We start from the raw sequence: 111,407 nt of genomic DNA on the forward strand, positions 1-111,407 counted from the left end.
GTGATAGGGGAGACCTGTATTATCGGTAATGATGTTACCTTGTATCAGGGGGTAACACTTGGTGGTACTGGTAAAGAAAAAGGGAAACGCCACCCTACCATTGAGGATCATGCTTTAATTGCGACAGGTGCAAAAGTATTGGGATCCATCACAATTGGGAAACATTCTAAGGTAGGAGCAGGATCTGTTGTTTTGCGGGATGTACCTCCGAATTCGACAGTTGTTGGGATTCCTGGGCGGATTGTTATCCAGGATGGAATGAAAATTGGCAAGGAACTGGATCATTGTAACCTGCCTGATCCGGTGGCCTCTCAGTTCAGAGAGGTTCAGGAAGAGCTGGAACGATTGCAGGAAGAGATTGAACGTTTACGAAAGGGAAGTGAAGTACGATGAGTTTAGTTATTTATAATACGTTGACGCGTCAAAAAGAGGTATTCAAACCTCTCGAAGAAGGGAAAGTAAAGATATATGTATGCGGACCAACCGTCTACAACTATATTCATATTGGCAACGCGCGTCCGGCCATCGTCTTTGATACCGTAAGGCGCTATCTCGAATATCGCGGCTATGATGTAAACTTTATTTCTAACTTTACGGATGTGGATGACAAACTCATTAAGGCGGCAAAAGAGCTTGGTACTGATGTGCCGTCAGTCGCAGAGCGTTTTATCCAATCCTATCATGAAGATGTTTGCGCGTTGGGTGTACAAAAAGCGGACCACCACCCGCGGGTGACCGAAACGATGCCTGAAATCATTGATTTTATCAGCAAGCTGATTGAAAAAGGCTATGCCTATGAAGCAAAAGGCGATGTTTATTTTAAAACCCGCTCGTTTGAAGGATACGGCAAGCTTTCTCATCAGTCGATCGATGACCTTCGTTCGGGAGCACGTATCGAAGTGGGTGAAATTAAGAAGGATCCGTTGGATTTCGCATTGTGGAAAGCGGCGAAAGAAGGGGAGATCTTCTGGGAAAGCCCTTGGGGCAATGGACGTCCGGGATGGCATATCGAGTGCTCGGCCATGGCTAAAAAATACCTTGGTGATTCCATTGATATTCATGGCGGCGGCCAGGATCTTACCTTTCCGCATCACGAAAATGAGATTGCTCAGTCCGAAGCCCTGAACGAAGCGCCGATGGCTAAGTATTGGATGCATAACGGCTATATTAATATCAATAACGAAAAAATGTCCAAATCGCTTGGGAATTTTGTTCTCGTCCATGACATGATCAAAGAATATGATCCTCAAGTCATCCGCTTTTTCATGTTGGCGGTGCACTACCGAAATCCGATCAATTTCAGTGATGAACTGCTTCAAAGTGCACATGCCAGTTTGAATCGAATCCGTACAGCATACGAGAACTTGAAACACAGACAGGAAGTCAGTGCGAACCTGGCGGAAGATACATCAGTTTGGGAAGCGAAAGTTTCGCAGTTTAAAAATGACTTCATTTCTGAGATGGATGATGATTTTAATACAGCCAACGGAATTGCTGTCTTGTTTGACGCGGCCAGGGAAGCTAACGTTTACCTGCAGTCTGAAAATACATCCAAAGGTGTGCTGTCTGATTTTATCACCCTCTTTGAAGAGCTAACCGGCGTACTTGGTTTGACCCTGTCAGCAGAAAAAGAACTGCTCGATGAAGAAATTGAAGCACTGATCGAAGAACGCAACAAAGCAAGAAAAGACCGTAATTTTGCGAGGGCCGATGAAATTCGTGACCAGCTGAAGGATATGAACATCATCCTGGAGGATACTCCGCAGGGTGTCCGCTGGAAGAGGCAATAAATGGGCAGACAGATTTCGAGTTCGGATATAAAGCAGCTGAACGGGATGACGCTGGCTTATATGGGAGATGCTGTGCTTGAAACATTTGTACGGCATCACCTCATCCATACCGGCCAGGTGAAACCGAACCGGCTTCATACCCTGGCAACCAAATATGTTTCAGCCAAGGCCCAGGCTTCCGTGGTTCTTCGCTTGCTTGAAGAGAAATTTTTTGACGAAGAGGAAGTTAGTGTCATTATGCGGGGCAGAAACGCAAAGCAAGGTTCCGTGCCCAAAAACACAGATGTACAAACGTACAGATATGGGACAGGCTTTGAAGCGATTATTGGCTATCATCATCTGCTTGGGAATGAAGAGCGGTTACAGACCATTTTTGAAAAAGTAGTTTCTTTCGTCGAACAGGCGGGAGAGGGAGGAAAAAAATGAGCGAAGAATTTATTATTGGCAGAAACCCTGTACTTGAGGTATTGCGTGCGGGAAGAGACATAAACAAAATATTTGTAGGTGAAGGCTCACAGAAAGGGCCGGTCAGCCAGGTCATTCATATGGCGAAGGAGAACAATGTCCTCGTGCAATTTGTTCCGAAGCGCAAGCTCGATCTGCTGAGTGACGGAGGCAATCACCAAGGAGTGATCGCTGCAGTTGCCGCATACGAATATGCAGAGATCGATGATTTATTTAAAAAAGCAGAGGAAAAAGGTGAAGAGCCTTTCTTCATCATCCTTGATGAGATTGAAGATCCCCACAACCTCGGATCCATTATGCGTACGGCAGACGCAGCAGGCGCCCACGGAATTATCATCCCTAAGCGGAGGGCGGTCGGATTGACGGCAGCTGTAGCAAAGGCCTCAACTGGAGCGATCGAATATATTCCGGTCGTCCGTGTGACCAACATCGTACAAACAATGAAAGAGCTTAAGGAGCGCGGCATTTGGTTTGTAGGAGCCGATATGAAAGGAAAGGAAGATTACAGGGAAGCCGGACTTGATATGCCAATCGGACTTGTCATCGGAAGTGAAGGCAAGGGCATGGGCAGGCTGGTTAAAGATACGTGTGACTTTCTTGTACGGCTGCCGATGGAAGGGAAAGTTACTTCTCTCAATGCTTCAGTCGCAGCCGGCCTTTTATTGTATGAGGTTTACCGCAAACGCCATCCGCTGTCATCATAATGGATACTATTTTACTCGTTGATGGCTATAATGTCATAGGCGCCTGGCCTGAACTCCGGTCATTAAAGGATACGGATTTTGCAAAAGCACGCGATATCCTGATTGAAAAAATGGCAGAGTATCAGGCCTTTACAGGCTGCCGGGTCATCATTGTATTCGATGCCCATATGGTAGCTGGAATGGAGAAGAAAGCAAAGAATTACAAGGTTGAAGTGATTTTCACAAGGGAAAATGAAACGGCGGATGAAAGAATCGAGAGGCTGGCTTCAGAGTACAAAAATGTGAATACACGCATCTTTGTAGCAACCTCCGATTATACGGAGCAATGGGTTGTTTTTGCCAAAGGCGCTTTAAGAAAGTCATCCCGAGAACTAAAGGTCGAAATGGACGATATAGAGAAAAGAATTGGACGGAAAGTCAAGAAAGCGAGAGAACGAAACTTTTCCAGCATCTCCCTGTCCGAGGAAGTAGCTGAAATATTCGAAAAATGGCGAAGAGGTCAAAAATAAACAATCTTGACGCTTTTTCATGACATGCTGTATAATATTGTTATATTTTGCCTTGCATTCAGGCTCTGACGGGGGGATTGTCGTGAGCATTTACCTCAAAGAAATGACGGTTCTGGATTATGAACAGATTGAAGATGAAAGTCTGGTTGAACATGTCCATGAAGGAGACAGTGCTGCACTGGAATTTTTAATTAACAAGTATAAAAACTTCGTGCGCGCAAAAGCTAGATCCTACTTTTTAATCGGAGCTGACCGGGAGGATATCATCCAGGAAGGCATGATTGGCCTTTATAAGGCAATCAGGGATTATAAAGAGGACAAGCTTTCATCCTTTAAGGCTTTTGCCGAACTGTGCATCACGCGGCAAATGATAACGGCTATTAAGACAGCCACAAGGCAGAAACATATTCCGCTCAATTCCTATGTATCATTGGACAAGCCGATCTATGATGAAGAATCGGACAGGACGCTGATGGATGTAATTTGCGGGACGAAGGTTACCGATCCGGAAGAGTTGATCATTAACCAGGAAGAGTTTGATGATATTGAACTGAAAATGGGAGAGATATTGAGTGACCTCGAGCGAAAAGTGCTGATGCTCTACCTGGACGGAAGATCGTATCAGGAAATTTCGATCGATCTGGACAGGCATGTGAAATCGATCGACAATGCATTGCAGCGGGTGAAAAGGAAGCTCGAACGATATCTTGAGTTAAGAGAAATAACGTTATAAGCAGGGATCCCCCTGCTTTTCTTTTTTTTATTTCAATAAAGTTTTCCGGAACCCGAAAGGGCACGATCTTCTCTCATGAGCCGTTCCGACCTTTATTGACAAGCCTTTTGGGCTGTGATAATGTGGTAAAAGTAGTATAGATATCGTGGATGAGTGGGTCTTAACAGCACGGAAGGTGTTATTATGCGAAAAAAAGTTATTTTAGCCTGCGGTCAATGCAACAGCCGAAATTATACCACCATGAAAAACCAGGCAGAAAATCCTGAACGTATCGAGGTTAAAAAGTTTTGCAGTCATTGCAATGCGCACACTACCCACAAAGAAACGAAATAAAAGGCCGGCTAGCCGGCTGTTTTCAAAGTAAGAAAGGTAAGACTGTGAGGAATTCGGCAGGGCTATGTCTAGCTGCAGCGCCCACCCAGATCGCATGCGCTTTTCTTACTCATATATCAATCAGGTAATGGGGGTAACATGATGGCTGACATTGCTGAAAAAACAAGGAAATCACCTGCAAAGTTTTTATCCGACGTTAAGAAGGAAATGAAAAAGGTAAGCTGGCCGAAACGTGATGAGCTGATCCGCTATACAACTATAACGCTCGTAACAGTGGTTTTGATGGCAATCTTTTTCTGGGCAGTTGATCTTGGCATTTCAAAGCTTATTGAACTCATTTTAGACTAGTTTGATTATATAGAAACATAACTGGATACAATGCTAGAGTATATCCGCTTAGGAGGGAAAGGACACGGGTTGTCCCGATGAATATGGAAAAAAACTGGTATGTCGTTCATACTTATTCAGGGTATGAAAACAAAGTGAAAACGAACCTGGAAAAGCGCGTGGAATCAATGGGAATGTCGGACAAGATCTTCCGTGTGCTGGTTCCTGTTGAAGAAGAAACAGAAATCAAGAACGGCAAAACAAAAACCGCTATGAAAAAGGTGTTTCCTGGATATGTTTTGACTGAAATGGTCATGACGGATGATTCATGGTATGTGGTTCGAAATACGCCGGGTGTTACAGGATTCGTCGGATCTGCAGGAGCGGGTTCAAAACCGACTCCGCTCTTGCCTGAAGAGGTTGAACACATTCTTAAAGGCATGGGCATGGAAGAGCCTCGCATCGAAGTGGATTATGAGCTGAAGGAAGCAGTCAAAGTTAAAGAAGGACCGTTTGCTGACTTTGTCGGTACCATCGAAGAAATCGATCCGACGAAACGAAAACTCAAAGTTCACGTGAATATGTTTGGCCGCGAAACCCCGGTTGAATTAGATTTCAACCAGGTCGTCAAGCTTTAATTTTTGAAGTAATTTCAAAAACACTTGAAATCCAACTTAAAAAGTGATAGACTTTTTAATGTTTGATATTTCTAAACAACTGCTTTCTCCTAAGCAAGGGGGAAGCGTATTTTTGAGTGGGAGGGTATATCATACCCATATACCACATCACGGACTTAAGGAGGTGTGTCGCGTGGCTAAAAAGGTTATTAAAATGGTAAAGCTTCAGATCCCTGCTGGTAAAGCAAATCCGGCACCACCGGTTGGACCTGCACTAGGACAAGCTGGTGTTAACATCATGGGATTCTGTAAAGAGTTTAACGCTCGTACTGCTGATCAAGCTGGTTTAATCATTCCGGTTGAAATCACGGTTTTTGAAGACCGTTCATTTACATTCATCACTAAAACTCCTCCGGCTGCTGTTCTACTAAAAGTAGCTGCTGGAATCGAGTCTGGTTCAGGTGAGCCGAACAAGAAAAAAGTTGCAACTGTAAAACGTGATAAAGTTCGCGAAATTGCAGAATCAAAAATGCCTGACCTAAACGCTGCAAATGTTGAATCTGCAATGCGTATGGTTGAAGGTACAGCACGCAGCATGGGAATTGTTATCGAAGACTAATTCTAATGCTTCCAAAGGGTTGCGAGTAAAGGAGACATCCTACCGGTAACGGTTCGCAACCTTTATTAATGGAACCAAAGCCGGACGGAACGCATGATAATCATCGGCGTTCCCAAAAGGCATGGCGGCCTCAAAATCTCGAGAGACCGCTTAAGTGGGAGGAATATCCGCTAAACCACATAAGGGAGGAAATTTTTACAATGGCTAAAAAAGGAAAGAAATACCAAGAAGCGGCTAAATTAGTAGACCGCCAAAAATCTTATGAAGCTTCTGAAGCAATCGAGCTTGTTAAAAAGACTGCGACAGCTAAGTTTGATGAGTCTGTAGAAGTAGCAGTACGTCTTGGAGTAGATCCTAAGAAAGCGGACCAACAAGTTCGTGGCGCTGTAGTACTTCCGCACGGAACTGGTAAAACTCAACGTGTGCTAGTATTTGCTAAAGGCGAAAAAGCGAAAGAAGCAGAAGCTGCTGGAGCAGATTTCGTAGGCGATACTGACTACATCAACAAAATCCAACAAGGTTGGTTTGATTTTGATGTAATCGTAGCAACACCAGACATGATGGCTGAAGTTGGTCGTCTTGGACGCGTATTAGGGCCAAAAGGTTTAATGCCTAACCCTAAAACTGGTACAGTTACATTTGAAGTTGAAAAAGCGGTTAACGATATTAAAGCTGGTAAAGTAGAATATCGTGTAGATAAAGCTGGAAATATTCACGTGCCGATCGGTAAAGTTTCTTTCGACAACGACAAGTTGGCTGAGAACCTTGGTACAATCATCGACACATTGCTTAAAGTGAAACCAGCTGCTGCGAAAGGGACTTACGTTCGTAACGTAGCAATCTCTTCTACAATGGGACCTGGAATCAAAGTTAACCCATCTAACTTTTCTCTTAAAAAATAGTTGACACACATTAATTAGACTGTTATAGTTGTTAATGTTGTAAATAAATATCTATGTCATGCCGTAGACAGCGGGGGCTTAATGCTTAATTATCCTGCCGAGGTGTGTAGCACAGAATAAATCAATTATTGATTGCTTAATTTCTGACACTACGCCTTCATGTCTAACATGAAGGCTTTTCTTATGGCTACGGTATGAAGATGACTAGACTATTCTACAGGAGGTGTAAGGATGAGCAGTATTCTTGAAACTAAGAAGCAATTGGTTTCTGATATCGCTGGACAATTGCGTGAGAGCAAATCAACAATTCTTGTTGACTATCGCGGTTTGACTGTAGCGGCAGTAACTGAGCTTCGTAAACAACTTCGTGATGCTGGGATCGAGTTTAAAGTTTACAAAAACTCAATGGCTCGACGTGCAGCTGACGAAACTGGCTTATCTGAGCTTAACGAGCATTTGGTTGGTCCTACAGCAATTGCATTCAGCAATGACGATGTAGTAGCTCCAGCTAAAATTCTTAACAACTTTGCTAAGGAAAATGATGCTCTTGAGATCAAAGCTGGTGTAATTGAAGGCCGTATCGCATCGGTTGAGGAAGTTAAAGCTCTTGCAGATCTTCCATCACGCGAAGGACTTCTTTCTATGGTACTCAGCGTGCTTCAAGCTCCAATTCGCAACTTTGCGTTGGTTACTAAAGCGGTTGCTGAACAAAAAGAAGAACAAGGCGCATAAGCTTTGCGTTTTAACTGATTTATAGATTTAACTAACTAAGGAGGAAATTATAATGTCTAAAGAAATCATTGAAAGCTTAAAAACTATGACAGTTTTAGAACTTAACGACCTAGTTAAGGCAATTGAAGAAGAATTTGGTGTAACTGCTGCAGCTCCTGTAGCTGTAGCTGGTGGAGCTGCTGGTGCAGACGCTGCTGCTGAGCAAACTGAATTTGATGTAGTTCTTACAAGCGCTGGCGCTTCTAAGATCAAAGTTATCAAAGTAGTTCGTGAGCTTACAGGACTTGGTCTTAAAGAAGCTAAAGAACTAGTTGACGGCGCTCCAAGCAATGTTAAAGAAGGCATTGCTAAAGAAGAAGCTGAAGAAATGAAAGCTAAACTTGAAGAGGTTGGAGCTTCTGTAGAAGTTAAGTAATTTTAAATCAAAAAGGGTTCGCCAACAGGCGGACCTTTTTATTTGGAGGATAAGAAAGCATAAAAACTATGGAGCATTCGGCGAAGTATTGTCCAGCTCCAGCGCCCAGGGCTGAAAACGTATTTCTTGTTTTCAGCATAAGTCCTCGGAGGACGAATTGAAAAACCACAATTCGTCTTAGGTCGCTTCACTCTTGCCCCTCAACACAAAAAGCGTGTTGAGGGGCAAGAGTTCCAGCGCTTGTCGGACTTAAACAGGGCACTTGCGCTTATCTTGAGTAATCTTGGTCATACTGAAAACAGGAATTCCTTTTAAGGAAAGGAAGATGAACATGGGTGGTCATTATTATTCTGAGCGGCCGGACGTAAAGAGCGATCCGAAAAACTGGACGTTTACGCTTAGAAACCATGAGTTCAAATTCACATCTGATTCCGGTGTCTTTTCAAAAAAGGAAGTAGACTTCGGAAGCCGATTGCTGATTGAAGAATTTGTATCTCCGGGAATTGAAGGAGATTATTTGGATGTTGGATGCGGCTATGGGCCGATTGGACTCGCGATTGCTAAAGAAAATCCAAGCCGGCGTGTGCTGATGGTGGACATTAACGAGCGCGCCCTGGAATTGTCTGCGGAAAACGCGAAGAAAAACGGGATCTCCAACATCGAAGTGCGAAAAAGCAGCCTGTTTGAAAATGTTGCAGAAATGGGATTTGCGGCCATTCTTACAAACCCGCCAATCCGTGCAGGAAAAAAGGTTGTCCATCAGCTGTTTGAAGATTCGTATGATAAATTGCAGACTGATGGGGAATTATGGATCGTCATTCAAAAGAAACAAGGTGCTCCATCTGCGATTGAAAAACTTCAATCCGTATTTGCGGAAGTGGAGACTGTTTCAAAAAGCAAAGGGTATTATATTATTCGAGCGATAAAACGTTGACTCTGTATGGAGTCTATGCTAATATTATAAAATGCCAATGAATTCACATTTTCTGCCCTTGTGTTCAAATGCAGAAAAAACCTCGATATTACAACCTTTTAAGGTATATCAAGAGAAGAATTTGGACAAAATTATATAATCTGTTGCTCGATTGAAATTGTGGTTTTAATAAAAACCCTTTTTCTTTTTGTCTTTCTGACATTCAATAATAGAATGTTAGAGTATATAGGAACAAGAAAAAACGCTGGATTTGAGGGGTGAATCAGTTGACAGGTCAACTAGTTCAGTTTGGACGCCACCGCCAACGAAGAAGTTACGCAAGAATTAGCGAAGTGCTTGAATTACCGAACTTAATCGAAATTCAAACTGCTTCCTATCAATGGTTTCTTGATGAGGGACTGCGTGAAATGTTCCAGGACATTTCGCCGATTGAAGATTTCACTGGAAATCTCGTGCTAGAGTTTATTGACTATAGCCTCGGAGAGCCAAAGTATCCTGTGGAAGAATCAAAAGAGCGTGATGTAACTTATGCTGCGCCGCTTCGTGTAAAGGTGCGTCTCATTAATAAAGAGACTGGCGAAGTGAAAGAGCAAGAAGTATTTATGGGAGATTTCCCGTTAATGACAGATACAGGCACGTTTGTGATCAACGGTGCTGAACGTGTAATTGTTTCCCAGCTTGTTCGTTCACCAAGTGTCTATTACAGTGAAAAGATTGATAAAAACGGTAAAAAGGGTTTCACTGCCACTGTTATACCAAACCGAGGTGCCTGGCTTGAGTTCGAAACAGACGCCAAAGATATAGTATATGTGCGCATTGACCGCACTAGGAAAATTCCTATTACCGTATTGCTTCGTGCATTAGGGTTTGGGTCTGATCAAGAAATCATCGACTTGCTTGGGGAAGATGAGTATTTAAGAAATACCCTTGATAAAGACAATACAGAAGGTACGGAAAAAGCACTCCTAGAAATCTATGAGCGCCTTCGCCCCGGCGAACCTCCTACTGTTGATAACGCCAAGAGTTTGTTAGACTCACGCTTCTTTGATCCGAAGCGTTATGATCTTGCAAGTGTAGGACGTTATAAAATCAATAAAAAGCTTCATATTAAAAACCGCTTATTTAACCAAAAGCTGGCTGAAACACTGGCTGATCCAGAAACGGGCGAAGTGCTTGCTGAAGCAGGAACATTACTCGACCGCCGTACACTGGACAAGATACTTCCTTATCTTGAGAACGGCATTGGTTTCCGTCATGTGACTCCGGCAGGCGGGGTAGCTGAAGATCAGGATATTCCGCTTCAGTCTATTAACATTTATGCTCCGGATGATGCTGATGGAGAGCGCGTTATTAAAGTAATTGGCAATGCTTATGTTGAGAAATCAGTAAAGAACATTACGGTTTCTGACATCATTGCATCTATTAACTACTTCTTCAACTTGCTTCATAGTGTTGGTAATACAGATGATATTGACCACCTTGGAAACCGCCGCTTGCGTTCTGTAGGCGAGCTTCTCCAAAATCAGTTCCGCATCGGGTTGTCCCGTATGGAACGTGTTGTTCGCGAACGTATGTCGATTCAAGATACAAATGCGATCACACCACAGGCACTGATCAATATTCGCCCTGTTATTGCTGCAATCAAAGAGTTCTTCGGAAGCTCTCAGCTTTCTCAGTTTATGGACCAGACCAACCCGCTTGCAGAACTTACGCATAAACGCCGTCTTTCAGCCCTAGGGCCCGGCGGACTTACGCGTGAGCGCGCAGGGTTCGAAGTCCGTGACGTTCACTACTCCCACTATGGCCGTATGTGTCCGATTGAAACACCTGAGGGACCGAATATCGGTTTGATCAACTCCTTATCAAGCTATGCAAAAGTAAACGAGTACGGCTTTATTGAAACACCATATCGCCGTGTAGATCCTGAGACTGGTAAAGTAACAGGACGAATCGATTACCTGACAGCTGATGAAGAAGACAACTATGTGGTAGCACAGGCGAACTCCCTTCTTGGTGAAGACGGGGAATTCCTGAACGAAGACGTCATCGCACGTTTCCGCGGTGAAAACACCATTGTCAGACGCGATCGCATCGACTATATGGACGTATCACCGAAACAGGTCGTATCCGCTGCTACAGCTTGTATTCCTTTCCTTGAAAATGATGACTCCAACCGTGCGCTGATGGGTGCGAACATGCAGCGTCAAGCGGTTCCTCTAATGGTACCGGAAGCGCCAGTCGTCGGAACAGGAATGGAGCATGTGTCTGCAAAAGATTCTGGTGCGGCTGTTATCTGTAAATACGAAGGAATTGTTGAGAAGGTTACTGCGAAACAAGTCCAAGTACGCCGCATTGAAACTATTGACGGGAAAGAAGTAGAAGGTCAGCTTGACCGCTACAACTGCCTTAAATTCATACGTTCCAACCAAGGAACTTGCTATAACCAGCGTCCGATTGTCAGCAAAGGCGACCGTGTAGTTAAAGGAGAAATCCTTGCAGACGGACCATCCATGGAAAAAGGAGAACTCGCTCTTGGGCGAAACGTTCTTGTCGGCTTCATGACATGGGAAGGCTATAACTATGAAGATGCGGTCATCATGAGCGAACGACTGGTAAAAGATGATGTATACACATCCATCCATATTGAAGAATATGAATCAGAAGCCCGTGATACGAAATTAGGTCCGGAAGAGATTACAAGAGATATCCCGAACGTAGGGGAAGAAGCTCTTCGCAATCTGGATGACCGTGGAATTATTCGTGTAGGTGCGGAAGTGAAAGATGGAGACATCCTCGTAGGTAAAGTTACACCTAAAGGGGTTACTGAACTTACAGCTGAAGAACGCCTTCTTCACGCGATCTTTGGTGAAAAAGCGCGTGAAGTCCGTGATACATCCCTTCGTGTGCCTCACGGCGGAGATGGAATCATTCTGGATGTTAAAGTATTTAACCGTGAAGACGGCGACGAGCTTCCTCCGGGAGTGAATCAGCTGGTACGTGCTTACATCGTACAGAAGCGTAAGATTCACGAAGGAGATAAGATGGCGGGCCGCCACGGAAATAAAGGTGTAATCTCCCGCATCATGCCGGAAGAAGATATGCCGTTCCTTCCAGATGGAACACCTATTGATATCATGTTGAACCCTCTGGGTGTACCTTCCCGGATGAACATCGGCCAGGTGCTTGAGCTTCACCTTGGTATGGCTGCAAGACAGCTTGGCGTTCACATGGCAACACCGGTATTTGACGGTGCACGTGAAGAAGATGTTTGGGCAACCATTGAAGAAGCGGGAATGGCCCGAGATGGTAAAACCGTTCTTTATGACGGAAGAACTGGAGTTCCGTTTGACAACCGTGTTTCAGTTGGTGTCATGTACATGATCAAACTGGCTCACATGGTCGATGACAAACTTCATGCACGTTCTACTGGACCATACTCCCTTGTTACCCAGCAGCCGCTCGGTGGTAAGGCGCAGTTCGGTGGACAGCGTTTCGGTGAGATGGAGGTTTGGGCACTCGAAGCATATGGTGCTGCTTATACTCTTCAAGAAATTCTAACCGTCAAATCCGATGATGTTGTGGGCCGTGTGAAAACATACGAAGCCATCGTCAAAGGTGAGAACGTACCAGAACCTGGAGTTCCTGAATCATTCAAAGTATTGATCAAAGAGCTTCAATCACTCGGAATGGACGTTAAGATCATGTCCGGTGACGATAAGGAAATTGAAATGCGCGAGCTTGATGATGAAGAAGATCAAGCGAGTGAAAAGCTTAATTTAAATCTTGAATCTTACACTGTAAGTGAATAAAAACAGGATATCATAAGGGAGGTTTGCTCCTTGATAGACGTAAACAATTTTGAGTATATGAAAATAGGCCTCGCTTCTCCTGATAAGATCCGTTCTTGGTCAAGAGGAGAAGTGAAAAAACCAGAAACGATCAACTATCGTACACTTAAGCCTGAAAAAGACGGTTTGTTCTGTGAACGTATTTTCGGACCTCAAAAGGACTGGGAATGCCATTGCGGAAAATACAAACGTGTCCGCTATAAAGGTGTCGTATGTGATCGCTGTGGCGTAGAAGTAACTCGTGCTAAAGTTCGACGTGACCGTATGGGTCACATCGAACTTGCTGCACCTGTTTCGCACATTTGGTATTTCAAAGGAATACCAAGCCGTATGGGTCTTGTACTCGATATGTCTCCAAGAGCACTGGAAGAAGTTATTTACTTTGCATCTTACGTGGTGACAGATACGGGTGAAACGCCGCTGGAGAAAAAGCAGCTGCTTTCTGAAAAAGAATACCGTTCATACCGTGAAAAATACGGTCAAGGGTTTACTGCACAAATGGGCGCAGAAGCCATCAGACGCCTTCTTGAAGACATCGACCTTGTAAAAGAAGTCGATCAGCTGAAAGAAGAGCTGAAAACTGCACAGGGACAGCGTCGTACACGTGCGATCAAGCGCCTTGAAGTGCTTGAAGCGTTCCGTCATTCCGGCAACGAACCATTCTGGATGATCCTGGATGTTCTTCCTGTTATTCCGCCTGAGCTTCGCCCGATGGTGCAGCTTGACGGAGGACGTTTTGCAACATCTGACTTGAATGATTTGTACCGCCGTGTTATTAACCGTAATAACCGTTTGAAGCGTCTTTTGGATTTAGGTGCGCCGAATATCATCGTACAGAATGAAAAACGTATGCTTCAAGAAGCGGTAGATGCTCTAATCGACAACGGACGACGCGGCCGTCCTGTAACAGGTCCTGGTAACCGTCCGCTAAAATCACTATCCCATATGTTAAAAGGGAAACAAGGCCGTTTCCGTCAAAACCTTCTTGGTAAGCGTGTTGACTACTCTGGCCGTTCCGTTATCGTAGTAGGTCCTCACCTTAAGATGTACCAATGCGGTCTTCCTAAGGAAATGGCACTTGAGCTCTTCAAGCCTTTCGTTATGAAAGAGCTTGTTGCCAAAGGTCTTGCTCATAACATTAAGAGCGCGAAACGCAAGGTTGAACGTGTTCAGCCGGAAGTATGGGATGTCCTTGAAGATGTAATCAGAGAGCATCCGGTATTGCTGAACCGTGCCCCGACTCTTCACAGACTGGGGATCCAAGCGTTTGAACCTACACTGGTTGAAGGACGCGCTATCCGTCTTCACCCACTCGTATGTACAGCTTACAACGCTGACTTTGATGGGGACCAAATGGCGGTTCACGTACCTTTATCAGCTGAAGCACAAGCTGAGGCACGCATTCTTATGCTGGCTGCGCAAAACATCTTGAACCCGAAAGATGGTAAACCGGTTGTTACACCATCTCAGGATATGGTATTGGGTAACTACTACCTTACGATGGAGCGTGCAGGTGCGATTGGTGAAGGGTCTGTGTTTAAAGATGCGAATGAAGCAATCGTTGCGTACGAAAATGGCTATGTCCATCTTCATACCCGTATTGCTGTTCCGGTATCCACTTTAAACAAACCTTCATTTAAAGAACACCAGCAAAATATGATGTTAATGACGACTGTCGGAAAGCTTCTCTTTAACGAGATTCTTCCTGAGTCATTCCCATACATCAACGAGCCAACAACAGCTAACCTGCAAATTGAAACGCCTGAGAAGTATTTTCTTCCTCAAGCTGCGAACATCAAAGAAGAAATCGCTAAGCATGATGAAGTAGATCCGTTTAAAAAAGGAATTCTCGGTAAAATCATTGCAGAGGTGTTCAAACGATTCAAAATTACTGAAACATCCAAGATGCTTGACCGTATGAAAGAGCTTGGATTCAAATATTCAACAAAAGCAGGGATTACCGTTGGTGTTTCTGACATCGTCGTATTGCCTGAGAAACAAGTCATCCTAACCGCAGCTGAAGAAAAAGTTACTACGGTAACGAAACAGTTCCGACGCGGTCTGATTACAGAAGACGAGCGTTATGAGCGCGTCATCAACATCTGGAGCCAGGCGAAGGATGAGATTCAGCAAAAATTAATGCTTACCCTTGATAAGAGAAACCCAATCTTCATGATGAGTGACTCTGGTGCCCGTGGTAACGCATCTAACTTTACACAGCTTGCCGGTATGCGTGGTCTCATGGCCAACCCGGCTGGTAAAATCATCGAATTGCCGATCAAGTCCAGTTTCCGTGAAGGTCTGACGGTACTCGAATACTTTATCTCTACACATGGTGCGCGTAAAGGTCTTGCCGATACAGCACTTAAAACAGCTGACTCAGGTTACTTGACTCGCCGTCTTGTAGACGTAGCTCAGGACGTTATCGTCCGTGAAGATGACTGTGGAACGGACCGTGGTCTAACAGTTGCGGCTATTAAAGAAGGCAATGAAGTGATCGAGAACCTATACGAGCGTTTAGTCGGGCGTACAGTGTTCAGAACAGTGTACCACCCGGAAACAAACGAGGTTCTTGTCAGCAAAAACGAGCAAATTACGGAAGATTCTGCAGCAGCAGTAGTTGATGCAGGAATTGAAGAAGTAACGCTTCGTTCAGTATTTACTTGTGATACCCGTCACGGTGTTTGTAAAAAATGTTACGGACGCAACCTGGCAACAGGATCTGATGTTGAAGTCGGTGAAGCTGTCGGTATCATCGCTGCCCAGTCAATCGGGGAGCCAGGAACACAGCTTACAATGCGTACCTTCCATACAGGCGGGGTAGCAGGAGACGATATCACTCAAGGTTTACCGCGTATCCAGGAGTTGTTTGAAGCACGTAACCCGAAAGGTCAGGCGTTAATCTCTGAGCTTGAAGGTACAGTGATCAATATTAATGAGTCTAAAGAGAAGCGTGAAATCCTTGTTCAAGGTGAGATTGAAACTAGATCTTACACTGTGCCATACGGCGCCCGCATTAAAGTTGCAGAAGGCGATGCTGTGGTTGCAGGGCAAGTTCTTACTGAAGGTTCAATCGACCCGAAAGAATTGATCAAAGTTAAAGGTGCAGAAGGCGTTCAAGAATACTTGCTGCGTGAAGTTCAAAAAGTATACCGTATGCAAGGGGTAGAAATTGGCGACAAACACGTAGAGGTAATGGTTCGCCAGATGCTTCGTAAAGTCCGTATCATTGATGCCGGCCACACTGATGTTCTGCCAGGCGCATTGATGGATATTCACGCCTTTACCGATGTGAACAGAAAGGTTCTTCTTCAAGGCGGCATTCCTGCCACAGGACGCCCTGTATTGCTTGGTATTACCAAAGCATCTCTTGAAACTGAATCGTTCTTGTCTGCAGCATCCTTCCAGGAAACAACACGTGTCCTGACAGATGCAGCAATCAAAGGTAAACGTGATGAATTGCTCGGATTGAAAGAGAACGTAATCATCGGTAAACTGATCCCGGCTGGTACTGGAATGTCCCTTTACAGAAATGTAGGAATGGATTCTCCTGTATCAACAGAAGAAAGTGAAACTGCTGATCACGAAGCAACAGAGCTAGTCTCACAAGATTAATAAGAGAAGTGTTGACATTGGGAGCACAACAGTGATATTATATCTGAGTGCTCCTAAGAATTGTTACTTTGGAGGATATAACGATGTCTTATGAAAAAGTGACACAGGCTTCTGATTTTATCGTAGGAACTAAGCAAACCATTAAGGCTTTGCAAAACGGGGAAGTTAAAGAGCTCGTCGTTGCCGATGATGCTGACCCTCGTGTAACCGGTAAAGTATTACAGATTGCACAGGAAAGACTTGTCCCGATTACGAGAGTCGATTCCATGAAAAAGCTTGGCAAAGCTTGCGGAATTGATGTTGGAGCCGCAACTGTTGCGATAAAAGGATAAAATAAATGTTTTTGCGACGTCACCCGCGTGGCCTCTCGCAAAAACTTTCTTTTGTCCAAAGATGAACCACCTGGTTCAGTGGTCTTAGAAAAACGTAAGGAAAGGAGGAAAAAACAAATGCCTACAATTAATCAATTGGTTCGTAATGGCCGTGAGTCAAAAGGTAAAAAATCTGACTCTCCAGCTCTTAACAAAGGCTACAACAGCTTCAAAAAAGCTCAAACCAACGTTTCCTCTCCGCAAAAACGTGGAGTATGTACTCGTGTTGGTACGATGACACCGAAGAAACCGAACTCGGCTCTTCGTAAATACGCTCGTGTACGTTTAACTAACGGAATTGAAGTGACTGCTTACATCCCTGGGATCGGGCACAACCTTCAAGAGCATAGCGTAGTGTTGATCCGTGGCGGACGTGTAAAAGACTTACCAGGGGTACGTTACCACATCGTTCGTGGTGCGCTTGATACTGCTGGTGTTAACAACCGTATGCAAGGCCGTTCTAAATACGGAACTAAGCGTCCTAAAGCTGCTAAAAAGTAAGCTTTTAAATAATGCATAAATAAATAGGAGAAAGGAGGGGACACAATGCCTCGTAAAGGACCTGTATCTCGTCGTGATGTGTTACCTGATCCAATTTACAAGTCTAAACTTGTAACTCGTCTAATCAACAAAATTATGATTGACGGTAAAAGAGGAGTAGCACAAACCATTCTTTATAATGCATTTGACATTATCAAAGAACGTACAAACACAGAACCTATGGAAGTATTCGAACAAGCTCTTAAGAACATCATGCCTGTACTTGAAGTTCGTGCCCGCCGTGTTGGTGGAGCTAACTACCAAGTTCCAGTTGAAGTTCGCCCTGAGCGCCGTACGACTCTAGGACTTCGCTGGTTAACAAACTACGCTCGTCTTCGTGGGGAAAAGACAATGGAAGAACGTCTTGCTAACGAAATCATGGATGCTGCTAACAATGCTGGAGCATCAGTGAAGAAGCGTGAAGATATGCACAAAATGGCAGAAGCGAACAAAGCGTTTGCTCACTACCGCTGGTAAAAACACAAGAGACAGTTTCTTAACTGTCTCTATCACACTATAAAAAATCATTTCCTATGTATAGGAAGGAGAGAAATTCATGGCAAGAGAATTCTCCTTAAAAAATACGCGTAATATCGGTATCATGGCTCACATCGATGCTGGTAAAACAACGACAACTGAACGTGTACTATACTATACAGGTCGTATCCATAAAATTGGTGAAACTCATGAAGGAGCTTCACAAATGGACTGGATGGAGCAGGAACAAGAGCGCGGAATCACAATTACTTCCGCTGCAACAACTGCTCAGTGGAAAGGTCACCGTATCAACATCATTGATACTCCTGGACACGTAGACTTTACAGTAGAAGTAGAACGTTCATTGCGTGTATTAGACGGAGCTGTAGCTGTACTCGATGCTCAGTCTGGGGTTGAACCGCAAACTGAAACGGTATGGCGTCAAGCAACAACTTACGGGGTTCCCCGTGTAGTATTCGTTAACAAAATGGACAAGATTGGTGCTGACTTCCTTTACTCTGTAAAAACACTTCATGAACGTCTTGGTGCTAACGCACATCCAATTCAGCTTCCTATCGGTGCTGAAGATCAGTTCGAAGCTATCATCGACCTTATCGAGATGAAAGCTGTATTCTATGGTAACGACCTTGGTACTGACATTGAAGTAGGTGAAATTCCTGCTGATCATTTGGAACTTGCTGAAGAGTACCGTGGAAAGCTTATCGAAGCGGTAGCTGAGCTTGATGAAGAATTGATGATGAAATACTTAGAAGGTGAAGAGATTACAAACGAAGAAATCAAAGCAGGTATCCGTAAAGGTACTTGTAACGTTGAGTTCTATCCAGTAATCTGTGGATCGGCGTTTAAGAACAAAGGTGTTCAGCTTATGCTTGACTCAGTTCTTGACTACCTTCCATCACCAGTAGATGTACCTGCGATCAAAGGTACACTTCCAGATTCAGAAGAAGAAGTAACTCGTGAATCAAGTGACGAAGCACCATTCTCTGCACTTGCATTTAAAGTTATGACTGACCCTTATGTTGGTAAGTTAACGTTCTTCCGTGTTTATTCTGGAACACTTAACTCTGGATCATACGTACAGAACTCTACAAAAGGAAAGCGCGAGCGCGTAGGACGTATCCTTCAAATGCACGCAAACTCCCGTGAAGAGATCTCTATCGTATACGCTGGAGATATCGCAGCTGCTGTAGGTCTTAAAGACACTACAACTGGTGACACACTTTGTGATGAAAAGAGCCTTGTTATCTTAGAATCCATGGTATTCCCAGAGCCAGTTATCTCTCTATCTATCGAGCCGAAGTCTAAAGCAGACCAAGACAAGATGGGTATGGCGCTTGCGAAACTTGCTGAAGAGGATCCAACATTCCGTACTGAAACTAACGAAGAAACAGGACAAACGATCATCGCAGGTATGGGTGAGCTTCACCTTGATATCCTGGTTGACCGTATGAAACGTGAATTCAAAGTTGAAGCTAACGTAGGTGCTCCACAGGTTGCTTACCGTGAAACCATCCGCCAAGCGGCTAAAGTTGAAGGTAAGTTCGTACGTCAATCCGGTGGTCGTGGACAATACGGACACGTTTGGATCGAGTTCGAACCAGGTGAAGAAGGATCTGGATTCGTATTCGAAAACAAAATCGTCGGTGGTGTTGTTCCTCGTGAATACATCCCAGCGGTACAATCGGGTATCGAAGAGTCAATGAAAAATGGTATGCTTGCAGGATTCCCGTTGCTTGATCTTAAAGCAAGAATCGTTGACGGTTCTTACCATGATGTTGACTCCAACGAAATGGCGTTTAAAATTGCCGGATCTATGGCTCTTAAAAACGCTAAAGCAAAATGCGACCCGGCTATTCTTGAACCGATCATGAAAGTTGAAGTAACGGTTCCTGAAGAGTACATGGGAGACATCATGGGTGACGTAACTTCTCGCCGCGGACGCGTTGAAGGTATGGAAGCTCGTGGTAATGCTCAAATCGTTAAAGCGATGGTTCCACTTGCTGAAATGTTTGGTTATGCAACTTCACTTCGTTCTCGTACTCAAGGACGTGGAACTTATTCCATGCACTTTGACCACTACGAAGAAGTACCAAAATCAATTTCAGAAGAAATCATCAAAAAATCAACTGGACAATAATTCTTGCCAGTTGTAACATGCTTGCTTTTCATGTAATCTAAAATAGGCAGACAACCTGCCTGTTTTAAATAAAAAATAAATTTTTTACACATATTAAGGAGGAATCATTCTCATGGCTAAAGAGAAATTTGATCGTTCCAAAACGCATGCCAATATTGGTACAATCGGTCACGTTGACCACGGTAAAACAACTTTAACAGCTGCAATTACTTCTGTACTTGCTAAGAAATCTGGTAAAGGTCAAGCTATGGCTTACGACCAAATCGACGGTGCTCCAGAAGAGCGCGAACGTGGTATCACAATCTCAACTGCACACGTTGAGTATGAAACTGATACTCGTCACTATGCACACGTAGACTGCCCAGGACATGCTGACTATGTTAAAAACATGATCACTGGTGCTGCACAAATGGACGGAGGGATCCTAGTAGTATCTGCTGCTGACGGCCCAATGCCACAAACTCGTGAGCACATCCTTCTTTCTCGTCAAGTAGGTGTACCTTACCTAGTAGTATTCTTGAACAAATGTGACATGGTTGACGATGAAGAGCTTCTCGAACTAGTTGAAATGGAAGTTCGTGACCTTCTTTCTGAGTACGATTTCCCAGGAGACGATGTTCCTGTAATCAAAGGTTCTGCTCTTAAAGCTCTTGAAGGAGACGCTGAGTGGGAAGCTAAAATCATCGAACTTATGGACGCAGTTGACGAGTACATCCCAACTCCTCCACGTGACACTGAAAAACCATTCATGATGCCTGTTGAGGACGTATTCTCAATCACTGGCCGTGGTACAGTTGCTACTGGACGTGTTGAGCGTGGACAAGTTAAAGTCGGCGACGTTATCGAGATCCTTGGTCTTACTGAAGAGCCAAAATCAACTACTGTAACAGGTGTTGAAATGTTCCGTAAGCTTCTTGACTATGCTGAAGCTGGTGACAACATCGGTGCACTTCTTCGTGGGGTTTCCCGTGACGATGTTGAGCGTGGACAAGTTCTTGCTAAGCCAGGAACTGTTAAAGCTCACACTAAATTCAAATCAGAAGTATACGTACTTTCTAAAGAAGAGGGTGGACGTCATACTCCATTCTTCTCTAACTACCGTCCTCAGTTCTACTTCCGTACAACTGACGTAACTGGTATCATCCAACTTCCAGAAGGAACTGAAATGGTTATGCCTGGAGACAACATCGAAATGACTGTTGAACTAATCGCTCCAATCGCGATCGAAGAAGGAACTAAGTTCTCTATTCGTGAAGGTGGACGTACAGTAGGCGCTGGAGTAGTAGCATCTATCCAAGCGTAAGCTCATTTCTCAAAAAAGCATCCCTTTATGGGATGCTTTTTTTTATGTTCCTTAAAACAGAAGGCTTAGCTGTGTTTTATTTATATAGAAGAACCCGTTTTTTATTATTGGTAATTCCCGATCAGACCTTGCTTTTACAGGATTGAGGGCCTATAATAGAAAAAGTGTGCGGCTGATGAAAATATTTATAAGAATAGCTTGCAATGGGCAGCTGTTTTTACTATAATAAGTAATGTTGGTCATTCATTTGCGATGATCCGGAAGGTTGCTGACACACCCGGCCCCATTGCCATGGCGGATGTCTGTCAGGTTAAATTTCCGTGGGAGTAATGTCTGTTTATCAAAATGGGCGAATAAAGGAGGGAAAATAATGGCAAAGCAAAAGATTCGTATTCGATTAAAAGCATATGATCACAGAATTCTTGATCAATCTGCTGAGAAAATTGTTGAGACAGCAAAACGTTCTGGTGCAAAAGTATCCGGACCAATTCCGCTTCCAACTGAAAAAGCTATTTACACAATCCTGCGTGCGGTGCACAAATATAAGGATTCTCGTGAGCAGTTCGAAATGCGTACTCATAAGCGTTTGATCGATATCATCGAACCAACGCCGCAAACTGTTGATTCATTAATGCGTTTGGATCTTCCATCTGGCGTTGACATTGAAATCAAACTATAAGAATTAACATATAAAAAATTTTAAACAATCAATAGGAGGTGTGACTAATGGCCAAAGGAATCTTAGGTAAAAAAGTAGGAATGACTCAAGTATTTGCAGAGAACGGTGATCTTATCCCAGTTACTGTAGTTGAAGTTACTCCAAACGTTGTTCTTCAAAAGAAAACTGCTGAAAACGACGGTTACGAAGCAATCCAATTAGGATTTGATGATAAGAAAGAAAGCCGTGTGAACAAGCCTGCAAAAGGGCATGCTGCTAAAGCTAACACAAACCCTAAGCGCTTCGTTAAAGAATTCCGCAATGTAGAAGGCGCGGATTTTGAAGTTGGTCAGGAAGTCAAGGTAGATATTTTCGCAGAAGGTGACGTTGTAGACGTAACCGGAACATCAAAAGGTAAAGGATTCCAAGGTGTTATTAAACGCCACGGACAATCCCGCGGACCTATGAGCCACGGTTCCCGTTACCACCGTCGTCCTGGTTCTATGGGTGCAGTTGACCCTAACCGTGTATTCAAAGGTAAAAACCTACCTGGACGTACAGGCGGAGATACAATTACTGTTCAAAACCTAGAAGTTGTTAAAGTTGATGCTGAGCGCAACTTACTTCTAATCAAAGGTAACGTACCTGGTGCGAAAAAGAGCTACGTTACAATCAATGCAGCTGTAAAAGCTAAAGAAGCTAAATAAGAAGGGAGGATACATCGATGCCTAAAGTAGCTATTTACAAACAAGATGGTTCTCAAGCTGGCGATTTAGAGCTTAATGCTTCCGTTTTCGGTATTGAACCAAACCAAAATGTATTATTTGATGCTGTAATCATGCAGCAAGCGTCACTTCGTCAAGGTAACCACGACGTGAAAAACCGTTCTGAAGTTGCCGGTGGTGGACGCAAACCATGGAGACAAAAAGGAACTGGACGTGCTCGTCAAGGTTCAATCCGTTCTCCGCAATGGGTAGGCGGTGGAGTCGTTTTCGGACCAACGCCAAGAAGCTATTCTTACAAATTGCCTAAGAAAGTTCGCCGTTTAGCTATTAAATCTGCACTTTCTTCAAAGGTAATCGATAATAACCTAGTAGTTCTTGATGCTCTTTCTTTGGATGCTCCAAAGACTAAAGACATGAAGCAAGTACTGACAAATCTATCCGCAGATCGCAAAGCACTTGTTGTGACAGGAGATTTCAACGAATTTGTTGCTTTATCTGCTCGTAACATCCCTGGTGTAACTGTTGTTACAGCAACTGGTGTTAATGTGCTTGATGTGCTTAACCACGACAAGCTTGTTATGACAAGAGACGCTGTGGAAAAAGTAGAGGAGGTGCTTGCATAATGGATGCACGTGATATTATTAAGCGCCCCGTAATTACAGAGCGTTCTACTGAAATTATGGCTGACGGAAAATACACTTTCGAAGTTGACACTCGCGCAACAAAGACTCAAATCAAAATTGCGTTGGAAGACATTTTCGGAATTAAAGTTGCATCAGTAAACACTGCGAACTACAAAGGGAAATTCAAACGTGTAGGTCGTCATACTGGTTATACTTCAAAGCGTAAAAAAGCAATCATTACTTTAACTCCAGGAAGCAAAGAATTGGACTTCTTTGAAGGAGTTTAAGATCAACAAGTAAAGGAGGGAATCACAAATGGGTATCAAAAAGTTTAAACCGATCACTAACGGTCGCCGTGGTATGACTCAGCTTGACTTTGCTGAAATTACTACAGACAAACCAGAAAAATCATTGCTTGCACCACTTAGCAAAAAAGCCGGACGCAACAACCAGGGTAAACTTACTGTTCGTCACCAAGGCGGCGGGCACAAGCGTAAATACAGAATCATCGACTTTAAACGCAACAAAGATGGAATACCAGGACGCGTTGCTACAATCGAGTATGATCCAAACCGTACTGCAAACATCGCGCTAATCAACTATGTTGATGGTGAAAAACGTTACATCCTAGCTCCTAAAGGACTTAAAGTAGGCCAAGAAATCATGTCTGGCGTTGGCGCTGACATTAAAGTAGGGAATGCACTTCCGCTAGCGAACATTCCTGTAGGTTCTACAATCCACAACATTGAGCTAAAACCTGGCAAAGGCGGACAGCTTGCTCGTTCTGCTGGTGCTGAAGCTCAACTTCTTGGTAAAGAAGAAAAGTATGCTCTTGTTCGTTTAGGTTCTGGAGAAGTTCGTATGGTCCTTCTAACTTGCCGTGCAACAATCGGTCAAGTAGGTAACCTTGAGCATGAACTTGTAAACGTAGGTAAAGCAGGTCGCTCTCGCTGGATGGGTATCCGTCCAACAGTTCGTGGTTCTGTAATGAACCCTAACGATCACCCACACGGTGGTGGTGAAGGACGCGCTCCAATCGGACGTAAATCACCAATGTCACCATGGGGCAAACCGACTCTTGGCTACAAGACTCGTAAGAAAAACAAAACAACCGACAAGTACATCGTACGCCGTCGTAAAAAATAACGTGTTTGTTCTACGGTTCAATCGAACCGTAGCGCAATCGCGAAGGGAGGTTCACGTATGGGTCGCAGTTTGAAAAAAGGACCTTTTGTTGATGACCACTTAATGAAAAAAGTTGAAGGCTTGAACGAAACTAATGACAAAAAAGTTGTTAAAACTTGGTCTCGCCGTTCTACAATTTTCCCGGAATTCATCGGACACACATTAGCAGTATATGATGGACGTAAGCATGTGCCGGTTTATGTTACAGAAGACATGGTCGGACATAAGTTAGGTGAATTTGCACCAACTCGTACTTACAAAGGTCATGCCGCTGATGATAAGAAAACAAGACGTTAATTGAGGGGAGGTACACAAAATGCAAGCAAAAGCTGTTGCTAAACAAGTGCGTATTGCTCCTCGTAAGGCTAGAATTGTTATCGATCTGATTCGAGGTAAGCAAGTAGGCGAAGCACTTGCGATCTTACGCCTAACACCAAAAGCTGCTTCTCCAGTGATTGAAAAGGTGTTAAAGTCTGCTATCGCAAACGCGGAACACAACTATGAAATGGAACCAAACAACCTTGTGGTATCATCTGCATTCGTAGATGAAGGCATTACGTTAAAACGTTTCCGTCCTCGTGCAATGGGACGTGCAAGCCGTATTAACAAGCGTACTAGCCACATCACTATCGTTGTTTCTGAAAAGAAGGAGGGATAAGACGTGGGTCAAAAAGTAAATCCGATAGGACTACGTATTGGCGTCATCCGTGACTGGGAGTCAAAGTGGTACGCTGACAAAGACTATGCTGATCTATTACACGAAGATCTTAAAATTCGTAATTATATCGAAAAGCGTTTAAAAGACGCGGCTGTATCCGGCGTTGAAATCGAACGTGCAGCTAACCGCGTAAACATCACGATCAAAACTGCTAAGCCTGGTATGGTTATCGGTAAGGGTGGTACTGAAGTCGAAGCACTTCGTAAAGCACTTAACGAACTAACTGGCAAGCGAGTACACGTAAACATCTTTGAAATCAAGCAAGCTGATGTTGATGCTAAGCTTGTTGCTGAAAATATTGCTCGTCAATTGGAAAACCGTGTGTCTTTCCGCCGTGCAATGAAACAATCGATCCAACGCTCTATGCGTGCTGGAGCAAAAGGAATCAAGACAGAAGTATCAGGACGTCTTGGTGGAGCAGATATCGCTCGTTCAGAATCTTACAGTGAAGGAACTGTTCCTCTTCATACCCTTCGTGCAGACATCGACTACGGAACTGCAGAAGCAGACACAACTTACGGTAAAATCGGCGTTAAAATCTGGATCTACCGTGGGGAAGTCCTTCCAACAAGAGGAACGAAAAAAGCGGAAGGAGGCAAATAATTATGTTATTGCCAAAACGTGTTAAATACCGCCGTGAACACCGCGGGAAAATGCGCGGACGTGCAAAAGGCGGAGCTGAAGTAGCATTCGGCGAATATGGTTTGCAAGCTGTTGAAGCATCTTGGATCACAAACCGTCAGATCGAAGCAGCTCGTATCGCGATGACTCGTTACATGAAGCGTGGCGGTAAAGTATGGATTAAAATTTTCCCATCTAAACCTTATACAGCTAAACCTCTAGAAGTCCGAATGGGTTCTGGTAAAGGGGCGCCTGAAGGTTGGGTTGCTGTAGTAAAACCAGGAAAAATCATGTTTGAAATCGCTGGTGTATCCGAAGAAGTAGCTCGCGAAGCACTTCGTCTTGCTGCACACAAGCTTCCTGTGAAATGTAAATTTGTAAAACGCGAAGAAGTGGGTGGTGACACTAATGAAGGCTAATGATATCCGTAACTTGACCACTGCTGAAATTGAACAAAACGCTAAGTCTTTGAAAGAAGAGCTTTTCAATCTTCGCTTTCAACTAGCTACAGGTCAATTAGAAAACCCTGCCCGCATTCGTGAAGTTCGTAAAGCAATTGCCCGTGCAAAAACTGTTTTACGTGAAAGAGAGCTAGGGATTACTAACGCTTAACATTGAGAGGAGGTTCGCACAATGAGTGAACGTAACCAGCGTAAAGTTTATGTTGGCCGTGTTGTATCTGACAAGATGGACAAAACAATCACTGTGCTTGTAGAGACTTACAAAAAACACCCTTTATATAACAAGCGTGTTAAGTACTCTAAGAAATTTAAAGCTCATGATGAAAACAACACTGCAAAAGTAAATGATATGGTAAGAATCATGGAAACTCGTCCGCTTTCTAAAGACAAACGTTTCCGTTTAGTAGAAGTGGTTGAAGTAGCAGTAGTTATTTAATATATGTTCGGATCGAAAATGTATCCGAAAGGAGGTCAATTCGCATGATTCAACAAGAGACTCGTTTAAAAGTAGCTGACAACTCAGGTGCTCGTGAGTTACTTTGTATTAAAGTTCTTGGTGGTTCTGGACGTAAATACGCAAACGTTGGTGACATCATCGTCTGTTCTGTAAAATCTGCAACACCAGGCGGCGTTGTTAAGAAAGGTGATGTCGTTAAAGCGGTTGTTGTTCGTACAAAACGCGGAATGCGCCGTAACGATGGATCTTCCATCCGTTTTGACGAAAACGCAGCAGTAATCGTTCGTGATGACAAGGGTCCTCGTGGTACTCGTATTTTTGGACCAGTTGCACGTGAACTTCGTGACAAACAATTCATGAAGATCGTATCACTTGCTCCAGAAGTACTTTAATTATCAATAGAATGCAAGGCTCAAAAAGTAGGCTTGTAAGGAGGTGCAACACGCTCATGCCAATGCATGTAAAAAAAGGCGATAAAGTACAAGTGATTTCTGGTAAGGATAAAGGCAAACAAGGAGTAATTCTTGAAGCTTATCCGAAACAAAATCGTGTCCTTGTAGAAGGCGTTAATATCGTTAAGAAACACGCGAAACCGTCTCAGGCTAATCCACAAGGTGGAATCGTAAGCCAAGAAGCTCCGGTTCACGTTTCTAACGTAATGCCTCTTGATCCAAAGACTGGTGCTCCTACCCGCGTAGGTCACAAAGAAGTCGATGGTAAAAAAGTTCGTGTAGCTAAATCAGGTGAAGTTTTAGATAAATAATAGCAGTGAAAGGAGGGCATCTTGATGAACCGTCTACAAGAGCGTTATAAAAGTGAGATTGTTCCTTCTCTAGTAGAGAAGTTTAACTACACTTCTGTAATGGAAGTCCCAAAGATCGAAAAAATCGTAATCAACATGGGTGTTGGTGACGCAGTTTCCAACTCTAAAGTATTGGACACAGCAGTTGAAGAGCTTACAGCTATCGCTGGTCAAAAGCCAGTAATCACTCGTGCTAAGAAATCTATCGCAGGCTTCAAGCTTCGTGAAGGGATGCCGATCGGTACAAAAGTAACTCTTCGCGGAGAACGCATGTTTGATTTCTTAGACAAACTAATCTCTGTTACACTTCCACGTGTTCGTGACTTCCGTGGTATTTCAAAGAAAGCTTTTGATGGCCGTGGTAACTACACTCTTGGTGTAAAAGAACAATTGATCTTCCCGGAGATCGATTATGATAAAGTTAACAAAGTTCGCGGTATGGACATCGTTATCGTAACGACTGCCAACACGGACGAAGAGGCACGTGAGCTATTGACTCAAGTAGGAATGCCTTTCCAAAAATAATCTTTTAGCCAAAGGAGGTAAACCCGTGGCAAAGAAATCTATGATTGCTAAGCAACAACGCCAGCAAAAGTTCAAAGTGCAGGAATACACTCGCTGTGAACGATGCGGGCGTCCTCATTCAGTAATCCGCAAGTTCAAACTATGCCGTATTTGCTTTAGAGAACTTGCTTATAAAGGTCAAATTCCTGGTGTTAAAAAAGCCAGCTGGTAATACCCTGAACAAAGGGAAGGAGGTAAATATCAATGGTCATGACAGATCCAATTGCAGATATGCTTACTCGTATTCGCAACGCTAACACTGTTCGTCACGATAAATTAGAGGTTCCTGGCTCAACGATTAAGAAAGAAATCGCAGAAATCCTCAAGCGTGAAGGCTTTGTACGTGATGTGGAATACATTGAAGATAATAAACAAGGGATGATTCGCATCTTCCTTAAATACGGTTCTAACAATGAGCGTGTAATTACTGGTCTTAAACGTATCAGTAAGCCTGGACTACGTGTTTACGCAAAATCAACTGAACTTCCACGAGTACTTGGAGGATTAGGGATTGCACTAGTATCCACTTCTAAAGGCGTTCTAACTGACAAAGAAGCTCGTCAGCAACAAGTCGGCGGCGAAGTATTAGCATACGTTTGGTAAAAATTAAGCAGCGAATGGAGGTGTCATTATGTCTCGCGTAGGTAATAAACCTGTTGAAATCCCAAGCGGCGTAACAGTTGATTTGAAGGAGAACAACCTTGTCACTGTTAAAGGTCCTAAGGGTGAACTAACTCGTAAATTCCACAACGATATTAAAATCAATGTGGCTGAAAGCACAATCACTTTTGAGCGCCCGAGCGATCACAAAGAACATCGTGCTTTACACGGAACAACTAGAAGCGTACTTAACAACATGGTTGTTGGTGTTACAACTGGATATGAAAGAGCACTAGATATCATTGGGGTAGGTTACCGTGCTTCTAAGTCTGGTAACAAACTTATCCTTAACGTTGGATACTCTCACCCAGTAGAAATCGTTCCTGAAAAAGGAATTGACATTGATGTTCCTTCTAACACGAAAGTAATTGTTAAAGGTATCGATAAAGAACGCGTTGGCGAAATCGCAGCAAACATCCGTTCAGTACGTGCTCCTGAGCCTTACAAAGGTAAAGGTATCCGTTATGAAGGTGAGTTTGTACGACGCAAAGAAGGTAAGACTGGTAAATAAGGCCGTTAAGAAGTTAGCGGAAAGGAGTGCATAGGATGATCACTAAAGCGGATAAAAATGTCGCTCGTAAAAAAAGACATGCTCGTGTTCGCCGCTCTGTAATCGGAACAGCACAACGTCCTCGTTTGAACGTATTCCGTTCTACCAAGCATATTTATGCTCAACTGATCGATGATCAAAACGGAGTTACAATCGCATCTGCCTCTTCATTAGATAAAGGCGTTGATGTTAAAAACGGCGGTAACGTTGAAGCTGCTAAAGCAATTGGCGAAGCCATTGCTAAACGCGGTGCAGAAAAAGGCGTTAAAGTAGTAGTATTCGACCGTGGCGGATATCTATATCATGGACGTGTAAAAGCATTAGCTGATGCAGCCCGTGAGGCTGGGTTAGAATTTTAATAGAAGGAGGGAAACTGATGCGTATCGACCCTAATAAACTTGAACTTGAAGAACGTGTCGTAACGGTCAACCGTGTAGCGAAGGTTGTAAAAGGTGGACGTCGTTTCCGCTTTGCTGCAGTCGTTGTCGTTGGTGACAAAAATGGTCATGTCGGATTTGGTACTGGTAAAGCACAAGAAGTACCGGATGCTATCCGTAAAGCAATTGAAGACGCAAAGAAAAATCTTATTACAGTACCAGTTGTTCGTACAACGATCCCTCACCAAATTACAGGACAATTTGGCGCAGGAAAAGTATTTCTTAAGCCTGCTTCCGAGGGTACTGGAGTTATCGCGGGCGGACCTGTCCGTGCGGTACTAGAACTTGCTGGTGTTGGCGATATTCTTTCTAAATCTCTTGGATCTAACAACCCAATCAACATGGTGCGTGCTACGATCGAAGGATTAAGAAATCTTAAACGCGCTGAGGACGTTGCGAAACTTCGCGGCAAATCAGTAGAAGAGCTTTTAGGTTAAGGAGGGAATAGTAGATGGCTAAGAAATTAGAAATCACCCTCACACGCAGTGTTATCGGTCGTCCTGAGAATCAGCGTGTAACTGTTAAGACTCTAGGTCTTAGAAAAATGCATCAAACGGTTGTTCACGAAGATAACGCAGCAATCCGTGGAATGGTTAACAAGGTATCTCACCTTTTAACTGTTACTGAAATCGACGCGTAAAACGATAAATAAATCATGAGGAGGTGCTCAGATGAAACTTCATGAGTTGAAACCAGCTGAAGGATCCCGTTCAACACGCAACCGTGTAGGACGCGGTATCGGATCAGGAAATGGTAAAACCAGTGGACGTGGTCACAAAGGACAAAAGGCTCGTTCTGGTGGAGGAGTTCGTCCGGGATTTGAGGGTGGACAAAATCCATTAGCACGTCGTTTGCCTAAACGTGGATTTACAAACCCAACTCGTAAAGAGTACTCAATTGTTAATCTTGAAAAGCTTGCTCGTTTTGAAGAAGGAACAGAGGTAACTCCAGAACTTCTTATCGAAACTGGCGTAGTAAGCAAAGAAAATAGCGGTATTAAAGTTCTAGGAAATGGCAAGTTAGGAGTTAAGCTTACAGTTAAGGCCCACAAATTCTCTGCTTCTGCTAAAGAAGCTATTGAAGCGGCCGGCGGAAAAACTGAGGTGATCTAATGTTCCGGACAATCTCCAACATTATGCGTGTGGGTGATCTGAGAAACAAGATTCTATTTACACTCTTGATGCTGATCGTTTTCAGAATCGGAACATTTATTCCTGTTCCAGGTGTGAATCGCGAAGTTCTCCAGTTTGGCACTGAAAATAACGCAAGTATTTTTGGATTCTTGAACACGTTCGGTGGTGGAGCATTAAAAAACTTCTCCATCTTTGCAATGGGTATCATGCCATACATTACAGCATCAATCATTGTTCAGCTGCTTCAGATGGATGTGGTTCCTAAATTTACGGAGTGGAGTAAACAAGGGGAAGTGGGCCGACGCAAGCTGGCTCAGTTCACCAGGTACGGAACGATTGTCCTCGGCTTTATCCAAGCTGTAGGGATGTCAATAGGTTTTAACAACCTGTTCCCTGGGCTGATCTCAGATCCAGGAGTCATGACGTATTTGTTTATTGCGTTAGTATTGACTGCAGGAACTGCCTTCTTGATGTGGTTAGGTGAGCAGATTACCCTTAAGGGAATTGGAAATGGGATTTCCGTTCTCATTTTCGCGGGGATTGTCGCAGCTATTCCTACAGCAGTTAACCAGATATATGCAGCGCAATTCAAAGGCGCAAACGATCAGCTGTTTATGCATATTGTAACTGTACTTCTGTTACTGATCGCTATTATCTTAGTTGTTGTCGGCGTTATCTTTATTCAACAAGGTTTGCGTAAAATCCCGATTCAGTATGCAAAACGAGTCGTCGGAAATAAGCCTGTTGGCGGTCAATCCACACACTTGCCGATCAAAGTCAATGCAGCAGGAGTTATCCCGGTTATCTTTGCGATTTCCTTGATTATCACTCCGCGTACGGTTGCCGGCTTTTTCGAGCAAAACAGTGTGACCAAATGGATTGTCAATACGTTTGACTACACCCAGCCAGTCGGAATGATTATATATGCGCTTTTAATTATTGGATTTTCGTACTTCTATACTTTCATTCAAGTCAACCCAGAGCAAATGGCAGACAACTTGAAGAAACAGGGCGGTTATATTCCTGGCATCCGTCCAGGAGCTAACACTCAGGCGTATATTACGAAAATTTTATATCGATTAACTTTTGTAGGATCTCTATTCCTTGCGTTGATCGCTATTCTCCCGGTAATCTTTACAGCAATTCCAGGGCTTAACCTTCCGCCTTCTATCCGAATCGGCGGAACGAGCATACTGATTGTTGTAGGTGTGGCATTAGACACGATGAAGCAGATTGAAAGCCAGTTGATCAAACGGCATTACAAAGGCTTCATTAAGTAGAGGAAAGGGAAGAGCCTTTTCTTCCCAAACCCTCAGTCTATTGACTAGATTAGTGACGTATGGAGGGATTAGATGTATCTTGTATTAATGGGATTGCCTGGTGCCGGTAAAGGGACACAGGCAGAACAAATTGTTGAACAGTACGGAATTCCTCATATTTCTACTGGAGATATGTTTCGCGCAGCGATAAAAGAAGGTACTCCTCTCGGTCTGAAGGCAAAGTCATATATGGATTCCGGCAACTTGGTTCCGGATGATGTAACGATCGGAATTGTCCGTGAACGTCTTGCCAAAGATGACTGTGAAAAAGGATTCCTGCTTGATGGTTTCCCTCGTACTGTTGCTCAAGCTGAAGCGCTTGAGGAAATTCTTCGCGATTTGGAACGCCAGATTGATTATGTACTCAATATTTCTGTTGATACAGATAAATTGATGCAAAGGTTGACTGGTCGCCGGGTTTGTCCGGAATGCGGAGCCACTTATCATGTGATTTTCAATCCGCCTAAAGTGGATGGAAAATGTGACAAGGACGGCGCTGAATTAATTCAACGCAAAGATGATAACGAAGAGACTGTTCGTACCCGCTTGGAAGTAAACATGGAGCAATCCAAACCTTTGCTTGATTTCTATAAAGAAAAAGGTTACCTCAAGAACATTGATGGCGATCAGGAAATCAATAAAGTGTATAACGATATCAACAAACTTATTGGAGGGTTGGCAAAATGATTATCTGCAAAACGCCGCGGGAGATAGAAATCATGCGGGAAGCAGGGAGAATCGTTGCCCTAACTCACCAAGAGTTAAAGAAACACATTATACCTGGTGTGACAACGAAAGAACTGGATAACATTGCTGAAAAGTTTATTCGCAGCCAGGGTGCAATCCCTTCATTCAAGGATTATAATGGATTTACGGGAAGCATCTGTACTTCCGTGAATGAAGAGCTTGTACATGGGATCCCAGGAAAGCGTGTATTGAACCATGGCGACATTATCTCTTTAGATATTGGGGCGAAATACAAAGGCTACCATGGAGACTCAGCCTGGACGTACGGGGTTGGAGAGATTTCTGAGGAATCTCAAAAGCTTCTCGATGTAACCGAGCAATCTCTATTCAAAGGATTAGAGAAAGCGAAGGCAGGTGCCAGACTAACGGACATTTCTCATGACATTCAAGTATATGCAGAAGCTGAAGGGTTCTCTGTTGTACGAGAGTACGTGGGTCATGGAGTCGGCCAGGAATTGCATGAAGATCCGCAAATTCCTCATTACGGACCGCCCGGCAAAGGGCCGATCCTAAAAAAGGGAATGGTATTGGCTGTTGAGCCGATGATCAATGCTGGATCTCGTTACGTTCGAACATTATCCGATAACTGGACGGTTGTCACAACGGATGGCAAATGGTGTGCTCACTTCGAACATACTATCGCTATTACGGAGGAAGGTTACGAAATCTTAACAAAGATCTAGGTGAAGGTGATATAATGGTTAGCGATTCTGAATCGGTGCCGCAAATAGGTCAGATGGTTCGAATCATAAAGGGAAGAGACGCTGAGAAATTAGGTGTCATTGTAAATATCCTGGATGATCGTTTTGTACTTATAGCCGATGGCGATAAACGCAAATATGATCGCGCCAAACGTAAAAACCTGATTCACTTAGAACTTCTTGATTTTATTTCTCCGGAAGTTGCAAGAAGCATTCTTGAAACAGGCCGTGTAACTAATGGCAAACTACGGTACGCAGTAGCGAAGTTTTCCGACGAGAAAGTCATTGCTCTGAAGAAGGGAGACCATATCGATGGCTAAAGATGATGTAATTGAGGTAGAAGGTACGGTAATCGAACCACTGCCAAACGCCATGTTCCGAGTGGAGCTTGAGAATGGACATAAAATTCTAGCGCACGTTTCTGGTAAGATCCGTATGCACTACATTCGTATATTACCAGGGGATAAAGTAACCGTAGAATTGTCTCCATATGACTTATCACGTGGTCGTATAACGTATCGCTTTAAATAAAAATCGTACTCCGTGACATAAGGAGGTTTAAAAGATGAAGGTTAGACCATCAGTCAAACCCATTTGTGAAAAATGTAAAGTTATTCGTCGTAGAGGTACTGTTATGGTGATCTGCGAAAACCCGAAACACAAGCAAAAACAAGGTTAATCCAAGGAGGTGCTAAATTATGGCACGTATTGCAGGAGTGGACGTTCCACGCGATAAGCGTATTGTCATTTCACTAACATATATCTTTGGAATCGGGAAAGCTAAAGCACAACAAGTTCTTGCTGAAGCTGGCGTATCTGAAGAAACTCGTGTTCGTGATCTTACAGAAGATGAATTAAACAAAATTCGTGAAGCGATCGACAAAATTAAAGTTGAAGGTGACCTTCGCCGTGAAGTGTCTCTTAACATTAAACGTCTTATTGAAATCGGCAGCTACCGTGGGATCCGCCACCGTCGCGGTCTTCCAGTTCGCGGTCAGAATACGAAGAACAACTCTCGTACTCGTAAAGGACCTCGTCGTACAGTAGCGAATAAGAAAAAGTAAGAGTAAAGGAGGTAAACTCTAATGGCTAAGCAACGTAAAACTAACACACGTAAACGTCGTGTCAAAAAGAATATTGAGACTGGTATCGCGCATATCCGTTCGACTTTCAACAACACGATCATTACGATTACTGATACACACGGGAATGCAATCTCTTGGGCTACATCTGGCCACTTAGGATTCAAAGGTTCTCGTAAATCAACTCCGTTCGCAGCACAAATGGCAGCTGAAACTGCTGGTAAAACTGCAATGGAAAATGGCATGAAAACACTAGAGGTTTCTGTTAAAGGCCCTGGTGCTGGCCGTGAAGCTGCAATCCGTGCCCTTCAAGCGGTAGGTTTAGAAGTAACAGCTATTCGCGATGTTACACCTGTTCCTCATAACGGATGCCGTCCTCCAAAACGCCGCCGCGTGTAACAATAGTTACACTCTTCGGTATAAAGTATGCATAGCCTGTCTATAATGGGTATGTATACTATTAGTTTTGGTGAAGAACACTAATTAGTTGTTTAAGTCGGGAATGCCATTGGGGAATTTCGGCTGGGTTCTGCCCGGTCGAGGTTCGACGTTTGAAGGAGGGTTTAGTTGAATGATCGAAATCGAAAAGCCAAGAATTGAAACGGTTGAAATCAGCGACGATGCCACATATGGAAAGTTTGTTGTTGAACCACTTGAACGTGGATATGGTACTACACTGGGCAACTCCTTACGTCGTATCCTATTATCCTCACTGCCTGGTGCAGCTGTTACATCGATTCAGATTAATGGAGTATTGCATGAGTTCTCAACAGTTGAAGGTGTTGTAGAAGACGTTACTACGATCATCCTTAACTTGAAAAAGCTTGCGATGAAGATTTATTCTGATGAAGATAAAACATTGGAAATAGATGTACAGGGTGAGGGAGTCGTTACAGCTGGTGACATTACACATGACAGTGATGTGGAAATTTTGAATCCGGACCTTCATATTGCTACTCTTGCAGAAGGCGCTCATTTCCAAATGAAGCTGAATGCAAAGAGAGGCCGCGGTTACGTTCAGGCGGAAGGCAATAAGAGTGAAGATCTTCCAATCGGAGTTATTCCGGTGGATTCAATTTACACACCAATTTCTCGTGTGAACTACCAGGTAGAAAATACCCGCGTTGGACAAGTGACAAACTATGACAAGCTTACATTTGACATTTGGACAGATGGAAGCATCCGTCCTGAAGAGGCAGTTTCTCTTGGAGCGAAGATCATTACCGAACATTTAAATATATTTGTCGGACTAACCGATCAAGCGCAAAAAGCTGAAATTATGGTTGAAAAAGAAGAAGACCAAAAGGAAAAAGTTCTTGAAATGACGATTGAAGAACTTGATCTTTCTGTGCGTTCTTACAACTGCCTTAAACGCGCTGGTATTAATACAGTTCAAGAACTTGCTAATAAATCAGAAGAAGACATGATGAAAGTTCGCAACCTCGGTAAGAAGTCTCTTGAGGAAGTTCAAGAAAAACTTGACGAGCTCGGGCTTTCATTACGTGCTGACGATTAATCTGACAGACTAGAATTTGCTTTTTCACAGGTGACTGTTTTTATAAACAGCCCCTGTCTGCAAAAAGCACAGAAGGAGGGAATAGACATGGCATACCAAAAGTTGGGTCGTGTTTCAGCTGTTCGCCGCGCAATGCTGCGTGACTTAGCAACTGACTTAATTATCAACGATCGTATCGAAACAACAGAAGCACGTGCTAAAGAAGTACGTAAATTTGTTGAAAAGATGATCACGCTTGGTAAGCGTGGAGACCTTCACGCACGCCGTCAAGCTGCAAGTTTCGTTCGAAACGAAGTAGCTAACGAAGAATCAGGACAAAAGGCAATTCAAAAACTATTTAGTGACCTTGGACCTCGTTATGCTGAGCGTAATGGTGGTTACACTCGTATCGCTAAAATCGGTCCTCGCCGTGGTGACGGTGCACCTATGGTCATCATCGAATTAGTTTAATAGTGAATAAAGGGCGGGACAGGGTCGTAAAGATCGTTTCTTGCCCTTTTTTTATTTGGTGATTTTTTTTCACCAAATAAAAAAAGAAAGCATCGAAGAAACAGTGCCTGGCACCGCAGTTCACTTTCAGGTGCCTGGCACGGAAAAACATCCTGCAAGGAAGTTTAGTAGCTGGACTTGAATGGGGCGGTAAATTTTGAAAGTAAGTATGCTGCCTTCTAAGATGGGTTTAGTGATGCAAATCACAAATGTAGTAACGCTTCGATTAGTTACTTAAATATCTGGAGTCAGGCACCTGAATGTAAAAAACGGTGCCAGACACCATTTCAGGAAGTAAAGTGTTTTTTCAAAGAAGTAATAGCTGAGCTGAGGGGGAGAAAAGCGTGAAGGAACTGATATCGGTCAATAACGTTTCCTTCCAGTACCCGAGCGAGGAGAAAACCACACTGGCGGATTTAAGCCTCTCGGTGTACCAAGGAGAATGGCTGGCGATTGTCGGCCATAACGGGTCCGGAAAATCTACACTGGCTAAATTGCTCAACGGGCTGCTTCTGCCTTCCTCAGGAGAGATAAAGGTAGAAGACTATACAACGACCAACGAACAAGAACTATGGGAGATCAGAAGGCGGGTCGGCATCGTTTTTCAAAATCCGGACAACCAGTTCGTCGGGACAAGTGTCAGAGACGATGTGGCGTTTGGGTTGGAAAACTTCGGTGTGCCCCGTGAAGAGATGATTTCCCGTATTGAACAAAGCATTCAGCGTGTAAAGATGCAGGAGTTTATTGAAAGTGAACCTCACCATCTTTCAGGCGGCCAGAAACAGCGTGTCGCCATTGCCGGCATCATTGCCCAAAAGCCGTCTATCATCATCCTGGATGAAGCGACTTCCATGCTGGATCCGATGGGCCGGAAAGAAGTCATCGACACGGTGAAACAACTGAACGAGGAAGAAGGGATTACCGTTATCTCCATTACGCATGATCTGGAGGAAGCGGTCCGTGCTGACCGGGTCATGGTCATGAAACAAGGTTCCATCCTCACGACAGGCAGTCCGAGACACGTGTTCCAGAACGAGTCGTTATTGCTGGATGCCGGCTTGGATCTGCCGTTCTCCCTTAAACTCGGATTAGCGCTTAAGGAAAATGGGATAGGCTTAAAAGAACAACATTTAACACAGGAAGAATTGGTGGGTGCATTATGGACATTAAAATCAACAACCTAACCCATCGCTACAAGCCTGGAACGCCTTTTGAGCGGCTTGCACTTAAGGATGTGAACCTTTCTATTCCATCGGGCTCATTCCTTGCTGTCATCGGTCACACGGGTTCTGGGAAGTCAACGCTCATTCAGCATTTGAACGGCCTGTTAAAGCCTTCTGAAGGCACCATACAGGTTGGGGACCTGACCATTGCTGCCAATGAGAAAAAGAAACAGCTAAAAGCCCTGCGCAAAAGAGTAGGGATTGTCTTTCAATATCCAGAACATCAGTTATTTGATGAAACGGTGGAGAAGGATGTCATGTTCGGTCCGATGAACTTCGGGCAGAGTGAAGAAGCAGCCAGAAAAACAGCTCGAGAGATGGTTAAGCTTGTCGGGCTTCCGGATGAGGTACTGCAAAAGTCACCTTTTGACTTGAGCGGCGGACAGATGCGGCGGGTAGCTATCGCAGGTGTTCTTGCGATGCAGCCTGAAGTGCTGATTCTGGATGAGCCAACAGCGGGTCTAGATCCAAAGGGGCGCAAAGAGATCATGGACCTATTCCGTGCCCTTCATGATCAGCGCAAAACGACGACCATCCTTGTTACGCATTCCATGGAGGATGCTGCGTATTATGCGGACCATATTGTTGTCATGGATAAAGGATCCACCTATCTAGAAGGTACTCCTGCGGAAATCTTTGATAAACGGGACGAGCTTCAGGCCGTTGGGCTGGATGTGCCGGAAACGGTGCAGTTTTTGCTCAAGTGGCAGGAATTGACGAGTAATCCAATGAAACTATCCTCTTTTACCATTGAAGAAACAGCTAAAGCCATTGCAGCTGACTTCGGCAAAGGAGGCTCAACATGCTAGATAACGTGATCATTGGGCAGTATATTCCGGGTCGTTCCGTCATCCACAAGATGGACCCGCGTGCGAAGCTGCTTAGCATCTTTTTGTTTATTTTCGTGGTCTTTCTGGCCAATAACTGGCTGACCTATGTCCTGCTCGGTATTTTTGCAGCGGGTGCTATGCTGTCATCTCAGGTATCGCTCCGTTATATCTATAAAGGGCTTAAACCCATTTTTCTTATTGTCATTTTTACATTCATCCTGCACATTGTAATGACGAAGCAAGGTGATGTCATCTACCACCTGGGATGGCTGAAGATTTATGAAGGCGGCTTAAAGCAAGGGGTATTCATCTCACTTCGTCTCGTCTATCTCGTGGTCATCACATCATTGCTGACGCTGACGACCACACCGATCGATATAACAGATGGACTTGAATACTTACTTTCTCCTTTTAAAAAGATAAAGCTGCCCGTTCATGAGTTTGCCCTCATGATGTCCATTTCTCTCCGCTTCATTCCTACGCTGCTGCAGGAAACGGAGAAAATCATGAAGGCACAGATGGCCCGGGGTGCAGAGTTTACAACCGGTCCTATAAAAGAGCGCGTCAAAGCGTTTGTTCCGCTGCTGGTGCCTTTGTTTATCTCATCCTTTAAACGGGCGGAAGACCTGGCTCTCGCAATGGAAGCCCGCGGTTACCGAGGGGGAGAGGGCAGGACGAGGCTGCGCATTCTGGAATGGAGATTCAGGGATACAGCCTCTCTGCTCATTCTGCTCGCATTGGCCGTTGTTCTTTTCGTATTCCGAACGCATTAATTTTAAGGGAGTTTGATGTATGCAGCGCTGGAAAGCTACCGTAAGCTATGATGGCACCTTGTTTGCCGGCTATCAGGTGCAGCCGGAGGGCCGTACTGTACAGAGTGAGATTGAACGGAGCCTGGCCAAAATGCATAAAGGCGAGGATCTGCGCATCTCGGCTTCTGGAAGGACAGATGCAGGAGTCCATGCCATTGGGCAGGTATGTCACTTTGACAGCCCGTTGGCCATTGCCGGAGACCGTTGGCAGAAAGCCCTGAATGCGCTGCTGCCCAGTGATATACGCATCACGAAAGTGGAAGCTGTTGCTCCGGATTTTCATGCGCGTTTCAGTGCACAGAAGAAAGAGTATCATTATCGGCTATTGACCTGCAGTCAACCGGATGTTTTCCGCCGGCATTATGCCTATCATTTTCCTTATTCTCTGGATCGCGGCGCCTTGGAAGAGGGCATGAGGATGTTCTTGGGTACACACGACTTTACATCGTTTTCCTCGGCCCGTTCCACTGTCGAGGACAAAATACGTACCATCTACCGTTTTGAAATGGACACGTCTACAGATGAGATCCTTTTTAAAGTGAGCGGGAGCGGGTTTTTGTATAACATGGTCCGAATCATGATGGGCACTCTTCTTGATGCAGGCCAGGGCAGAATCGAGCCGAAGGACATCGAAGCGATGCTGCAGGAAAAGAACCGGATTGCTGCAGGAAAGACGGCTCCTCCGCACGGTTTATATTTATATCACGTCACCTATTAAAGTTCTAAAAAATCACCTAGTGATTTTATAAAAAATCACCTGATAAATTTCTCGACACACTTGACATCGTTGTTTATATGTTATAAGATATTCTTTGGTATTTCTAAGATTATCTCCCTGCCCCGGAAGATAATTCGGCGAAATGTTTAGTAATTCAAAAATGTTCAGCGAACCGTATTTTACTGTGAGTTAGAACAGCATTCATAAAAAAATTGAGCGATTTAGCGAATGAAGATACAGGAGGGAAAATTCATGCGTACGACATTCATGGCGAAAGCTTCTGAAGTAGAACGTAAGTGGTTATTGATCGACGCTGAAGGAAAGACTTTAGGTCGTCTTGCAAGTGAAGTTGCAGCAATCCTTCGCGGAAAACACAAACCAACTTTTACACCACATGTTGATACTGGAGATCATGTAATCCTAATCAACGCAGAAAAAATTCATCTAACAGGTAAGAAGTTAAGTGACAAGATTTACTACCGTCACACTGGACACCCAGGTGGACTTCGCACAAGAACAGCATTAGAAATGCGTACAACTCGTTCTGAGCAAATGCTTGAATTAGCGATCAAAGGTATGCTTCCTAAGAACAGCCTTGGCCGTCAAATGATCAAAAAGCTTCACGTATATGCTGGAGCTGAGCACCAACACCAAGCACAAAAGCCAGAAAAATACGAATTACGCGGATAATAAAAGGGAGGTATTCACGTGGCACAAGTACAATATTACGGTACTGGGCGTCGTAAGCACTCCGTTGCTCGCGTACGTTTAGTTCCTGGTGATGGCCGTATCGTAATCAACGGTCGCAGCATTGACGAATATTTCGGTTTAGAAACATTAAAACTTATCGTAAGACAGCCCCTTAATGAAACAGCTACAGAAGGTAACTACGACGTTCTTGTAACTGTTCAAGGTGGAGGATATACAGGACAAGCAGGAGCGATCCGTCATGGTATCTCTCGCGCTCTTCTACAAGCAGATCCAGAATTCCGCGGCAACCTTAAGTCTGCTGGATTCTTGACTCGTGACGCTCGTATGAAAGAACGTAAGAAATACGGTCTTAAAGGCGCTCGTCGTGCACCACAGTTCTCAAAACGTTAATCTTTACGTTTCAAGGCTCTCAACCATTTGGTTGGGGGTCTTTTTTGTTGTTCAGCCACTAAATCTTCACTTTGAGCTCATGTTCCTTTCGCTACTCGTAAACAATAGCTGTAACAGACCGAGTTTTCTGAAGGAGGGACATGATGTCGGAGTTAATGGAGGTATTTTGGAGGACCTTGCTGGCCTTTGCTTTGTTTTTAGGAATCGCCCGGCTGCTTGGAAAGCAAACCTTGTCGTATTTGACACTGAATCATTTTATAGCTGCTGCCACTCTTGGGTCGATCACCGCTAACCTGGCATTTAATCTTAATATCGAGACATGGCATGCAGTACTCGCGATGATTACCTTCTTTGTTGCCTCCATCCTCATTCTGCTTTGGACGGTAAAAAGCAGAAAGGCTCGCAGGTGGATATCGGGAGAACCGACAGTGCTGATTGAAGACGGGACCATCTTGGAGAAAAACATGGGGAAAGCAAAATTTACGATTGATAACCTGAACCAGCTTCTTAGAGAGAAGGGGGTATTTGATATCAATGAGGTCCAATATGCCATCCTGGAAACAAACGGAGGCATCTCTGTTCAAAAAAAGCCGCCATTCAGAATGCTCACGCAACAAGACATGGGTATTGCTTCCCAAAAGAATGACGCACAGTTTCCTGTGGAGCTTATTATGGAAAAACAAGTTCTGACGCAAAACCTTATGCAGAATAATTTATCTGAAGCCTGGCTGCAGGAGGAGTTAAAAAGAAAAACCTGACCCTGCCGGACGTATATTATGCTGTAAAAGGAACGAACGGTAACCTGTACATTGACTGTTATAAAGACAAGCTGGAGGCCCCGATTGATAAGGAATAACGGTTAAACAAGCGTTTAAGCTTTTGATCCGTCCAGCCTCAGCGCCTAGTTGGACGTAAAAGGTTCATTTTCGTCCCCGATCGTTTCGCTCTCTCACTACAACACAAAAAGCGTTTTTAGACAAAGCCCTCCAGTGCTTATCATCTCTAAACAGGCGTTTCAGCATTTCTTTTTTCCCATCATTTACGCAGGATGATGCTTTACTCTTTTGCAAAAAATGTAGTTAAGGGTGACCCCATTAATTATATAGATATGTGATTGGCGCATCTGCGCGGGAAGAGGAAAAATGATGGCGATTGTAATTACAACATTTAGGGAGAAGCAGCGTACGAAAAAAGCGGAGTACGAAAGAAAAGTGCTGAGGGATCTTTCGCTGGGAAAGATCAAAAAGGAATTCCAAACCCTGTATCAGCCATTCTTTCAATATTCTTTGCTCTATCAGCAGGACATTGAAGACGCCTGCATTGATCTGGCGATTGATGCCTACTTGCTTGGGGCCGCGTACAGCCGGTTTGCGTATCACGGGGAATCGCTGGATGGCATTAAGAAACGCAGCCAACAAGCTGAAAAGGAATTGACGGACAGCCTCTTTGAATATTGGCAGTTCTGGTGCTGGGGAACAGAACAGATGATGGAATCTCTATACATGTGCTGTGAAGTGTATATCCAGCATTGGTGGCTCGAAGGATACTGGAACGGAGAGAAAAGATACAGAATGAAGCTTCATTAAGTTATATTCATCGTCTTGTCCCATATATATAGACATATATGACTGTTTATTAGGGGGCAAAAATGAAGAAGCGGGTAAAGCAAGTTGCCTTTGCCTTAGGATTTACACTTCTGCTATTTATCTTAACGTACCAGTTTACGGAAAACCGGTCTTGGAAATCGTGGAACCTGCCGCTATCGGGTAAGGTAATCGTGCTGGATCCAGGACACGGCGGAATGGATGGCGGGGCAGTCGGCAGTGACGGTGTGCTGGAAAAGGACATCTCATTGGATATATCGCTTAAGTTGAGGGATTATTTGCAGGAATCCGGGGCTCTCGTGATAATGACGAGGGAAAGAGATAAGGATTTAAGCGGTAGAGACTCTGGGCGAATTCGGGCCCGGAAATGGGAAGATTTACGAAAACGAAAAGAAATCATCAATGGATCCAACGGGGACTTATATGTGAGCATTCATCTAAATGCTTTGCCCTCCAGCCGATGGAGAGGCGCACAAGTATTTTTTAATCCCGCTGACAAAAAAGGGGAAGCGGCCTCTAAATTTATTCAAAATGAACTTAAACGCAACCTTCAGAATACCAACCGGATTGCCAAATCCATTGATGGCATCTATTTGATGCGGACGAGCAAACTGCCGGCAACATTGGTCGAGGTTGGCTTCTTGTCCAATCCGAACGAGCGGGAGCTGCTTAAAACCAAGTCCTATCAGCATAAGGTTTCTGCATCAGTTTACCAAGGCATCCTTCGTTATTATACAAAAGAAAAGATACCTGATTAAGGTGCGGGCCCTTCGGCTTGCACCTTTTAGCTTATGAGTCAACGATTAAAGTCATATGTGCTATACTGAATATGAAAATGAAATCGAATACATGCAAAGGAAGTGTCTTTACCATGACAGAAGAGAAAGTAATTGAACTTTTATCTCATATTCAAGACCCTTTTTTACATAAAAGCCTGACAGAATCAGGGGCGATTCAAGAAATAAAAGTAAAGGAAAGCTACGTAAGCTTAAAAGTAGCTTTGCCTCAAACAGGAACACCTGAACAGATGATGCTTCAGCAGGAAATCGTTAATATTCTAAAAGGTGCTGGATTCGAATCAGTCGGCCTGAGGTTTGAAGAACGCAAACCCGCTCAGGAAGCCCAAAAAGCGGCACCTGGTGTACCGTCTTTGCTAGCGCCGGAAAGTAAGACAGAATTTATCGCGATTGCCAGCGGTAAAGGCGGAGTTGGAAAATCCACCGTATCCGTAAACCTGGCCGTTGCTCTTGCCCGTCTCGGCAAAAAAGTAGGATTGATTGATGCGGACATTTATGGGTTCAGTGTTCCGGATATGATGGGTATCACAGAACGGCCGAAAGTAGTGGGCGAAACCATACAGCCGGTCGAACGTTTCGGTGTAAAAGTCATTTCCATGGCCTTTTTCGTTGAGGACAATGCACCTGTTATCTGGCGCGGACCTATGCTCGGCAAGATGCTGATGAATTTCTTCAGTGAAGTAGAATGGGGAGAACTTGACTACGTCTTGCTGGATCTGCCGCCGGGAACCGGAGATGTGGCGCTGGATGTTCATAAGATGCTGCCTAAATGCAAAGAAATCATTGTTACCACTCCGCATGCAACGGCAGCTTTCGTTGCGGCAAGAGCGGGAACAATGGCATTAAAAACCGATCATGAGATCATCGGTGTTATTGAAAATATGTCCTTTTTTGAGAGCCAGCTGACTGGAGAAAAAGAATATGTATTCGGTAAAGGCGGTGGAGAGCGCCTTTCAGAAGAACTTGGAATCCCAATGCTTGGCCAGCTTCCACTCGGCCAGCCTGATATTAATGAAGATGATTTTGCACCAAGTATCTATGCTGCGGATCATCGTCTTGGAAGAGCTTATGAAGACATCGCACAAAAGGTCATCGATCAGGTAAAATAAAACAAAACCTCGTACTGATTCAGTACGAGGTTTTGTTACGGTTATTGGCCTCCGCCTCCGCCTCCGCCGCCTTGCTGTTGACCCTGCTGCTGACCGCCGCCCTGCTGTCCTTTTTTAGAGGCAGCCTGGTCAATTTCATCATGTGCTGCTTTTTGCAGCATCTGAGCGATTTGAGCACGCACAATCGGGCTGTCGAAGGTTTCCATCATGACTTTCTTTACTTCTTTTCGGTATTGAGGGGAATTGGCAAGGTCCAATAGTTCTTGTCCCATCTTGGGATCTTTCATAATGTTCATGATCTGCTGCTGATAAGCAGGGTCTTTCATTAGACCTTTCATTAACTTTTCGTGTTCTGGCTTCATGCTTTTCGCATACGCCGCAGCAAATTTAGGATCCTTAAAGGCTTGTTTCCAAAATTGTTCGCCTTTGGGAGATAACAGTTCTTTCTCGATCGTCTGTTTAATTAATGCCTGATCAAGCAATAGCTGTTCCTTCATTTTTTCATCAGATAATACATCTTTAATGGCCTTTTTGCCGTCATCTGTTTTTAATATATCCACCAGCATCTTTTTGGTTGCATCATAATCGATGTTCTGGGAACTGCTTCCTTGTGCTTCATTTTGCGCACAGGCGCTTAGGGCAAAAAGAAGAAAACAGAAGAGACATGGGATCCACGTTTTTTTCACGTCTGCTCCTTCTCCTTTCTATTAGGTCTTACCTTTAGGTTGGGTGTTTTGAGAAGATTTATGCAGAACAAATATAGGAAAACAGTATGGCTTTTTTGGGGTAGGATTGGTACAATCGATAACGGTTACATTTGGATTGGAGGCAATCACGTGAAGTCAAGAAACTGGGTCTTTTTATTTATTACTACGTTGCTCTTAGGAATTGGCTGCGCTATCGTGGCAGGTTTGATATCACAATTTCCGCAAAGCGGAGGAGTGAAAGAGTTTTTTATCTATATACTCGGTCTTGTTGGTTTTGGCGCATTGTTCAGTGTGTTCAGCCAAATGGGCTTTTTTGCGTACTTAACGGTTCACCGATTCGGTTTGGGAATATTTAAATCACAATCCCTTTGGAATGGTGTACAGATCGTTCTTATTATTGTTGTTCTTTTTGACTTATTTTATCTGCGGTATACCGCGTTTCATAAAGCGGGACAAAGCCTTGCTTCATACAGCTTGATTCCAATCGGCGTGCTGGTTCTAGGGCTTGCGGCGGCTTATCTTAAACAAAAGCAAACCAACAAGGGAGCATTTGTCCCAACGCTGTTTTTCATCATCGTGGTTACGACGATGGAGTGGGTCCCTGTTTTAAAAACAAACGCTCCAAGTGCTATGTGGATGGCATTTGCGGCTCTTGGTGCCTGCAATACTTATCAGATCTTAATGCTGCACCGGCTCATCAATCAAAATACAGGAACAAAATCAAAAACTTCCGCTGTCTAGGCGGAAGTTTTTTTGTGAGAATTAATGGACTTCCTGGCTTTGCGCCTGAGTGTTGGCAATCATTTCACCAACGCTGACAAACGAATAACCTTCCGATTTTAATTTGCTGATAATTTCTGGCAGGGCTTTATGTGTCTGCTTGACTGAGTCAGAAGCATGCAGGAGAAGGATATCTCCAGGTTTCACGTGACCAGTCGCATTTTGCACGATCTTTTCGACTCCGGGATTTTTCCAGTCTTTCGTATCGATGCTCCAATGCACAACTGAATGGTGAGTACCTTCTGAGACTTCAAGGACCCGTTTATCAAAATTGCCATTCGGCGGACGAAGGAGCGACGTTGTTTTTCCGGAAACCTTTTTAATTTTTTCCTGTGCGATTAAGATGTCTCTTCGAATTTGGGGAACTTCCCAATCCGTATAGTTCTTATATTGATAACCGAGACTGGCAATTTCGTGCCCATCTTTTACGATTCGTTCAATAATTTCTGGGTGCCTTTCCGCCCAGGCGGCAGAAACAAAGAAGGTGCAATTTTTGATTCCTTGTTTTTTCAGTACGTTTAATATAGGAATAGCTCTCTTGTCTCCCCAGCTGATATCAAACGTCAGCGCGACTTTGTTCCCCTTTTCTTCACCTTTATAGATTGCCCGGGGCCCATCTTTGGATGAAAAAACAGATAATTGCTCTTGTCCCATAAATGCCAGTGAAGCGGCAAAGAAGGCAGCAAACACAACGACCATATACTGCTTCACTTTCTTACCGTTAACCACCATGAAAAATTTCATACCGTCCCCCCTAATCCTGTATATTGAGCTGATCCATTTTCTTTTTCGTTTGCCAGAGCTGTCTGTCTAAGGAAATATATATGACCAGTGAGGACAAGATAGACCACAGACAGGAAACGGCCTTTTATATACATAGAAAATTAAGGGGGCGGGAACGATAGCTTAAAACAAACCCTAAAGGAAGCTATGGTGGCGTAATGTTAGGCTTAATGATGGATCGCAGGGAAGCAAAGGAATTCGAATATCTTCTAAAAAAAGAAATGGAAGAGCTCTTGTTTGATCTGCAAGATGACAGGCTGGATAAGATAGTAAAATCAGCAATCGAAGAAAGGTACCAGGTTCTCTTTAATCTCTTTGCCAGACTGGCCGAACCTGCAGAATGCGCGCGTTTCTGCAGACGAAAAAAGAGCCAATAACATGGCATAAAAGGATTCAAACTCTTTTTTAAAATAAAGTGTTGACACTAAAAAGCGATACATGATATAGTATTCCTTGTCGCCGCTGAGACGGTGATGAGCAACAAAATATCAACAAAATAATCGTTGACATGATGGTTGCAAAAATGTTAAAGTATAAAAGTCGCCAAAACGAGCGACGTAAACAAAATGTTCTTTGAAAACCAAACAAAAGCCAGGTAAGTCAGGGATTTTACAATCCCATCAATTCTTATTTTAAACATTAAGAGCTATATCAAACACTTTATTGGAGAGTTTGATCCTGGCTCAGGATGAACGCTGGCGGCGTGCCTAATACATGCAAGTCGAGCGAACCAAAGAGAGCTTGCTCTCTGAGGTTAGCGGCGGACGGGTGAGTAACACGTGGGTAACCTGCCTGTAAGACGGGGATAACTTCGGGAAACCGAAGCTAATACCGGATGATAAAGAGAAACGCCTGTTTCTCTTTTGAAAGTCGGCCTTGTGCTGACGCTTACAGATGGGCCCGCGGCGCATTAGCTAGTTGGTGAGGTAACGGCTCACCAAGGCGACGATGCGTAGCCGACCTGAGAGGGTGATCGGCCACACTGGGACTGAGACACGGCCCAGACTCCTACGGGAGGCAGCAGTAGGGAATCTTCGGCAATGGACGAAAGTCTGACCGAGCAACGCCGCGTGAGCGATGAAGGCCTTCGGGTCGTAAAGCTCTGTTGTCAGAGAAGAACAAGTACCGGAGTAACTGCCGGTACCTTGACGGTACCTGACCAGAAAGCCACGGCTAACTACGTGCCAGCAGCCGCGGTAATACGTAGGTGGCAAGCGTTATCCGGAATTATTGGGCGTAAAGCGCGCGCAGGCGGTTCTTTAAGTCTGATGTGAAAGCCCACGGCTCAACCGTGGAGGGTCATTGGAAACTGGGGAACTTGAGTGCAGGAGAGAAAAGTGGAATTCCACGTGTAGCGGTGAAATGCGTAGAGATGTGGAGGAACACCAGTGGCGAAGGCGGCTTTTTGGCCTGTAACTGACGCTGAGGCGCGAAAGCGTGGGGAGCAAACAGGATTAGATACCCTGGTAGTCCACGCCGTAAACGATGAGTGCTAGGTGTTGGGGGGTTCCACCCTCAGTGCTGACGTTAACACATTAAGCACTCCGCCTGGGGAGTACGACCGCAAGGTTGAAACTCAAAGGAATTGACGGGGGCCCGCACAAGCAGTGGAGCATGTGGTTTAATTCGAAGCAACGCGAAGAACCTTACCAGGTCTTGACATCCTCTGACCATCCTAGAGATAGGACTTTCCCCTTCGGGGGACAGAGTGACAGGTGGTGCATGGTTGTCGTCAGCTCGTGTCGTGAGATGTTGGGTTAAGTCCCGCAACGAGCGCAACCCTTGACCTTAGTTGCCAGCATTCAGTTGGGCACTCTAAGGTGACTGCCGGTGACAAACCGGAGGAAGGTGGGGATGACGTCAAATCATCATGCCCCTTATGACCTGGGCTACACACGTGCTACAATGGGTGGTACAAAGGGTTGCAAAGCCGCGAGGCCGAGCCAATCCCAAAAAGCCACTCTCAGTTCGGATTGTAGGCTGCAACTCGCCTACATGAAGCCGGAATTGCTAGTAATCGCGGATCAGCATGCCGCGGTGAATACGTTCCCGGGCCTTGTACACACCGCCCGTCACACCACGAGAGTTTGTAACACCCGAAGTCGGTGGGGTAACCTTTTAGGAGCCAGCCGCCGAAGGTGGGACAGATGATTGGGGTGAAGTCGTAACAAGGTAGCCGTATCGGAAGGTGCGGCTGGATCACCTCCTTTCTATGGAGACATGAGCGCACTTAGATGCCTCATGAACTTACCTGAGCTTTTGTTTGGTTTTGAAAGAACATCGTTTCTTTCAAACAATAGAGGTTATGTGACGCATTTTTTTGCGCGCACGGACCATGTTCCTTGAAAACTAGATAACGAAACATCCAAACAAAGCCAACTAATTCATTAGTTGTGCGCTGATTTAGTAACAATTAAGACGATTCAGCAGCGACAAGATCGAGGAAGCGAAGTTCTGGAGGAGCGGAGTGTAGTTCGCCTACATGAGCACCGGAAGAACAAAGCTGACGAAGAGATTGGAAGCTGATCAATCGTCGATAAAGGTTAAGCTAGAAAGGGCGCACGGTGGATGCCTTGGCACTAGGAGCCGAAGAAGGACGGGACGAACACCGATATGCCTCGGGGAGCTGTAAGTAAGCATTGATCCGGGGATTTCCGAATGGGGGAACCCACCATCCGTAATGGGATGGTATCCATATCTGAATACATAGGATATGAGAAGGCAGACCCGGGGAACTGAAACATCTAAGTACCCGGAGGAAGAGAAAGCAAATGCGATTTCCTGAGTAGCGGCGAGCGAAACGGAATCAGCCCAAACCAGAGGGCTTGCCCTCTGGGGTTGTAGGACACTCAACATGGAGTTACAAAGGAACGGGGTAGATGAAGCGGTCTGGAAAGGCCAGCCAAAGAAGGTAACAGCCCTGTAGTTGAAACTTCGTTCCCTCCTGAGTGGATCCTGAGTACGGCGGGACACGTGAAACCCCGTCGGAATCCGGGAGGACCATCTCCCAAGGCTAAATACTCCCTAGTGACCGATAGTGAACCAGTACCGTGAGGGAAAGGTGAAAAGCACCCCGGAAGGGGAGTGAAAGAGATCCTGAAACCGTGTGCCTACAAGTAGTTGGAGCCCATTAACGGGTGACAGCGTGCCTTTTGTAGAATGAACCGGCGAGTTACGATAACGTGCAAGGTTAAGCTGATAAGGCGGAGCCGCAGCGAAAGCGAGTCTGAATAGGGCGCCATAGTACGTTGTCGTAGACCCGAAACCGTGTGATCTACCCATGTCCAGGGTGAAGTTCAGGTAACACTGAATGGAGGCCCGAACCCACGCACGTTGAAAAGTGCGGGGATGAGGTGTGGGTAGGGGTGAAATGCCAATCGAACACGGAGATAGCTGGTTCTCCCCGAAATAGCTTTAGGGCTAGCCTCGCGGCTAGAGTCCTGGAGGTAGAGCACTGATTGGACTAGGGGCCCCCACAGGGTTACCGAATTCAGTCAAACTCCGAATGCCAGAGACTTATCCGCGGGAGTCAGACTGCGAGTGATAAGATCCGTAGTCAAGAGGGAAACAGCCCAGACCATCAGCTAAGGTCCCAAAGTATACGTTAAGTGGGAAAGGATGTGGAGTTGCCCAGACAACCAGGATGTTGGCTTAGAAGCAGCCACCATTTAAAGAGTGCGTAATAGCTCACTGGTCGAGTGACTCTGCGCCGAAAATGTACCGGGGCTAAACGTATCACCGAAGCTATGGATTGTACCGTAAGGTACAGTGGTAGGGGAGCGTTCGAAGTGCAGTGAAGTCAGACCGGAAGGACTGGTGGAGCGCTTTGAAGTGAGAATGCCGGTATGAGTAGCGAAAGACAAGTGAGAATCTTGTCCATCGAAAGCCTAAGGTTTCCTGAGGAAGGCTCGTCCGCTCAGGGTTAGTCGGGACCTAAGCCGAGGCCGAAAGGCGTAGGCGATGGCCAACAGGTTGAAATTCCTGTACCACCTCCTTTCCGTTTGAACGACGGGGGGACGCAGGAAGGTAGGGAGAGCGCGCGATTGGAAATGCGCGTCTAAGCAGTTAGGCTGATTGTGAGGCAAATCCCGCAATCGTGAAGGCTGAGCTGTGACGGCGAGGGAAATTACAGTACCGAAGTCCCTGATCCTACACTGCCAAGAAAAGCCTCTAGTGAGGAAAGAGGTGCCCGTACCGCAAACCGACACAGGTAGGCGAGGAGAGAATCCTAAGATGATCGGGAGAACTCTCGTTAAGGAACTCGGCAAAATGACCCCGTAACTTCGGGAGAAGGGGTGCTCTGATAGGGTTAACGCCCGAGAGAGCCGCAGTGAATAGATCCAAGCGACTGTTTAGCAAAAACACAGGTCTCTGCGAAGCCGCAAGGCGAAGTATAGGGGCTGACACCTGCCCGGTGCTGGAAGGTTAAGAGGAGGGGTTATCCCTTACGGGAGAAGCTCTGAATTGAAGCCCCAGTAAACGGCGGCCGTAACTATAACGGTCCTAAGGTAGCGAAATTCCTTGTCGGGTAAGTTCCGACCCGCACGAAAGGTGTAACGACTTGGATACTGTCTCAACGAGAGACCCGGTGAAATTATAGTACCTGTGAAGATGCAGGTTACCCGCGACAGGACGGAAAGACCCCATGGAGCTTTACTGCAGCTTGATATTGGATTTTGGTACAGTTTGTACAGGATAGGTAGGAGCCTGAGAAGTCGGAGCGCCAGCTTCGATGGAGGCGTCGGTGGGATACTACCCTGACTGTATTGAAATTCTAACCTGGAACCGTGATCCGGTTCGGAGACAGTGTCAGGTGGGCAGTTTGACTGGGGCGGTCGCCTCCTAAATTGTAACGGAGGCGCCCAAAGGTTCCCTCAGAATGGTTGGAAATCATTCGCAGAGTGTAAAGGCACAAGGGAGCTTGACTGCGAGACCTACAAGTCGAGCAGGGACGAAAGTCGGGCTTAGTGATCCGGTGGTTCCGCATGGAAGGGCCATCGCTCAACGGATAAAAGCTACCCTGGGGATAACAGGCTTATCTCCCCCAAGAGTCCACATCGACGGGGAGGTTTGGCACCTCGATGTCGGCTCATCGCATCCTGGGGCTGAAGTAGGTCCCAAGGGTTGGGCTGTTCGCCCATTAAAGCGGTACGCGAGCTGGGTTCAGAACGTCGTGAGACAGTTCGGTCCCTATCCGTCGCGGGCGCAGGAAATTTGAGAGGAGCTGTCCTTAGTACGAGAGGACCGGGATGGACACACCGCTGGTGTACCAGTTGTTCCGCCAGGGGCATAGCTGGGTAGCTACGTGTGGACGGGATAAGTGCTGAAAGCATCTAAGCATGAAGCCCCCCTCAAGATGAGATTTCCCATCACATTAAGTGAGTAAGACCCCTTAGAGATGATGAGGTTGATAGGTCTGGTGTGGAAGCGTGGTGACACGTGGAGCTGACAGATACTAATCGGTCGAGGGCTTATCCTTATTAACAAAAGCGGTATGAACCGTTTATATCCGACAAGCGTTGGAGATATCCTGACGAGAACACGTTTTTGGTGTTCGTAGGAGGGATTGAAACGACCTCGAGGATATGGTTCATGGAGCTGGACGTTAGCATCAGTGAAAGTTTGGATGAAGAAGTTATCTAGTTTTGAGGGAATATGCCTCATTTTTTCTAAAAAAGCTCTTGTCAAAAGAGCAAATACATTGTAAAATGTAACTTGTCCTTGAGAAAATAGGACATGCTTTGAAAGACAGTCTGGTGGCGATAGCGAAGAGGTCACACCCGTTCCCATACCGAACACGGAAGTTAAGCTCTTCAGCGCCGATGGTAGTTGGGGGCTTCCCCCTGTAAGAGTAGGACGCTGCCAGGCTATCATTTCAAACATACTCGTATGTGGTTTTATTCTTATTCCACAGTAGCTCAGTGGTAGAGCTATCGGCTGTTAACCGATCGGTCGTAGGTTCGAGTCCTACCTGTGGAGCCATGCTTCCATAGCTCAGTAGGTAGAGTGCTTCCATGGTAAGGAAGAGGTCACCGGTTCGAGCCCGGTTGGAAGCTCCAGTCGGCCCGTTGGTCAAGCGGTTAAGACACCGCCCTTTCACGGCGGTAACACGGGTTCGAATCCCGTACGGGTCACCAAGTTTTTTCGTTAAGAAAATAACATTCCTTAATACGGAGGATTAGCTCAGCTGGGAGAGCACCTGCCTTACAAGCAGGGGGTCGGCGGTTCGAACCCGTCATCCTCCACCATTATTTATCCCAACGGCAGGCCGGTTTAGCTCAATTGGTAGAGCAACTGACTTGTAATCAGTAGGTTGGGGGTTCAAGTCCTCTAGCCGGCACCATTTTTTTTATAAGCAATGTCTGAAGCCTTTTTTTATGTGGAGGGGTAGCGAAGTGGCTAAACGCGGCGGACTGTAAATCCGCTCCTTTGGGTTCGGCGGTTCGAATCCGTCCCCCTCCACCATCTTTATTTCCGACAGATTATGTTATAACACGAGCCATTAGCTCAGTCGGTAGAGCATCTGACTTTTAATCAGAGGGTCGAAGGTTCGAGTCCTTCATGGCTCACCATTTGAACTTCTGAATAAAAGATGATATCAATGGTAACAAAGTATAATATTGCGGGTGTAGTTTAGTGGTAAAACAAGAGCCTTCCAAGCTCTGGTCGTGAGTTCGATTCTCATCACCCGCTCCATTATGGGGCCTTAGCTCAGCTGGGAGAGCGCCTGCCTTGCACGCAGGAGGTCAGCGGTTCGATCCCGCTAGGCTCCACCATACATAATAAGCACTGTCCTTAGACATTCGTCTAAGGGCTTTTTTATGTCTTTCAAATCTTCAAGGATTCCTGATCCAATAAAGAGGTCGGTGCTTTTGTCCTAATAATTATCCATCAACCTCCTCGAAAGCGCTTACGTATCGGTATATCTATGCATATTTCTGTCCAGTTGAACCAACATGAATAGACAGGCTACAATGAATTTATAGAATTTTTGAAACACAGCATAAGGGGAGGCCGTACAGAATGAAGAAGGATATTACGATCATCGGAGTACCGATGGATTTAGGGCAGACAAGGCGCGGCGTTGATATGGGGCCAAGCGCCATTCGATATGCAGGTATTGTGGAACGTTTAGAAGATATAAATTATAATGTCCAGGATTTCGGGGACATAGAGATTGCCCGGCCTGGGACAATAGAAGAAACAATAGAAACCAATCTTAAGAACCTTCAAGAAGTTTCAACTGCGAGTGAAAAGCTGGCAGACACGGTTTCTAATGTGATTCAGGAAAACCGGTTTCCTCTTGTCCTTGGAGGAGACCACAGTATCGCGATCGGCTCTCTTGCTGGAATTGCCAAGCACTACGAAAATCTTGGCGTTATCTGGTATGATGCCCATGGAGACTTGAATACCGCTGATACTTCACCAAGCGGAAACATTCATGGTATGCCGCTTGCAGCAAGCTTGGGAATAGGGCATGAATCCTTAACTGGCATTGGAGGATATGAGCAAAAAGTTAAGCCTGAAAATATTGTTATTATCGGTGCCCGTTCATTGGATGAAGGAGAAAAAGAATTGATCAAAGAACGTGGCATTAAAGTATACACGATGCATGAAATTGATCGGATCGGCATGACCAGGGTAATGGAGGAAACGATTGAATATCTTTCTAAAAAAACGGATGGTGTTCATTTAAGTCTTGACCTTGATGGTTTGGATCCGCTTGACGCACCGGGGGTAGGTACGCCGGTTCTTGGTGGAATCAGCTACAGAGAAAGCCATTTGGCGATGGAAATGCTGGCCGAGTCTCAGATTATTACCTCAGCTGAATTTGTAGAAGTCAATCCAATTCTTGACGAAAGAAACAAAACAGCGACAGTGGCTGTGGCGCTAATGGGATCACTATTCGGCGAAAAATTATTATAATAATAAATCAAAAAAAACAGCTCTCGAATTAAGAGTAGCTGTTTTTTACGTTTGCTTTTTGGAATTCATTTAAAAGAGCATCTATGTGTTGGCTGATTTCAACAATTTCTTCAGCGATTAAAGGCATAATTTTAGACATTTCATTCATTTTTTTTCGTGAATCTTCAATTTCTCTTAGCAGGATATTGCGATCCATGTGTACACGCTCCTTAAAAAAAATCTTTTATTCCACTATTCCCTCAATTATCCAAATTAAAACTCATTTTCTAAATTTTGTACAAAACATTTCTCTATCCCTGTCTGTTTTCATGCTAAAATAAAAATTGCTTAATTTTTTATGGAATATGAAACTTTTTTGAATACTAAACGTAGAAAAATACGAACCGCAACTGGTGGTGGAAAATTGAAATGGATTCATTAATTAATAATCTGGTTACCCAAGTAAGAGCAGGGAACCAGGAGGCTTTTGAAGGTCTTGTTGAAATTTACAAAGATAAAATATACCGGCTGTGCTACAGAATGGTCGGAGACAGCCATGAGGCGGAGGACCTTGCTCAGGAAGCATTTGTCCGCGCTTACGTAAACATTGATAAATACAGTGGAAGCTATAAGTTTTCAACGTGGCTGTATCGCATCGCCACAAACTTGTGTATTGATAAACTGCGGAAAAAGAAACCGGATTACTCTATGGATGCCGAGATTCCAGGAACAGAAGGAGCAACGCTTTACAGCCAGGTGGCAGGAGCGGCTCCACTTCCGGAAGAGGAAGTGGAGGAAAAGGAGAAGCGGGATCATCTCCAGCAGGAAATCATGAAACTTCCGGAAAAGTACAGGACAGCGATCCTGCTAAAGTATGTCGAAGATCTATCGCTTGAAGAGATCAGCTCTGTTATGGATTTGCCCGTCCCGACTGTCAAAACACGGATACATCGGGGAAGAGAAGCGTTAAAAAAGGTGTATAAAAAGGTTGCAAAATCGAGGTGAACATAATGTCATGTGATACAGAAAAATATATGAGCCTGATTGATAAAGCCCTGGATAGGGATATAACGGAGCTGGAGCAGAAAGAGCTGGACATACATCTGGAAAATTGCGAAGCCTGCAGAGAGCACTATTATGCCTTGAAAGAAATCATTTCCGACATGAAAGAATCAGCGCCTGTTGTTGCTCCTGACCATTTTACAGAGGATGTAATGAAGAGGCTTCCTGCCGTGAAAAAGAAAAGGATGCCGGCTCAATGGATCAGGCGTTATCCAGTCCTGACTGCGGCTGCAGTATTCTTAATCTTAATGTTCGGTTCAGTAATGGCCAACTGGAGTACCGGGAATGAACTATCAGTAGTCTCCGGCTCGGATAACGTTCAGATCAAGCCATCCACGCATACGGTTATCGTTCCTAAGGGAAAGACGGTCAAAGGTGATCTGGTCGTAGAAAATGGCGATGTGAGGGTGGAAGGAAAGGTTGACGGCGATGTCGTCGTCATCAAGGGGAAAAAATATATGGCTTCCGCGGGCCAGATCACCGGTGACAGCCAGGAAATCCATCAAGTGGTGGAATGGGTCTGGTATAAACTTAAAATGTTCTTCACAGGAGAGGAACAAAAATAATATTTAGCATCGAACTAATATGAAGATCTAAAAAGCCGCCTGTTTATGGCCGGCTTTTTACTTTTTCGGGACTTTATAACACAGCAAACGACACCCGGCCGCTCAGTCTCCAACTTTTATGGCAGCGGATGGGATATGCTATAATAAGGGATACCGAATAATTATGATCATTGTTGCACTACATTAACATAGAAAGAGTAGTTCCCTGAAGTGGAGTGATGTCATGTTGCCTGTTGGAAATTTTAGTTTAGGTAGCTATATCAGCCAGATCGTTGATATTTTGCTGGTTACCTATGTTTTTTATAAATTAATAATGCTGATTAGAGGAACCAAGGCGGTACAGCTTTTAAAAGGAATTGTGGTCATTGTAGCTGTATGGCTTGCGAGCAGTTTCTTTGAACTGCGGACAATGGGCTGGCTGATGGATAAAGCCATTACATATGGATTATTGGCCATTATTATTATTTTCCAGCCTGAATTAAGGAGAGCGCTGGAGCAGCTCGGCAGGGGAAAACTGTTTTCCCGATCTGGTTTAGCTGACGAAGAGGAGATGGGAAACTCCATTGATGCGATCGTTAAGTCAACCAGTTATATGGCCAAGCGCCGAATTGGGGCCATCATATCGTTTGAAAGAGAAACCGGTCTTACCGATTATGTGGAAACAGGGATTCCTATTCATTCGAAATTGTCATCAGAGCTGCTGACCAATATTTTTGTGCCCAACACGCCTCTGCACGACGGAGCGGTTATTTTGCGGCAGAATGAAATCGTTGCGGCAGGCTGTTATCTTCCGTTGACCGAAAGCCCGTTTGTTTCCAAAGAACTGGGTACAAGGCACAGAGCGGCTATTGGTGTAAGTGAAGTAACAGATGCGATTACTGTCATCGTCTCAGAAGAAACCGGTAGCATCTCGATTACGAAGAACGGAGAAATCCATCGCAACCTGAATGAGGAAACACTGAGAGCTTTATTGAATGCGGAATTAATGGTATCAGGCAAAAATGCTTCCTCATCACGCTGGAATTGGAGGGGGAAGAAAAATGGACAAACTCCTTAAGAGCAATTGGTTTGTAAAAATTATCGCTTTTCTTTTGGCATTAATGCTTTATACCGTCCTATCCATGGAAAACCAGCAGCAATCTGACCGGCAATCCCTGTTCACCTCCGTATCCAAGACGAGTGAAACGGTAAGCGGGGTTACCATAACGCCTTTATTTGATGAAAATAAATACGTACTAACAGACTTGCCCAGATCGGTGGACGTCAAGCTGACGGGTTCTTCCAATCTGCTGACGAAAGCATTAAAAGTGGACCGTCGAATGGAAGTCTATATCGATCTTACAAAGATGGGTCCAGGTACAAAAAAAGTTCCTGTAAAAATCAGGAATGTTCCGGAAGGGTTAAAAGCCGTTCCATCACCTCAGGCAGTGGAAGTAACGCTTCACCGAAAACAAACGAAGCAGATCCCGATTTCTGTGGATATCAAGAACAAGAATAAATTGCCGGAGGGTTATGAAGCCGGAAAACTTAGCTACTCGCCGAAGAGTGTGTATGTAACAGGTCCAGAGGATTACATCAGTGATATTGCAAGTATCCGGGCATCTGTGGATGTTTCGAATGCCAAGGATAAGGTAGAATCAAGGGTGCCGCTGCGGGCTTACGACAGTCAAGGCAATCTGCTCGATGTACTGATTGATCCGAAGTCTGTCAATGTTACGGTCCCTATCACAAAACCAAGTAAAACGGTACCGCTGAGCCTGAATGAAAAAGGCAACCTTCCTGACGGGCTTACCCTTGCAGGTATAACGATGGATCCGAAAGAAGTGACGTTAACAGGTCCTTCATCCGCCCTTGATAAAATCAGTGAAGTAAGCGGCGTAGACATAGATTTAGACAAGATTAAAGAAGATTCAACGATAGACGTTGATGTGCCTCTTCCAAAAGGCACAGAAGCTGTAAATCCCAAACAAGTCCAAGTAAAAGTGGATGTAGAGAATGACGTTAAAACAAAGACCTTTAAGGATATCCCTATTGAAATGAGGGGAGAGACTCCTGAACAGCAGGCGTCCTTCTTATCTCCTGCGAGCGGAAAGATGGATGTGACCATTACAGGCAGCAAAAAAACTGTTGATGCATTGGTGGCTTCAGATATTACGGCATATGTTGATGTCAGCAAGCTGAAACCAGGTGAGCATACGATTTCAATAAAAGCCTCAAACTCCAAGAACCTTCAAATGAAAAAGGAGTTTACGACGGCGAGAATTAAAATCGAAACCCCAGAAACCCAGACCGGCTCTGATAACCAGTCTGACCAAACCACATCGCAGAGCGGGGATAAGAACAGCAATAACGAGAATAACGGCACTGCCGGCAGCAAGCCGGACAATAACCCAACCTTTTCTCAATCAAAGGCAGAGGGAAAATCGGATCGTACCGAATCAATTACTGAAGGAGAGAATTAAATCATGGGAAAATACTTTGGAACAGACGGGGTAAGAGGAGTTGCCAATACAGAGCTTACACCAGAATTAGCATTTAAACTTGGCCGATTTGGGGGATATGTATTAACAAAGGAAACCCAAAAACCAAAAGTACTGATCGGCAGAGATACACGAATTTCTGGTCATATGCTTGAAGGAGCACTGGTGGCGGGCCTTTTATCTACGGGAGCTGAAGTATTGCGTTTAGGTGTCATCTCAACACCTGGCGTTGCTTTCTTGACAAAGGCACTGGGCGCACAGGCAGGTGTCATGATCTCTGCTTCCCATAACCCAGTCGCTGACAACGGAATTAAGTTTTTCGGAGCGGATGGCTTTAAGCTATTGGATGAGCAGGAAGCAGAGATTGAAGCTCTCCTCGATCAGGAGAAAGACGAGCTTCCGCGCCCTTCAGGCGGGGATATCGGCTCAGTAGGCGACTATTTCGAAGGCGGACAAAAGTACCTTCAATATTTAAAACAAACCGTCCCTGGCGATTTTTCCGGTATGCATATCGCACTCGACTGCGCTCACGGTGCCACATCTTCTTTGGCTCCGCATCTGTTTGCTGATCTGGAAGCCGATATCTCAACGATGGGAACAAGCCCAAATGGTCTAAATATTAACGATGGTGTAGGTTCCACACACCCTGAAAAATTGGCTGAACTGGTCAAGGAAAAAGGAGCAGACATGGGTCTGGCCTTTGATGGGGACGGAGACCGTCTGATTGCGATTGATGAAAAGGGGAACATCGTGGATGGCGACCAAATCATGTTTATTTGCGCCGTCTATTTAAAAGAGCAGGGAAGACTGAAGAACGATACCATCGTCTCCACTGTGATGAGCAACCTTGGATTCTATAAAGGACTTGAAGACAGAGAAGTAAAATCGGTTCAGACTGCTGTCGGCGACCGATATGTGATGGAAGAAATGAGAAAGAGCGGATATAACCTGGGCGGAGAGCAATCCGGACATATCATTTTCCTGGACCATACAACGACGGGTGATGGCATGTTATCGGCTATTCAATTAGCAAGCATCGTCCAGCAGACGAAAAAGCCATTATCTGAGCTTGCGGATGAAATGAAAAAGTTCCCTCAGCTTTTAATCAACGTAAGAGTTGTCGATAAAACAAAGCTTGAAGGCAATGCAACGATCCAATCTGCGATCGAGAAGGTCGAAGCAGAAATGAACGGAAACGGGCGTGTACTTGTCCGTCCATCGGGAACTGAGCCGTTGGTGCGTGTCATGGTGGAAGCACCTACGAAGGAACAATGCCAAATCTATGCTGATCAGATAGCTGATGTGGTCAAGACGGAACTTGTTTAGTCAAATGCACCCTCATTCATCAAGATAGGCACGAAACCTATGCATAAGCGTATCACCAGCGGGTTCGCTTATGCATATTTTATTAAATATTTATTAAGCTGCTTAGCAATCAATTGACGCTTAAATCGAAACAAGATATCATTAAGTTTGAATTTACTTCGAAACGGGAAGGTGGATAGAGCGGCCAATTTAATAACCAAAGCGCCTGAACTATTTTCGGACGGAAGAAAATAGTTGACGAGGAAGAGGTTCATCGATTTTTCGGCGGATGCCTCTCGGAACCAGTCACTTTCGTAAGCTTTTAAATAAAACAGGCAAGGCGACTTCCTGTACAAAATTAAAAGCAGTGGCTAACAAAATAAATCAAACATAGGTGGGGCTGTGAGCCCCGCTCACAGTCCCCCTGTTACAGAGGCAGGTGCCAGCCGATTTTGGGCTATACCTGACCCAAGGGAGGATATATTAAATGTGCGGAATTGTAGGTTATGTAGGAAATAAGGATGCTAAAGAAATCTTGCTTCGCGGACTGGAAAAATTAGAGTACCGCGGTTATGACTCAGCAGGTATTGCTGTAATTGACAACGACGGCGTTCAAGTCTTCAAAGAAAAAGGAAGAATCGCTGTATTGCGTGATATCGTTGACTCAGGCGTTGAAACATCAATGGGGATCGGACATACCCGCTGGGCAACACACGGAGCGCCAAGCAAGGTGAACTCTCACCCACACCAAAGTACTGCAGAGCGATTTACGCTTGTGCATAACGGTGTGATTGAGAACTATGAGAATATTAAAAGAGAATACTTACCGAATGTTGAATTCGTAAGTGACACAGACACAGAAGTTGTTGTACAGCTTATTGAAAAGTTTGTCAGCGAAGGAGAGAACGTGGAAGAAGCATTCCGCCACGCGCTTTCCGTTATTAAAGGCTCTTACGCGATTGCGTTAGTCGATAACCAAGATTCAGACACCATCTATGTTGGTAAAAATAAAAGCCCGCTATTGGTCGGCGTAGGAGAAGGATTTAACGTTGTAGCTAGTGATGCTATGGCCATGATTTCTCAAACAGATCAATACGTTGAACTGATGGATGAGGAGATCGTTATCGTAACACGTGACTCCTATACCATCAAAACACTGGACGGCAAAGAAGTAGCACGTGCTCCATACACAGCTGAATTGGATGCAAGTGATATCGAAAAGGGAACGTACCCTCACTATATGCTGAAGGAAATTGATGAGCAGCCATTTGTTATGCGTAACATCATCAAGCAGTATCAAAACGAAGAAGGCAATCTTAAGCTTGATGACGATATTCGCGGCGCGATGAATGGTGCAGACCGCATTTACATCGTGGCTTGCGGAACAAGCTACAATGCAGGACTTGTAGGTAAACAGCTGATCGAAAACATTGCCAATATCCCTGTAGAGGTTCATATTGCCAGTGAATTCGTTTATAACATGCCGCTTCTTTCTCAGAAGCCATTGTTCATCTTTATCTCTCAATCAGGAGAGACAGCCGACAGCCGTGCCGTATTGGTAGAAGTGAAAAAGCTTGGCCATAAAGCGTTGACGATCACTAACGTTCCTGGCTCTACCCTTTCAAGGGAAGCTGACCATACACTTCACCTATATGCAGGACCTGAAATCGCAGTAGCATCAACAAAAGCTTATACAGCGCAAATTGCTGTCCTTGCTATTCTTGCCGTTGATTCTGCTCGTGCAAAAGGCATCGAGCTTGATTTCAACCCGCTTCAAGAGCTTGCGATTGTGGCAAACGCAATGGAAACATTGACAGACCAAAAAGAAACCATGGATCGTGTAGCACAAGAATACCTATCCGTAACACGCAATGCCTTCTTTATCGGCCGTGCGGTTGATTACTTCGTTTGTTTAGAAGGTTCTCTAAAGCTTAAAGAAATCTCTTATATCCAAGCAGAAGGCTTTGCAGGAGGAGAGCTTAAGCATGGTACGATTGCTTTGATTGAAGAAGGAACGCCAGTTATCGCTCTAGCTACACAAGAACACGTTAACTTGAGCATCCGCGGAAATGTGAAAGAAGTAGCAGCCCGTGGAGCAGAAACTTGCGTGATCAGTACAGAAGCGACGAAGGACGAAGGCGACCGCATCGTACTTCCTGAAGTACATGAGTACCTTACTCCGCTCGTATCTGTTGTACCGCTTCAATTGCTTGCTTACTATGCAGCACTTCACCGTGACTGTGATGTGGATAAGCCGCGTAACCTTGCGAAAAGTGTAACAGTAGAATAAGTATTAAGTAAAAGCCAGTGGAAAATGTCCGCAAGGAAAAAAGTCGATATCAGTATATTTGTAAAGTACGATTAATAAAAGCCTCCTAAAAGGAGGCTTTTATTTTTTTGGATGTTTTAGTAAAGATTGTGGTTTTTAATGTTCTTCAGGGAAAAGATTTATTATAGGGAGGCGAAGTGATGGGAGTTAAAAGAGACATACAACCCAAAAATGACCGCTTTTCTTGCGATAATGCGAAGCGATTAAAGTAGCTTATGGTCTAAATGGACATTTCAATAAAAATGTACTAATCATTTAATCCCTTTCCATTGAGAATTTGCTGCATACATTTTTCAACCCTTGACTGTCGAGTTTTGGATTGTTTGGGTTGAGAAAAATAAAGAATGTATGCTCTTTGCCGTCCTGGCGTCAATGCTTCAAAAGCAGTTTTCAAGGCAGGGATTTCATCGAATTTATTTTGAAGTTCTTCAGGAATTATGAATTCTGTACTCTTTTTAAAATTCACTTCCAACCCGGCTTTTTCAACTTCAATGGCTTCATAAATATAGGCTTTCAGGATGGTTTCCATTTCAACGATTTCTTGAACATTGGTGAACCGAATCTGTCGCGCCGCCTGTACATTCTCCGTTTGCTGGATTAGAATCCCATGGGCATCCTGTAACAAGGCACCTTTGTGAAACAGAAGCGCACAATATTCTTTAAATCCATGTATTAAAACTATGTTTTTTTTCTCAAACGTGTAACAAGGATGCATCCACTTCAATTCTTCGGTCAGCTCACAGTCAAGAACGATATTTCTCAACTTCTCATATTCTTCCTGCCACTTTTTAGCTTTACTTAAAAATTCATCAACCTTAGGATTCATTAGACTCTTTGTCATCAAGGAACACCTCATTTAAATTCTTCCTGCCACTTTTTGGCTTTACGTAAATATACATCAACCTCAGATTTGATTTGATTGTTCCCTCGCAGTATAGCCATAATCTTCGCAATCATAAAATCCTCACAGATTCCCATTATATAAATTATCTTTGCTTAAATTTTACTATACATTTTTTCAATATACCACTGGTCGCGTGTGAACTGCATTACGCTAAAACTGGCTGATTCAAAATACGTATTAAAGAGCTGCCAAACCAATTTTATGAATGGCAGCTTTTTTTATGTTTAAACATGACAACAAGTAGGGTGACAAAATGCCCTTTTCTTTGAATTGAAGAATGGTGTGTAAACGCTTTATTATTAGAGCATAAGACCTATAGATTGTACGAATAGTACCAAATAGGAAAGGGGTTTCGATTAATATGGCAAGTTCTGAACAGACAAAGACAGGCGCTAAAGTAAAAATACAGAGGTTTGGCAGCCATTTGAGCGGTATGATCATGCCAAACATTGGGGCGTTCATCGCCTGGGGAATCATCACGGCATTATTCATTCCTACAGGATGGCTTCCAAATGAAGATATGGCAAAACTGGTTAGCCCGATGATCACTTACCTGCTGCCGCTGCTTATCGGATTTTCAGGCGGACGCATCGTTTATGACCTGCGGGGCGGTGTCGTTGGTGCCACGGCAACGATGGGGGTTATTGTCGGAGCTGACATTCCAATGCTTCTAGGTGCCATGATCATGGGGCCGCTTGGCGGATATGCCATTAAGAAGTTTGACAAGATGATCGAAGGAAAAGTGAAATCCGGCTTCGAGATGCTCGTGAATAACTTTTCCGCCGGGATTATTGCCGGAATCTTAACAATCATTGCCTACAAAGGAATTGGACCGGTTGTATTAACGTTAAACAAAACGCTTGCTGCAGGAGTACAGGCCATTGTAGACGCACACTTGCTGCCGCTGGCCAGCATCTTTATCGAGCCGGCAAAGGTGTTATTCTTAAACAATGCCATTAACCACGGGATCTTAAGCCCGCTGGGAATTGAGCAAGCCACCAAGGCAGGAAAATCCATTCTGTTCTTGTTGGAATCCAATCCGGGACCAGGGCTGGGTGTCCTATTGGCTTACATCCTTTTTGGAAAAGGAATGTCGAAACAATCGGCACCAGGGGCTGCCATTATCCATTTCCTCGGCGGGATTCATGAGATATACTTCCCGTATATTCTGATGAGACCGTTACTTCTTTTAGCGGTAATCGGAGGCGGTGCATCCGGCGTATTCACTTTCTTGCTGTTTGACGCAGGATTGGTAGCCGCTCCGTCACCAGGAAGTATCTTTGCTCTTATTGCCATGACACCGAGAGGACACTACCTTGGGGTCATAGCTGGAGTTCTGGTTGCGGCAGCCGTATCTTTCTTGATTTCTTCTGTCATCTTAAAATCTTCCAAACAAACAGATGATGATGATTTGACAAAAGCAACAGAAAAAACATCTGTGCTTAAAGGAAAAGAAAGCCGTGCTTCATCACTTGTCCAACCAAAAGAAACGCAAGCGCAACAACCGCCTGGTGGTGACAGGCACCACATTGCTGTAGAAAAAAGCCGTGCAGACGTTCAAAAGATTATTTTCGCTTGTGATGCAGGCATGGGTTCAAGTGCAATGGGCGCATCAATCTTAAAAAACAAAGCGCGAAAAGCGGGACTGGATGTATCGGTGTCTAATACATCGATTACGAATATTCCAGCTGATGCAGATATCGTCATTACGCATAAAGATTTAACAGACCGTGCGAAAGCAAAACTGCCGAATGCCGAACACATTTCCGTGGAAAATTTCTTGAACAGTCCTAAATATGAAAAACTGCTGAATGAGTTAGTAGAAAGCAAAGGTACAACAGCACCTGCCGAGCCTCAAGGTATGCCAATCGCAGAAAACGACTATGAAGACGTTTCGAAAATTATCTTTGCCTGTGATGCGGGTATGGGTTCGAGTGCGATGGGAGCTTCCATACTCAAAAATAAAATTCAAAAAGCGGGGCTGGATGTTTTCGTTTCCAATACTTCGATTACCAATCTGCCCACTGATGCAGATGTGGTCATCACACACAAAGATTTAACCGATCGTGCAAAAGCTAAACTACCGGGCGCAAAACATATTTCTGTAGAGAACTTTTTAAACTCACCGAAATATGAAGAACTGCTTGAGAAGTTAAAAGCAGCCAAAAGCCTGCACTGATCGAAAAGTCCGGTTCCCAGGAATCGGACTTTTTCTATTCTTTTTAAATCATGGCAACAATGATCATGACGAAATCGGCTTTTCATTTCGTTGTATTAAGGAACGGCGGGGCTTTATTATTTAATTAAGGGTATACAAATTAAATATTGTCATTAACGTGGAGTGAAAAACATGTATATATCGGCAAGAGAACGACTGATATTTGAAATCTTATTGTCAAAAAAAGAAGAGATGACGGTCAAGGATCTTGCGGATGAAATTGATGTAAGTACCCGGACGATTCACCGTGATCTAAAAGAACTTGAAAATACGCTAAAAGAGTATGAACTGGAGCTGATCAAAAAATCAGGAGTGGGTATACAGATTATCGGGGACGAACAGAGAATGGAAGAACTGAAGCTGGCGCTGTTTCATTTATCGTATAACGAGTACACGCCTGAAGAGCGGCAGACCATGATTTTTTGTTCCCTTCTGGAGGCGAAGGAACCGGTTAAGCTTGTCTCACTGGCTCATGATTTAAACGTGACCATCGCTACGATCAGCAATGATCTATCAAAATTAGAAAGCCGTCTGCTTGAATTTGATCTGACCCTCGTTAGAAAAAGAGGATACGGGGTAGAAATTACAGGGGATGAAAAAGCAAAAAGAAGAGCGATGAGCCAAATCATTGCGCAAAATCTTAACGAAACTGAATTCTTATCACTCGTAAAAGAAAACATCCAGAAAAAATCTCTTCATACGGCTGATTCCATTTCTGAGCGGTTATTGGGACTCGTTGAAAAGAACCGGTTATTGACGGTAGAGAAAGCGATCGAAGAAGTGAATGAAGAGCTTCCCTATCCCATTGCAGACAGTGCGTATATCGGCCTGGTCGTCCATCTGACACTGGCCATCGAACGGATTCTGCAGGGAGAAAACATCAATATGGACGAGGCTTTTCTGGAAACGTTAAAGACTGCACCGGAATATAAGGCAGCTGAAAAAATTATTGAGAAGCTGAAGAAGGTCATTCATGCCGATATACCTGAAGCAGAGGTAGGCTATATTACGATGCATCTGCAAGGTGCCAAGCTTAGGCAGGACAAAGGATACTTGCTGGAGGGGTCGAGTTTTCAAACGGCTTTAAAAGCGAAAAGCCTGATGATGTTTGTCGGTGAAAAGACCGGTATTGACCTTTTAGGGAACGCATCGCTCTTTCAGGGTCTCGTTACACATTTAAAACCGGCGCTGTATCGGATCAAGCAAAACATGGGGATCACTAACCCGCTCATGCCCAAGATTAAAAAAGATTATGAAGATCTCTTTCACATTGTACAGGATGGGGCCGCAGCTATTTTTCCAGATTTGCAGGTTCCTGATGAGGAAGTGGCCTATCTTGTCATGCATTTTGGTTCCGCTTTGATGAACCGGCGCCATGCTGAACGATTGAAAGCTTTAGTGATCTGTTCTACGGGTATTGGGACGTCCAAAATGCTTGCGACTCGACTGAAACGGGAAATACCTGAAATTAAGGAACTGAAAAATGTATCACTCTTTGAATTGAATAAGATGGACACGGAAGAGTATGATCTTGTCATTTCTACGATCCATCTGCCGGATTATCACTCTCCGTATATTGTCCTCAGCCCCATCCCTAACGAGGAGGAACTGCAGAAGGTTAAGCAATACATCGCGGAGACACCCGGAGGACATTCAGAGGAGAAGCGTTCGGCTTTGCTCGAAACCAGCACAGAGGAAAAAGATCCTAAACAGTTTTTGGAAGGGCTGGAGAGCATCAAGAAGTATACCGATGCCATCGTGGACCTCTTACAAGGATTTAAACTGACCCCTGTCCAAGGCCAGAAAGGCGTTGAGCTCATCCTAAAGGAAGCCTGTGAAGCTCTGGCTGCAGCAGGTGCCCTGCATAGCAGCGAACAGGTTGCTGCTGCCCTGTTTGAACGTGAAAAGCTGGGCGGGCTTGGGATACCGAATACCGAGCTTGTGCTTTACCATGCACGCAGTGACGAGGTCGTTAAACCTTCCTTTACCATTTATGGGCTGGAAAATGCCGTCAAGGTGCCCGCCATGGATCAGACTGTCATTGAAGCTGACAGTATACTGCTTCTGCTTGCGCCCAGCGAGTATTCAAACCAGGGATTAGAGGTACTCAGCTTCATCAGTTCCATTATTATTGAAAACGAACAAAGCATTGCGCTGTTCGAATCAAAGGATGAACAGAAACTAGCAGCCTATCTGGCGGAAAAGTTTGATCAGTTTTATAAAGAAAAACTAACAGAATTAAGGAGAGGATAATATGTCATCAGTGCTAACGAAAGAAAACATCCTATTAAATGCGGAAGTGGAGAGCAAGGAAAATGCGATCCGACTAACCGGAAACCTGTTAGTGGAAAATGGATATGTTGAGCCGCAATACATTGAAAAAATGCTGGAGAGGGAGCAGCTGACCTCTACCTATATGGGGAACTTTGTGGCCATCCCGCATGGTACGGAGGATGCAAAGAAAGCGGTCAAGGAGTCAGGGATTGCTATTATCCAAGTGCCGGGCGGAGTGGAATTTGGACCTGGAAATGAAGTGAAACTGCTGATTGGAATTGCCGGAAAAGGCGATGAGCATTTGGAGATCCTTTCACAAATCGCCATTGTTTGTTCTGAAGAAGAAAATGTACTGGGAATCGTAAATGCCGGTTCAAAAGAAGAGATTCTAGCCTACTTTGAAGGAGTAAACTAATATGCTGGCTGTACATTTTGGAGCGGGTAACATTGGCAGGGGATTTATTGGCAACTTATTGTTTCAATCAGGCTATCAAACAGTATTTGTAGACGTAAACCAGGAAATCGTAGACTTATTGAATGAAAAGAATCAGTATACTGTAGTTCTTGCGGACAAAAGCCAGGAAGAACTTCAGATCAGGAATGTATCAGCGGTTAACAGCGGAACAGATCCTGATCAGGTAATTGAGCTCATCGCAAATGCGGACCTAGTAACAGCAGCAGTTGGACCAAACATTCTTCCGTTTATCGCAGGCTCCATTGCTGAAGGACTTCGTAAAAGAATAGCAGCAAATGACGCTCCTTTAAATATCATCGCATGTGAAAACATGATCGGCGGAAGTACACTTTTAAAAGAAAAGGTTTACGAGAAATTGGAAGAAAGCGAGAAGCAGCTGTTTGATTCCCGCTTTGGATTTCCGGATGCAGCGGTTGATCGCATCGTTCCCAATCAGTCCAATGAAGATAAACTGATGGTTAAGGTAGAACCTTTCTATGAGTGGGCAGTAGATGAGACGAAAATCATCGGGAGCAGACCTGAAGTCGAAGGAATCACCTATGTGGAGGATTTGAAACCGTATATTGAGCGAAAGCTGTTCACGGTGAACACTGGACATGCAGCAGCTGCATACATCGGGTATCAAGCCGGCATGCGAACCATTGATGAAGCGATGAAAATCAAAGAATTGCAAGAACTGATTCAGCAAACGCTGCAGGAAACAGGACGCATGCTCATCAGCAAATATGCCTTTGAACCCGAGGAACATCAGAAATATATCGAAAAAATTGTAAATCGTTTTGTGAATCCGTATATCACGGACGAGGTAACGAGAGTTGGACGTTCTCCGATCCGTAAACTCGGACCGGCAGACCGTCTTGTGAGCCCAGCCGTTCAATATCTTCAACTGACTGGAGATGTCCCAGTTTCGTTAACAAGAGTCATTGCTTCAGCTTTTCTCTATGATTATAAAGAGGATCCAGATGCAGTCGCTATTCAGGAAGCGATATACGAAAAAGGTATCGAACGAGCTATAGAGCAGTTTACCGGAATTGAAGCAGGGTCCATCCTGTCTGAAACCGTGCTCGACCACTATCATCAATTAAAATCGGGCATCACCATAAAGTAAAAAGAACAAAAAGCAGTGGATTCCTTGAGGGAGATCTCACTGCTTTTCTGATTTTAAAACACTTTCCCTGTACTTACGACGGTTTGTCCGCCAGTTTCCTTTAAAATTCGGTTTAAATCGGTAAGTATGGCACCTACATCCCGCAGGATCGTCAATGACTCGTAGCGTTTTAGAATGACAAGACAATGAGACTGAATTTCCTGTGCTTCTTTTACACTTGAGATGAGTTTTAACAAATTTTCGGCGGAGGGATCAATGACCGTCATTCCATAATGAGCAATACATTCTGACGTTTGCTCAATGGCCAAATTTAACTGCGTGATTTCTTCAGAGGCGGCATGATCATCAAGAATAGTGGACAGATCCCGAATCCCGCGGGCAATGCCGCGAATCTGCAGTGTAATGTGATTCAGATGCTTCATTCCGGTTTCAAGGTGTTCCAGCCGTATCCGCCGCTTCGTAAAGAAAGGGGTGAACCGGAGATTTTGTCTGGCGAGAACAACAGCTTCAATGCCTTTCTCGTTCTGCTCTGTCAGTTCTTTGACCTCCTGCTGGATCTCCCGGCGGTGAGAGAGCGTTCTGTCCCAAAGCAGAACAAGATCTTTTAAGGTTATGGATGCCTTATTCGATAACTTTAAGAGCAGCTCTTCTGCAGCAGGTATCGTGTTGGGAGGGACAAGCAGAGCATTTGTCAGTACTGCGATGGCTGAACCGATGATCGTTTCCACAATACGGCTGAGCGCATAACCTTGTCCAAACGCTAGGACAAGAATGGAACTTACAGACACCTGAGAGACCACCTGAGCCGGCATCCGGAAGGCTGTGGTTACTGCCATGCCGACCAATACGACTAGAAGGATAGATCCTGCGTTCAATTTCAGCCAGTGCCCGATCAGCATGCTGATAATAACTCCGCCAATGACCCCGCTCACTCTATAGATCGCCTTTTCCATCGATCCAGCAATAGTGACCTGCATCGTCAGCACAGCTGCCAGCGGAGCAAAGAACGGATAGTCATTTTGAGAGAGATGGGAGGAAACCATCCAGCCAAGGGCTGCGGCGATTGCTGTTTTCAATACTTGTAACGTCAGACCGAGACGTAAAAAGACTTCCAATCCTTTTCTCAATGGCGTTATCCTTTCTACATATAGTCTTGTAATTTGTCTTTTTCCAAAAGGGCTTGAGCTGAAACCTGTTCAGCAGCCTTACCTGTTTACAGTATAACCTTGTTTCTTAGTAATTGATGCAGCTCTATATTCTCTGCAAACGGTTCTTGACTTTTTCCAGAAAAATGAATATATTATTTCTTAATCTAATATAAAAGAAGCGTTGAAAAGGATTAGTAGAATGTAGTGGTTTTTTTCCTTCAGAAAAAAACTTCGTCTTTCCAAAGAGAGGAAACTTACAGCTGAAAGGTTTCCGGGAGACAGCATTCGAACCTGCCTTGGAGTTCGGCATCGTTCATAAGATGTCTGCGGGAAGTTCCGTTACCAAAATGAGTGTACAGAGTGAATTCGTCTGTAAATAAGGGTGGTACCACCAATACCCCGGTCCCTTTTAAAGGATCGGGTTTTTTTGCGTTCTTTTTCACGGTTCTTACAATAGAAAGGAAGAGATAATGATGCGAAAAGAAAAAAAGCAGGTTGAAGAAATTACTGCCATGGAAGCTGATTTTGCACAATGGTACACTGACGTCGTCCGTAAAGCGGATCTCGTCGATTACGCAAGTGTGAGAGGATCCATGATCATCCGTCCATACGGATATGCGATCTGGGAACATATCCAAAAAGAACTCGACCGCCAGATTAAGGAGACCGGTCATGAGAATGTCTATCTTCCATTGTTTATACCAGAGAGCCTCCTTCAAAAAGAGAAAGATCATATCGAAGGATTTGCTCCTGAAGTGGCATGGGTTACACACGGGGGAGAGGAGAAGCTTGCGGAGCGCCTCTGTGTCCGTCCGACTTCTGAAGTGCTTTTCTGCGAGCATTATGCGAACATCATTCATTCCTATCGTGACCTTCCAAAGCTGTATAACCAGTGGGGCAATGTTGTTCGCTGGGAGAAAACCACGCGTCCTTTCCTTCGCTCTCTTGAATTTCTTTGGCAGGAAGGCCACACGTGCCATGCGACCGATGAGGAAGCGGGAGAGGAAACCCGAAGGATGCTTGAAGTTTATGCGGATGTATGTGAAGACTATTTAGCGGTGCCTGTCCTTCGTGGCCGGAAAACAGACAAAGAAAAGTTTGCCGGAGCGAAGTTCACACTGACGATTGAAAGCTTGATGCATGACGGAAAAGCATTGCAGACAGGGACATCTCATCACCTGGGAAGCGGATTTGCTGAAGCATTTGGCATTCAATACACCGACAAGCAAGGGAAACTTCAGCACGTACACCAAACATCCTGGGGAATCACGACTCGCCTGATCGGTGCTTTGATCATGGTGCACGGAGACAACCGAGGGCTTGTTCTTCCACCAAAAATCGCTCCAGTCCAAGTGATGGTCATCCCGATTGCTCAGCATAAAGAAGGGGTGCTCGACAAGGCGTATGAGCTTAAAGAGCAGCTGAACAAAACGGTCCGGGCGGGGATTGATGCATCCGATAAGTCACCGGGTTGGAAATTCAGCGAGCATGAGATGAAAGGTGTACCGATTCGCATTGAGATTGGCCCGAAGGATATCGAAAAGCATCAGGCTGTTGCGGTCCGCAGGGATACAGGAGAAAAAATCTTCCTTTCTCTTGATGAACTGGAAACACGTATTCCGCTTCTGCTGGAAGAAATCCAAAAAGGTCTGCTGCAAAAAGCAAAGGCACACCGCGAAGAGAAAACGAACATCGCCCTCAGCATGGACGAATTCAAAGCGGTACTGGAATCTAATCCTGGTTTCATTAAAGCCATGTGGTGCGGAGACCGTGAGTGTGAGGATCAAATAAAAGAAGAGACAGGCGCGACTTCCCGCTGTATGCCATTTGAGCAGGAGGTTATTTCGAAAACGTGTGTTTGCTGCGGACAAGAAGCGGAAGAGCTTGTCTATTGGGCAAAAGCTTATTGATCGATTCCTATATAGTTTTGATATAAAACAAAAAGGGAATGTACCGAATTACAGTTAAGAATTTTGCTTCTAGAAACCATGGAAGCACAATAAACTACAGTTATCCATTAAAAAAAACTTCACAAAATTTTTTGACTACTCAGGCAACAGGCGTTATAATCATTGAAAAGGAAGTGAGAACAATGAATACTTTAAAAAAGATAGTTGTTCGCGTAATAGGATCTAATCTTCTAGTGCTTTTCGCCATTTTACTTCTTCCGGTGTTCCTGTTGACTGACAATGTCAATGTGTTTCAGGATCTTGTAGACTATATTTTCAAGCCAGATTAATAATTAAACACCACCAACTGTGTGGTGTTTTTTGTTGAGTAAAAGTACATAGTTGAAAAAACAAAGAGTAAGGAGAGAACGCAATGGCAAAAGTCATCGTGCTGCTGCTTGCTTTGTTTTCCGGAATGGGGCAAAGCATGCAGGCAGCTGTAAACGGAACGCTTGGAAAGAAGATTGGTTCTATCGAAGGTGCTTTCGTTTCCTTTTTTACGGGAACCGTGATGCTCCTTATTTTAATGCTGATATGGGGGAACGGCAGTCTCAGTACAGTGTGGAACGTCCCGAAATGGAACCTTATCGGGGGTGTACTGGGGGCCATTTATGTATTTATTGTTATCATGGCTGTTCCGAAGATTGGAGTAACAAGTGCCATTACGGCAGTCATCATTGGCCAGCTGATCATGAGTGTTGTCATTGATCATTTTGGATGGTTTGGCAATGAACCATTCCATTTTACGTATAAAAGGATGATCGGGCTCGTTCTGATGTTTGCCGGCCTCTATTTTGTTTTCTCGGACAAGCATTAAGCACAAATAGTTTCTAAATAAAAGCATTGTTTAAAAAAATTTGCTGTGATAAATTTTTAAATAGAGCTACTTTTCAGTTATTTAAGCATTGGTAAGATAGCCGGGGAGCAGCATTTTTTCTGTTCAATCTGAAAGCGTTAACAAAGAGAAAAGTATCGAAAGGGAAAAAGGGGGAGAAACAATGGAATATGGGGTAATAGTGTCCATCGGCATTTATATGGCCGGGATGCTGCTGATCGGCTGGTTTGCGTACCGAAGAACAGCGAACTTGACTGATTATATGCTGGGAGGCAGAGATTTGGGGCCTGCAGTCACAGCACTGAGTGCGGGGGCATCGGATATGAGCGGCTGGCTGCTCATGGGTCTGCCGGGAGCAATGTATGTTTCCGGTTTAAGTGCGGGGTGGATCGTTGTTGGTCTGACAGCGGGTGCCTATCTAAACTGGTTATTTGTGGCACCGCGTCTTCGTACGTATACGGAAATAGCAAATAATTCTATTACTATTCCGGATTACTTTGAAAATCGATTCAAGGATACATCCCGAATTCTAAGAATTACATCAGCAATTGTTATTTTGATTTTCTTTACGTTTTATACTTCATCTGGAATGGTTTCAGGCGGCGAACTTTTTAAGACGGCATTCAATCTCGATTACACATGGGGAATTTGGCTGACCGCCAGTGTCGTGGTTCTGTATACGCTGTTTGGCGGTTTTCTTGCCGTCAGCTGGACGGATTTTGTTCAAGGGACGATCATGTTTATTGCGTTAATCCTCGTTCCGGTCGTAACAATCTTTCAACTCGGCGGCACAGGTTCGACTTTTACAGAAATTCAATCCATCGATCCGAAATTGCTTGACGCCTTTAAAGGAACAAGCTTGATCGGAATTGTTTCTCTCTTGGCATGGGGACTTGGTTATTTTGGACAGCCTCATATCATCGTCCGTTTTATGGCCATTTCTTCTGTCAAACAGATGAAAAATGCCAGAAGAATCGGAATGGGCTGGATGATTTTCTCCATTGTTGGAGCAATGTTTACAGGTTTGGTTGGTATTGCATATTTCAATCTTAACGGCGGAGGGCTTGGTGAGAAAAAGGCTGAAACCGTATTTATCGTTTTATCCGACGTACTTTTTCATCCGCTGATTACGGGATTCCTGCTAGCCGCTATTTTAGCAGCGGTTATGAGTACGATTTCATCACAGCTGCTTGTCACATCGAGTGCTGTTACAGAGGATTTTTATAAAGCGTTCTTTAAGCGATCCGCTTCAGACAAAGAACTTGTATTGGTCGGACGCCTTTCTGTATTGGCGATCTCAGTGATCGCTTTAGTTCTTGCTCTTAATCCGAATAAAACCATCCTTAACCTTGTTGGCTATGCGTGGGCAGGATTTGGAGCGGCGTTTGGGCCGGTCGTTCTTCTAAGTTTATACTGGAAACGAATGACGAAATGGGGAGCCTTTTATGGGATGCTTTCGGGTACACTGACCGTTATTATCTGGGAGCAAATTAAAGCGTTTGAAGCAGTGTACGAGATTATTCCAGGATTTATCGTTTGCTCCGTCGTTATTGTGGCGGTCAGCATGATGACAGCAAAACCATCTGCTGAGATCGAATCAGAATTTGAAGAAGCACAAAAGATTGCGTAAGACGTAGGAAAGGCCGTCCTGTTTGACAGGGCGGCTTTTTTAAATTTCTGGAAAATTCAATCTTGACCGGGACCGCCATTCTGTCATATAGTTATCATCGTGAACAGTTCAATTCTTGAACTAGTTATAGTCTAAGTAGGAAAATGGGTGAATACAATGGATGTTGGGAAATGGCAAAGCATACTTGGCCGGTATGAAGCGGCTTCCTTTACAGTGAATAAAAGGTTCGGTGCCCTGATCAAGGAGCAGCTTCAGGATGTGCTGACGAATGACCAGCACATGACGTTAAGCTATATTAAAAGATTCGGATCCTGCACGACGACAGAGCTGGCAGAGGCGTTTTGTGTACAAAAGAGCGCCATTACAGCCATTGTTACGCGGCTGGCAGAGAAAGGATATATCGATCGGATCAGAGACCAAAAGGATAGAAGAATTGTGTACTTGTCTTTGACAGAAGAAGGGTTAAAGGTCTTTCAATGGGCAGATGAGAAAGTTTTTGAGGTGGTTGCTCCTTTTCTTAAGGTGTTCAGTGAAGAAGAGATTGATTCGTTCTTGAACCTGTACGAGAAACTGGCATCTGTACTGAATGAGGAGTAGGGGAGGAGAGAAAGAATGAGAGCGGTGTTAAAAGGAAAGTGGATCATTGCAGCAGTCTGGCTAGCACTTGTCATTGTGCTGGCGCTGCTCGCACCTAATATGGCAGACCTGGTGAGGGAAAAGGGGCAGATTAATGTTCCAGATGGATATTCGTCGAGCTATGCCCAAAAAATGCTGAATGATTTGGATAAAAAAGAAAAGTCGGCAGATGAATCGCAGGTTGCCCTTGTGTTTCACAGCAGTAAAAAACTGACTGAAAGCGAAAAAAACGAGGTCAAAAGCGCTGTAGCGAAACTGGAACAGGATAAGAACGACCTTGGGATCAGCGAAGTGCTATCACATTTCAAGGAAAAAGAGCTGAAAGACCAGCTTGCGTCAAAGGACGGAAAGACCATCCTTTCCTTAGTCACGGTAAAAATAGGCGACAAGGAGCCGGCTGACATTTCAAAATCACTCTACAGTGAATTAAAAGACGTAAAAGTACCGCATTATTACACAAGCAGCTGGATGATTGACGAGGATGTGGTCGCAAGTTCTCAGGAAGGGCTCAAAAAAACCGAATACATAACGGTTGTCTTCATTCTTGCCGTTCTGTTCGTTGTTTTCCGCTCGTTTATTGCACCGCTTGTCCCGCTTGTTACCGTTGGGATCAGCTATGTTGCGGCACAATCGATCGTAGCCTTTTTAGTGGATAAATGGAACTTCCCGCTGTCCACGTTTACCCAGATCTTTCTTGTCGCGGTCCTATTCGGAATCGGAACAGATTATTGCATCCTGCTTCTCAGCCGCTTTAAAGAAGAGATGGGCCGGAATGAGAGTCTACTGGATGCGATTATCACCACTTACAAGACGGCGGGAAGAACCGTATTTTTCAGCGGCCTTGCCGTGATGATCGGCTTTGCGGCCATCGGTTTCTCAACCTTTAAACTCTATCAGTCTGCTGCAGCTGTTGCAATTGGAGTCGCGGTGCTGCTGCTGGCATTATTAACGCTCGTTCCGTTTTTCATGGCGGTGCTCGGCACCAAGCTGTTCTGGCCATCAAAAGCGGCAATGGAGCATAAACAAAGCAGGATTTGGGGAGCTGCAGGGTCGTTCTCCTTTAAACGCCCGCTCGTTACGCTTCTTATCGTAGCCGCCATCGTCACTCCTTTTCTTGCAACTTATGATGGAGATTTGTCCTTTAACTCTTTGGATGAGATTGGCGATAAATATAACTCGGTAAAAGCGTTTAATGTTATCTCTGACAGCTTTGGTCCAGGAGAATCCCTTCCTGCCAAAATTGTCGTAAAAAATGATGAGCCAATGGACCGCTCGGAGTATTTGGCAACCATTGAGAAAATCAGCCGTGAAGTCGAACAGATCAAAGGTGTGGACCGGGTGCGCAGTGCCACACGGCCGGTAGGCGAGGAGCTGAAAGATCTCCAGGTCGCTCATCAGGCAGATTCTCTGGATAATGGATTAGAAAAAGGCAACAAGGGATTGAAAAAAATCAGCGGAGGATTGGCTGAAGCAAGCACGCAGCTTAGCAATTCCCAGCCCAAGATGAAGCAGACGACAGACGGAATCGGTGAGCTGGTGACTGGCACCAACAAACTTAAAACAGGAATCGGTGACCTGTCCGGCGCGCTTTCCCAGATCGAAAAAGGTATGCGTGACGGCTCCAAAGGCGCAGGGGACCTGAAAGAGGGCGTGCAGCAGGCGAAGTCGAGTGCAGACCTGCTATACCAAAGTAATCAGAAGCTTCTTTCCGGCTATAAAGAAATGGAAAGCGGTCTGGGACAGCTGCAAGGCGGCTATGCCAAAACAGCACAGCAGCTGAGTACCACCTCAAAAAGTCTTGCGCAACTAAAGGGAAACTTCACTCATTTAGAAAAAAAATACGCGAGTACAGTTAAAAGCAAAGACATTAACAGCGATTCTGATTACCAGGCCATCAAAGGCACGTTTACTCAGCTTCAAGGCGGCCTAGGCCAGCTGGCAGCTGGTTTGGATAAATTGAATGGAAACCTGAATAGAGTAAAAACCAACATGGGAAAAGCCAATGACGGCTTGAGTAAAGTAGTCGGCGGCCAAAAACAGCTGGCTGACGGACTCAGCTCGATTTCAGCGGGGCTTGGCCAGTTAGAAACAGGAATCAATAAGGCTGCAGACGGACAGCAGCAAGTTATCGGAAAGCTGCCAGAAGTACAGGGCGGTTTAGCTAAAATCGCCGGTGGACAGGAGCAGCTGAAGAGCGGTTTTTCACAGATGGACCGCCAGCTTTCAGAGCTCTCTGACGGGCTTGGGCAAAGCGCGGCAGGCATTAAAAAGGTTTCAGGCGGAATCGATTCTGCCAACGATTACCTTCACTCTCTGTCTTCATCACCTGACCCGGAGATGGCGGGCTGGTTCCTGCCTGAAGATGTACTGAACAACAAGGATTTTCAGCAGGTGTTCGATAACTATATGCCGGGTGACCGCAAACTGACAACGCTTGATGTCATCTTTAAAGAAAACCCTTATTCACAGCAAGCACTCGGACAGGTGGATGAAATCAAGCAAGCGGTTAAGCGTGCAACAGCCGGTACCAACCTTGAGAATGCACAGGTTGGGATCAGCGGAGTAACAAGCATCTACTCTGATCTGAACGATATCTCGGCTTCTGATTATTCGAGAACGGTTGTTTTAATGTTAGTAGGGATTGCGATTATTCTCATCATCATGCTGCGATCCTTTATTATGCCGCTTTATATTATCGCTTCCCTGGTCTTAACGTATTATACAGCGATGGCTTTTACAGAAACCATTTTTGTCAATGTACTGGGTTATTCCGGCATCAACTGGGCGGTACCGTTTTTTGCCTTTGTTATCTTGGTGGCGCTTGGAGTAGATTACAGTATCTTCCTTATGGACCGGTTTAACGAATACAAGTCACTGTCCGTAAAAGAGGCGATGCTTTCTTCCATGAAGAATATGGGGACCGTCATTATCTCAGCGGTTGTCATTCTCGGAGGCACATTTGCGGCGATGTATCCTTCAGGGGTTCTGTCGCTGCTGCAAATCGCCACAATTATTTTAAGTGGTCTCTTGCTCTATGCGTTTGTCATTTTACCGCTGTTTGTTCCGGTTATGGTGAGAACGTTCGGAAAAGCAAACTGGTGGCCATTTATGGATTCAAAAAAAGAATAAGATACAAGCAGCGTACACACGGTGTACGCTGTTTTTTTTACAAAAAAAGAGACAAGATCTAGATCTTGTCTCCAAGGGTTTGTTAGCAGCAGCCTTTACTGCAGCCGCTGATGAAGCCATCATGATGACCGCCAAAGCCAATTGAGCAGCCGATGATAATTAATAGGATGAACAGGACGACAACGATAGCAAATCCGCCACCGCCATACCCGCAGCCACCGAACCCAGGATAACCGTATCCATAGCCGTAACCGCCACCGCCACCGAATCCACCAACTGCGCCTGGGTAACCGTAGCCACCATAACCGCCTCCGAATCCACCAACTGCGCCTGGGTAACCGTAGCCACCAGAACCGCCGCCGTAGCCGTATCCATAACCAAATCCTTGACGCTTATTTCTAATTCCAGACAATGTGTAGATCTCCTTTCTTCCAACAATTTAAAAGTTACTTGCCCTATAGAGTATGTAAAAACGGAAGAAGGGTTTGGACAATTGTCGGGGCAATGGCGGAATTTGTTATATAATAAGGGGGCTGTAAGTTTTTTGGAAATTCAAATGAGGTGAGATCATGCTTGAAAAGGTCAATCAAATTCTGCGGCATAGCGGCCTTCCTGCGTTAAAAGATTCTTCGGATTATTACTTTCTTGGTGAGGGTGCCTGGCACGCCGCTTATCGTGCCGTTCTTTCTGAAGGGGATTATGTCATACGGATTCCTAAGCCTGTCGCCTATGATCGAAGTATTGAATTTCATGAAGAGAGCTTACTGGCTGAATATGAGGGAGCAAAGTGGTATTACAGAACAGCCAACAGGGCAGTAAAGGGAATCTGCCCGGAATTCTACCATTATCATGTATCCCCGGAACTGACTTACACGATTGAAAGTTACATGGGAGAAACTCTTAACCTTTCAGCAGCAACAAAACAGCAGATGTATGACTATGGGTTTCAGTTAGGCTCATTTTATAAAAAGATGGACAGCCTTCCTTTAGAGCGCCAGGGCTTTGGGTATTTAAAATGGAATGGAACAGAAGCGTCGGGTGAACTGGAGGAAGACCCTATTCAATATCTGATTCATGAAAAGGCGGAATATCAGCAGGAGCTTGATAATCTGTTGAGATCTGATCTTCCTTTTTGCAAGAATCTCGTAAAACAAAAAGCAGAAGAACTTCTGAACCTCAGACAAATCGAAAAATATGGAATTACGCTCTCCAATCAGGATACATCGCCGGAGAACCTCATTATAAACGATCAGCTTCCAAAGCTGATCGATCCGGTACCGATCATCTACAGTGGGGTCAGCCTTGCTGCTAATCATATACATAACTACGAAGTTACTTTTCCTCTTTATTGGAATGCACCAAGGTACAAGAGACACGAGTTTCATTTATATAAAGATCAGCTGTTGGCAAACAGCCAGGGATTTAGAGAGGGATACGCGGATCAATCCGAAGAGATGGGGTTGGCCTTGGGAATTGAGCGGATGCTAAAGCTGTTGTCAATGGCTCACGATCATTATCAAAAGATTGTTAGCCCTGCATTGAGCCAAGAACAGCAAATTCGGATGGGGAGCCTGAGTGAGGTGAAAGAACGGCTTATGCTGCTCCTTGGCTTGCTCGAAAACTATGAAGTAAGAGATAAAGGAGGCGTACGATGAGTCTTTTGAAGTCATTTGCTGAACAAATAGAATGGCTGGAGGAATTAAGGACGGTGAAAGAGGAATTGTGGCTTGAGCCTATTTCAAGCGGGAAATGGTCAATAGGTGAAGTTGTTTCTCATTTTAAAGTATGGGACTTATTCGTGATCCACCAACGTCTTCCTTATTTTTTAGAACATCAAACTTTCCCGGAGAATGAGATCGATGCGGAGAAGATCAATCAGGACGCCGCTCTTTATGCCAAGTCGGATATTTCCAAATCTCAATTGCTTCAGGAAACGATTGAAACAAGGGCCAGTCTGGTTCAGCAGCTGCATACGATTCCAGAAGAATGGTGGATTCAGCCTTTTGCCTATAAAACAAAGACATTGACGCTCGCTTCCTATATTCAAGGATTGTCAGAGCATGACAAGCACCATCAGGATCAGATCAGCCTCTATCTGCAAAAGTCAGCCAATCATGCAGGGAATGGATTGCCATGATGGGGAAAGATGGCGCAGGAAATCGAATTTCCCCGGAAATGATCGACAGAATCAGGAGGAATGAGAAAACGAAACACCCTGTTTTAGAGAAACAGGGTGCTAAAGGGACAACCTTTTCAATTCTTGCTCGAGCCTTCCTGTCAGGGTAAAGAAAAACATCTTAAAGTCTGCGCGTAATGACCAAAGGGGATGCCCGAATGTAGCCGGCTTGTTGCCTTCGATAAAGAAATGACTATACCACGCAAGCCCATAGGCTGTAACGGGAGCCGCCAGTAAAAACCAGGCATTGACCGAAGCACCAAGTGCCAAGAAGATAAATACAAGGGAGGTTCCAAGAAAATGCCAGGCCCTTGTGCTTTTCTTGGAATGCTGAGTTAAATAGAATACCCAAAATTCATCAAATGTTTTTAGTTTGTTATCCTGTGGAATACCTGGTTGCATAAAAATCAGCCTCCTAATCATCTTTTCTTTATGTACTTCGGTATAGGTTAAGTTTTTCCTTTAATAAGAGCTTCGTCACTTCATCAGGTGATGGAGCTCTTAGCTGTTGTTAAACGCAAGGTTAGTATTTTGTCAGACGGGTAAATTAAATAAGACATGCGTAACAGACAAAAAGGAAGGTGCCAAAAATGTTAAAAACACAAACAGCCGAACGCGTAAATATGCTGTTTTCACTATTAGGGCAGCAGCTTGAAGAGAAGGAATATAACAAAGATCGTCTGCAAAAAATAACCGAACTTTGCCAGCTGTTAAAGGAAGACGTTGAAGTCGGCGAACAAACTTCTGAAGTTTTTAATGACATTGTGGCCGTTGGGCAGGACGCTCTCGAAACCCAAGGGGATAAAAAAAGTTTCCTTCATTCAAAGGAAAAAGAGTTAAACGAGTATTACGAGCATCTCAAAAAACTGTTGGAGGAGCAGTAACGTTTTAGGCGCATTGAATAAGGGTACATGCTCAATAGAGCTTTATTAAAAACTTGGAGGGATTACGATGGATCAAAAAAAAGTCATTGGTGTTTTTTCGACAGAAGAAGAAGCCGTATCAGCGATTAATTCTTTACGGGAAAGAGGCTATGATGAAGGGGACATCTCAGTAATCGCCCAGGATAAAGAAGAACGGAGACACATTGAAGACGAAACAGGAACAAAAGCTGGTGAAGGAGCAGCAGCGGGTGCTGCGACCGGCGGTGTGCTAGGCGGTGTAGGAGGCTTGCTCGCAGGTATTGGCGCACTTGCTATTCCCGGGATTGGTCCGATTGTTGCTGCCGGTCCGATCGCAGCTACCCTAGGCGGAGCAGCCATCGGTGCAGGTGCAGGTGGACTTGTGGGTGCATTGGTTGGTATGGGTATTCCTGAAGAGGAAGCAGAAGAATACCGGAACTACGTAGAAAATGGGAAAATTTTAGTTTTGGTGGATGCTGATGCAGAACGCAGGGAACACGTGTATGACACATTCCGGAACAACAATACGCTGAACTCCCGCTATTATGAAAGAAACTTGCCCGGAGGAGACAGCGGTAGAATCTATTAACAAGTAGCACGCGGTAAGGCAACAGTATAAAAAGTTTAGGTTGGAGCTAAAGCTGGAATGCTTTAGCTTCTTTTTGTTTGTTCATCGGTCTATTTGTCGAAGGATTATAGTTGAAGAGGGTGGGAAGTTATGTAAAAATAAAATAAAACGACTAGTCATTTTTATTGGAGGGATAAGATTATGGTTTCCATTAAAAGGTTGAACACACTCAGTTTTCAAGAGGCTGCTGATTTATTTAATGAAGGTTTCAAACATTATTTTACAGATATCACGTTAACTGTCGATTCGCTGATTAAAAAACTGGCCAATGAAGATCTCTCACCTGAAAAATCAGTGGTCGCCTTTGATCAGGAAAAACCGGTTGGCTTTGTCATCAACGGATTCAGAACTGTCAATGGCCAAAAGATTTCCTGGAATGGCGGAACGGGTATCATACCTGAATACCGGGGCAAGGGTATAGGCAAAGAGATGATAACCGCTTGTATGGATATTTATGAAGAAGAAGGAGCAGAACTGCTGCTTCTTGAAGCAATTTCTGAAAATACAAGAGCCATCAAGTTGTATGAGAGCATGGGTTACAGCATATTTGATGAACTTACTTTCCTCGTAAATAATGAGCCTCTCTCTGAGGGCGCCTTTTACTTTGAAGGTGATTATGACTTGATTCATGGAATCCCGCAGGATGTAAGGGATATTGAATTTTATCAGCATATGACAGCATGGCAGACACAGTATCAGAGCCTTAAAGACAGTGAATCGCTCATTGTAAAATGTGGCCAGGAAACGGTTGGCTATGCTGTATTCAAACGGACGAAAAATGCGGAAGGAAAAATTGAGGGCATCGCACTTTATCAGTGTGAAGCAAAACCAGGATATGAGAAAGCGCATGATGTTATTCAATTTATGCTTCGTTCCGTTTATAGTCCTGCAGAACCAGCCTGCCGCCGTATGACCGTAAACTTTTCAAAGAGCAATAAGCTGGTTTGTGATGCCCTTTCTAAAGAAGGTTTTACAGTGATGATCGAGCAGGTCCATATGTCCAAAGCGGTACGTACACCGTCGAGCAGCGAAACAGAAACAAAAGCTGTACAATCATAAATAAAAGTAAATAAAGGGTTTCGTAATTTCATGCAGAAAAAGGTGTGCATACAACCACGAGATCAAAACATTGGGGGAAAGAGCATGCCAAAGGTTTCAGAAGAATACAAAGAAGAGAAGAAGAACAGGATTCTGGAGAGTGCCCTCCGCTGTTTTGGCGAAAAAGGGTACGAAGCGACGATTATTGATGATATTGTGAGAGAATCCAATTTGAGCAAGGGCGCCATCTACAATTACTTTAACAGTAAGGAAGAAATTTATCTTCAGCTCCTTCAGGGGCGAACGAAGGATTTCTTCTCAGAGGTAGAGAGTGAATATCATAAGCGATCAAGTGCAACAGATAAACTGCGTTTTTTATTTGAAAGGTTCCAGAATCAGCCGTTGACTGATGAACGCAGGAAATCCATGAGGTTATATACGGAATTCTGGCTGTACAGCGCCCGTCAGGAAGATCTAAAGAAACTGATGGAAGAAAGGTACCTGCGATTTACAGGGTTTCTAAAAGACATTATTAAAGAAGGACAAGAGACTGGAGAGTTCAACGAACAGGTCGATTCTGGATTTATTTCTCAAATTTTTTGGGCGCTCAGGGACGGCAACGTTCTTCATTACTCTCTGCTTGGAGAAGAAGAACAGTATAAAAAAACGTGGGAAATGATTGAGGAGTTTTTTATTGGCTGCTTAACCACACCAAAGAATCGGGAGTAGAATCCCGATTTTTTTTGTGGAGAAAAAGAGAATGATTTCCCGGGATATAAAAGATTTTGTCGAATGGAGGCAGGGTCAACCCGCGAGGATAGGCCAGAACGGAGAGCATGTCAAAATACCCCGATATTTCTATATTAATAGCGACTGGTTATGCATTGTAATTTACAAAAATTGGAGTACACTTAAGTTTGGGTTTTTTTGAAACCTTTTACTTCAAAACAACGACTAAAAAAATAGATAGATAGGGGGGCAACGCAGTGAAAGACTCGTTTGACCGGCTATATGAGGAATACCATCATTCCTTGTTTCAGTTTGTTTTCTATATGGTCAGAAACAGGGAGGCGGCAGAAGATATTGTACAGGAAGTGTATATAAAAGTTCTCAAAGCCTATGAAACATTTGAAGGTAAAAGCTCTGAAAAGACATGGCTTTATTCAATAGCAAGGCATGTCACCATTGACTGGATCCGCAAGCAGAACCGCCGGAAGAAGAAACTCCTGTTTTTTACTTTATCGGAGAACGAGAACCAGCTTGCTGATCTCCAGCCCCTGCCGGATGAATTTGTCACCCAGAAGGAATCGGTCAAAGAGTTATATCACGCGTTAAAAAAATGTACGATACAGCAGCAGCAAGTGCTAATCCTCCGCTATATCCAATCGCTCTCCATCGCGGAAACTGCTGCAGTGCTCGGTTGGACAGAAAGCAAAGTGAAAACAACACAACACCGGGCGATCAAGGGACTAAAAGGTCTTTTGGATCAGACGTCAGGCTTGGAGGAGGAACGGAAAGATGGAATCGTCTAAATGGACGGAAGAAGAAATACAAAAGCAGCTTGAAAAGATGCCCCCTGTTAAAGACAAGCGCTCCCGTGAATTAATATTTCACGAAATAGAAGGAAGACTGGAAGAATCCAAGCATAGTAAGAAGAACACAAGGACCTGGATTATGCCGGGGCTCGCCGCCGCCTGCTTGCTGGCCATCATCATGATCCTGGTGCCAGGCACCTTGTTTAAAAAAGAAGTCTCGGCGCCATCATTGCATGAGAATTCCATGGATAACAAAATGGCCGGAAAAGCAAAAGATCATGTCAAAGAACCCAGTCCGGCGGCCCAGCCGAAGCAGTCAGTGAAAACAGCCCGTTTGGAAGAACAAAAGAAGCCTGCGGCTCCTCAGGGACGGGTAAAGCCTTCAGGCCCAGCAAAGCCTGAAACAAGTGCTGATACTCCTGTCCAGCGAAGCAAGGTCAAGGTTGCTGCACCTCCAACCGTTTCCATTACGGCTGCTGTTGAAAGCGGAAAATACCATCCTCCGATGACAATGAAAGCTCTCAAGCAGCAGCTGTCTTCAGGAAAATCGGTGGTGACGGTAGCCTATAGTGACGAACAGGCGCAGTTCGTTGTGCCGGTATCTTTCCTTGTAAATGAAAAGGGAACATACGTGGATAAAGTGGAGAATGTGCTAGGAACCTTTAACCCAGAGAGAGTGGGGCTTCAGCCGACCATGCTGAACAAGGCGAAGCTTACTGAAAAAGAGGGATCGGTAGTTGTGGATCTGCCCCCAGGTTCAGTTTCTTCTGCAGAAGAAGCACTGCTTCCAAAGATTTTAAGCTATACCTTTGCGTACAACAAGGAATACTCCAACGTGAAATTTATGACAGGCGATAAGCCAGGCTATGAATTTTCCAACCTTGGACCAAAAGAGGATATGGACATTAATAGGAGCATTGGAGGAGCAAGCTATCTCTATACTTCTCCATCAGGTGATGAGTTTCTGGTGGAAAGCAATGCGACGAGCTTTGCAGATTCTGCCGGAAGCCTGCAGGGAGCATTGGAGCAGCTGAGCAAGGGTTATAAGGATCAGAAACTTATGCCGGCAGTTCCCGATGGTATTAAGCTTACAGCTTCCAGGTCGGGAACATTGGCCGCGATCCGGGTGGATGGAAGTGATTTGAAAAATGATGAGGAAACAAGAAAAATGATGGATGCCATCTTAGTGACGGCTAAGAACTATGGAAGCCAGTCTGTTTCGGTGACCAATACTAACCTTGAAGCTGTCGGACCCTATGACCTTGAACAGCCAATTGATTATGTGGCTGGTGTTAATTTTATGAACGTTAAATAATTTTCCAATATATGTAACCTTTTGATCGGCAGGGCGTCTAATACGTTGGAGCGAGGAAAAGAAAACATGGCTTCGTCTTCCAATCCATTTCAGGAGGTAAATGATGATGAAACGAGTAATAATGTCACTTGTATCGTTGGGAACGGCTATAGGAATTTTATTGGGAGGAACCCATATTGCCAATGCTTCGCCTTCCTATGATCAGGAGGTAACCGCAACAGCAAAACACTTTGTGGGATCTCCTTTTAAATGGGGAGGTACGACACCAAAAGGCTTTGATGCGTCTGGGTATACTCAATATGTTTATAAGCATTCTGCAGTTAACATGAATTTGCCAAGGACTTCTGCTGAGCAGTATAAAACAGGTACAGCAGTCAAAAAAGAAAATTTAAAACAGGGAGACATTGTTTTCTTTAAAACAGATGGCAAAAAAGTATCCTTTTCAGGCATATACCTTGGAAACAGTGAATTTGTCGGGGCAACCTCCAAAGGGGTAAGAATCCAGTCTCTTAAAACAAAGTACTGGAAAGACGCGTATGCAGGAGCTAAACGGGTATTAAAATAAAAAGGATAAATAATCAGGCTGAAAAATAGTCCTGATTATTTTTTTGTTTAGTACCTTGTAATGTACAGTAGTGGATGATACTCTATAGTGAGTAAAGCAAGTAATTGGAAAATAAGCCAATTATCTTCCATGGATAGAAAACAGAAAAAGATGGAGACAGATTGGAAGGCGGCGGGAAACAAATGAATGCCCAGTTTAAAAAAGGAATATTAGAGTTATGTGTTTTAGTGCTTACTGCCAAAAGCGACAAATATGGATATGAACTCGTACAGATGATTTCTGAGAAATTTCATATTGCCGAAGGAACGGTCTATCCCCTTCTTAGGAGACTGACGAAAGAAGGCTACTTTTCCACCTATTTAAAGGAATCTTCAGGCGGTCCTCCACGTAAATATTACACGCTGACAGAAGAAGGAAACCGTTATATGGAGTCCTTGGTAGGCGAATGGAAGATGTTTTATGAAGGGGTTAATCAAATTATTGAGGAGGGGTTAGCGGATGGTGCAAAATAAATTTTTGTCACAGCTGAAGGATCAATTGAAGGAATTGCCTGAAGCAGACCGCCAGGACATTTTATATGACTATGAGGAGCACTTCAGGCTGGGCTTGGAAGAAGGAAAAACAGAAGAGGAAATCGCAGCTTCGCTCGGCCAGCCAAAAGCGATTGCGAAAGAAGTGAAAGCAGAATTTCGTGTGAAGGAAGCAAAATCTAAGCCATCGTTTGAATCCGTAGTAAAAGCGGTTCTATCTACCGTCAGTCTTGGTTTCTTTAATCTTATCTTTATATTGGGGCCGTTCTTTGCGGTTGTGGGTGTACTTCTTTCCATTTATGCGGTATCTATTGGCCTGCTGCTGTCCCCAATCGCCGTCTTATTTGGATGGGAGCAACTAGGAGGTTCTGCGAATTGGCTGATGGGGTTGTTCTCCATCGTCGCCTTGCTTAGTGCAGGGGTTTTGTTAGGAGTAGCATCCATTGTCCTGACACGATGGTTTGTGAGAGTTCTTATTAAGTATCTGCAATTCAATGTCAATATTATTAAGGGGCGATAGGGATGAATTCAGTGTTGAAAAAAATTACGGTCATTGCAGCAATCGGTTTGGCAGCCGGGTTGATTGGAACCTACAGCATTTATGCTTCAACCAGTCATTCTGTTTTCTCTTCCTTTAACAAAAGCAAAGAAACCGTGCTTTATACTGAAAAAACCTTCAGCAGCGATTCACTTAAATCGGTAGAGCTCACCTCAGATACGGCTGATATTACCGTAAAGATATCTAACGGACCGATAACCAGAGTGGTTCTTGAAGGCCAAAAGGGCGACAAGAAAGACTACAGCATTCAGGCTGAGCAGAATGGCGGCGTTCTGGATGTGGAGGTTATTGGAAAAAATAAGTTCTTTAACATGGGCTTTCACTGGAGTCCGAAGCTGACGGTGTATGTACCTGATAAAAAGTATGGCCATTTTAATATTTCAGCTGACACAGGAGATGTAAGTATTAAAGATTTGAAGTCCGATAGGGCAAACATCGAGACGGATACAGGTGACATTGAAGCTTCAGGGAAATTTACAGTAAGCAAGCTGAATGCAGAGAGCGATACAGGAGATTTGTCGTTCAATGACTATCGTGGAACATCTATAGATCTATCAACTGACACAGGTGATATACAAGCCGGCCGCATTTCAAAGAATGCGAAGGTGATGATCAGGACCTCTACCGGAGATATTCAAGACCTTTCGATGGAAAGTGCCAGCAAGGATGTTCACATTGAATCGGATACAGGAAATGTTGAAATGCAAATGGATCAGGCTCCATCTGATTTTAAGCTGCGTGCATCCTCTGACACTGGCGATGTTGAAGTTTCCCCGGACTGGAAAGTGAACTATGAAGAAAAAAGCGATCACGAGGCTAAAGGAAAAGCGGGTCAGGGAGGATTCAGCGTTACTGTAAAAACGGATACGGGAGATATTTACCTAAAGTAACATAAAAAAGCTCCAGACCGGGTCTGGAGCCTTTTTGTGCTAGATTGCTTTATTTATGTTCACTTTCTTGGAACGAGTACTTTCTTTTTTTCGCGCAAGACCGAGGTAAATGCCTGCCACAATCAGGAGAAGGGCAAGCGCGTGGTACCAGTGAATCGTTTCATTCAAAAAGAGTGAAGCAAAAAATAGGGAGCTGATCGGCATGACGTTTAAGAACAGGGTGGTTTTACTTGGACCAATTTCTGAGATGGCCATGTTCCACCATGATGTACATAGAGCCGTTGCGATACAGCCAGAGAAGGCCATGACACCAAATGAGAACCAGTGAACGTGATAGACGGCAGGCTGAACAGGATGAACGGCCCACATGATCATCAGCAGCAGGGCACCAAACAAATGGCTGAATGCTGTTACCTGATAAACACTGGCTTGTTTGACCGCCTGTTTGATCAGCAAGCCTCCCGCCACGTAGGCGAGCATGGATAGGAATACGAATAGGTTTCCTTTTATCGCATCTGTACCTGTTGCCCCTGGATGGCCAACGACAAGAATGACGCCAATAAACCCCATACCGATCCCGATGAACCGCTTGAGTTCGAACTTATCACCGAGAAACAGCATAGCAAGAAGAGCGGTTGTAAGAGGATTAAGCCCCAAAATGAGCGATCCGGCAGAGCCAGTCGTATAGCGCAGGCCCTGGGAGATTAATAGCTGATGCAAAAAGATCGACGTAAACCCGACAAGGAAAATGAGGAACCAGGCAGATTTAGAAAGCTGTTTAATCCCAAGTTTCCACTTCCCGTATGTAAAGAGCATAAGACCCAAAGCTGCCATGGAAATCCTCCAGGCAGAAAGCTGAACCACAGGGAAAATACCCGACAGATACTTGATCATAATGACATTTAATCCCCAAATAACCGTAACTAGACTTAATAAAACAAGCAACAGATAATACCGTTTTTTCTCCATAGTCAAATCCCTCTGTGTTGGTTAGTGAGCTGCTAACCGAATATTAAACCCATTTCAAATATTTGTCTATAACCTGGGAGATGATCGAAGAAAATATTTTTTGGGAATACTGTTAGTAGAATTGAGGTGAACGGTATGACCATTATACGTCTCGGGTATGTGGCGATGAGCATGGAGCTTCAAAATTCCTCTCCGTCGCAAACGATGACTTATGCCCGTTTTTCGCAGATTGAGGACAGGGCAGCAGCGTTAAGAAAACTGGAGCGGATTGCAAATTCCAACCTGAAAAACACGCTAAGGCTACTTATGCACAATGCAGCCAACGATATCCAATTTTACCGGATGACATCAAGGCTTATTCCACTGGCCAACCATAAAGAACTGCTGGATTGGAAGTACATGCTTCCACTAAAAGAGGCGCTGCAGGCAATCGGATCTTTTGCAAAAAAACATCAGATGAGACTGGACTTCCATCCGGATCATTTTGTACTGATCAATTCGACCAAAGATGAGATACTTAAGAATTCCATACAAACGCTGAATCTTCATTATAAGATCTTACGAGGGATGGAGATTGATCCTGTCCACCGATGTATCATGCATGTTGGAGGCAATTACAAAGAAACCGATGTCGCACTTGAACGTTTCATACATAACTGGATGTATGTTCCGCATCATATTCAGCAAATGATGATGCTTGAGAATGATGATTCCTCATTTACGATGGATGATACCCTTTATCTGTGTGAGAAGCTGGGTATACCGCTCGTTTTTGACTACCATCATCACTTGGCCCATCATCAGAACATCCATTGGGAAGAGAACTGGGATCGTGTCGTTCAGTCATGGGAATATTCGCCCCTTCCGCTGAAAATGCATATTTCCAGTCCGAAAAGCGAGAAAGAATACCGGCATCATGCTGATTTTGTGGATCCTGAAATGTTCTTCCGATTCCTTCAGGGCATAAAGGGAAGCGTGGGGCAGGTCGATTGCATGATTGAAGCCAAGCGAAAGGATGGCGCGCTGTTTCAGCTGATGGAGGATATAAAGAAAAGAAACGATATAGAGATCATAAACGGAGCCTCTTTTTATTTAAAATAACCAGCCAAAAACCTCTTGCTGCAAGGGGTTTTTTCATTTGTCGAAAATTATCGGGCGAAAGACATTGACGTTTGAAATTTCATACAATTATAATAAAGATACTTACTAAACAAAAATATATAAAAAGTATAAAAACTAAGGAGGAATAAAAATGAAGAAAGTAGTGATGATTACCGGAGCCTCAAGAGGATTAGGAAAGGCCCTTACTCTTTACTTTGCAAAGGAAGGATTTAACCTAGCGATCTGTGCCAGAACAGAAGGTGAACTGCTCAGCGTAAAGGAGGAAGCAGAAGCATATGGTGCTGACGTTCTCGCGGTAACGGCGGATGCCTCCCAGGCGAGAGATGTGGAACGTTTCGTTGCGCTGACAGAAGACTACTTCGGACATATTGATGTGCTCATTAACAATGCCTCCATGCTCGGACCAAGCCCGATGCCTTATTTGCTGGATTATCCGGAAGAGGATTTTGCTGAAGTGCTCCGCGTCAATTCCATCGGACCGTTCCTGGTGACACGCAGAGTACTGCCGGCCATGCTGCAGCGGAACAAAGGAAGCATCATCAATGTAACGTCCGAGGCTGGAAACGTAGGATACGCAGGCTGGGGAGCATATGGAATTTCGAAGTTTGCACTTGAAGGGATGACTGAAACGTGGGCAGACGAAGTGGCAGAGACTGGTGTAAGGGTGAACATGGTGGACCCTGGTGAAATGGATACCGAAATGCATGCCCTTGCTGTACCGAATTGTGATTATGAACTGGCTGATCCGAATGATCTTGTTCATGTCTTCGGATACCTTGCTTCCGAAGAATCTTCTGAAGAGAACGGCAAACGGTTCAGTGCGCAGGAATTTACGGTGGAAGGGAGAGAAAGCTGATGAGTGCAGAAGCCATTTCCTTTTTCCTGCCCGAGGAGTTAAATGCCAGCATGCCTCCTGAACGGAGAGGATTGCGCAGAGATTATGTAAAAATGATGGTCATTGACAGAGTAAACGGCCATACTTCTCATACGCAGTTTTATCAGCTGGACCACTTTTTGAAAGCCGGAGATGTTCTTGTGCTGAACGCAAGCAGAACGATTCCTGCCGTATTGCAGGGACAGCTTGAGGATGGAACCGTGGTAGAAGTCAGGCTCGCTCACAGGAAAAGCGAGAGGATTTGGGAGGCATTGATCCTTTCCAATACCGTGAAAGCAGGGGACAAAATCATGTTTTCCCCACTCTTAACCGCTTCTATCTTTACAACGGAAACAGACAATCCATTTGCTGTACTTGAGTTTAATCTCTGCTGCTCGGAACTGTATGATCAAATCTATCAGATCGGACAGCCGGTACGTTATGAATATATTAAGACACCGTGGGAACTTGATTACTATCAGACTGTTTTTGCGACCTCTCCAGGCTCTGTTGAAATGCCGTCAGCCGGGCGGGCATTTAGCTGGGAACTGCTTTTCCGCCTTCAGAAAAAAGGAGTGAAAATTGCCTATATCCAGCTGCATACGGGCTTAAGTTATTTAATGGATGATAAATGGCATGTAGAGCCGCGCGAGAATATGGAGGAATACACGATACCTGAAGAAACTGCGCAGGCGGTTCAAAAGGCCAAGGAGAGCGGAAATAAAGTAATTGCTGTTGGAACGACGGTGGTCCGTGCCCTGGAGTCGGGTGCCGACCATGAAGGCCGCATCAGGGCGGCAAACGGATGGACGAATTTATATATTACCGCCGAAACCAAACTTCAAGTTGCAGACGGATTGATCACCGGACTTCATGAGCCTGAGGCCAGCCATCTTGATCTGCTGTCAGCCTTTGTTTCTCCAGAACTTTTAAAAGTTTCATACGAAGAGGCGATCACCCAAAAGTACTTTTGGCATGAGTTCGGTGACATGAACCTGATCCTATAAGGATGGAATACATGAAGGTCCATCATTACGGGATTGCAGTGAAAGACTTGGATGCGGCAGCGGAATTTTATATAAAGGCATTAAACATGAAGGAACTGTTTCGGACCCGCTGGATGGGGGAGAATCTCTTGTTCTTGGAGAGCGGAAGCATGAAGATCGAACTGATTGCACAAACGGGTACGATAGGTGAAGCAGCCCATGTTGCTTATCAAACGAACGATTTAGAATATTTGGCTGGCAGACTTCAGCAGGAAGGAATCGTTCCGTCAGAAGGACCGTATGTTTTGGAAAACGGCTGGCGTACTGTCTTTTATGAAGGGCCATCAGGTGAGATGATAGAGTTTGTGGAAGAACAATAGATGAAGGATGGCTGGAGGTCAAGGGACCTCTGGCTTTTTTAATGAGTGTTTCTTGACATTATAAACAATTACCAAGTAACACTTTTAAATAACTTTGTAAATTTTTTCAAAAGTGTTTTGTCATTCGCTGTTTTTGCTACAATAAAAGACAGTGGGCTAAAATACCCGAGGTGAAGCTCTTGATCCGATAAAGAAATCTTCGTAATTAGCGAAATACGCGCCAAACTGTATACCTGTCAGCCCGGAGCGGGACAGCAATAATTTACGTGACCGCAGAGATATACATACGGTACAATAAAAAGAGAAATGGGTGACTAGTTCACCTGACTAAGAAAGGTGTGAACATTATGGAGCAAAAAGCTAAAAAAGGGAATGAACTCTTCAGCTGGATCAAGTCCATCGTATTTGCTCTCGTCCTTGTTTATATTATCAAAACCTTTTTCTTCGCACCATACATGGTAGAAGGAGCATCCATGTCTCCAACCTTGCATAACCATGATAAATTATATGTAAATAAAATTATCTATTCGGTGTCTGAACCGAAAATAGGGGATATCGTGATTATCAAAGGCACGGACAAACGGTATGTTAAACGTGTAATTGGAGTGGAAGGTGACACTATCCAAGTTCACAGTGACAAGCTTTTGGTAAACGGCAAGCCAATAAAAGAACCCTATTTGTCTAAAAACAAAAAGCAGGCGCGAAGCCTCGGTGTTTATTTAACAGAAGACTTCGGGCCGATTAAAATTCCAAAAGGAAAAATCTTCGTAATGGGTGACAACCGATTGAACAGCATGGATTCAAGAAACGGCCTGGGCCTTATTAACATCAGCTCAGTTGAAGGCCGCTCCGAAGTGGTCATCTATCCGTTCAAAGACATCCGACAAACAAAGTAAGCCAAAAAACCTGACCACACTGGCCAGGTTTTTATTTTAGAGATGCTATTTAGAGGTGCCAGGCACCGGTTTTACACAAGTATGTAATTGGCGGTGCCAGGCACCAAGGAGGTTAAAGAAATGGAAGAGACAGTGAGATGCAAGTGGAGCCGTGACAGTGAACTTCTGACGGCATATCACGATGAAGAGTGGGGGAAACAGGTTAAAGAAGACACTAAATTATTTGAGTGTCTAGCTTTAGAGATGTTCCAAGCGGGCCTCAGCTGGAGGACGATCCTGCACAAACGTGAGAATTTCAGAGAAGCATTCTGTCAGTTTGATATCAAAAAAGTTATGAATTTCACTGAGGACGATATTGAACGGCTGTTAAGTAATGAAGGCATTGTCAGACACCGAAGAAAGATTGAAGCAACCATTGAGAATGCAAGAAGATGTGATGTGCTGATTAAAGAGCACGGGGGCCTTATTACTTTTTTTGAGCAGCTGCCAGCGGATCATCTGGAGAAGCAAAAGGCCATCAAGCAGACATTCAGACATATCGGACTGACAACTGCGGAAAGCTTTTTAATGGCAACGGGAATGATGCAGCCGCAGCATGAGGAAGGCTGCCATCTCCATTCACAGGCAATAAAGGAAAAGGCCAGATAACAGAACCACCTCCACTTACATACTGTAAGAGTGGAGGTGGCTCAATTGGCGTATGAAATTTTAATATCGGTTGGCCGCAGGAGACTTGCTTTAATGCAAAACGGAAGGACAATCAAGCGATATCCTATAGCAGTGGGTAAAATGCTGACCCCGACCCCAGTGGGTACGTATCGAATTATTAATAAACAGCCTAATCCAGGCGGTCCCTATGGAGCCATGTGGATGGGCCTCTCAGCGCCCCATTATGGGATTCATGGGACCAACAACCCGTCATCCATCGGAAAAAGGGTATCAAAAGGATGCATCAGAATGTTTAACAGAGATGTGCTCGAATTGTCCAGAATTCTTCCGGTTGGTACGAAAGTTTATATTGGGAGATGAAAAAAAGAGCCTAAGCGGCTCAAAATATATAATCAGCAACTGCTAGAACCCAAGTCAGGTAACTCATCAAAAGCTACAAGTTTAGGGCTTGTTTTAGGAAGTTCATCAAAGGCAGTAAGCTTAAAGGTTTTAGGAAGTTCATCAAAGGCAGTAAGCTTCACGATTGTTTTAGGAAGCTCATCAAATGCGCTGTTTTTAAAAATAGGGAAAGCTAAAGCCATCATAAATGTTAGGATCAAAAAACCAGTAATAACTCTTTTCATGAAAAATTCCTCCATTAAAATATCTTTTTTCTACTATTATTTGATATTCTATAGAACAAACTTGCCTTTTTATATTGGCTTTGATCAAAATATGAATCAGCAAGCAGTTCAGAATAAAGCGAAACATATTCCCACATATTTCTTTTTTCAAAATGAGGTATAGCTTCTTTACTAACAAATGTTTCAAACTCTGACCAGGTATATTCCGAACCTTCAACTCTATAATTTAATATTTGCAAATGGTAATAAAAATCACTAGTCGTATTATTACCCAAGTTATCAAAGCTTTTTTTTATCCACTGTCGGGCCTGTTCAAAATCCTGAAGTTCAAAAAATTCTTGAGCCAGCATATAACTGGTTCCAGCTATACGTTCAGGGTCCCCATCTTTCTCTTTAAAAAAAAGACTTTTTTTAAAAAATTCTACAGCTTTAAGATGTTCTTTTTTACAAGAAAAAACATAGCCGAGGTTATGATAAATAACACCTGAGGTGAAATTATCATGAAACGATCTAGAATATTTTAAAGCTTGATTAAGGTGATATTCTGCTTGATCGTAATTTTGAACTCTTCTGTAGCTAATAGCTAGCAATATTTGACAATCCGCACTTCTACTATAATTATATTCTTTATCAAAAATTCCTATCGCTTTAAAGGCATAAGAATTGACTGCGCTTATACGCATCAAGTAACCATAGGCAAGAGCGGTTAAATAGTATAATACTGCAACATCACTCTCGTTAATATTACTGTTTGTTGTATTGTAAATGTCTTCAGCTTTTTTGAAAAATTGTATTGAAAGTTTATGATTATTTTGATTAATATTAAGGCTGCCCGAAACAATATTAAAATAGAATATAAGTTCAGGCGTAAGTTGCTCTTTTAGATTATTAACTTTTAATAAAAGATTGCTGGCTGCATTTATGTTTGGGTTTGCCGTAACAATATAATACCTCGCCAAAAACAACTCATATCTCAAAATAAGCTCAGGCTCATTTACGATTTGCATTTTTTCCTGAACTTTCTCAAAAAAATCATCAGCTTCCTCAAACCGACGATTCACCATCATCATATTCCACTCATTGAGCAGTTCGAGGATCTCGTTGCTGTCGACTTCCTCGGGCGAAATACCTAAACGTTCACATAGGAGATTAATGACTTCCTCGCTGGACTTCGCATCCCCTTTCTCAATCTTACTCAAGTAGGAAACAGAACAGATTCCCTGAGCCAGTTCTTCCTGGGTTAGGCCTTTGGTTTTCCTATAATATCTTATTCTTTGACCGACCATAAAATCCCCCTTTCCGAACTTGGGAAAATTGTCATGCTAACCCCCTGCTCATCACGTACCAATACTACTACTTTTCCCAATACATACCTACAGAATAGTCTGTTAAGATAAATATAACAGAAAATAATCAGTTTTTGCTAGAATTACACAATTAAAATAATTTCAAAGACTTGTCCGGATGGTAAGAAAGTTATAACCGGCAATAAAGAAATGGAGGAGAACATAATGGCGAAAATGTATACATTATCAGCACAAGAATCGGACATCCAGGAGCTGCTATATGTCTCAAATGATCCAGGTTCAGCCGGAAAGCCTTCAGCCAGCGAACTTGATGACTCTACTCCATATACTGATGTGTTCATGGATAATAAAAAAAATTACTGGTTTGCCAAAGCCGAGGATACCAAAAACAAACGGCACACCATCTATATCTTTGACCATAAAAATGGCAGGCTCATCTCACATAAAGTCAACGGCCGACCGAATTTTTATGAGTTTGATGACAGTGTTGTCATCGCTTGTGAAGGTGATGGGTCTAAAGGCTCGCTTCTTATTTTCTCAAAGGAACAGCCGAAGCTTATAAAAGAATGGAAAGTGAACGGTTACCTGTGGGAAGTCGAGAAGAATCAAGGAGCCATTTATGTTTCCTGTTATATTGTAGAGGAAGATCAAGCGGTCCTCTACGTCATTAAAGACAATAAGAAAAAAAGGGTGAACCTGGGAAAGAATATGGCACCTACCGATATCCTTTGCATTAAGGATGAGGTTTACATTTCAGCGGCTCCCATTCTAAATGGCGATCCCAAGAAAATCATTGTCCTGAACAGTAAAGAGAAAGTGGTAAGAGAATATCCGCTAAGCATATCACCGAGAACACTCTATCATGTAGAGGATGAGATCATGGTGTATGAATTGGATCTTGCCACAGGGAAAACGGAAAAGATTGTATATGTAAATCTGAATACAGGTGAACAGTTCACACATGCGATTCCAAATTCGCAAGTGGTGGAATGTACGAGCCGCTCGCTTTCTCTCCTGCAGCAAGACAGCAAAACCTTGTTTACGTGGGACCATACGAATCGGAAAATCGTTGAAAGCCGAAAGATTTCTTAAATCAATACACATAATGTTCAATCCTGCGGTGGTGATACTGCAGGATTTTTTCTTATTCGGAAGAAGAGGTTATCTAATGAAAGAACGTCCTTTTGAAAGGAGGGAGATGCGTGAAAGAAAGAGAATGGATCCCTGGAATCAACCATATTGAATTCTGGGTGAACTCGATGGAAGAGTCTATGAAATTTTATGAAACGCTGTTTGCTTTGATCGGGTGGAAGGAGATTAGGAAAGGCATGTTCAGTTCTGGACATATCGAGATCTATTTAAAGGAGGCCGGTGTTCTGCGGACTGATTCTGCAGGGCCAAGGCACATTTGCTTTCAGGCAGTCTCACGCGATGTGGTTGATCGTGTCGGCAGCTATCTGCAGGAAACCGGTGCAGAGATGATCAGGGGCCCTGTTGAAGTACCCCGCTATTCAAAGGGATATTATACGGTAGACTTCAGAGATCCTGACGGATATGTGCTGGAAGTTGCACATACTCCACACATGAAGCTCTAATAAAGGAGAAATGATAAAGGATGGACGCAGTCTGGAATGGAGCGGCGGGAATTTGCAGAAACGATGAAAACAAAATTGTCATGGTGCTGCAGGGTCAGATGGGGGAAGAAAAGAGATGGGGCGTACCATCAGGGCAGGTTGAATCCGTGGAAACGTTTCAAGGATGCTGTGCCCGGGAATTTTGGGAGGAAACAGGTTATCGGTAAATGTGGGCAGCCCGACCAGCTGATCCATGAAATCTCCTGGATAACGGCAGAAGAAATTGGCCGGTTAATTCTCTCTTTTCCGGAAGACCATCCTGTTTTAGTTGAAATGGATGAACCGCTCTCTGTTTAGAAAAAATGTTAGGGGAGGAGAAAAATGAGCAGATATATTCGAAAGGGCACGGCGGCTGACTTTCAAAATATGAAAGAATTAGTAGGAAATCCGGATAATTTAATGGATGAATGGTCAAAAGAACAATGGGTCTCCGCGTTGGAACGTGAAGATGTCGGGGTGTTTGCTGCGGAGGAAGAGGGAGTTCTTCATGGTTATGCGGTTGTCCGGCTCAACAAGAAGGATCCCGTTTCCTTAACAGAAAAGCCCAGGGCTCTCATCACCCATTTATGTACCATGTCCGGGGAGGGCCAGTTGCGCCAAATGCTTGTGCAGCACTGTTTGGCCTGGGCGAGGAAAAAAGGAGCCAGAGATTTTGAGATGTAGCAGCGGTCAGGAAAGGGAGTGATCTTGTGAACCATCAATTTTTAGCGAAGTGGAAATGGTATGAAATAGAGTCAGCAGGACAAAAGGCACAATACCTCAAGAACATGGTTCACGAGCTGCCGGATAGTTCTCACTGGATCAACAATATAAAAGAAGAAACAAGCAATTATTTACGAATAGAGCACGACGGCAGCCCCGTCCTGAACGGCTGCCTTATCTATGAAAAAGAGGATCTGGGAGAAGATGAATATAACAATGATTTCTTCCATTTCTACGTAACAAAAAATTATTTTGTTACAGTAGGGCTGGATGTTACGAAGCTGATCCGGACAGAGAAAAAAGGCATGCTTGAACAGATGCATCAATGCGAAACAGCGGCAGAAGGCTTTTTTATCCTCCTTGGCGAAGTGCTGAACAACTATCTCGACGGAATCGATAAATTCGAGCACAGGCTGAAAACCCTTCAGCATGATATGAAGAAAAATAATAATCAAAACCTGCTGGAACGCATTTATGATCTGCGCCAGGAATTATTAATTTGGACAGACCTGACCATACCAGTTGACGAAATTAAGCTGGCAGCGGCAGAAGCATTTTTAGATGGCATTACAGAAACAAGAGAATACAGGAGGACGAGCGTCAGGATCGAACGTACACTGAATCTGATCAGCCATTACAAACAAGATATAGATACAATGATCAACCTTGAAGAAGTTCTTTCTTCACATCGAGGAAACGAAATTATGAAGACACTCACGGTTATGACCGTTATCTTCACTCCGGGTATGATGCTCGGCTCAATCTGGGGTATGAATTTCAAGAACATGCCCGAGCTCGATTGGAAAACGGGATATGCTTGGGCACTGGGTCTCATCGGTTTATCTATCATCAGTATCTACATATGGCTCAGGATGAAAGGGTGGACAGGAGACCTTTTAAAAAGCCGCAGAAAAAAACACCGGTTCAAATAAATACACACTTCCGTGAAAAAAAATATAAACATTTGCCGCAAAAATCCGATAGAAAAAAAGATTTGACTACTTTTGTCGAATCCTAAAACTATTGGGAAAAAATTTTAATTAAAAACCAACCAACTTACCATTAATAGCAGGATATTTCGTTCGAAATGTTATAGGGAGTATGTAGACGGGAGTTGTCAGCGGCGAATGAAGAAAATTTTTCAAACCATCATGTCCTTATGTTTATTATCTGGAATTCTGGCACCAACTGTACCGGTGCACGCCAGCACAAGTGAAGCACCGAAAGTAAAAAGCCAGAGTGCCATCCTGATTGATCAGAAAACCGGGAACGTTCTTTATAATAAAAAGGACAGCAAGAAGATGTATCCTGCAAGTATCACTAAAATTGTAACGGCAATCCTTGCCATCGAGTCCGGTAAAATGGATGAAATGGTAACCATCAGTAAAAACGCGACCCTGACAGACGGAACAAGGGTCTATTTATCTGAGGGAGAACAGCTTCCTTTAAAGAAGCTTGTTGAGGGAATGATCGTGAACTCGGGAAATGACGCAGCTGTAGCAATTGCGGAATATCTTGCAGGAGATGTGCCTTCATTTGCCGATAAAATGAATGAATTTGCGAAAAAGGCAGGAGCCACGCATACCCATTTTGTGACGCCGAACGGATTGTTTAATCCTGATCATTATACAACAGCAGAAGATATGGCCAAGATCACTCAAGTCGCCATGAAAAATAAAGAATTCCAAAGAATTGTGAGTATAAAAGATCTCCCTTGGCACGTAAAGGGCTGGAATACAACCCTTGTGAATCATCATCGTCTGCTCTGGGACTACCCGGGCACGACAGGGGTCAAAAACGGCTATGTCAGTCAGGCGAAACACACGCTTGTTACCTCGGTGTCCAGAAATGGAATGGATTTTATTGCGGTGGTCTTAAAAGCTCCGACGGCTAAGGCGTCTTACAGAGATACCATTTCACTTTTCGAATACGGGTTTAACCATTTTCAGAGGCAGAAACTTTCCAAAGGAACCATGATTGAGGATTCTGCCGGAAAAGAACATGCTTTGAAAAAGGACCTTGAATTTACACTCCCTATGGGGGAGAATTATACGAAGAATGTTTCTTCAAACGGGGAATTAACGGTGCAGGACAGCAAAGGAAATGAGCTGGCCGCAGTTCAGCTGTTTCATCCAAGCCCCAAAAAAGCAGCCAGCAAAATGGCTTCAAGCACGGCAGAAAAGGTAAAAGAAATAACGCCGCTGCAGTTAACCACAAGGACGGCAGTCTTCTTCTACAGCCTGTTTCTGCTGCTTGTCTCCTGCATGGTGATCGTCCGCATGAAAAAGAAAAAGAGAAAAGAACAGCGGATGAAAAGGCTGGCGAAGAACTATACGTTTATTAAATAACACCTTCTTGGAGGGTGTTTTCTTCTGAAATCATCATAAATTTGGCAAGTGAATCGAAAGAAATATAGTAGAAGTATAAATAAGGGTGCTGATAGGTGGGTTTTTATGGATATTAATACGAAAATCAGGATACTTGTAGTGACAGTGTTTATTTTAATGATGATGACCGCGATCATGTCGCTGACCAATTAAAAAAGTGTATTTAAACGTAAAGAGAGGATCTCCTCTCTTTTTTTATGCCGCAGTACTCACATAATTCCCTTTTAATATCCAAATAATGGGTATAACTGGATGAAGCTGCAGTGTTTTGTTATACTTGCACGAACGCTCAGGTCGCATAGTGGTTTAGTCCATTTGAGTAAAATAGGGAAGGAAAACGTGCCCTGCTGGTTGAACAATGTATTGTAGCTAATGATGACTATCATGAGAAATGGGGTATTACATTGTATATTGTCCATTCAACTTTTGCCGTCCCGGAACAAAAGGCGGGAGAAGTAATCAACATATATAAAAACAGATCGCGTCTAGTAGACAAAGCAAAAGGATTTAAGGATTTTCTGCTGCTTCAAAACGAAAAACGCCCAGGGGAAATTACGGTTCAGTTAACGTTTGAGACCAAAGAACATTATCTGGAATGGGTAAGAAGCACGCAGTTCAAAGAAATTCACGATATGGAGAAAAAATACCCTGATCAGGAGCTTGCAGCAATCGTTCCTACTGTCAGACAATATAAGGTGGTTGCCACATGACACAAGTCCCTGTAGATGATATTGTAAATAGTGTAGTGAAAAAGATGTATGAGGATTATCCCGAACTTCTTGACAAATACGGTGAAAAAGGGAAAAGAAAAGCCATTGAAGACAATCACCACCATATGAAGCATTTGGAGACCGCCTACGAGCTGGAAAATCCGGTTTTTTTCACGGATTATGCGAGCTGGCTTAATGGTATCCTCGAAAAGTTCGGCATGTCTGCTGACCTTTTAATTTATAATTTTGATGAAATTGATAAAATTTTAGGCGATATGAATCCCGATGACAGGATAACTGCTTACCGCACCTATCTTGATGAGGGAATAAAGGTCTTAAGAAAGAAGGCATAAGGGGGGATTCAAGTGCAACACCAGTTACCGCAGCAATTCGCTGAGTATCTTTTAGCAGGTGATCAGCAGAATGCGATCCAGCTTTTGCGTGTGACCGCTAAGGACACTGCGAGGTATCAGCTGTATTATGAACTGTTGACTCCTGCTATGCGCTATATCGGAGAATTATGGGAACGAAACGAAATTACTGTTGCTGAGGAACATCTGGCCACCGCCGTTTGTGATTTTGTGCTGGCGCAATACCATTACACTCCAGACCGGCAGAAGCTCTTAAACCAGCACGGCCATAATCATAAAGCTATGTTTTCCTGCCTTGAAGGAGAGCAGCATGCCCTTGGGCTTAAAATGGTATCCTCCCTGTTTGAGGAAGACGGATGGCACTCGAGGTATATGGGAGCGGATCTTCCATTGGAATATACAGTTCACACAGCAGAAAAATGGCTTCCGGATGTTATTGGCCTATCGGTTTCCATCGCATATAATCTGCCAAACTTAAAAAGGTATGTGGAAGCTCTGGAGAGTTTAAATTACGGCCCTACTGTCGTAATCGGCGGCCGCTTGGCAGAAAAGTATGACCTCAGGCCGTATTGTTCAGACAAGACCGTTATTATAAAGGATGTCGCTGAGCTTCAAAACTGGCTGGAAGTGTATAGTGCAGGAGAGAAGCAGAATGTCCGTTATTGATTATGTGTTACCCGTTCCATATATTAAAATCAACAATGACTTTGAAATTATAAATTACTCTAAGGAAGCGGAAAATATTTTTCAATTCAGCAGTAATTTATCTTCCATTGTAGATGAAGAAAATGTAGCCAAGCTGAAAAACTTTTTGAAGACATCTGATAACAGCAAGCCGGTGGAGATCAGTTTGAGAACGAAAACCCGCCCTCTCGAACTATTTGACCTTTACGTGTCGTGGGATCATTATCTCAACGGGCATGTAGTTTGCATAAAAAAGGATCAGAACAATAAATTTCTTGAAGACATGGTATTAAACCTTCAGAACCGACTTTCAAGCACGGACTTTGAGCTGTTTGAAAAAAAGGAAGAACTTGAAAAGGCGTTTATGGAGATTGACAAGCTCTCAGGCCCTTTTATTACATTGTCCGCTGAGGTTGCTTTAATCCCCATGTTCGGTGATATTACGCCCCGGAAAATAAATGCCATTAAAGAAAATACGCTGAAAAGCGCGTATAAGCATGACCTGGATACGATGCTGTTCGATTTTACCGGTGTAGGCTCTATTACACGTGAAGGGCTGCAGGAGATGGAAAGCTTGTTCACTGCCTTATCCTATATGGGCGGGATTGAAGCAGTCATCGTCGGAGTAAAGCCTGAACATGCGAAACAAATGAACGCGCTGAATGCAGATGAGGAATTTTCCTTTTTATCGACGCTGCAGGAGGCCATGAGAAAGTACCTATAAAAAGACACCAGAGAGCTTGGTGTCTTTTCGCTGTTTTACCGGAATTTCTGCCTTGGCACAAACGCCATTAAGACGGGTGCCAGGGCAGCGCCGGCAATGAGCCCGAATAAATGGCCGTAAATATTAATTCCTTCGGTGGTAAACGTGGTGATTAAGCTGAAGACCAGAACGACAAGCAATATCTGTTTGTTGCCTGCCCCTGCTAAATATTCTTTGCGTGCATACATCAAATAAAGATAGATGCCGAACAGCCCAAAAATAGCACCTGATGCTCCGATATGGGCAAAGTTAAGGGGAAGAATAAAATAGGTTGCGATATCTGCAATAATGCCGGCGCCAAAATATCCGATCAGAAATTTGCCTTTGCCAAGAATTCTCTCAAGGGCAGGCCCGAAAATAACGAGTGAAAATGAATTGAAGAGCACGTGCGTAAGGCTGACATGTGTAATGATCGGTGTGACGAGCCGCCAATATTCTCCCTGGGAGATGTAATAGTTAGAGCCGGCAAAATAATAGTAAAGAAAGTCCGCCTGCGGTCCAATATTAAGCAGGAGAAAAACGATCAAATGAAGAGCTGTCAGGATCGAAATGACAGGGTAAAGCCTGATAAAAGTCTTGAAATTTTCCTCCCTTACAAACAACCAGCATCACCACCTGTATGTAGTATATTTATCTTAGCACAACGGCAATACAAATAAGAAATACGAAAGCCGTAGAAAGGAAGCACTGATGATTATTGGCACAGGAATTGACATTGTGGAGATTGCAAGGATAGAAGAGGTCTGCCAGAAGCAAGTTCGTTTTCCCGATCGGATCCTCACTGAAAAAGAGCTTGAGGCGTACGGCGTTTTAAAGGGAAGACGGCAGGCTGAATTTCTTGCGGGGCGTTTTGCTGCCAAGGAAGCCTATGCAAAGGCAGTGGGAACGGGAATCGGGAAGCATCTGTCTTGGCAGGATATCGAGATTACGAAAAATGATAACGGGAAGCCTGTCATATTCGGCGGAACGGATAAGATCGCCCATCTCTCCATTTCACATTCCAAAGAATTTGCTGTGGCGCAAGTCGTGCTGGAAGCTGCTCCGGAATAAGCTTCGATTTTCAGAGCTCGTCATGCTAGTCTGCATATTGTCCCATTTGCCCACATATATTGTAATGCGGTCAGGAAGGACATCCTGTTTGCGTGGTTGAGAGCGTAAATACAGGGTGCCCTTCCTTTGTAAAATAAAGGGCAAAGGGGATAAGAACATGAAGAAGACACTGTCAATAACCTTGATGGCGTTTCTATTCATATTCGGATTGGCGGGCTGCGGAGCGAAAAGCCAGGAAGATGTAGTAACGTCGCTGGATAGGAAGATGGAGGAAATGACGGGATACAAAGCAGATGCCGTCATGACACTGAATACGGGCGAGAAACCAATTCAGTATCAGCTGGAAGTGTGGCATAAGAAACCAAACTTCTATCGTGTGAATCTAAAAAACGCCAAGAAGGATCAAAGCCAGATGATCCTAAGGAATAAAGAAGGTGTTTTTGTTTTAACGCCTGCTCTCAATAAAAGCTTCAGATTCCAAAGCGACTGGCCGGAAAATAACAGTCAGGTCTATTTGTTCGAGTCTCTGGCAGCAGACATACTGAATGATACGGACCGAGGATTTAAAGCGAAGGAGAATTCGTATGTTTTCCATACAAAAACCAACTATCAAAATAAAAACCTGTACCAGCAGGAGATAACGCTGAATAAAGATCTGGCTCCGAAATCAGTAAGAGTTATGGATAAGGATGCAAAGGAACTGGTGAAGCTGCAATTCTCCAATGTGAAGTTCGATGCTAAATTTGATAAGGGCGCTTTTGACATGGAGACCAACATGACAGGAGCACAGCTTGAACTGCCGGCGATGAGCCAGAAAAGTAACCAAAAGGCAATGGAAGTATTGTATCCGAAGTACAGCGGGCCTGGGAATATCGAATTGACCAATGAAAAGGAAGTTAGCGTGGATGACGGCAAACAAGTTGTTCTCAGTTTCTCGGATGAAAATAATAAAAAAACATTTACATTGATTGAAAGAAAAAATGAAGCCGTTCAGACAACTGCCGGAAAACCAGAAAGGCTGACCATGCCTGGCGGAGAACCCGTTGATCTGGGCTATACCGTTGGAGCGATGAATGATAAGTCGATTTCATGGACGTATAAGGGAGTGGATTTTTTCCTTGCATCCAATTCGCTTGATCAGGAGGAACTGATGGCCATTGCGCGTTCGGTTTCCGCTCAAGGCTCAAAATAATAAAGTTAAAAGGATTTGGCTGATTTCGCATTTTGTGAATCAGCCTTTTTTATTCTGCATTTGCCCTTACGGAAATGGGATGAATGTTGTAGAATAACGAATAGACGAATTTCTATAAGAAGAAGATATAGATAGATGGGACGGATAAGTTTGGATACTCGGGAGTTTTACAGAGACACTTGGGCAGAGGTTGATTTGTCCAGCATCGAAGAGAATATTCGCTCATTCCGCGGCCTGCTTCCAGACCGAACGGAAATTATGGCCGTAGTGAAAGCGGATGGATACGGACACGGAGCGCTGCCTGTCGCAAAAACGGCACTTGAAGCAGGGGCAGCCTATCTTGCAGTCGCATTATTGGATGAAGCACTGTCTCTTCGAAAACAAGGGATACAGGCACCAATTCTTGTACTGGGCCGGACCAGGCCGGAAGATGCGGCACTTGCAGCGGAAAACGATATTTCACTTACCGTTTTTCAAGCGGACTGGGTCGATGAGGCTTCAGTTCATCTTAAAGGAGAGAAGAGGGTCAGCCTCCACCTTAAAATTGACACAGGTATGGGACGGATTGGAACGAGAGAAGCAGAGGAAACCAAGAATCTTGCCTTGAAAATAGAGGAGGTTCCCCAATTTTGCCTGGAGGGCGTGTTTACCCACTTTGCAACGGCAGATGAACTGGAATCTGATCTGGTGGACAAACAATTTGAAAGGTTTGCGCGAAGTTTGGAATGGATCCGTGAAACGGGTGCAGCACCGCTCTTTATCCATTGCGGAAACAGTGCGGCCTCTCTAAGGTTCCCTGACAAAGTCTTTAATATTGCAAGAATCGGAATCTCGATGTACGGACTCGCTCCTTCAGAGGAAGTGAAGAGCGTACTTCCTATTCCGTTAAAAGAAGCCTTTTCCCTGCATACCCGGCTTGTTCATGTGAAAAAAGTTCAACGGGGAGATACGGTAAGCTATGGCGCCACCTATACCGCCAAGGAGGAAGAGTGGATCGGCACGCTTCCGATCGGCTATGCCGATGGCTGGATGAGACGCTATGCTGAAAAAGGTCACGCACTGGCCGGGGGCAGGAAAGTTCCGTTCGCAGGAAGGATCTGTATGGACCAATGCATGGTCCGCCTTCCCCATGAGATGAAGGTCGGTGATCTTGTTACGTTAATCGGCTGCCAGGGGGACGAAAAGATCTCTATTGATGATCTTGCCGCTCAAATCGGTACGATAAACTACGAAATTCCGTGTTTAATTACATCTCGTGTCCCCCGTGTTTACAAAAAGTAAGGTCGAATTTTAGAAAAAATGAATGTAATTTTAAATTTTTAGCAGAATATTAGCAGGACTATTAAAAATCTTGAAGAATATTTACTTTGAAATCGTTTTGCAAACCCTTATCTTAAGTGATAAGATTATATTTGGTTAAGAATGATCGTAGCAAATCGTAGATAAGCTTTGCTCTGGAGGTGTAGGTGTGTCCGAATTGGCTAACACAAAGAGGATCGTAATTAGTCTTCCTCAACAGATTATCAATGAGGTAGACCGGATGATTAAGAATGAGAATTTGGACCGCAGCGAATTTATACATCAGGCGACTAAGATGTATATCCGCGAGAAGAAGAAACGTCACATTCGTGAATCTATGAGACAGGGTTATATGGAAATGGCAAAAATCAATTTGAACATTGCATCAGAAGCCTTTCTTTTAGAGGAGGAAGCTGAAATTACCTTAGACCGCTTAGTTAGCGGGGTGTAGCCCTTTGATCGTAAAACGCGGAGACGTTTACTTTGCAGACCTTTCCCCTGTTGTTGGATCGGAACAAGGGGGAATCAGACCGGTTTTGATTATTCAAAATGATATCGGTAACCGATTTAGTCCTACTGTTATTGTCGCAGCCATAACCGCTCAAATCCAAAAGGCAAAACTGCCGACGCATGTTGAGATCAATGCGAAGAAGTATGGATTCGAACGGGATTCTGTTATCTTGCTGGAGCAAATACGTACGATTGATAAACAAAGGCTGACCGACAAAATCACGCATCTTGATGATGAGATGATGCGTCGCGTTGATGAAGCGTTGCAAATCAGTCTCGGTCTTATAGACTTTTAAACAAACTGCCGTTTCTCCCTGGGAATTGGCAGTTTTTTTAATTGGAAACTATTTACTAATGTAAATAAGCACAGCTTTTGGGAATTGCCGGCGAACTATATAGCAAAAGATTGCAAGAATGAGTGAGAAATGGAATAATAAATATAGTGTACCGATCGTAAGGGGGTATAGAATGAACGCGGCCATCATCGATATTATCTTAAGTAAACGCAACGAAATAGATGAGCTTTGGTCCAGGGAGCTTAATGCTTTCAAAAGTGAGACAAGCGTTATGACACCCCACATGTACAATCAGCTGAACAAGGAATTTTTATCATTGCTGATTCACCATATCAGCCAGGGTGATATTTCAGCTGATGGGACATTGGAACGTTTTTTCGATAAAGTATTGCGGACGAACATGCCGCTTGAATATTTAACACAAGGTCTTCAGACGTTTCGAAGGATTGTTTTGGAGATTATTATTGAGGAAGATATTCAAAAGGATACAGCAATAGATATCTACAGGGAAGTAGACCGCTGGATGGATCCTATTTTAAATTCAGTAGTTCAAAATTCTTCTCAGATTTGGGAACGTACCGTTTCTATTCAAAAGTCAGCGTTGCTTGAATTATCAGCACCGCTTATTCCGGTATTTCAGCATATTAGTGTTATGCCGCTGATTGGAACCATCGATACAGAACGCGCAAAGCTGATTATGGAGAACCTGCTCGAGGGAGTGATTCAATACCGTTCTCAAGTCGTTCTTATTGATATTACAGGTGTTCCCGTTGTCGATACAATGGTTGCTCACCATATAATCCAGGCTGCTGATGCAGTCAGGCTGCTTGGCTCCACTTGTATTCTGGTCGGAATCAGGCCGGAAATCGCCCAGACCATTGTTAGTCTTGGCATTGATTTAAGCCTTTTTCCTACAAAAAGCACACTGCAAAAAGGGATGGAAAGAGCTCTGGAAATTACAAACCAACAAATCGTTAAGGATAAATAGGGAGTGGGAAAAATGAGGATTCCTATTTTGAAACTGCATGAGTATCTTCTTATTACGATTCAAGTAGAGCTCGACGATCAGACAGCTCTGCAGTTTCAAGAAGATCTGCTTAATAAGATTCATGACACCGGCGCCAAAGGTGTGGTAATTGACCTGACATCCGTAGATATGATCGACTCCTTCATCGCCAAAGTATTAGGTGATGTCGTCCGTATGTCAAAACTGATGGGAGCACAAGTTGTTTTGACTGGTATTCAGCCTGCAGTTGCAATTACACTGATTGATTTAGGGATTTCAATGAGAGAGGTTCCGACGGCGCTTGATCTTGAACAAGGGCTTGATAAATTGCGACTGGAACTGGAGGGATGAGTATGGACATCCAATCCTGTGTAGAAGTTTGCAATGAATGGGATATCGTCAGTGCCCGGCAGTTAGGCAGAAACATGGCAAAAGAACTGGGGTTCGGCAATGTGGATCAGGCGCGGATTACAACCGCCATTTCTGAGTTGGCACGTAACATCTACTTGTATGCCGGCAGCGGAAAAATTTGTCTGGAGCCGGTTGAACAAATGGGCAGGAAAGGACTCCGGATCATCGCCGTTGATAACGGTCCTGGGATTCGGGATATCCGAAAGGTTATGCAAGATGGATACACGACTTCTGGAGGACTAGGGGCGGGGCTGCCTGGAGTCAAGCGTTTAATGGACGAGTTTTCCATTGATTCAACGCTGGACAGCGGGACAGAGATCCTTGCTACGAAGTGGCTTCGTTAGGAGGTGTTCAATGAACGAAAGAGAAATGATTATAGATCGATATAAAGACTTGCTGACTACCTATCTTAAAGGCAAAAGCGAGACCGCCCTATATAAAGGGCAGCAATTCAGCAGGAAGCTGATTGAGCAGCAGATCTCTCCCGAAGATGTGATCAGCCATCACGTTAACGTGCTGAATGAGCTTTTTCCCGACATGACGGATGGAATGAAGGACTCTTTTGATTTTCTTCTGGAAGTCATGATCGGGTATGGGTTTGCTTACCGTGAGCATCAGAGCTTAAGGACACGGCAGCGCCAGCTTGAAACTGAAATTGAAGTCGCTGCGAGCATGCAGCAGACACTTCTGATCAGTGATGTGCCAGAGGTGGATTCTCTGGATATTGGAGTGATCAGTGTTCCGGCCAAGAAGATGAACGGAGATTACTTTAATTTTGTAAAAGACGATAAATCAATCAGCGTAGCAGTTGCTGATATCATCGGCAAGGGCATACCGGCTGCGCTATGTATGTCCATGATTAAATATGCCATGGACAGCTTGCCTGAACAGCGTATGCAGCCTAATCTCCTGCTTGAAAATTTAAATAGAGTCGTTGAACAGAATGTGCATCCGAACATGTTTATTACTATGCTTTATGGGCTGTATGACACAGATGTCCATAAGTTTTATTTTGCCGGTGCAGGACATGAGCCCGGTTTTTTTTATAAAGCGGAAAGCGACGAGTTTGAAGACATGTTTGCCAAGGGTCTCGTTTTGGGTGTTTCCCGAACAACCAAATATATGGAATATGAAAAACAGCTCGATCCGGGTGATATGATTATTCTTCTTT

At 44.2% G+C, this 111,407-nt stretch carries 128 protein-coding genes, 9 tRNA genes, 3 rRNA genes, 1 pseudogene and 2 other annotated features (2 of these 143 running past the window's edge); of the genes and pseudogenes, 130 read left to right on the plus strand and 11 right to left on the minus strand.

Going from position 1 to position 111,407, the window contains the following annotated elements:
* From epsC to LCY76_RS00975, 62 genes are all read left to right on the plus strand, one after another.
* Positions 1 to 393: the 3' portion of a serine O-acetyltransferase EpsC gene (gene epsC, locus LCY76_RS00670; protein ID WP_248251068.1), read on the plus strand. 258 nt of this gene lie to the left of the window's left edge; 393 of the gene's 651 nt are visible here — the last part of the coding sequence; its start codon lies off the left edge, out of view; its stop codon occupies positions 391 to 393.
* Positions 390 to 1,790, plus strand: coding sequence for a cysteine--tRNA ligase (gene cysS, locus LCY76_RS00675; RefSeq protein ID WP_248251069.1), 1,401 nt, complete (start codon positions 390 to 392; stop codon positions 1,788 to 1,790). Before epsC ends, cysS begins: the two co-directional genes overlap by 4 nt.
* Positions 1,791 to 2,216 (plus strand): Mini-ribonuclease 3, encoded by a 426-nt coding sequence (locus LCY76_RS00680; protein WP_248251070.1) that lies wholly within the window; start codon positions 1,791 to 1,793, stop codon positions 2,214 to 2,216.
* Entirely contained in the window at positions 2,213 to 2,959 is a 747-nt protein-coding gene (rlmB, locus tag LCY76_RS00685; protein WP_248251071.1) for a 23S rRNA (guanosine(2251)-2'-O)-methyltransferase RlmB, read from the plus strand. The genes LCY76_RS00680 and rlmB overlap by 4 nt, the downstream gene beginning before the upstream one ends.
* Positions 2,959 to 3,468 (plus strand): NYN domain-containing protein, encoded by a 510-nt coding sequence (locus LCY76_RS00690; protein WP_248251072.1) that lies wholly within the window; start codon positions 2,959 to 2,961, stop codon positions 3,466 to 3,468. The genes rlmB and LCY76_RS00690 overlap by 1 nt, the downstream gene beginning before the upstream one ends.
* A gap of 82 nt (positions 3,469 to 3,550) precedes the next feature.
* Complete coding sequence (sigH, locus tag LCY76_RS00695) at positions 3,551 to 4,201, plus strand: RNA polymerase sporulation sigma factor SigH (RefSeq protein ID WP_053356214.1); 651 nt, start codon at positions 3,551 to 3,553, stop codon at positions 4,199 to 4,201.
* Positions 4,202 to 4,384: 183 nt separating this feature from the next.
* Complete coding sequence (gene rpmG / locus LCY76_RS00700) at positions 4,385 to 4,534, plus strand: 50S ribosomal protein L33 (protein WP_062240211.1); 150 nt, start codon at positions 4,385 to 4,387, stop codon at positions 4,532 to 4,534.
* Between the two features lie 141 nt (positions 4,535 to 4,675).
* Positions 4,676 to 4,882, plus strand: coding sequence for a preprotein translocase subunit SecE (secE, locus tag LCY76_RS00705; protein ID WP_248251073.1), 207 nt, complete (start codon positions 4,676 to 4,678; stop codon positions 4,880 to 4,882).
* An 83-nt stretch (positions 4,883 to 4,965) separates the two neighbouring features.
* On the plus strand, positions 4,966 to 5,499 hold the full coding sequence (gene nusG / locus LCY76_RS00710) for a transcription termination/antitermination protein NusG (RefSeq protein ID WP_053356211.1): 534 nt from the start codon (positions 4,966 to 4,968) through the stop codon (positions 5,497 to 5,499).
* A 172-nt stretch (positions 5,500 to 5,671) separates the two neighbouring features.
* Positions 5,672 to 6,097 carry a 50S ribosomal protein L11 gene (gene rplK / locus LCY76_RS00715; protein ID WP_053356210.1) on the plus strand — a complete coding sequence of 142 codons (426 nt, stop codon included), beginning with the start codon at positions 5,672 to 5,674 and terminating at the stop codon, positions 6,095 to 6,097.
* A gap of 200 nt (positions 6,098 to 6,297) precedes the next feature.
* Entirely contained in the window at positions 6,298 to 6,999 is a 702-nt protein-coding gene (gene rplA, locus LCY76_RS00720; RefSeq protein ID WP_053356209.1) for a 50S ribosomal protein L1, read from the plus strand.
* A gap of 43 nt (positions 7,000 to 7,042) precedes the next feature.
* Positions 7,043 to 7,190 (plus strand) — a sequence feature (ribosomal protein L10 leader region).
* Between the two features lie 40 nt (positions 7,191 to 7,230).
* The gene (gene rplJ, locus LCY76_RS00725; protein ID WP_053356208.1) at positions 7,231 to 7,731 is read left to right on the plus strand and encodes a 50S ribosomal protein L10; all 501 of its coding nucleotides are present in this window, start codon (positions 7,231 to 7,233) and stop codon (positions 7,729 to 7,731) included.
* Between the two features lie 52 nt (positions 7,732 to 7,783).
* Positions 7,784 to 8,146, plus strand: a complete 363-nt coding sequence (gene rplL / locus LCY76_RS00730) for a 50S ribosomal protein L7/L12 (RefSeq protein WP_248251074.1) — start codon at positions 7,784 to 7,786, stop codon at positions 8,144 to 8,146.
* Between the two features lie 331 nt (positions 8,147 to 8,477).
* A complete protein-coding gene (locus LCY76_RS00735; protein ID WP_248251075.1) occupies positions 8,478 to 9,080 on the plus strand; it encodes a class I SAM-dependent methyltransferase in 603 nt (200 codons plus the stop codon).
* A 266-nt stretch (positions 9,081 to 9,346) separates the two neighbouring features.
* Entirely contained in the window at positions 9,347 to 12,889 is a 3,543-nt protein-coding gene (rpoB, locus tag LCY76_RS00740; protein WP_248251076.1) for a DNA-directed RNA polymerase subunit beta, read from the plus strand.
* A gap of 30 nt (positions 12,890 to 12,919) precedes the next feature.
* Entirely contained in the window at positions 12,920 to 16,543 is a 3,624-nt protein-coding gene (rpoC, locus tag LCY76_RS00745; protein ID WP_248251077.1) for a DNA-directed RNA polymerase subunit beta', read from the plus strand.
* A gap of 83 nt (positions 16,544 to 16,626) precedes the next feature.
* Positions 16,627 to 16,875 (plus strand): 50S ribosomal protein L7ae-like protein, encoded by a 249-nt coding sequence (locus LCY76_RS00750; protein ID WP_053356203.1) that lies wholly within the window; start codon positions 16,627 to 16,629, stop codon positions 16,873 to 16,875.
* Positions 16,876 to 16,992: 117 nt separating this feature from the next.
* Positions 16,993 to 17,415, plus strand: a complete 423-nt coding sequence (gene rpsL / locus LCY76_RS00755; protein WP_061975662.1) for a 30S ribosomal protein S12 — start codon at positions 16,993 to 16,995, stop codon at positions 17,413 to 17,415.
* A gap of 45 nt (positions 17,416 to 17,460) precedes the next feature.
* Positions 17,461 to 17,931 carry a 30S ribosomal protein S7 gene (rpsG, locus tag LCY76_RS00760; RefSeq protein ID WP_053356201.1) on the plus strand — a complete coding sequence of 157 codons (471 nt, stop codon included), beginning with the start codon at positions 17,461 to 17,463 and terminating at the stop codon, positions 17,929 to 17,931.
* A gap of 79 nt (positions 17,932 to 18,010) precedes the next feature.
* Complete coding sequence (fusA, locus tag LCY76_RS00765; protein ID WP_248251078.1) at positions 18,011 to 20,089, plus strand: elongation factor G; 2,079 nt, start codon at positions 18,011 to 18,013, stop codon at positions 20,087 to 20,089.
* 112 nt (positions 20,090 to 20,201) lie between these two features.
* Positions 20,202 to 21,392: an elongation factor Tu gene (gene tuf / locus LCY76_RS00770; RefSeq protein WP_248251079.1), complete on the plus strand. Its 1,191-nt coding sequence runs from the start codon at positions 20,202 to 20,204 to the stop codon at positions 21,390 to 21,392.
* A gap of 370 nt (positions 21,393 to 21,762) precedes the next feature.
* Positions 21,763 to 22,071 (plus strand): 30S ribosomal protein S10, encoded by a 309-nt coding sequence (gene rpsJ / locus LCY76_RS00775; protein WP_053356198.1) that lies wholly within the window; start codon positions 21,763 to 21,765, stop codon positions 22,069 to 22,071.
* A gap of 47 nt (positions 22,072 to 22,118) precedes the next feature.
* Positions 22,119 to 22,757, plus strand: a complete 639-nt coding sequence (gene rplC, locus LCY76_RS00780; protein ID WP_053356197.1) for a 50S ribosomal protein L3 — start codon at positions 22,119 to 22,121, stop codon at positions 22,755 to 22,757.
* A gap of 17 nt (positions 22,758 to 22,774) precedes the next feature.
* Positions 22,775 to 23,398: a 50S ribosomal protein L4 gene (gene rplD / locus LCY76_RS00785; RefSeq protein WP_053356196.1), complete on the plus strand. Its 624-nt coding sequence runs from the start codon at positions 22,775 to 22,777 to the stop codon at positions 23,396 to 23,398.
* Positions 23,398 to 23,685: a 50S ribosomal protein L23 gene (gene rplW, locus LCY76_RS00790; protein WP_053356195.1), complete on the plus strand. Its 288-nt coding sequence runs from the start codon at positions 23,398 to 23,400 to the stop codon at positions 23,683 to 23,685. Before rplD ends, rplW begins: the two co-directional genes overlap by 1 nt.
* Positions 23,686 to 23,713: 28 nt before the next feature.
* A complete protein-coding gene (rplB, locus tag LCY76_RS00795; RefSeq protein ID WP_248251080.1) occupies positions 23,714 to 24,544 on the plus strand; it encodes a 50S ribosomal protein L2 in 831 nt (276 codons plus the stop codon).
* A gap of 57 nt (positions 24,545 to 24,601) precedes the next feature.
* On the plus strand, positions 24,602 to 24,880 hold the full coding sequence (gene rpsS, locus LCY76_RS00800; protein ID WP_053356193.1) for a 30S ribosomal protein S19: 279 nt from the start codon (positions 24,602 to 24,604) through the stop codon (positions 24,878 to 24,880).
* Between the two features lie 19 nt (positions 24,881 to 24,899).
* Entirely contained in the window at positions 24,900 to 25,241 is a 342-nt protein-coding gene (gene rplV / locus LCY76_RS00805) for a 50S ribosomal protein L22 (protein ID WP_007203546.1), read from the plus strand.
* 3 nt (positions 25,242 to 25,244) lie between these two features.
* Complete coding sequence (gene rpsC, locus LCY76_RS00810) at positions 25,245 to 25,904, plus strand: 30S ribosomal protein S3 (protein WP_062240240.1); 660 nt, start codon at positions 25,245 to 25,247, stop codon at positions 25,902 to 25,904.
* 2 nt (positions 25,905 to 25,906) lie between these two features.
* The gene (gene rplP / locus LCY76_RS00815) at positions 25,907 to 26,341 is read left to right on the plus strand and encodes a 50S ribosomal protein L16 (RefSeq protein WP_053356191.1); all 435 of its coding nucleotides are present in this window, start codon (positions 25,907 to 25,909) and stop codon (positions 26,339 to 26,341) included.
* Complete coding sequence (gene rpmC, locus LCY76_RS00820; protein ID WP_053356190.1) at positions 26,331 to 26,534, plus strand: 50S ribosomal protein L29; 204 nt, start codon at positions 26,331 to 26,333, stop codon at positions 26,532 to 26,534. The genes rplP and rpmC overlap by 11 nt, the downstream gene beginning before the upstream one ends.
* 21 nt (positions 26,535 to 26,555) lie before the next feature.
* Entirely contained in the window at positions 26,556 to 26,819 is a 264-nt protein-coding gene (rpsQ, locus tag LCY76_RS00825; RefSeq protein WP_248251081.1) for a 30S ribosomal protein S17, read from the plus strand.
* 44 nt (positions 26,820 to 26,863) lie between these two features.
* Complete coding sequence (rplN, locus tag LCY76_RS00830; RefSeq protein WP_053356188.1) at positions 26,864 to 27,232, plus strand: 50S ribosomal protein L14; 369 nt, start codon at positions 26,864 to 26,866, stop codon at positions 27,230 to 27,232.
* 62 nt (positions 27,233 to 27,294) lie between these two features.
* A complete protein-coding gene (gene rplX / locus LCY76_RS00835) occupies positions 27,295 to 27,603 on the plus strand; it encodes a 50S ribosomal protein L24 (RefSeq protein ID WP_053358406.1) in 309 nt (102 codons plus the stop codon).
* 24 nt (positions 27,604 to 27,627) lie between these two features.
* Entirely contained in the window at positions 27,628 to 28,167 is a 540-nt protein-coding gene (rplE, locus tag LCY76_RS00840) for a 50S ribosomal protein L5 (RefSeq protein ID WP_248251082.1), read from the plus strand.
* 25 nt (positions 28,168 to 28,192) lie between these two features.
* The gene (rpsN, locus tag LCY76_RS00845) at positions 28,193 to 28,378 is read left to right on the plus strand and encodes a 30S ribosomal protein S14 (RefSeq protein ID WP_007203538.1); all 186 of its coding nucleotides are present in this window, start codon (positions 28,193 to 28,195) and stop codon (positions 28,376 to 28,378) included.
* A gap of 32 nt (positions 28,379 to 28,410) precedes the next feature.
* Positions 28,411 to 28,809, plus strand: a complete 399-nt coding sequence (gene rpsH / locus LCY76_RS00850) for a 30S ribosomal protein S8 (RefSeq protein WP_053356186.1) — start codon at positions 28,411 to 28,413, stop codon at positions 28,807 to 28,809.
* Between the two features lie 28 nt (positions 28,810 to 28,837).
* Positions 28,838 to 29,377 carry a 50S ribosomal protein L6 gene (gene rplF, locus LCY76_RS00855; RefSeq protein WP_248251083.1) on the plus strand — a complete coding sequence of 180 codons (540 nt, stop codon included), beginning with the start codon at positions 28,838 to 28,840 and terminating at the stop codon, positions 29,375 to 29,377.
* A 35-nt stretch (positions 29,378 to 29,412) separates the two neighbouring features.
* Positions 29,413 to 29,775: a 50S ribosomal protein L18 gene (gene rplR / locus LCY76_RS00860; protein WP_053356184.1), complete on the plus strand. Its 363-nt coding sequence runs from the start codon at positions 29,413 to 29,415 to the stop codon at positions 29,773 to 29,775.
* 14 nt (positions 29,776 to 29,789) lie between these two features.
* A complete protein-coding gene (rpsE, locus tag LCY76_RS00865; RefSeq protein WP_248254556.1) occupies positions 29,790 to 30,290 on the plus strand; it encodes a 30S ribosomal protein S5 in 501 nt (166 codons plus the stop codon).
* 14 nt (positions 30,291 to 30,304) lie between these two features.
* The gene (rpmD, locus tag LCY76_RS00870) at positions 30,305 to 30,493 is read left to right on the plus strand and encodes a 50S ribosomal protein L30 (protein ID WP_053356182.1); all 189 of its coding nucleotides are present in this window, start codon (positions 30,305 to 30,307) and stop codon (positions 30,491 to 30,493) included.
* Between the two features lie 31 nt (positions 30,494 to 30,524).
* A complete protein-coding gene (rplO, locus tag LCY76_RS00875) occupies positions 30,525 to 30,965 on the plus strand; it encodes a 50S ribosomal protein L15 (protein WP_053356181.1) in 441 nt (146 codons plus the stop codon).
* Positions 30,965 to 32,266, plus strand: a complete 1,302-nt coding sequence (secY, locus tag LCY76_RS00880; RefSeq protein ID WP_248251084.1) for a preprotein translocase subunit SecY — start codon at positions 30,965 to 30,967, stop codon at positions 32,264 to 32,266. The genes rplO and secY overlap by 1 nt, the downstream gene beginning before the upstream one ends.
* Positions 32,267 to 32,338: 72 nt before the next feature.
* Complete coding sequence (locus LCY76_RS00885) at positions 32,339 to 32,992, plus strand: adenylate kinase (RefSeq protein ID WP_248251085.1); 654 nt, start codon at positions 32,339 to 32,341, stop codon at positions 32,990 to 32,992.
* Positions 32,989 to 33,735: a type I methionyl aminopeptidase gene (gene map / locus LCY76_RS00890; protein ID WP_248251086.1), complete on the plus strand. Its 747-nt coding sequence runs from the start codon at positions 32,989 to 32,991 to the stop codon at positions 33,733 to 33,735. Before LCY76_RS00885 ends, map begins: the two co-directional genes overlap by 4 nt.
* A gap of 14 nt (positions 33,736 to 33,749) precedes the next feature.
* Positions 33,750 to 34,073, plus strand: a complete 324-nt coding sequence (locus tag LCY76_RS00895) for a KOW domain-containing RNA-binding protein (RefSeq protein ID WP_053356177.1) — start codon at positions 33,750 to 33,752, stop codon at positions 34,071 to 34,073.
* Positions 34,066 to 34,284, plus strand: coding sequence for a translation initiation factor IF-1 (infA, locus tag LCY76_RS00900; RefSeq protein WP_007203527.1), 219 nt, complete (start codon positions 34,066 to 34,068; stop codon positions 34,282 to 34,284). The genes LCY76_RS00895 and infA overlap by 8 nt, the downstream gene beginning before the upstream one ends.
* A gap of 34 nt (positions 34,285 to 34,318) precedes the next feature.
* Positions 34,319 to 34,432: a 50S ribosomal protein L36 gene (gene rpmJ / locus LCY76_RS00905; protein WP_007203526.1), complete on the plus strand. Its 114-nt coding sequence runs from the start codon at positions 34,319 to 34,321 to the stop codon at positions 34,430 to 34,432.
* 19 nt (positions 34,433 to 34,451) lie between these two features.
* Positions 34,452 to 34,817 (plus strand): 30S ribosomal protein S13, encoded by a 366-nt coding sequence (rpsM, locus tag LCY76_RS00910; protein ID WP_053356176.1) that lies wholly within the window; start codon positions 34,452 to 34,454, stop codon positions 34,815 to 34,817.
* Between the two features lie 21 nt (positions 34,818 to 34,838).
* A complete protein-coding gene (gene rpsK, locus LCY76_RS00915) occupies positions 34,839 to 35,234 on the plus strand; it encodes a 30S ribosomal protein S11 (RefSeq protein WP_053356175.1) in 396 nt (131 codons plus the stop codon).
* 172 nt (positions 35,235 to 35,406) lie between these two features.
* Positions 35,407 to 36,351: a DNA-directed RNA polymerase subunit alpha gene (locus LCY76_RS00920; protein ID WP_053356174.1), complete on the plus strand. Its 945-nt coding sequence runs from the start codon at positions 35,407 to 35,409 to the stop codon at positions 36,349 to 36,351.
* An 87-nt stretch (positions 36,352 to 36,438) separates the two neighbouring features.
* A complete protein-coding gene (gene rplQ / locus LCY76_RS00925) occupies positions 36,439 to 36,801 on the plus strand; it encodes a 50S ribosomal protein L17 (RefSeq protein ID WP_053356173.1) in 363 nt (120 codons plus the stop codon).
* A 383-nt stretch (positions 36,802 to 37,184) separates the two neighbouring features.
* Positions 37,185 to 38,024 (plus strand): energy-coupling factor ABC transporter ATP-binding protein, encoded by an 840-nt coding sequence (locus tag LCY76_RS00930; RefSeq protein ID WP_248251087.1) that lies wholly within the window; start codon positions 37,185 to 37,187, stop codon positions 38,022 to 38,024.
* A complete protein-coding gene (locus LCY76_RS00935) occupies positions 38,000 to 38,872 on the plus strand; it encodes an energy-coupling factor ABC transporter ATP-binding protein (RefSeq protein ID WP_248251088.1) in 873 nt (290 codons plus the stop codon). The genes LCY76_RS00930 and LCY76_RS00935 overlap by 25 nt, the downstream gene beginning before the upstream one ends.
* A complete protein-coding gene (locus LCY76_RS00940) occupies positions 38,866 to 39,666 on the plus strand; it encodes an energy-coupling factor transporter transmembrane component T family protein (RefSeq protein WP_053356169.1) in 801 nt (266 codons plus the stop codon). Before LCY76_RS00935 ends, LCY76_RS00940 begins: the two co-directional genes overlap by 7 nt.
* 19 nt (positions 39,667 to 39,685) lie before the next feature.
* Positions 39,686 to 40,423: a tRNA pseudouridine(38-40) synthase TruA gene (gene truA / locus LCY76_RS00945; RefSeq protein ID WP_248251089.1), complete on the plus strand. Its 738-nt coding sequence runs from the start codon at positions 39,686 to 39,688 to the stop codon at positions 40,421 to 40,423.
* 252 nt (positions 40,424 to 40,675) lie between these two features.
* Entirely contained in the window at positions 40,676 to 41,113 is a 438-nt protein-coding gene (gene rplM, locus LCY76_RS00950) for a 50S ribosomal protein L13 (RefSeq protein ID WP_007203517.1), read from the plus strand.
* An 18-nt stretch (positions 41,114 to 41,131) separates the two neighbouring features.
* Positions 41,132 to 41,524 carry a 30S ribosomal protein S9 gene (gene rpsI, locus LCY76_RS00955; RefSeq protein WP_053356167.1) on the plus strand — a complete coding sequence of 131 codons (393 nt, stop codon included), beginning with the start codon at positions 41,132 to 41,134 and terminating at the stop codon, positions 41,522 to 41,524.
* Between the two features lie 143 nt (positions 41,525 to 41,667).
* Entirely contained in the window at positions 41,668 to 42,282 is a 615-nt protein-coding gene (locus LCY76_RS00960) for a DUF421 domain-containing protein (protein WP_248251090.1), read from the plus strand.
* Positions 42,283 to 42,669: 387 nt separating this feature from the next.
* On the plus strand, positions 42,670 to 43,110 hold the full coding sequence (locus LCY76_RS00965; RefSeq protein WP_248251091.1) for a DUF2521 family protein: 441 nt from the start codon (positions 42,670 to 42,672) through the stop codon (positions 43,108 to 43,110).
* Between the two features lie 62 nt (positions 43,111 to 43,172).
* A complete protein-coding gene (gene cwlD / locus LCY76_RS00970) occupies positions 43,173 to 43,886 on the plus strand; it encodes an N-acetylmuramoyl-L-alanine amidase CwlD (protein ID WP_062240271.1) in 714 nt (237 codons plus the stop codon).
* A gap of 113 nt (positions 43,887 to 43,999) precedes the next feature.
* Positions 44,000 to 45,034 (plus strand): Mrp/NBP35 family ATP-binding protein, encoded by a 1,035-nt coding sequence (locus tag LCY76_RS00975; protein ID WP_248251092.1) that lies wholly within the window; start codon positions 44,000 to 44,002, stop codon positions 45,032 to 45,034.
* 41 nt (positions 45,035 to 45,075) lie between these two features.
* Here LCY76_RS00975 and gerD read toward each other — a convergent pair whose 3' ends face one another.
* Positions 45,076 to 45,720 (minus strand): spore germination lipoprotein GerD, encoded by a 645-nt coding sequence (gene gerD, locus LCY76_RS00980; RefSeq protein ID WP_248251093.1) that lies wholly within the window; start codon positions 45,718 to 45,720, stop codon positions 45,076 to 45,078.
* 150 nt (positions 45,721 to 45,870) lie between these two features.
* Here gerD and LCY76_RS00985 point away from each other — a divergent pair, with 150 nt between their 5' ends.
* Complete coding sequence (locus LCY76_RS00985) at positions 45,871 to 46,482, plus strand: KinB-signaling pathway activation protein (protein ID WP_248251094.1); 612 nt, start codon at positions 45,871 to 45,873, stop codon at positions 46,480 to 46,482.
* A gap of 21 nt (positions 46,483 to 46,503) precedes the next feature.
* On the opposite strand, the gene pdaB is transcribed toward LCY76_RS00985, so the two are convergent.
* Entirely contained in the window at positions 46,504 to 47,265 is a 762-nt protein-coding gene (gene pdaB / locus LCY76_RS00990) for a polysaccharide deacetylase family sporulation protein PdaB (RefSeq protein WP_248251095.1), read from the minus strand.
* Between the two features lie 197 nt (positions 47,266 to 47,462).
* On the opposite strand from pdaB, the gene LCY76_RS00995 reads away from it, so the two are divergent.
* From LCY76_RS00995 to rocF, 14 genes are all read left to right on the plus strand, one after another.
* Positions 47,463 to 47,681, plus strand: coding sequence for a hypothetical protein (locus tag LCY76_RS00995; RefSeq protein WP_248251096.1), 219 nt, complete (start codon positions 47,463 to 47,465; stop codon positions 47,679 to 47,681).
* A gap of 283 nt (positions 47,682 to 47,964) precedes the next feature.
* A 16S ribosomal RNA gene (locus LCY76_RS01000) occupies positions 47,965 to 49,514 on the plus strand.
* A 331-nt stretch (positions 49,515 to 49,845) separates the two neighbouring features.
* Positions 49,846 to 52,783, plus strand: a 23S ribosomal RNA gene (locus LCY76_RS01005).
* A 273-nt stretch (positions 52,784 to 53,056) separates the two neighbouring features.
* Positions 53,057 to 53,172, plus strand: a 5S ribosomal RNA gene (gene rrf, locus LCY76_RS01010).
* The 16S, 23S and 5S rRNA genes sit together here with 9 tRNA genes alongside, the layout of an rRNA operon.
* Before the next feature lie 39 nt (positions 53,173 to 53,211).
* Positions 53,212 to 53,286 (plus strand) — tRNA-Asn (locus tag LCY76_RS01015).
* Between the two features lies 1 nt (position 53,287).
* Positions 53,288 to 53,363 (plus strand) — tRNA-Thr (locus LCY76_RS01020).
* A gap of 3 nt (positions 53,364 to 53,366) precedes the next feature.
* Positions 53,367 to 53,441 (plus strand) — tRNA-Glu (locus LCY76_RS01025).
* A gap of 35 nt (positions 53,442 to 53,476) precedes the next feature.
* Positions 53,477 to 53,552, plus strand: a tRNA-Val gene (locus tag LCY76_RS01030).
* Between the two features lie 19 nt (positions 53,553 to 53,571).
* A tRNA-Thr gene (locus LCY76_RS01035) sits at positions 53,572 to 53,647 on the plus strand.
* 38 nt (positions 53,648 to 53,685) lie between these two features.
* Positions 53,686 to 53,769 (plus strand) — tRNA-Tyr (locus LCY76_RS01040).
* Between the two features lie 31 nt (positions 53,770 to 53,800).
* Positions 53,801 to 53,876, plus strand: a tRNA-Lys gene (locus LCY76_RS01045).
* Positions 53,877 to 53,926: 50 nt separating this feature from the next.
* Positions 53,927 to 54,000 (plus strand) — tRNA-Gly (locus tag LCY76_RS01050).
* A gap of 4 nt (positions 54,001 to 54,004) precedes the next feature.
* Positions 54,005 to 54,080 (plus strand) — tRNA-Ala (locus tag LCY76_RS01055).
* A 247-nt stretch (positions 54,081 to 54,327) separates the two neighbouring features.
* Positions 54,328 to 55,230, plus strand: coding sequence for an arginase (gene rocF, locus LCY76_RS01060; protein ID WP_248251097.1), 903 nt, complete (start codon positions 54,328 to 54,330; stop codon positions 55,228 to 55,230).
* Between the two features lie 28 nt (positions 55,231 to 55,258).
* Here rocF and LCY76_RS01065 read toward each other — a convergent pair whose 3' ends face one another.
* Entirely contained in the window at positions 55,259 to 55,426 is a 168-nt protein-coding gene (locus LCY76_RS01065; RefSeq protein WP_248251098.1) for an aspartyl-phosphate phosphatase Spo0E family protein, read from the minus strand.
* 212 nt (positions 55,427 to 55,638) lie between these two features.
* Here LCY76_RS01065 and sigW point away from each other — a divergent pair, with 212 nt between their 5' ends.
* The 6 genes from sigW (at position 55,639) to glmS (ending at position 62,912) form a co-directional block, all read left to right on the plus strand.
* Complete coding sequence (gene sigW, locus LCY76_RS01070) at positions 55,639 to 56,214, plus strand: RNA polymerase sigma factor SigW (RefSeq protein WP_248251099.1); 576 nt, start codon at positions 55,639 to 55,641, stop codon at positions 56,212 to 56,214.
* A gap of 5 nt (positions 56,215 to 56,219) precedes the next feature.
* Entirely contained in the window at positions 56,220 to 56,837 is a 618-nt protein-coding gene (locus LCY76_RS01075) for an anti-sigma factor family protein (RefSeq protein ID WP_248251100.1), read from the plus strand.
* A gap of 226 nt (positions 56,838 to 57,063) precedes the next feature.
* On the plus strand, positions 57,064 to 57,894 hold the full coding sequence (cdaA, locus tag LCY76_RS01080) for a diadenylate cyclase CdaA (protein WP_419714968.1): 831 nt from the start codon (positions 57,064 to 57,066) through the stop codon (positions 57,892 to 57,894).
* Entirely contained in the window at positions 57,878 to 59,299 is a 1,422-nt protein-coding gene (locus tag LCY76_RS01085) for a CdaR family protein (RefSeq protein ID WP_248251102.1), read from the plus strand. The genes cdaA and LCY76_RS01085 overlap by 17 nt, the downstream gene beginning before the upstream one ends.
* A 3-nt stretch (positions 59,300 to 59,302) precedes the next feature.
* The gene (glmM, locus tag LCY76_RS01090; protein WP_248251103.1) at positions 59,303 to 60,643 is read left to right on the plus strand and encodes a phosphoglucosamine mutase; all 1,341 of its coding nucleotides are present in this window, start codon (positions 59,303 to 59,305) and stop codon (positions 60,641 to 60,643) included.
* 466 nt (positions 60,644 to 61,109) lie between these two features.
* Positions 61,110 to 62,912, plus strand: a complete 1,803-nt coding sequence (glmS, locus tag LCY76_RS01095; RefSeq protein ID WP_248251104.1) for a glutamine--fructose-6-phosphate transaminase (isomerizing) — start codon at positions 61,110 to 61,112, stop codon at positions 62,910 to 62,912.
* Positions 62,913 to 63,198: 286 nt separating this feature from the next.
* Here glmS and LCY76_RS01100 read toward each other — a convergent pair whose 3' ends face one another.
* Positions 63,199 to 63,792, minus strand: coding sequence for a YdeI/OmpD-associated family protein (locus LCY76_RS01100; protein ID WP_248251105.1), 594 nt, complete (start codon positions 63,790 to 63,792; stop codon positions 63,199 to 63,201).
* A gap of 424 nt (positions 63,793 to 64,216) precedes the next feature.
* Here LCY76_RS01100 and LCY76_RS01105 point away from each other — a divergent pair, with 424 nt between their 5' ends.
* The 4 genes from LCY76_RS01105 to LCY76_RS01120 all read left to right on the plus strand — a co-directional run bounded on the left by LCY76_RS01105 (position 64,217) and on the right by LCY76_RS01120 (position 69,930).
* Complete coding sequence (locus LCY76_RS01105; RefSeq protein ID WP_248251106.1) at positions 64,217 to 66,034, plus strand: PTS mannitol transporter subunit IIBC; 1,818 nt, start codon at positions 64,217 to 64,219, stop codon at positions 66,032 to 66,034.
* A 171-nt stretch (positions 66,035 to 66,205) separates the two neighbouring features.
* Positions 66,206 to 68,326: a BglG family transcription antiterminator gene (locus tag LCY76_RS01110; protein WP_248251107.1), complete on the plus strand. Its 2,121-nt coding sequence runs from the start codon at positions 66,206 to 66,208 to the stop codon at positions 68,324 to 68,326.
* A 1-nt stretch (position 68,327) separates the two neighbouring features.
* The gene (locus tag LCY76_RS01115) at positions 68,328 to 68,762 is read left to right on the plus strand and encodes a PTS mannitol transporter subunit IIA (RefSeq protein WP_248251108.1); all 435 of its coding nucleotides are present in this window, start codon (positions 68,328 to 68,330) and stop codon (positions 68,760 to 68,762) included.
* A 1-nt stretch (position 68,763) separates the two neighbouring features.
* The gene (locus LCY76_RS01120) at positions 68,764 to 69,930 is read left to right on the plus strand and encodes a mannitol-1-phosphate 5-dehydrogenase (RefSeq protein ID WP_248251109.1); all 1,167 of its coding nucleotides are present in this window, start codon (positions 68,764 to 68,766) and stop codon (positions 69,928 to 69,930) included.
* Between the two features lie 53 nt (positions 69,931 to 69,983).
* Here LCY76_RS01120 and LCY76_RS01125 read toward each other — a convergent pair whose 3' ends face one another.
* Complete coding sequence (locus LCY76_RS01125) at positions 69,984 to 71,057, minus strand: FUSC family protein (protein WP_248251110.1); 1,074 nt, start codon at positions 71,055 to 71,057, stop codon at positions 69,984 to 69,986.
* 193 nt (positions 71,058 to 71,250) lie between these two features.
* Positions 71,251 to 71,489, plus strand: a binding site (T-box leader).
* A gap of 59 nt (positions 71,490 to 71,548) precedes the next feature.
* Here LCY76_RS01125 and proS point away from each other — a divergent pair.
* The 5 genes from proS to LCY76_RS01150 all read left to right on the plus strand — a co-directional run bounded on the left by proS (position 71,549) and on the right by LCY76_RS01150 (position 79,257).
* Positions 71,549 to 72,988 (plus strand): proline--tRNA ligase, encoded by a 1,440-nt coding sequence (proS, locus tag LCY76_RS01130; RefSeq protein WP_248251111.1) that lies wholly within the window; start codon positions 71,549 to 71,551, stop codon positions 72,986 to 72,988.
* Positions 72,989 to 73,400: 412 nt separating this feature from the next.
* Entirely contained in the window at positions 73,401 to 73,844 is a 444-nt protein-coding gene (locus tag LCY76_RS01135) for a DMT family transporter (RefSeq protein ID WP_248251112.1), read from the plus strand.
* 181 nt (positions 73,845 to 74,025) lie between these two features.
* Complete coding sequence (gene putP, locus LCY76_RS01140; RefSeq protein ID WP_248251113.1) at positions 74,026 to 75,492, plus strand: sodium/proline symporter PutP; 1,467 nt, start codon at positions 74,026 to 74,028, stop codon at positions 75,490 to 75,492.
* A 156-nt stretch (positions 75,493 to 75,648) separates the two neighbouring features.
* Positions 75,649 to 76,089, plus strand: coding sequence for a MarR family winged helix-turn-helix transcriptional regulator (locus LCY76_RS01145; protein WP_248251114.1), 441 nt, complete (start codon positions 75,649 to 75,651; stop codon positions 76,087 to 76,089).
* Between the two features lie 15 nt (positions 76,090 to 76,104).
* Positions 76,105 to 79,257, plus strand: coding sequence for an MMPL/RND family transporter (locus LCY76_RS01150; protein ID WP_248251115.1), 3,153 nt, complete (start codon positions 76,105 to 76,107; stop codon positions 79,255 to 79,257).
* Between the two features lie 82 nt (positions 79,258 to 79,339).
* Here LCY76_RS01150 and LCY76_RS01155 read toward each other — a convergent pair whose 3' ends face one another.
* Positions 79,340 to 79,669, minus strand: coding sequence for a YjcZ family sporulation protein (locus LCY76_RS01155; protein WP_419714914.1), 330 nt, complete (start codon positions 79,667 to 79,669; stop codon positions 79,340 to 79,342).
* Between the two features lie 157 nt (positions 79,670 to 79,826).
* Between LCY76_RS01155 and LCY76_RS01160 the strand changes: the two genes are divergently transcribed.
* Both LCY76_RS01160 and LCY76_RS01165 read left to right on the plus strand, forming a co-directional pair.
* Complete coding sequence (locus tag LCY76_RS01160) at positions 79,827 to 80,912, plus strand: aminoglycoside phosphotransferase family protein (protein ID WP_248251116.1); 1,086 nt, start codon at positions 79,827 to 79,829, stop codon at positions 80,910 to 80,912.
* On the plus strand, positions 80,909 to 81,394 hold the full coding sequence (locus LCY76_RS01165) for a DinB family protein (protein ID WP_248251117.1): 486 nt from the start codon (positions 80,909 to 80,911) through the stop codon (positions 81,392 to 81,394). Before LCY76_RS01160 ends, LCY76_RS01165 begins: the two co-directional genes overlap by 4 nt.
* 99 nt (positions 81,395 to 81,493) lie before the next feature.
* On the opposite strand, the gene LCY76_RS01170 is transcribed toward LCY76_RS01165, so the two are convergent.
* Positions 81,494 to 81,835, minus strand: a complete 342-nt coding sequence (locus LCY76_RS01170) for an Mpo1-like protein (RefSeq protein WP_248251118.1) — start codon at positions 81,833 to 81,835, stop codon at positions 81,494 to 81,496.
* Positions 81,836 to 82,023: 188 nt separating this feature from the next.
* Between LCY76_RS01170 and LCY76_RS01175 the strand changes: the two genes are divergently transcribed.
* The 10 genes from LCY76_RS01175 to LCY76_RS01220 all read left to right on the plus strand — a co-directional run bounded on the left by LCY76_RS01175 (position 82,024) and on the right by LCY76_RS01220 (position 89,395).
* The gene (locus LCY76_RS01175) at positions 82,024 to 82,317 is read left to right on the plus strand and encodes a hypothetical protein (protein WP_248251119.1); all 294 of its coding nucleotides are present in this window, start codon (positions 82,024 to 82,026) and stop codon (positions 82,315 to 82,317) included.
* A 67-nt stretch (positions 82,318 to 82,384) separates the two neighbouring features.
* A complete protein-coding gene (locus tag LCY76_RS01180; RefSeq protein WP_248251120.1) occupies positions 82,385 to 82,924 on the plus strand; it encodes a general stress protein in 540 nt (179 codons plus the stop codon).
* 180 nt (positions 82,925 to 83,104) lie between these two features.
* Positions 83,105 to 84,022, plus strand: a complete 918-nt coding sequence (locus LCY76_RS01185; RefSeq protein WP_248251121.1) for a GNAT family N-acetyltransferase — start codon at positions 83,105 to 83,107, stop codon at positions 84,020 to 84,022.
* A gap of 84 nt (positions 84,023 to 84,106) precedes the next feature.
* A complete protein-coding gene (locus LCY76_RS01190) occupies positions 84,107 to 84,730 on the plus strand; it encodes a TetR/AcrR family transcriptional regulator (protein WP_248251122.1) in 624 nt (207 codons plus the stop codon).
* Between the two features lie 257 nt (positions 84,731 to 84,987).
* On the plus strand, positions 84,988 to 85,533 hold the full coding sequence (gene sigX / locus LCY76_RS01195) for an RNA polymerase sigma factor SigX (protein ID WP_248251123.1): 546 nt from the start codon (positions 84,988 to 84,990) through the stop codon (positions 85,531 to 85,533).
* Positions 85,520 to 86,851, plus strand: coding sequence for a hypothetical protein (locus LCY76_RS01200; RefSeq protein WP_248251124.1), 1,332 nt, complete (start codon positions 85,520 to 85,522; stop codon positions 86,849 to 86,851). Before sigX ends, LCY76_RS01200 begins: the two co-directional genes overlap by 14 nt.
* Before the next feature lie 106 nt (positions 86,852 to 86,957).
* Complete coding sequence (locus LCY76_RS01205; RefSeq protein WP_248251125.1) at positions 86,958 to 87,416, plus strand: C40 family peptidase; 459 nt, start codon at positions 86,958 to 86,960, stop codon at positions 87,414 to 87,416.
* Between the two features lie 182 nt (positions 87,417 to 87,598).
* Positions 87,599 to 87,928, plus strand: coding sequence for a PadR family transcriptional regulator (locus LCY76_RS01210; RefSeq protein WP_248251126.1), 330 nt, complete (start codon positions 87,599 to 87,601; stop codon positions 87,926 to 87,928).
* The gene (locus LCY76_RS01215; RefSeq protein WP_248251127.1) at positions 87,915 to 88,466 is read left to right on the plus strand and encodes an HAAS signaling domain-containing protein; all 552 of its coding nucleotides are present in this window, start codon (positions 87,915 to 87,917) and stop codon (positions 88,464 to 88,466) included. The genes LCY76_RS01210 and LCY76_RS01215 overlap by 14 nt, the downstream gene beginning before the upstream one ends.
* Positions 88,467 to 88,468: 2 nt before the next feature.
* A complete protein-coding gene (locus LCY76_RS01220; RefSeq protein ID WP_248251128.1) occupies positions 88,469 to 89,395 on the plus strand; it encodes a DUF4097 family beta strand repeat-containing protein in 927 nt (308 codons plus the stop codon).
* A 39-nt stretch (positions 89,396 to 89,434) separates the two neighbouring features.
* Here LCY76_RS01220 and LCY76_RS01225 read toward each other — a convergent pair whose 3' ends face one another.
* Positions 89,435 to 90,364 carry a DMT family transporter gene (locus LCY76_RS01225; protein ID WP_248251129.1) on the minus strand — a complete coding sequence of 310 codons (930 nt, stop codon included), beginning with the start codon at positions 90,362 to 90,364 and terminating at the stop codon, positions 89,435 to 89,437.
* 135 nt (positions 90,365 to 90,499) lie between these two features.
* Here LCY76_RS01225 and uvsE point away from each other — a divergent pair, with 135 nt between their 5' ends.
* The 7 genes from uvsE to LCY76_RS01260 all read left to right on the plus strand — a co-directional run bounded on the left by uvsE (position 90,500) and on the right by LCY76_RS01260 (position 95,651).
* A complete protein-coding gene (gene uvsE / locus LCY76_RS01230) occupies positions 90,500 to 91,465 on the plus strand; it encodes a UV DNA damage repair endonuclease UvsE (protein WP_248251130.1) in 966 nt (321 codons plus the stop codon).
* 151 nt (positions 91,466 to 91,616) lie between these two features.
* The gene (locus LCY76_RS01235) at positions 91,617 to 92,342 is read left to right on the plus strand and encodes an SDR family NAD(P)-dependent oxidoreductase (RefSeq protein WP_248251131.1); all 726 of its coding nucleotides are present in this window, start codon (positions 91,617 to 91,619) and stop codon (positions 92,340 to 92,342) included.
* Positions 92,342 to 93,367 carry an S-adenosylmethionine:tRNA ribosyltransferase-isomerase gene (locus LCY76_RS01240; RefSeq protein WP_248251132.1) on the plus strand — a complete coding sequence of 342 codons (1,026 nt, stop codon included), beginning with the start codon at positions 92,342 to 92,344 and terminating at the stop codon, positions 93,365 to 93,367. Before LCY76_RS01235 ends, LCY76_RS01240 begins: the two co-directional genes overlap by 1 nt.
* A gap of 11 nt (positions 93,368 to 93,378) precedes the next feature.
* Positions 93,379 to 93,726: a VOC family protein gene (locus LCY76_RS01245; RefSeq protein WP_248251133.1), complete on the plus strand. Its 348-nt coding sequence runs from the start codon at positions 93,379 to 93,381 to the stop codon at positions 93,724 to 93,726.
* 347 nt (positions 93,727 to 94,073) lie between these two features.
* Positions 94,074 to 94,622, plus strand: coding sequence for a signal peptidase I (gene lepB / locus LCY76_RS01250; protein ID WP_082683654.1), 549 nt, complete (start codon positions 94,074 to 94,076; stop codon positions 94,620 to 94,622).
* Between the two features lie 120 nt (positions 94,623 to 94,742).
* Entirely contained in the window at positions 94,743 to 95,270 is a 528-nt protein-coding gene (locus tag LCY76_RS01255; protein ID WP_248251134.1) for a DNA-3-methyladenine glycosylase I, read from the plus strand.
* 45 nt (positions 95,271 to 95,315) lie between these two features.
* The gene (locus LCY76_RS01260) at positions 95,316 to 95,651 is read left to right on the plus strand and encodes a L,D-transpeptidase (RefSeq protein WP_248251135.1); all 336 of its coding nucleotides are present in this window, start codon (positions 95,316 to 95,318) and stop codon (positions 95,649 to 95,651) included.
* Positions 95,652 to 95,683: 32 nt separating this feature from the next.
* On the opposite strand, the gene LCY76_RS01265 is transcribed toward LCY76_RS01260, so the two are convergent.
* Both LCY76_RS01265 and LCY76_RS01270 read right to left on the minus strand, forming a co-directional pair.
* The gene (locus LCY76_RS01265; protein WP_248251136.1) at positions 95,684 to 95,914 is read right to left on the minus strand and encodes a hypothetical protein; all 231 of its coding nucleotides are present in this window, start codon (positions 95,912 to 95,914) and stop codon (positions 95,684 to 95,686) included.
* A 14-nt stretch (positions 95,915 to 95,928) separates the two neighbouring features.
* Positions 95,929 to 97,200, minus strand: a complete 1,272-nt coding sequence (locus LCY76_RS01270) for a tetratricopeptide repeat protein (protein WP_248251137.1) — start codon at positions 97,198 to 97,200, stop codon at positions 95,929 to 95,931.
* Between the two features lie 225 nt (positions 97,201 to 97,425).
* Between LCY76_RS01270 and LCY76_RS01275 the strand changes: the two genes are divergently transcribed.
* From LCY76_RS01275 to LCY76_RS01320, 10 genes and pseudogenes are all read left to right on the plus strand, one after another.
* On the plus strand, positions 97,426 to 98,313 hold the full coding sequence (locus tag LCY76_RS01275; protein WP_248251138.1) for a hypothetical protein: 888 nt from the start codon (positions 97,426 to 97,428) through the stop codon (positions 98,311 to 98,313).
* 110 nt (positions 98,314 to 98,423) lie between these two features.
* Positions 98,424 to 98,816, plus strand: a complete 393-nt coding sequence (locus LCY76_RS01280; protein ID WP_336606237.1) for a VOC family protein — start codon at positions 98,424 to 98,426, stop codon at positions 98,814 to 98,816.
* A 20-nt stretch (positions 98,817 to 98,836) separates the two neighbouring features.
* Positions 98,837 to 99,152: pseudogene (locus tag LCY76_RS01285) on the plus strand (NUDIX hydrolase).
* A gap of 24 nt (positions 99,153 to 99,176) precedes the next feature.
* Positions 99,177 to 99,518, plus strand: coding sequence for a GNAT family N-acetyltransferase (locus LCY76_RS01290; protein WP_248251139.1), 342 nt, complete (start codon positions 99,177 to 99,179; stop codon positions 99,516 to 99,518).
* A 26-nt stretch (positions 99,519 to 99,544) separates the two neighbouring features.
* A complete protein-coding gene (locus tag LCY76_RS01295) occupies positions 99,545 to 100,489 on the plus strand; it encodes a magnesium transporter CorA family protein (RefSeq protein WP_248251140.1) in 945 nt (314 codons plus the stop codon).
* Between the two features lie 195 nt (positions 100,490 to 100,684).
* On the plus strand, positions 100,685 to 101,905 hold the full coding sequence (locus tag LCY76_RS01300; RefSeq protein WP_248251141.1) for a D-alanyl-D-alanine carboxypeptidase family protein: 1,221 nt from the start codon (positions 100,685 to 100,687) through the stop codon (positions 101,903 to 101,905).
* Positions 101,906 to 102,348: 443 nt separating this feature from the next.
* Positions 102,349 to 102,654, plus strand: a complete 306-nt coding sequence (locus LCY76_RS01305; protein WP_248251142.1) for an antibiotic biosynthesis monooxygenase family protein — start codon at positions 102,349 to 102,351, stop codon at positions 102,652 to 102,654.
* Positions 102,651 to 103,007: a hypothetical protein gene (locus LCY76_RS01310; protein WP_248251143.1), complete on the plus strand. Its 357-nt coding sequence runs from the start codon at positions 102,651 to 102,653 to the stop codon at positions 103,005 to 103,007. Before LCY76_RS01305 ends, LCY76_RS01310 begins: the two co-directional genes overlap by 4 nt.
* A gap of 12 nt (positions 103,008 to 103,019) precedes the next feature.
* A complete protein-coding gene (locus LCY76_RS23985) occupies positions 103,020 to 103,691 on the plus strand; it encodes a cobalamin B12-binding domain-containing protein (protein ID WP_248251144.1) in 672 nt (223 codons plus the stop codon).
* Positions 103,678 to 104,433, plus strand: coding sequence for an STAS domain-containing protein (locus tag LCY76_RS01320; protein WP_248251145.1), 756 nt, complete (start codon positions 103,678 to 103,680; stop codon positions 104,431 to 104,433). Before LCY76_RS23985 ends, LCY76_RS01320 begins: the two co-directional genes overlap by 14 nt.
* 35 nt (positions 104,434 to 104,468) lie before the next feature.
* On the opposite strand, the gene LCY76_RS01325 is transcribed toward LCY76_RS01320, so the two are convergent.
* Entirely contained in the window at positions 104,469 to 105,074 is a 606-nt protein-coding gene (locus tag LCY76_RS01325; RefSeq protein WP_248251146.1) for a rhomboid family intramembrane serine protease, read from the minus strand.
* A gap of 88 nt (positions 105,075 to 105,162) precedes the next feature.
* On the opposite strand from LCY76_RS01325, the gene acpS reads away from it, so the two are divergent.
* The 9 genes from acpS to LCY76_RS01370 all read left to right on the plus strand — a co-directional run.
* Positions 105,163 to 105,522: a holo-ACP synthase gene (gene acpS / locus LCY76_RS01330; protein WP_248251147.1), complete on the plus strand. Its 360-nt coding sequence runs from the start codon at positions 105,163 to 105,165 to the stop codon at positions 105,520 to 105,522.
* 157 nt (positions 105,523 to 105,679) lie between these two features.
* The gene (locus LCY76_RS01335; RefSeq protein ID WP_248251148.1) at positions 105,680 to 106,714 is read left to right on the plus strand and encodes a LolA family protein; all 1,035 of its coding nucleotides are present in this window, start codon (positions 105,680 to 105,682) and stop codon (positions 106,712 to 106,714) included.
* Positions 106,715 to 106,849: 135 nt separating this feature from the next.
* Complete coding sequence (gene alr, locus LCY76_RS01340) at positions 106,850 to 107,995, plus strand: alanine racemase (RefSeq protein WP_248251149.1); 1,146 nt, start codon at positions 106,850 to 106,852, stop codon at positions 107,993 to 107,995.
* 187 nt (positions 107,996 to 108,182) lie between these two features.
* Positions 108,183 to 108,464 carry a CopG family ribbon-helix-helix protein gene (locus LCY76_RS01345; RefSeq protein ID WP_053356092.1) on the plus strand — a complete coding sequence of 94 codons (282 nt, stop codon included), beginning with the start codon at positions 108,183 to 108,185 and terminating at the stop codon, positions 108,462 to 108,464.
* A 4-nt stretch (positions 108,465 to 108,468) separates the two neighbouring features.
* Entirely contained in the window at positions 108,469 to 108,819 is a 351-nt protein-coding gene (gene ndoA, locus LCY76_RS01350) for a type II toxin-antitoxin system endoribonuclease NdoA (RefSeq protein ID WP_007200228.1), read from the plus strand.
* A gap of 172 nt (positions 108,820 to 108,991) precedes the next feature.
* Positions 108,992 to 109,807 (plus strand): STAS domain-containing protein, encoded by an 816-nt coding sequence (locus tag LCY76_RS01355; RefSeq protein WP_248251150.1) that lies wholly within the window; start codon positions 108,992 to 108,994, stop codon positions 109,805 to 109,807.
* Between the two features lie 12 nt (positions 109,808 to 109,819).
* Positions 109,820 to 110,176 (plus strand): STAS domain-containing protein, encoded by a 357-nt coding sequence (locus LCY76_RS01360; RefSeq protein WP_007200230.1) that lies wholly within the window; start codon positions 109,820 to 109,822, stop codon positions 110,174 to 110,176.
* A gap of 2 nt (positions 110,177 to 110,178) precedes the next feature.
* Positions 110,179 to 110,580 carry an anti-sigma regulatory factor gene (locus LCY76_RS01365; protein WP_053356090.1) on the plus strand — a complete coding sequence of 134 codons (402 nt, stop codon included), beginning with the start codon at positions 110,179 to 110,181 and terminating at the stop codon, positions 110,578 to 110,580.
* 10 nt (positions 110,581 to 110,590) lie between these two features.
* Positions 110,591 to 111,407: the 5' portion of a PP2C family protein-serine/threonine phosphatase gene (locus tag LCY76_RS01370; protein WP_248251151.1), read on the plus strand. Its footprint extends 191 nt past the window's final position; 817 of the gene's 1,008 nt are visible here — the first part of the coding sequence; it begins with the start codon at positions 110,591 to 110,593; its stop codon lies beyond the right edge, outside the window.

It is taken from the genome of Fictibacillus marinisediminis (assembly GCF_023149135.1).
Classification (GTDB): domain Bacteria; phylum Bacillota; class Bacilli; order Bacillales; family Fictibacillaceae; genus Fictibacillus_C; species Fictibacillus_C marinisediminis.

Bases quoted from the DNA above. Each gene is read 5' to 3' on its own strand.
- rplL (WP_248251074.1), top strand. From the start codon at position 7,784: ATGTCTAAAGAAATCATTGAAAGCTTAAAAACTATGACAGTTTTAGAA.
- truA (WP_248251089.1), top strand. From the start codon at position 39,686: ATGCAGCGCTGGAAAGCTACCGTAAGCTATGATGGCACCTTGTTTGCC.
- LCY76_RS01255 (WP_248251134.1), top strand. From the start codon at position 94,743: ATGGAAGAGACAGTGAGATGCAAGTGGAGCCGTGACAGTGAACTTCTG.
- rpmG (WP_062240211.1), top strand. From the start codon at position 4,385: ATGCGAAAAAAAGTTATTTTAGCCTGCGGTCAATGCAACAGCCGAAAT.
- tuf (WP_248251079.1), top strand. From the start codon at position 20,202: ATGGCTAAAGAGAAATTTGATCGTTCCAAAACGCATGCCAATATTGGT.
- rplX (WP_053358406.1), top strand. From the start codon at position 27,295: ATGCATGTAAAAAAAGGCGATAAAGTACAAGTGATTTCTGGTAAGGAT.
- rplN (WP_053356188.1), top strand. From the start codon at position 26,864: ATGATTCAACAAGAGACTCGTTTAAAAGTAGCTGACAACTCAGGTGCT.
- alr (WP_248251149.1), top strand. From the start codon at position 106,850: ATGGGACGGATAAGTTTGGATACTCGGGAGTTTTACAGAGACACTTGG.
- proS (WP_248251111.1), top strand. From the start codon at position 71,549: ATGATGCGAAAAGAAAAAAAGCAGGTTGAAGAAATTACTGCCATGGAA.
- LCY76_RS01225 (WP_248251129.1), bottom strand. From the start codon at position 90,364: ATGGAGAAAAAACGGTATTATCTGTTGCTTGTTTTATTAAGTCTAGTT.
- cysS (WP_248251069.1), top strand. From the start codon at position 390: ATGAGTTTAGTTATTTATAATACGTTGACGCGTCAAAAAGAGGTATTC.
- LCY76_RS01335 (WP_248251148.1), top strand. From the start codon at position 105,680: ATGAAGAAGACACTGTCAATAACCTTGATGGCGTTTCTATTCATATTC.
- LCY76_RS00975 (WP_248251092.1), top strand. From the start codon at position 44,000: ATGACAGAAGAGAAAGTAATTGAACTTTTATCTCATATTCAAGACCCT.
- LCY76_RS00680 (WP_248251070.1), top strand. From the start codon at position 1,791: ATGGGCAGACAGATTTCGAGTTCGGATATAAAGCAGCTGAACGGGATG.
- LCY76_RS01185 (WP_248251121.1), top strand. From the start codon at position 83,105: ATGGTTTCCATTAAAAGGTTGAACACACTCAGTTTTCAAGAGGCTGCT.
- LCY76_RS01245 (WP_248251133.1), top strand. From the start codon at position 93,379: ATGAAGGTCCATCATTACGGGATTGCAGTGAAAGACTTGGATGCGGCA.
- acpS (WP_248251147.1), top strand. From the start codon at position 105,163: ATGATTATTGGCACAGGAATTGACATTGTGGAGATTGCAAGGATAGAA.
- LCY76_RS01220 (WP_248251128.1), top strand. From the start codon at position 88,469: ATGAATTCAGTGTTGAAAAAAATTACGGTCATTGCAGCAATCGGTTTG.
- fusA (WP_248251078.1), top strand. From the start codon at position 18,011: ATGGCAAGAGAATTCTCCTTAAAAAATACGCGTAATATCGGTATCATG.
- LCY76_RS01360 (WP_007200230.1), top strand. From the start codon at position 109,820: ATGAGGATTCCTATTTTGAAACTGCATGAGTATCTTCTTATTACGATT.
- LCY76_RS01235 (WP_248251131.1), top strand. From the start codon at position 91,617: ATGAAGAAAGTAGTGATGATTACCGGAGCCTCAAGAGGATTAGGAAAG.
- rplF (WP_248251083.1), top strand. From the start codon at position 28,838: ATGTCTCGCGTAGGTAATAAACCTGTTGAAATCCCAAGCGGCGTAACA.
- LCY76_RS01120 (WP_248251109.1), top strand. From the start codon at position 68,764: ATGCTGGCTGTACATTTTGGAGCGGGTAACATTGGCAGGGGATTTATT.
- rpsJ (WP_053356198.1), top strand. From the start codon at position 21,763: ATGGCAAAGCAAAAGATTCGTATTCGATTAAAAGCATATGATCACAGA.
- rplV (WP_007203546.1), top strand. From the start codon at position 24,900: ATGCAAGCAAAAGCTGTTGCTAAACAAGTGCGTATTGCTCCTCGTAAG.
- LCY76_RS01065 (WP_248251098.1), bottom strand. From the start codon at position 55,426: ATGGATCGCAATATCCTGCTAAGAGAAATTGAAGATTCACGAAAAAAA.
- infA (WP_007203527.1), top strand. From the start codon at position 34,066: ATGGCTAAAGATGATGTAATTGAGGTAGAAGGTACGGTAATCGAACCA.
- LCY76_RS01105 (WP_248251106.1), top strand. From the start codon at position 64,217: ATGGCAAGTTCTGAACAGACAAAGACAGGCGCTAAAGTAAAAATACAG.
- LCY76_RS01365 (WP_053356090.1), top strand. From the start codon at position 110,179: ATGGACATCCAATCCTGTGTAGAAGTTTGCAATGAATGGGATATCGTC.
- LCY76_RS01145 (WP_248251114.1), top strand. From the start codon at position 75,649: ATGGATGTTGGGAAATGGCAAAGCATACTTGGCCGGTATGAAGCGGCT.
- secY (WP_248251084.1), top strand. From the start codon at position 30,965: ATGTTCCGGACAATCTCCAACATTATGCGTGTGGGTGATCTGAGAAAC.
- LCY76_RS01205 (WP_248251125.1), top strand. From the start codon at position 86,958: ATGAAACGAGTAATAATGTCACTTGTATCGTTGGGAACGGCTATAGGA.
- rpsK (WP_053356175.1), top strand. From the start codon at position 34,839: ATGGCTAAGCAACGTAAAACTAACACACGTAAACGTCGTGTCAAAAAG.
- rlmB (WP_248251071.1), top strand. From the start codon at position 2,213: ATGAGCGAAGAATTTATTATTGGCAGAAACCCTGTACTTGAGGTATTG.
- glmM (WP_248251103.1), top strand. From the start codon at position 59,303: ATGGGAAAATACTTTGGAACAGACGGGGTAAGAGGAGTTGCCAATACA.
- rpmC (WP_053356190.1), top strand. From the start codon at position 26,331: ATGAAGGCTAATGATATCCGTAACTTGACCACTGCTGAAATTGAACAA.
- LCY76_RS00935 (WP_248251088.1), top strand. From the start codon at position 38,000: ATGGACATTAAAATCAACAACCTAACCCATCGCTACAAGCCTGGAACG.
- LCY76_RS01135 (WP_248251112.1), top strand. From the start codon at position 73,401: ATGGCAAAAGTCATCGTGCTGCTGCTTGCTTTGTTTTCCGGAATGGGG.
- rpsG (WP_053356201.1), top strand. From the start codon at position 17,461: ATGCCTCGTAAAGGACCTGTATCTCGTCGTGATGTGTTACCTGATCCA.
- LCY76_RS00735 (WP_248251075.1), top strand. From the start codon at position 8,478: ATGGGTGGTCATTATTATTCTGAGCGGCCGGACGTAAAGAGCGATCCG.
- LCY76_RS01180 (WP_248251120.1), top strand. From the start codon at position 82,385: ATGGATCAAAAAAAAGTCATTGGTGTTTTTTCGACAGAAGAAGAAGCC.
- LCY76_RS00690 (WP_248251072.1), top strand. From the start codon at position 2,959: ATGGATACTATTTTACTCGTTGATGGCTATAATGTCATAGGCGCCTGG.
- rpmD (WP_053356182.1), top strand. From the start codon at position 30,305: ATGGCTAAGAAATTAGAAATCACCCTCACACGCAGTGTTATCGGTCGT.
- LCY76_RS00885 (WP_248251085.1), top strand. From the start codon at position 32,339: ATGTATCTTGTATTAATGGGATTGCCTGGTGCCGGTAAAGGGACACAG.
- secE (WP_248251073.1), top strand. From the start codon at position 4,676: ATGGCTGACATTGCTGAAAAAACAAGGAAATCACCTGCAAAGTTTTTA.
- LCY76_RS01110 (WP_248251107.1), top strand. From the start codon at position 66,206: ATGTATATATCGGCAAGAGAACGACTGATATTTGAAATCTTATTGTCA.
- LCY76_RS01310 (WP_248251143.1), top strand. From the start codon at position 102,651: ATGACACAAGTCCCTGTAGATGATATTGTAAATAGTGTAGTGAAAAAG.
- rpmJ (WP_007203526.1), top strand. From the start codon at position 34,319: ATGAAGGTTAGACCATCAGTCAAACCCATTTGTGAAAAATGTAAAGTT.
- putP (WP_248251113.1), top strand. From the start codon at position 74,026: ATGGAATATGGGGTAATAGTGTCCATCGGCATTTATATGGCCGGGATG.
- rplR (WP_053356184.1), top strand. From the start codon at position 29,413: ATGATCACTAAAGCGGATAAAAATGTCGCTCGTAAAAAAAGACATGCT.
- rplM (WP_007203517.1), top strand. From the start codon at position 40,676: ATGCGTACGACATTCATGGCGAAAGCTTCTGAAGTAGAACGTAAGTGG.
- rplP (WP_053356191.1), top strand. From the start codon at position 25,907: ATGTTATTGCCAAAACGTGTTAAATACCGCCGTGAACACCGCGGGAAA.
- LCY76_RS01265 (WP_248251136.1), bottom strand. From the start codon at position 95,914: ATGAAAAGAGTTATTACTGGTTTTTTGATCCTAACATTTATGATGGCT.
- LCY76_RS01200 (WP_248251124.1), top strand. From the start codon at position 85,520: ATGGAATCGTCTAAATGGACGGAAGAAGAAATACAAAAGCAGCTTGAA.
- LCY76_RS01075 (WP_248251100.1), top strand. From the start codon at position 56,220: ATGTCATGTGATACAGAAAAATATATGAGCCTGATTGATAAAGCCCTG.
- sigW (WP_248251099.1), top strand. From the start codon at position 55,639: ATGGATTCATTAATTAATAATCTGGTTACCCAAGTAAGAGCAGGGAAC.
- rpsQ (WP_248251081.1), top strand. From the start codon at position 26,556: ATGAGTGAACGTAACCAGCGTAAAGTTTATGTTGGCCGTGTTGTATCT.
- LCY76_RS01160 (WP_248251116.1), top strand. From the start codon at position 79,827: ATGCTTGAAAAGGTCAATCAAATTCTGCGGCATAGCGGCCTTCCTGCG.
- LCY76_RS00920 (WP_053356174.1), top strand. From the start codon at position 35,407: ATGATCGAAATCGAAAAGCCAAGAATTGAAACGGTTGAAATCAGCGAC.
- LCY76_RS01300 (WP_248251141.1), top strand. From the start codon at position 100,685: ATGAAGAAAATTTTTCAAACCATCATGTCCTTATGTTTATTATCTGGA.
- rplW (WP_053356195.1), top strand. From the start codon at position 23,398: ATGGATGCACGTGATATTATTAAGCGCCCCGTAATTACAGAGCGTTCT.
- LCY76_RS01085 (WP_248251102.1), top strand. From the start codon at position 57,878: ATGGACAAACTCCTTAAGAGCAATTGGTTTGTAAAAATTATCGCTTTT.
- LCY76_RS00995 (WP_248251096.1), top strand. From the start codon at position 47,463: ATGTTAGGCTTAATGATGGATCGCAGGGAAGCAAAGGAATTCGAATAT.
- LCY76_RS01355 (WP_248251150.1), top strand. From the start codon at position 108,992: ATGAACGCGGCCATCATCGATATTATCTTAAGTAAACGCAACGAAATA.
- LCY76_RS01175 (WP_248251119.1), top strand. From the start codon at position 82,024: ATGTTAAAAACACAAACAGCCGAACGCGTAAATATGCTGTTTTCACTA.
- rplA (WP_053356209.1), top strand. From the start codon at position 6,298: ATGGCTAAAAAAGGAAAGAAATACCAAGAAGCGGCTAAATTAGTAGAC.
- rpsM (WP_053356176.1), top strand. From the start codon at position 34,452: ATGGCACGTATTGCAGGAGTGGACGTTCCACGCGATAAGCGTATTGTC.
- rplQ (WP_053356173.1), top strand. From the start codon at position 36,439: ATGGCATACCAAAAGTTGGGTCGTGTTTCAGCTGTTCGCCGCGCAATG.
- LCY76_RS00750 (WP_053356203.1), top strand. From the start codon at position 16,627: ATGTCTTATGAAAAAGTGACACAGGCTTCTGATTTTATCGTAGGAACT.
- LCY76_RS01270 (WP_248251137.1), bottom strand. From the start codon at position 97,200: ATGGTCGGTCAAAGAATAAGATATTATAGGAAAACCAAAGGCCTAACC.
- LCY76_RS01215 (WP_248251127.1), top strand. From the start codon at position 87,915: ATGGTGCAAAATAAATTTTTGTCACAGCTGAAGGATCAATTGAAGGAA.
- LCY76_RS01165 (WP_248251117.1), top strand. From the start codon at position 80,909: ATGAGTCTTTTGAAGTCATTTGCTGAACAAATAGAATGGCTGGAGGAA.
- LCY76_RS01190 (WP_248251122.1), top strand. From the start codon at position 84,107: ATGCCAAAGGTTTCAGAAGAATACAAAGAAGAGAAGAAGAACAGGATT.
- lepB (WP_082683654.1), top strand. From the start codon at position 94,074: ATGGAGCAAAAAGCTAAAAAAGGGAATGAACTCTTCAGCTGGATCAAG.
- rplB (WP_248251080.1), top strand. From the start codon at position 23,714: ATGGGTATCAAAAAGTTTAAACCGATCACTAACGGTCGCCGTGGTATG.
- rpsS (WP_053356193.1), top strand. From the start codon at position 24,602: ATGGGTCGCAGTTTGAAAAAAGGACCTTTTGTTGATGACCACTTAATG.
- rplJ (WP_053356208.1), top strand. From the start codon at position 7,231: ATGAGCAGTATTCTTGAAACTAAGAAGCAATTGGTTTCTGATATCGCT.
- nusG (WP_053356211.1), top strand. From the start codon at position 4,966: ATGGAAAAAAACTGGTATGTCGTTCATACTTATTCAGGGTATGAAAAC.
- rplD (WP_053356196.1), top strand. From the start codon at position 22,775: ATGCCTAAAGTAGCTATTTACAAACAAGATGGTTCTCAAGCTGGCGAT.
- LCY76_RS01210 (WP_248251126.1), top strand. From the start codon at position 87,599: ATGAATGCCCAGTTTAAAAAAGGAATATTAGAGTTATGTGTTTTAGTG.
- LCY76_RS01150 (WP_248251115.1), top strand. From the start codon at position 76,105: ATGAGAGCGGTGTTAAAAGGAAAGTGGATCATTGCAGCAGTCTGGCTA.
- rplC (WP_053356197.1), top strand. From the start codon at position 22,119: ATGGCCAAAGGAATCTTAGGTAAAAAAGTAGGAATGACTCAAGTATTT.
- LCY76_RS01240 (WP_248251132.1), top strand. From the start codon at position 92,342: ATGAGTGCAGAAGCCATTTCCTTTTTCCTGCCCGAGGAGTTAAATGCC.
- rpsL (WP_061975662.1), top strand. From the start codon at position 16,993: ATGCCTACAATTAATCAATTGGTTCGTAATGGCCGTGAGTCAAAAGGT.
- LCY76_RS01275 (WP_248251138.1), top strand. From the start codon at position 97,426: ATGGCGAAAATGTATACATTATCAGCACAAGAATCGGACATCCAGGAG.
- LCY76_RS01170 (WP_248251118.1), bottom strand. From the start codon at position 81,835: ATGCAACCAGGTATTCCACAGGATAACAAACTAAAAACATTTGATGAA.
- LCY76_RS01100 (WP_248251105.1), bottom strand. From the start codon at position 63,792: ATGACAAAGAGTCTAATGAATCCTAAGGTTGATGAATTTTTAAGTAAA.
- map (WP_248251086.1), top strand. From the start codon at position 32,989: ATGATTATCTGCAAAACGCCGCGGGAGATAGAAATCATGCGGGAAGCA.
- rplO (WP_053356181.1), top strand. From the start codon at position 30,525: ATGAAACTTCATGAGTTGAAACCAGCTGAAGGATCCCGTTCAACACGC.
- rpsH (WP_053356186.1), top strand. From the start codon at position 28,411: ATGGTCATGACAGATCCAATTGCAGATATGCTTACTCGTATTCGCAAC.
- LCY76_RS01320 (WP_248251145.1), top strand. From the start codon at position 103,678: ATGTCCGTTATTGATTATGTGTTACCCGTTCCATATATTAAAATCAAC.
- LCY76_RS01290 (WP_248251139.1), top strand. From the start codon at position 99,177: ATGAGCAGATATATTCGAAAGGGCACGGCGGCTGACTTTCAAAATATG.
- LCY76_RS01115 (WP_248251108.1), top strand. From the start codon at position 68,328: ATGTCATCAGTGCTAACGAAAGAAAACATCCTATTAAATGCGGAAGTG.
- LCY76_RS00965 (WP_248251091.1), top strand. From the start codon at position 42,670: ATGGCGATTGTAATTACAACATTTAGGGAGAAGCAGCGTACGAAAAAA.
- pdaB (WP_248251095.1), bottom strand. From the start codon at position 47,265: ATGAAATTTTTCATGGTGGTTAACGGTAAGAAAGTGAAGCAGTATATG.
- cwlD (WP_062240271.1), top strand. From the start codon at position 43,173: ATGAAGAAGCGGGTAAAGCAAGTTGCCTTTGCCTTAGGATTTACACTT.
- LCY76_RS00940 (WP_053356169.1), top strand. From the start codon at position 38,866: ATGCTAGATAACGTGATCATTGGGCAGTATATTCCGGGTCGTTCCGTC.
- LCY76_RS00895 (WP_053356177.1), top strand. From the start codon at position 33,750: ATGGTTAGCGATTCTGAATCGGTGCCGCAAATAGGTCAGATGGTTCGA.
- glmS (WP_248251104.1), top strand. From the start codon at position 61,110: ATGTGCGGAATTGTAGGTTATGTAGGAAATAAGGATGCTAAAGAAATC.
- uvsE (WP_248251130.1), top strand. From the start codon at position 90,500: ATGACCATTATACGTCTCGGGTATGTGGCGATGAGCATGGAGCTTCAA.
- rplE (WP_248251082.1), top strand. From the start codon at position 27,628: ATGAACCGTCTACAAGAGCGTTATAAAAGTGAGATTGTTCCTTCTCTA.
- LCY76_RS00960 (WP_248251090.1), top strand. From the start codon at position 41,668: ATGTCGGAGTTAATGGAGGTATTTTGGAGGACCTTGCTGGCCTTTGCT.
- rocF (WP_248251097.1), top strand. From the start codon at position 54,328: ATGAAGAAGGATATTACGATCATCGGAGTACCGATGGATTTAGGGCAG.